This is a genomic window from Shewanella schlegeliana, from assembly GCF_016765635.1.
GTDB classification, from domain to species: Bacteria; Pseudomonadota; Gammaproteobacteria; order Enterobacterales; family Shewanellaceae; genus Shewanella; species Shewanella schlegeliana.
Genome location: NZ_JAESVD010000005.1, coordinates 1 through 115,343 on the forward strand (window position 1 = coordinate 1; position 115,343 = coordinate 115,343).

General features: G+C 45.9%; 88 protein-coding genes, 1 pseudogene and 1 riboswitch. Of the genes and pseudogenes, 38 read left to right on the forward strand and 51 right to left on the reverse strand.

The genetic code is table 11. The features are described from left to right. Positions 1-467: 467 nt before the first annotated feature. The gene (locus JMA39_RS09550; RefSeq protein WP_202721660.1) at positions 468-2,363 is read right to left on the reverse strand and encodes an Ig-like domain-containing protein; all 1,896 of its coding nucleotides are present in this window, start codon (positions 2,361-2,363) and stop codon (positions 468-470) included. Positions 2,364-2,672: 309 nt separating this feature from the next. Between JMA39_RS09550 and JMA39_RS09555 the strand changes: the two genes are divergently transcribed. After that, positions 2,673-3,605: a helix-turn-helix domain-containing protein gene (locus tag JMA39_RS09555; RefSeq protein ID WP_202721661.1), complete on the forward strand. Its 933-nt coding sequence runs from the start codon at positions 2,673-2,675 to the stop codon at positions 3,603-3,605. A gap of 881 nt (positions 3,606-4,486) precedes the next feature. Here JMA39_RS09555 and JMA39_RS09560 read toward each other — a convergent pair. The 4 genes from JMA39_RS09560 to JMA39_RS09575 all read right to left on the reverse strand — a co-directional run bounded on the left by JMA39_RS09560 (position 4,487) and on the right by JMA39_RS09575 (position 8,743). Then, on the reverse strand, positions 4,487-5,053 hold the full coding sequence (locus JMA39_RS09560; RefSeq protein ID WP_202721662.1) for a LemA family protein: 567 nt from the start codon (positions 5,051-5,053) through the stop codon (positions 4,487-4,489). Positions 5,054-5,142: 89 nt separating this feature from the next. Further along, positions 5,143-6,405, reverse strand: a complete 1,263-nt coding sequence (locus JMA39_RS09565; protein WP_202721663.1) for a DUF3137 domain-containing protein — start codon at positions 6,403-6,405, stop codon at positions 5,143-5,145. Then, the gene (locus JMA39_RS09570) at positions 6,392-7,759 is read right to left on the reverse strand and encodes a DUF3137 domain-containing protein (RefSeq protein ID WP_202721664.1); all 1,368 of its coding nucleotides are present in this window, start codon (positions 7,757-7,759) and stop codon (positions 6,392-6,394) included. The genes JMA39_RS09565 and JMA39_RS09570 overlap by 14 nt, the downstream gene beginning before the upstream one ends. 405 nt (positions 7,760-8,164) lie before the next feature. Further along, positions 8,165-8,743 carry a thymidine kinase gene (locus tag JMA39_RS09575; protein WP_202721665.1) on the reverse strand — a complete coding sequence of 193 codons (579 nt, stop codon included), beginning with the start codon at positions 8,741-8,743 and terminating at the stop codon, positions 8,165-8,167. 377 nt (positions 8,744-9,120) lie between these two features. Here JMA39_RS09575 and JMA39_RS09580 point away from each other — a divergent pair, with 377 nt between their 5' ends. Next, entirely contained in the window at positions 9,121-11,256 is a 2,136-nt protein-coding gene (locus JMA39_RS09580) for a M3 family metallopeptidase (protein WP_202721666.1), read from the forward strand. 212 nt (positions 11,257-11,468) lie between these two features. On the opposite strand, the gene JMA39_RS09585 is transcribed toward JMA39_RS09580, so the two are convergent. The 3 genes from JMA39_RS09585 to JMA39_RS09595 form a co-directional block, all read right to left on the reverse strand. Then, complete coding sequence (locus tag JMA39_RS09585) at positions 11,469-13,049, reverse strand: Na+/H+ antiporter NhaC family protein (protein WP_202721667.1); 1,581 nt, start codon at positions 13,047-13,049, stop codon at positions 11,469-11,471. A gap of 80 nt (positions 13,050-13,129) precedes the next feature. Next, positions 13,130-13,351, reverse strand: a riboswitch (Lysine riboswitch). Between the two features lie 196 nt (positions 13,352-13,547). After that, positions 13,548-14,471 (reverse strand): electron transfer flavoprotein subunit alpha/FixB family protein, encoded by a 924-nt coding sequence (locus tag JMA39_RS09590; RefSeq protein ID WP_202721668.1) that lies wholly within the window; start codon positions 14,469-14,471, stop codon positions 13,548-13,550. Next, positions 14,471-15,220 (reverse strand): electron transfer flavoprotein subunit beta/FixA family protein, encoded by a 750-nt coding sequence (locus tag JMA39_RS09595; RefSeq protein ID WP_202721669.1) that lies wholly within the window; start codon positions 15,218-15,220, stop codon positions 14,471-14,473. Before JMA39_RS09595 ends, JMA39_RS09590 begins: the two co-directional genes overlap by 1 nt. A 346-nt stretch (positions 15,221-15,566) precedes the next feature. Between JMA39_RS09595 and JMA39_RS09600 the strand changes: the two genes are divergently transcribed. From JMA39_RS09600 to JMA39_RS09635, 8 genes are all read left to right on the forward strand, one after another. Continuing rightward, positions 15,567-15,959, forward strand: a complete 393-nt coding sequence (locus tag JMA39_RS09600; protein ID WP_202721670.1) for an H-NS histone family protein — start codon at positions 15,567-15,569, stop codon at positions 15,957-15,959. Between the two features lie 156 nt (positions 15,960-16,115). Further along, positions 16,116-19,148 (forward strand): amidohydrolase family protein, encoded by a 3,033-nt coding sequence (locus JMA39_RS09605; RefSeq protein WP_202721671.1) that lies wholly within the window; start codon positions 16,116-16,118, stop codon positions 19,146-19,148. A gap of 2 nt (positions 19,149-19,150) precedes the next feature. Further along, the gene (locus tag JMA39_RS09610) at positions 19,151-20,515 is read left to right on the forward strand and encodes an amidohydrolase family protein (protein WP_202721672.1); all 1,365 of its coding nucleotides are present in this window, start codon (positions 19,151-19,153) and stop codon (positions 20,513-20,515) included. A gap of 124 nt (positions 20,516-20,639) precedes the next feature. After that, entirely contained in the window at positions 20,640-21,020 is a 381-nt protein-coding gene (rcsF, locus tag JMA39_RS09615) for an Rcs stress response system protein RcsF (protein WP_202721673.1), read from the forward strand. A gap of 29 nt (positions 21,021-21,049) precedes the next feature. Next, entirely contained in the window at positions 21,050-21,793 is a 744-nt protein-coding gene (gene tsaA, locus JMA39_RS09620; RefSeq protein ID WP_202721674.1) for a tRNA (N6-threonylcarbamoyladenosine(37)-N6)-methyltransferase TrmO, read from the forward strand. 15 nt (positions 21,794-21,808) lie between these two features. After that, entirely contained in the window at positions 21,809-22,441 is a 633-nt protein-coding gene (locus tag JMA39_RS09625) for an acyltransferase (protein ID WP_202721675.1), read from the forward strand. Between the two features lie 203 nt (positions 22,442-22,644). Next, on the forward strand, positions 22,645-23,076 hold the full coding sequence (locus JMA39_RS09630) for a universal stress protein (protein WP_202721676.1): 432 nt from the start codon (positions 22,645-22,647) through the stop codon (positions 23,074-23,076). Between the two features lie 64 nt (positions 23,077-23,140). After that, positions 23,141-23,584, forward strand: a complete 444-nt coding sequence (locus JMA39_RS09635; RefSeq protein WP_202721677.1) for a universal stress protein — start codon at positions 23,141-23,143, stop codon at positions 23,582-23,584. A 201-nt stretch (positions 23,585-23,785) separates the two neighbouring features. On the opposite strand, the gene JMA39_RS09640 is transcribed toward JMA39_RS09635, so the two are convergent. Further along, on the reverse strand, positions 23,786-24,634 hold the full coding sequence (locus JMA39_RS09640; RefSeq protein ID WP_202721678.1) for a LysR family transcriptional regulator: 849 nt from the start codon (positions 24,632-24,634) through the stop codon (positions 23,786-23,788). Between the two features lie 227 nt (positions 24,635-24,861). Then, positions 24,862-25,008 (reverse strand): hypothetical protein, encoded by a 147-nt coding sequence (locus JMA39_RS09645; protein ID WP_220741582.1) that lies wholly within the window; start codon positions 25,006-25,008, stop codon positions 24,862-24,864. 153 nt (positions 25,009-25,161) lie between these two features. Between JMA39_RS09645 and JMA39_RS09650 the strand changes: the two genes are divergently transcribed. From JMA39_RS09650 to JMA39_RS09675, 6 genes are all read left to right on the forward strand, one after another. Further along, a complete protein-coding gene (locus tag JMA39_RS09650; protein ID WP_202721679.1) occupies positions 25,162-26,775 on the forward strand; it encodes a hypothetical protein in 1,614 nt (537 codons plus the stop codon). A gap of 1 nt (position 26,776) precedes the next feature. After that, positions 26,777-27,487, forward strand: a complete 711-nt coding sequence (locus JMA39_RS09655) for a 3-oxoacid CoA-transferase subunit A (protein WP_202721680.1) — start codon at positions 26,777-26,779, stop codon at positions 27,485-27,487. Further along, positions 27,484-28,179 carry a 3-oxoacid CoA-transferase subunit B gene (locus tag JMA39_RS09660; protein ID WP_269154435.1) on the forward strand — a complete coding sequence of 232 codons (696 nt, stop codon included), beginning with the start codon at positions 27,484-27,486 and terminating at the stop codon, positions 28,177-28,179. The genes JMA39_RS09655 and JMA39_RS09660 overlap by 4 nt, the downstream gene beginning before the upstream one ends. Before the next feature lie 61 nt (positions 28,180-28,240). Beyond that, positions 28,241-29,635: an aspartate aminotransferase family protein gene (locus JMA39_RS09665; protein ID WP_202721681.1), complete on the forward strand. Its 1,395-nt coding sequence runs from the start codon at positions 28,241-28,243 to the stop codon at positions 29,633-29,635. A 9-nt stretch (positions 29,636-29,644) separates the two neighbouring features. Beyond that, positions 29,645-30,880 carry a 3-oxoadipyl-CoA thiolase gene (pcaF, locus tag JMA39_RS09670; RefSeq protein ID WP_202721682.1) on the forward strand — a complete coding sequence of 412 codons (1,236 nt, stop codon included), beginning with the start codon at positions 29,645-29,647 and terminating at the stop codon, positions 30,878-30,880. A gap of 450 nt (positions 30,881-31,330) precedes the next feature. Then, positions 31,331-32,800, forward strand: a complete 1,470-nt coding sequence (locus tag JMA39_RS09675; RefSeq protein WP_202721683.1) for an amino acid permease — start codon at positions 31,331-31,333, stop codon at positions 32,798-32,800. 337 nt (positions 32,801-33,137) lie between these two features. Here the strand turns inward: JMA39_RS09675 and JMA39_RS09680 are convergent, their stop codons facing one another. Next, the gene (locus JMA39_RS09680) at positions 33,138-33,428 is read right to left on the reverse strand and encodes a hypothetical protein (protein WP_202721684.1); all 291 of its coding nucleotides are present in this window, start codon (positions 33,426-33,428) and stop codon (positions 33,138-33,140) included. Positions 33,429-33,493: 65 nt separating this feature from the next. Continuing rightward, positions 33,494-33,796 carry a hypothetical protein gene (locus tag JMA39_RS09685; protein WP_202721685.1) on the reverse strand — a complete coding sequence of 101 codons (303 nt, stop codon included), beginning with the start codon at positions 33,794-33,796 and terminating at the stop codon, positions 33,494-33,496. A 373-nt stretch (positions 33,797-34,169) separates the two neighbouring features. Here JMA39_RS09685 and JMA39_RS09690 point away from each other — a divergent pair, with 373 nt between their 5' ends. The 3 genes from JMA39_RS09690 to JMA39_RS09700 all read left to right on the forward strand — a co-directional run bounded on the left by JMA39_RS09690 (position 34,170) and on the right by JMA39_RS09700 (position 38,434). Then, the gene (locus JMA39_RS09690; RefSeq protein WP_202721686.1) at positions 34,170-35,123 is read left to right on the forward strand and encodes a carbon-nitrogen hydrolase family protein; all 954 of its coding nucleotides are present in this window, start codon (positions 34,170-34,172) and stop codon (positions 35,121-35,123) included. Between the two features lie 273 nt (positions 35,124-35,396). After that, on the forward strand, positions 35,397-37,109 hold the full coding sequence (locus tag JMA39_RS09695; protein WP_202721687.1) for a proline--tRNA ligase: 1,713 nt from the start codon (positions 35,397-35,399) through the stop codon (positions 37,107-37,109). Between the two features lie 200 nt (positions 37,110-37,309). Next, positions 37,310-38,434, forward strand: coding sequence for a patatin-like phospholipase family protein (locus tag JMA39_RS09700; protein WP_202721688.1), 1,125 nt, complete (start codon positions 37,310-37,312; stop codon positions 38,432-38,434). Here JMA39_RS09700 and JMA39_RS09705 read toward each other — a convergent pair. Next, positions 38,427-39,149 (reverse strand): SGNH/GDSL hydrolase family protein, encoded by a 723-nt coding sequence (locus JMA39_RS09705; protein ID WP_202721689.1) that lies wholly within the window; start codon positions 39,147-39,149, stop codon positions 38,427-38,429. The genes JMA39_RS09700 and JMA39_RS09705 overlap by 8 nt on opposite strands. A 103-nt stretch (positions 39,150-39,252) precedes the next feature. After that, positions 39,253-41,202: a monovalent cation:proton antiporter family protein gene (locus JMA39_RS09710; protein ID WP_202721690.1), complete on the reverse strand. Its 1,950-nt coding sequence runs from the start codon at positions 41,200-41,202 to the stop codon at positions 39,253-39,255. A gap of 452 nt (positions 41,203-41,654) precedes the next feature. Between JMA39_RS09710 and dgcS the strand changes: the two genes are divergently transcribed. Next, positions 41,655-42,536: a diguanylate cyclase DgcS gene (dgcS, locus tag JMA39_RS09715; RefSeq protein WP_202721691.1), complete on the forward strand. Its 882-nt coding sequence runs from the start codon at positions 41,655-41,657 to the stop codon at positions 42,534-42,536. Positions 42,537-42,581: 45 nt separating this feature from the next. On the opposite strand, the gene tilS is transcribed toward dgcS, so the two are convergent. The 17 genes from tilS to rpsB form a co-directional block, all read right to left on the reverse strand. Next, on the reverse strand, positions 42,582-43,994 hold the full coding sequence (gene tilS / locus JMA39_RS09720; protein ID WP_202721692.1) for a tRNA lysidine(34) synthetase TilS: 1,413 nt from the start codon (positions 43,992-43,994) through the stop codon (positions 42,582-42,584). 32 nt (positions 43,995-44,026) lie between these two features. Further along, on the reverse strand, positions 44,027-47,497 hold the full coding sequence (gene dnaE / locus JMA39_RS09725; protein WP_202721693.1) for a DNA polymerase III subunit alpha: 3,471 nt from the start codon (positions 47,495-47,497) through the stop codon (positions 44,027-44,029). Positions 47,498-47,645: 148 nt separating this feature from the next. Then, positions 47,646-48,257, reverse strand: a complete 612-nt coding sequence (gene rnhB / locus JMA39_RS09730) for a ribonuclease HII (protein WP_202721694.1) — start codon at positions 48,255-48,257, stop codon at positions 47,646-47,648. Then, a complete protein-coding gene (gene lpxB, locus JMA39_RS09735) occupies positions 48,257-49,408 on the reverse strand; it encodes a lipid-A-disaccharide synthase (RefSeq protein ID WP_202721695.1) in 1,152 nt (383 codons plus the stop codon). The genes rnhB and lpxB overlap by 1 nt, the downstream gene beginning before the upstream one ends. 70 nt (positions 49,409-49,478) lie before the next feature. Beyond that, a complete protein-coding gene (gene lpxA / locus JMA39_RS09740; protein WP_202721696.1) occupies positions 49,479-50,249 on the reverse strand; it encodes an acyl-ACP--UDP-N-acetylglucosamine O-acyltransferase in 771 nt (256 codons plus the stop codon). Continuing rightward, entirely contained in the window at positions 50,246-50,707 is a 462-nt protein-coding gene (fabZ, locus tag JMA39_RS09745; RefSeq protein ID WP_041411562.1) for a 3-hydroxyacyl-ACP dehydratase FabZ, read from the reverse strand. Before fabZ ends, lpxA begins: the two co-directional genes overlap by 4 nt. Before the next feature lie 36 nt (positions 50,708-50,743). Continuing rightward, positions 50,744-51,760, reverse strand: a complete 1,017-nt coding sequence (gene lpxD / locus JMA39_RS09750; protein WP_202721697.1) for a UDP-3-O-(3-hydroxymyristoyl)glucosamine N-acyltransferase — start codon at positions 51,758-51,760, stop codon at positions 50,744-50,746. Between the two features lie 4 nt (positions 51,761-51,764). Then, the gene (locus JMA39_RS09755) at positions 51,765-52,262 is read right to left on the reverse strand and encodes an OmpH family outer membrane protein (protein WP_202721948.1); all 498 of its coding nucleotides are present in this window, start codon (positions 52,260-52,262) and stop codon (positions 51,765-51,767) included. 58 nt (positions 52,263-52,320) lie between these two features. After that, entirely contained in the window at positions 52,321-54,804 is a 2,484-nt protein-coding gene (bamA, locus tag JMA39_RS09760; protein ID WP_202721698.1) for an outer membrane protein assembly factor BamA, read from the reverse strand. A 31-nt stretch (positions 54,805-54,835) separates the two neighbouring features. Continuing rightward, positions 54,836-56,206, reverse strand: coding sequence for a sigma E protease regulator RseP (gene rseP, locus JMA39_RS09765; RefSeq protein WP_202721699.1), 1,371 nt, complete (start codon positions 56,204-56,206; stop codon positions 54,836-54,838). A gap of 14 nt (positions 56,207-56,220) precedes the next feature. After that, the gene (gene ispC, locus JMA39_RS09770) at positions 56,221-57,411 is read right to left on the reverse strand and encodes a 1-deoxy-D-xylulose-5-phosphate reductoisomerase (protein ID WP_202721700.1); all 1,191 of its coding nucleotides are present in this window, start codon (positions 57,409-57,411) and stop codon (positions 56,221-56,223) included. Positions 57,412-57,415: 4 nt separating this feature from the next. Further along, a complete protein-coding gene (locus JMA39_RS09775; RefSeq protein WP_202721701.1) occupies positions 57,416-58,273 on the reverse strand; it encodes a phosphatidate cytidylyltransferase in 858 nt (285 codons plus the stop codon). A 20-nt stretch (positions 58,274-58,293) separates the two neighbouring features. After that, positions 58,294-59,094 carry a polyprenyl diphosphate synthase gene (gene uppS / locus JMA39_RS09780; RefSeq protein WP_202721702.1) on the reverse strand — a complete coding sequence of 267 codons (801 nt, stop codon included), beginning with the start codon at positions 59,092-59,094 and terminating at the stop codon, positions 58,294-58,296. Between the two features lie 252 nt (positions 59,095-59,346). Further along, on the reverse strand, positions 59,347-59,904 hold the full coding sequence (frr, locus tag JMA39_RS09785) for a ribosome recycling factor (RefSeq protein ID WP_202721703.1): 558 nt from the start codon (positions 59,902-59,904) through the stop codon (positions 59,347-59,349). A gap of 176 nt (positions 59,905-60,080) precedes the next feature. After that, positions 60,081-60,809: a UMP kinase gene (gene pyrH / locus JMA39_RS09790; protein ID WP_202721704.1), complete on the reverse strand. Its 729-nt coding sequence runs from the start codon at positions 60,807-60,809 to the stop codon at positions 60,081-60,083. 144 nt (positions 60,810-60,953) lie between these two features. Further along, on the reverse strand, positions 60,954-61,805 hold the full coding sequence (gene tsf / locus JMA39_RS09795) for a translation elongation factor Ts (protein ID WP_202721705.1): 852 nt from the start codon (positions 61,803-61,805) through the stop codon (positions 60,954-60,956). A 134-nt stretch (positions 61,806-61,939) separates the two neighbouring features. After that, complete coding sequence (gene rpsB, locus JMA39_RS09800; protein WP_028768063.1) at positions 61,940-62,668, reverse strand: 30S ribosomal protein S2; 729 nt, start codon at positions 62,666-62,668, stop codon at positions 61,940-61,942. A gap of 306 nt (positions 62,669-62,974) precedes the next feature. Between rpsB and map the strand changes: the two genes are divergently transcribed. The 4 genes from map (at position 62,975) to JMA39_RS09820 (ending at position 67,950) form a co-directional block, all read left to right on the forward strand. Further along, positions 62,975-63,775 carry a type I methionyl aminopeptidase gene (map, locus tag JMA39_RS09805; protein ID WP_202721706.1) on the forward strand — a complete coding sequence of 267 codons (801 nt, stop codon included), beginning with the start codon at positions 62,975-62,977 and terminating at the stop codon, positions 63,773-63,775. Between the two features lie 205 nt (positions 63,776-63,980). Continuing rightward, positions 63,981-66,536 carry a bifunctional uridylyltransferase/uridylyl-removing protein GlnD gene (glnD, locus tag JMA39_RS09810; protein WP_202721707.1) on the forward strand — a complete coding sequence of 852 codons (2,556 nt, stop codon included), beginning with the start codon at positions 63,981-63,983 and terminating at the stop codon, positions 66,534-66,536. A 31-nt stretch (positions 66,537-66,567) separates the two neighbouring features. Then, a complete protein-coding gene (gene dapD / locus JMA39_RS09815) occupies positions 66,568-67,392 on the forward strand; it encodes a 2,3,4,5-tetrahydropyridine-2,6-dicarboxylate N-succinyltransferase (protein ID WP_202721708.1) in 825 nt (274 codons plus the stop codon). Positions 67,393-67,599: 207 nt separating this feature from the next. After that, on the forward strand, positions 67,600-67,950 hold the full coding sequence (locus JMA39_RS09820; protein ID WP_202721709.1) for a DUF3718 domain-containing protein: 351 nt from the start codon (positions 67,600-67,602) through the stop codon (positions 67,948-67,950). 148 nt (positions 67,951-68,098) lie between these two features. Here the strand turns inward: JMA39_RS09820 and JMA39_RS09825 are convergent, their stop codons facing one another. From JMA39_RS09825 to JMA39_RS09835, 3 genes are all read right to left on the reverse strand, one after another. Next, positions 68,099-68,563, reverse strand: a complete 465-nt coding sequence (locus tag JMA39_RS09825) for a flavodoxin (protein WP_202721710.1) — start codon at positions 68,561-68,563, stop codon at positions 68,099-68,101. Between the two features lie 344 nt (positions 68,564-68,907). Continuing rightward, positions 68,908-69,735 carry a tRNA pseudouridine(65) synthase TruC gene (truC, locus tag JMA39_RS09830; protein ID WP_202721711.1) on the reverse strand — a complete coding sequence of 276 codons (828 nt, stop codon included), beginning with the start codon at positions 69,733-69,735 and terminating at the stop codon, positions 68,908-68,910. 21 nt (positions 69,736-69,756) lie between these two features. Further along, positions 69,757-70,077 carry a YqcC family protein gene (locus tag JMA39_RS09835; RefSeq protein WP_237732756.1) on the reverse strand — a complete coding sequence of 107 codons (321 nt, stop codon included), beginning with the start codon at positions 70,075-70,077 and terminating at the stop codon, positions 69,757-69,759. Between the two features lie 109 nt (positions 70,078-70,186). Here JMA39_RS09835 and JMA39_RS09840 point away from each other — a divergent pair, with 109 nt between their 5' ends. Together JMA39_RS09840 and JMA39_RS09845 are read left to right on the forward strand one after the other, a co-directional pair. Next, on the forward strand, positions 70,187-71,200 hold the full coding sequence (locus JMA39_RS09840; protein WP_202721712.1) for a DUF3549 family protein: 1,014 nt from the start codon (positions 70,187-70,189) through the stop codon (positions 71,198-71,200). Beyond that, complete coding sequence (locus JMA39_RS09845) at positions 71,197-71,592, forward strand: DUF3301 domain-containing protein (protein WP_202721713.1); 396 nt, start codon at positions 71,197-71,199, stop codon at positions 71,590-71,592. Before JMA39_RS09840 ends, JMA39_RS09845 begins: the two co-directional genes overlap by 4 nt. Positions 71,593-72,748: 1,156 nt before the next feature. Here JMA39_RS09845 and JMA39_RS09850 read toward each other — a convergent pair. Both JMA39_RS09850 and JMA39_RS09855 read right to left on the reverse strand, forming a co-directional pair. After that, positions 72,749-73,054 carry a DUF962 domain-containing protein gene (locus JMA39_RS09850; RefSeq protein ID WP_202721714.1) on the reverse strand — a complete coding sequence of 102 codons (306 nt, stop codon included), beginning with the start codon at positions 73,052-73,054 and terminating at the stop codon, positions 72,749-72,751. Continuing rightward, positions 73,047-73,685 carry a GNAT family N-acetyltransferase gene (locus JMA39_RS09855; RefSeq protein WP_202721715.1) on the reverse strand — a complete coding sequence of 213 codons (639 nt, stop codon included), beginning with the start codon at positions 73,683-73,685 and terminating at the stop codon, positions 73,047-73,049. The genes JMA39_RS09850 and JMA39_RS09855 overlap by 8 nt, the downstream gene beginning before the upstream one ends. 187 nt (positions 73,686-73,872) lie before the next feature. Between JMA39_RS09855 and JMA39_RS09860 the strand changes: the two genes are divergently transcribed. Beyond that, complete coding sequence (locus JMA39_RS09860; protein ID WP_202721716.1) at positions 73,873-74,106, forward strand: DUF2789 domain-containing protein; 234 nt, start codon at positions 73,873-73,875, stop codon at positions 74,104-74,106. Between the two features lie 20 nt (positions 74,107-74,126). Here JMA39_RS09860 and JMA39_RS09865 read toward each other — a convergent pair whose 3' ends face one another. Further along, positions 74,127-74,519, reverse strand: a complete 393-nt coding sequence (locus JMA39_RS09865) for a DUF3192 domain-containing protein (RefSeq protein ID WP_202721717.1) — start codon at positions 74,517-74,519, stop codon at positions 74,127-74,129. A gap of 138 nt (positions 74,520-74,657) precedes the next feature. On the opposite strand from JMA39_RS09865, the gene JMA39_RS09870 reads away from it, so the two are divergent. Together JMA39_RS09870 and JMA39_RS09875 are read left to right on the forward strand one after the other, a co-directional pair. Further along, complete coding sequence (locus JMA39_RS09870) at positions 74,658-75,011, forward strand: hypothetical protein (RefSeq protein ID WP_202721718.1); 354 nt, start codon at positions 74,658-74,660, stop codon at positions 75,009-75,011. A gap of 1 nt (position 75,012) precedes the next feature. Further along, positions 75,013-75,786 carry a Zn-ribbon-containing protein gene (locus JMA39_RS09875; RefSeq protein ID WP_202721719.1) on the forward strand — a complete coding sequence of 258 codons (774 nt, stop codon included), beginning with the start codon at positions 75,013-75,015 and terminating at the stop codon, positions 75,784-75,786. Between the two features lie 105 nt (positions 75,787-75,891). Here the strand turns inward: JMA39_RS09875 and syd are convergent, their stop codons facing one another. After that, entirely contained in the window at positions 75,892-76,533 is a 642-nt protein-coding gene (gene syd / locus JMA39_RS09880; RefSeq protein WP_202721720.1) for a SecY-interacting protein, read from the reverse strand. A gap of 58 nt (positions 76,534-76,591) precedes the next feature. Here syd and queF point away from each other — a divergent pair, with 58 nt between their 5' ends. Further along, the gene (gene queF / locus JMA39_RS09885) at positions 76,592-77,449 is read left to right on the forward strand and encodes an NADPH-dependent 7-cyano-7-deazaguanine reductase QueF (protein WP_202721721.1); all 858 of its coding nucleotides are present in this window, start codon (positions 76,592-76,594) and stop codon (positions 77,447-77,449) included. Between the two features lie 228 nt (positions 77,450-77,677). Here the strand turns inward: queF and JMA39_RS09890 are convergent, their stop codons facing one another. From JMA39_RS09890 to JMA39_RS09915, 7 genes are all read right to left on the reverse strand, one after another. Next, positions 77,678-78,493 carry a hypothetical protein gene (locus JMA39_RS09890; RefSeq protein WP_237732757.1) on the reverse strand — a complete coding sequence of 272 codons (816 nt, stop codon included), beginning with the start codon at positions 78,491-78,493 and terminating at the stop codon, positions 77,678-77,680. A gap of 86 nt (positions 78,494-78,579) precedes the next feature. Next, a complete protein-coding gene (locus JMA39_RS09895) occupies positions 78,580-79,215 on the reverse strand; it encodes a hypothetical protein (protein ID WP_202721722.1) in 636 nt (211 codons plus the stop codon). 370 nt (positions 79,216-79,585) lie between these two features. Then, on the reverse strand, positions 79,586-79,753 hold the full coding sequence (locus JMA39_RS09900) for a hypothetical protein (RefSeq protein ID WP_202721723.1): 168 nt from the start codon (positions 79,751-79,753) through the stop codon (positions 79,586-79,588). Positions 79,754-79,961: 208 nt separating this feature from the next. Then, complete coding sequence (locus JMA39_RS09905) at positions 79,962-80,729, reverse strand: hypothetical protein (RefSeq protein WP_202721724.1); 768 nt, start codon at positions 80,727-80,729, stop codon at positions 79,962-79,964. A gap of 624 nt (positions 80,730-81,353) precedes the next feature. After that, entirely contained in the window at positions 81,354-82,148 is a 795-nt protein-coding gene (locus tag JMA39_RS21400; protein WP_244999912.1) for a LysR substrate-binding domain-containing protein, read from the reverse strand. After that, entirely contained in the window at positions 82,145-82,258 is a 114-nt protein-coding gene (locus JMA39_RS21455) for a LysR family transcriptional regulator (protein WP_373316364.1), read from the reverse strand. Before JMA39_RS21455 ends, JMA39_RS21400 begins: the two co-directional genes overlap by 4 nt. Positions 82,259-82,348: 90 nt before the next feature. Next, positions 82,349-83,251, reverse strand: a complete 903-nt coding sequence (locus JMA39_RS09915; protein ID WP_202721725.1) for a LysR family transcriptional regulator — start codon at positions 83,249-83,251, stop codon at positions 82,349-82,351. Positions 83,252-83,466: 215 nt separating this feature from the next. Between JMA39_RS09915 and JMA39_RS09920 the strand changes: the two genes are divergently transcribed. Then, on the forward strand, positions 83,467-85,452 hold the full coding sequence (locus JMA39_RS09920; protein ID WP_202721726.1) for an alkyl/aryl-sulfatase: 1,986 nt from the start codon (positions 83,467-83,469) through the stop codon (positions 85,450-85,452). Between the two features lie 82 nt (positions 85,453-85,534). Here the strand turns inward: JMA39_RS09920 and JMA39_RS09925 are convergent, their stop codons facing one another. Then, entirely contained in the window at positions 85,535-86,515 is a 981-nt protein-coding gene (locus JMA39_RS09925; RefSeq protein ID WP_269154437.1) for a 4'-phosphopantetheinyl transferase family protein, read from the reverse strand. Between the two features lie 115 nt (positions 86,516-86,630). Next, the gene (gene fusA / locus JMA39_RS09930; RefSeq protein WP_202721727.1) at positions 86,631-88,658 is read right to left on the reverse strand and encodes an elongation factor G; all 2,028 of its coding nucleotides are present in this window, start codon (positions 88,656-88,658) and stop codon (positions 86,631-86,633) included. Positions 88,659-89,022: 364 nt separating this feature from the next. Between fusA and JMA39_RS09935 the strand changes: the two genes are divergently transcribed. The 6 genes and pseudogenes from JMA39_RS09935 to JMA39_RS09960 form a co-directional block, all read left to right on the forward strand. Then, positions 89,023-89,889, forward strand: a complete 867-nt coding sequence (locus JMA39_RS09935) for a transcriptional regulator (protein WP_202721728.1) — start codon at positions 89,023-89,025, stop codon at positions 89,887-89,889. Continuing rightward, positions 89,889-98,201, forward strand: a complete 8,313-nt coding sequence (gene pfaA, locus JMA39_RS09940) for an eicosapentaenoate synthase subunit PfaA (RefSeq protein WP_202721729.1) — start codon at positions 89,889-89,891, stop codon at positions 98,199-98,201. The genes JMA39_RS09935 and pfaA overlap by 1 nt, the downstream gene beginning before the upstream one ends. Further along, a complete protein-coding gene (locus tag JMA39_RS09945) occupies positions 98,201-100,483 on the forward strand; it encodes a PfaB family protein (protein ID WP_202721730.1) in 2,283 nt (760 codons plus the stop codon). The genes pfaA and JMA39_RS09945 overlap by 1 nt, the downstream gene beginning before the upstream one ends. After that, positions 100,483-106,374 carry a hotdog fold thioesterase gene (pfaC, locus tag JMA39_RS09950; protein WP_202721731.1) on the forward strand — a complete coding sequence of 1,964 codons (5,892 nt, stop codon included), beginning with the start codon at positions 100,483-100,485 and terminating at the stop codon, positions 106,372-106,374. The genes JMA39_RS09945 and pfaC overlap by 1 nt, the downstream gene beginning before the upstream one ends. A 196-nt stretch (positions 106,375-106,570) precedes the next feature. Beyond that, positions 106,571-108,199 (forward strand): eicosapentaenoate synthase subunit PfaD, encoded by a 1,629-nt coding sequence (gene pfaD, locus JMA39_RS09955; protein WP_202721732.1) that lies wholly within the window; start codon positions 106,571-106,573, stop codon positions 108,197-108,199. A 120-nt stretch (positions 108,200-108,319) separates the two neighbouring features. Then, positions 108,320-108,544: pseudogene (locus JMA39_RS09960) on the forward strand (hypothetical protein); the annotation flags it as partial. Between the two features lie 154 nt (positions 108,545-108,698). Here the strand turns inward: JMA39_RS09960 and JMA39_RS21460 are convergent. From JMA39_RS21460 to JMA39_RS09975, 3 genes are read right to left on the reverse strand one after another with little or no spacing between them, the layout of a single operon-like run. Beyond that, positions 108,699-108,962 carry a KTSC domain-containing protein gene (locus JMA39_RS21460; RefSeq protein ID WP_202721733.1) on the reverse strand — a complete coding sequence of 88 codons (264 nt, stop codon included), beginning with the start codon at positions 108,960-108,962 and terminating at the stop codon, positions 108,699-108,701. A gap of 31 nt (positions 108,963-108,993) precedes the next feature. After that, positions 108,994-109,842 carry a hypothetical protein gene (locus JMA39_RS09970; protein ID WP_202721734.1) on the reverse strand — a complete coding sequence of 283 codons (849 nt, stop codon included), beginning with the start codon at positions 109,840-109,842 and terminating at the stop codon, positions 108,994-108,996. Positions 109,843-109,844: 2 nt separating this feature from the next. Next, positions 109,845-110,648 (reverse strand): hypothetical protein, encoded by an 804-nt coding sequence (locus JMA39_RS09975; RefSeq protein WP_202721735.1) that lies wholly within the window; start codon positions 110,646-110,648, stop codon positions 109,845-109,847. A 547-nt stretch (positions 110,649-111,195) separates the two neighbouring features. Here JMA39_RS09975 and JMA39_RS09980 point away from each other — a divergent pair. Next, positions 111,196-112,929 carry a sensor domain-containing diguanylate cyclase gene (locus JMA39_RS09980; protein ID WP_202721736.1) on the forward strand — a complete coding sequence of 578 codons (1,734 nt, stop codon included), beginning with the start codon at positions 111,196-111,198 and terminating at the stop codon, positions 112,927-112,929. A 78-nt stretch (positions 112,930-113,007) separates the two neighbouring features. Here JMA39_RS09980 and JMA39_RS09985 read toward each other — a convergent pair whose 3' ends face one another. Further along, the gene (locus tag JMA39_RS09985) at positions 113,008-115,305 is read right to left on the reverse strand and encodes a penicillin acylase family protein (RefSeq protein ID WP_202721737.1); all 2,298 of its coding nucleotides are present in this window, start codon (positions 115,303-115,305) and stop codon (positions 113,008-113,010) included. Positions 115,306-115,343: the final 38 nt, after the last annotated feature.

A 115,343-nucleotide genomic window follows, 5' to 3' on the forward strand; every position in this document is an offset into this window, starting at 1 on the left:
ACTAGTAATGCTGATCCTTCCATCGATAACCTTACAAATAATATCGACAGTGAATTGGGATTGGGAGTCCATGTAAAACATCCTTAGTGCCCTCTGAATTTTGAATTTATTTATTCAGAAGACACAAAAAAAGAGTTACGTCAATTTCCCTTGGTAGTTACAGCAATGACAAAGTTGCTTGGTAATTAAGATACGACAGAATTGCTTGGTGATCACAAGTGTTATGACGTAAGGTCTAGCTCATTTTTGGACAAAAATGCGTTAGAGCCGTTACTCTAGAGCGTTTATATCAGATTAAGAAAAGTATCTTGAAACCTTAAACGATAGTTGCCAGTATGAGAAAGGTGGTTGTGATATTACCTTCCCCTTAGTCAGGGAGATACAGACTTCTTTCAGTCTGTCAGCTTTGCTGGGCAAACAAAAAAGCCACTACTGAGTAGTGGCTTTTGGGAGAGAGTGAGATTTTGCTACTTAGACGCGTCTAAGAATCGTTGATAACGCTCTTCACCTTTAAGCAGTTTTGCACGCTCAACATCATCAAATACACCAATCGTTGGCATCTCCTTATCATGGCAAGAGGCACAGGCGTTTGGCAGTACCGCAGCAGAGGTACATACAAATGCATTTGGTACAAATGGGCCATCAGCATGACAAGCAGGTCCCCAGCTCACAGCCATATCAAAGTAAGCTTGTTGCTGTGGGTCGCTACCTTCATTGCGGCTATATGGCACTAATGCATCATAGTTCGCAAGTGATTCAGTAGGTGTTATCACCTCAAAATCATGGCTGCTGTTATCCCACATAAAGGCCACTGAGCTAATCGCTGTTGAGTGACAGTCCATACAGGTTGCTCCTACCATATCGTGGATCGGCATTTTATGATCGGCACCTTTATCATGGCAGTTCTGGCATAGTTTATCTGGGTTGTCCGCAGGAGCGTTAACTTCCATGCTGTGTGGGTTGTGACAATCACTACACGCCACCTGCATTTCAGCATGTTTTGAACCATTGTACTCGACCACTGAGTTTTTCTGACCTTTAATCCGATCAGTACCTAGCCATACACCTTGGGTATCAAAGGTAGTGAAGTCTAGTACGCGATCGCCCACCTTAAATGTCTTACCAAGCTCAGTAGTTGGGTTGCCTGCATCATCCAATACAAATTGATATAACTGCGAGTATTGTTTTAAATCATGATGTTTCGACATTTGGTGGCACTGCACACAGCTGTCATTTTTCTGCTCAAAGGTCAGCTTAGCTGGGTTAGTAATATCATCGCCATTCATCGAAGTGGCATGAATAGAGCCGGCATTGTGGCATTTCTCACAGGAGATACCATCTTCCACTTCACCACTGTGCATGTTGCCTTTGCTCACCAACATGCCGTAGTAGTCATTCTCCTCCCAGCCCATCACCTTAGAGCCTGTCGTATGACAAGTCATGCACTGGTTTTCCCAGCTCATTTTATGTAACTCGTCGGCGACAATAGCACCATTACTATGAACGTCATCCATCTTTTTAAGGCTACCGTCAGCGTTCCAAAACACTGAACTGGTGTAGAAGCCGCTAAAGTAGCTTCTGCCTTCATAGTTCACCCAAGCAAATGGCATGGTAAGGCCGATGGCATCTTGTGGATCGGCAGACTTTTGCTCGTAGTCATAACTGATAAACTGTTTGGAAGTCGTGGATGAAATACCGTCAATGCGATAAGTTTTACTATTATCAGGATTCACTTTATCAAGCAAAATCACATAGTATTTACCGTCATCACCTTTGTATGTGGTAATACTATTATTGGCTTTATATTTTATTTGATGAGTTATCGGGTCAGCTTCAGTGCCCCAGTCTAACTCAGGAATAATTGCTTCAATGGTTTTATCGGCATCACCAGTATACAAGCTGCGATAATCGTCAGCGTGGGTGGTGTCTTTCCACTCATTGTATTGGCTAGAATGGCATGTCTTACAGGTTTGCGCCGTAACAAAAGTAGCCTCTTGTTCTGGCGGTTGTTCTTTGGCTTCAACGGTAATGGTAATGGTTGAGCTTGCCTCTAGGTCGCCATCGGAAATGGTATAGCTATAGGTTTGCTCACCCACTTTGTCATCATCGGCTGAATAGTACACCACATGGTTGTTGTCTATTTCTAAATCACTGGCGGACACCACGGTTAGCTCATCACCATCCAGATCGCTATCATTGGCTAATACGTCAATCACAACGGTACTGCCTTGTGTCACCGTGGCAACATCTGGCATCGCTATAGGCGCCTGGTTTTCAGGCACTTCAACGGGCGTATCATCATCACTATTACAACCGAACATTATCGGTAATATTGCTAAGCACACTACACTTAATTTTCTCATGTTCATCACCTTTACTTCTTATAATAGGCTTATTGAATAAACCTTCTATTAACAGGTTAATGACACAGAAAATTGCTTCAATTAGCAAAATTGTCCCCCCAATACCTTATGTGATTAACGTCACATGCCAAGCACACATATTTAACTTTTTGCTTACGCGAACACGGTAAGTGACAAAATATCTCGCTACAATCATTGTCAATGCTAGGTGCTAACCTCCATAAAGAGGTAGTTATCACACAAGAAGTTCAATATGCATGAACACAGTCTGGGGGGGCTCAGTCTGAATTAGCGTAAGGGTGAATACCTATGATTAAATATAGTGTTAGACCTGCGGCGGCAACGCAGAAATTGTTAAGCTATTGTGACGGCGCACGATTTGCGATGCCAGCAAAGTTTGATCATTTCAAAACCCTAGAACCCACTGACCTCATCAGTGGACAAACAATTTTTTCCGCCCTAGACACAATGGAGAAACACAGTGACGACAAGCTGTTTTACAACAACTTAGAGCCTTATATTCATGGGGATGAAGGCAGCATGGCCAAAATTTTAGGTGTACAGGCTAAAACTCCAGCTGAAATGTTGGTGAGCTTTGCCAAGATCTATTCAAGTAAATTAAGCTCAACCAAGCTGCAACTGCTAGAAACCAATACTGAAATCAAACTCATTTCACCGCGCTTCACTAATCATGCAATATTGAAATATGGTGATCTGATGTTGCACACCACCATTAAAAGTATCTTGTCGCCGTTTATGAGCTTAAAAAACCAAGATATCAATATCGAACTGCCTTTCGATAAACGTTTTTATGGTAAATACGCGGACAAGTTTGAAACGGTCTACTTTGACACTAACGCATTCGCTGTAACCATTAAAAAGCATGCATCTGAAAGCAATCTTATTAGTCATGTGCAGCTCAACACCCCCTTACCAGTGCAGCAACAAATCACAGCGGCAGCCAATATGCTACCGCCGGATCAACTGTCAATCAGCAATATTGCATTTATACTCGGTTGTAGCGAAAGACAGCTGCTAAAAACACTGTACACTATCAAGGTGCCGGCGTCACAAGCACTGCAAAAAATCAAATTCCAACGCCTCAAAAGTCAATTGGTACGTGAAAACTGGAATCTAAAAAAGGCCGCCGCCGACTTTGGTTATAAAGATCAAAGTGGCATTACCAAACTATTTAAAAATATCGTTAACCTTACCCCGAAGGCATATAGAGAACAATTATGAAACAAAGTCATTGAGTTATCTCGACCTTTATCTGAGCTTACTCGTCACTGAGATGGAAAGGTTTTATCACAAAGATGCTTTTAAATTGATTATTTTGATGATAATGCCAATGTTGCTCAAAGATCTAATCTAAATAGGCTGCACAAAGTCTGTATTGGGTTAGCAAATTTGGCCACAGAGTTTGAGCTTTAGACATGAGGAAAAATAAGCCAAAATGCAGATGCTTCAAATCATGGTCAATCTCGCTCTGGCTTGCTTTGGGGCATTTCTTAGTTAGAAAACCAAACTCTATAACCTAATGATTACTCCAATTATCAAGTGTAGATACGGCCGTGACCGTCCATGACATGGACGTCATGGCCGAGCTTCCAAGGATGGACTTGCAGCGTGTCACGGCAGTGTCTGCACATACCTCGCTGGAGGCGATTGATAGCTACATAGCTTCAAGTTCAGACGGGCTACCCCATAGCAAGGATACAAAGATAATGTAATCAACCTTCATTCCAAGGCTAACTCACTTTGGAGCAAAAATGAGTCACAAAACTCACAGAAAACACCAGTTCCCCTTTGGAGTTGCCGAAATGCGTTGGAAACTCTTTACAAACCAGAGTCGCGTGATGCCGACATGGATGTCGGCGTAGCTTTCGCGGGGCAGGATGCCCCATCGGAAGCGTTAGCTATTTATCCATAAGCATGAGGGAGACAACTTCGTTTGGGGCGGCTAGGACTCTTTATAAAAGAAATGGTCAAAAGGAGGAAGCTGTTGTCCCCTCTTGCCCGGGTGTGGGATGGAATCCCACGACGTTTATCAAGCGCAGCTTGATTGCTTAAGTTCAGACGCAGCCTGATACCCTACTAGGGCTAAAGCCCAGACCAATGGGCTATAAATTAGGTTTGTACTCAAACCCAGCCTGTGCTTCGCTATCACTAAAGCTTGCGATTTTCTGCTTACGTACTAGCATGCTGTTGATGAGTGATCCGGGGAACATCTCAATCGCGTTATTAAAGTCTTCTACATTGGCGTTGAAAATACGAATCGCGGCGCCAATCTGCTCTTGCTGCTCGCTGATCTCTGCCATCAACTTCATATATACATCAGAAGCTTTCAGCTCAGGATAAGCTTCAACTGTGACTTTAAGGCCTTGCATCAATTCATTAGTGCGCTGCTCGGCTGCAGCTAGTTTGGCGGTATCAACACCGGCGCTCATATCCGCAATGGCGCTGCGCAGTTCAGTCACTTTGGTTAACACTTCAGACTCGTGCAGTTTGTATTGCTCAACTAACTGCTCAACCATAGGAATTATCTTATTCTTCTGGCGCTCTTGAGTCAGTACCGACGCCCAAGCACGATCTACCGCATTGTGTTTACCAATAATGCCGTTGTACAGCATGATGATAGCGACGACCACAACGGCAACAACAATCAAGCCTATTACTGAACTATCCATTTAACTTTCCTTTTTATCTTTTAATTAACTTCTATTTATTTCACGCTTTTTAATCTTTACTACTGGCTTTTTACTCGTAATAAAATGCTTTAAGCACTGACCTTAAAATTGTTATCGCTATAGCGCATCATCTCGTGCACTAATCCGAGCATTTGTTTCATTTGCTTTAACTCGGTATGGCCTGCTAACTCTTCGGCAAAAGCTTTAGGGTTATCTAGACCATGCACACGTTTTACCGCTAATAGATCATCAGTTACCGCCACACAAAGCCGACCTTGGTTGCTAAATTCCAGCACTGGTTTTTTCAGCCCTTGTGCAAATACGGTTAGCTTTTCTTCAATCGCAGGGGACAATAATCGCGCTGCGGTCATCGGCTCTTTGGCATAGACTCGATATTGACGATTAAACGCATTAGAGGCGCTTTTATAGCGTTCACCACGGCGCTTTATGCCAAAGTCACTGGCAATACTCATGTCACTGGCAAAAGGAAAATCAAGCAATACCCCGTGACGATAATAGTGATCTCGTACCGTCCGCGTAGTGGTTTTACCATTAGCGTCAGTGGTGGTTTCAGTACGCTTTATGACGTAATGAAAACGATAGAGTTGGTAATCAAACTGATGAATATCACCTTGATAAGTGCTCTTATACAGGCTTTGAATTTCTCGCAAATCATTACCGCGCTTAAATTCTCTAAAGCTGGCTTCAAGCTCCTTAGCCAGCTTTTTGCCCTCAAACGGTACAGCCTCTAAGTTATTATTAAATAGCGCATCTTTTAAAAAGATATTATCCGACAACTTGTTACGCCATTTCATCCGGCCTCGAAGCCAAAACAGCATGAGTACACCCACCACGCCATTATGCGCCGCAAAGCCTGAGCTGGGATACCAAAAGCCTAAAAATGAGGCCAAGCTATCGAAATAAAGATCCCAATACCAATATGGCCATTGGGGGATCAGATTGAGCCCAGCGCCCACAGCCGCCATCAGCAGCATTCTGCCCCATATAGGGCCAGGAATAGGTAAGCGCTTACCTTTATCCTCAAAATAACGAGTCAGCGTTGCGAGCACTAACATCGGATACCAAACCACGCTGTAGCGAAGTGCCCCGCTGAGAATTTGCATCACAAAGTCTGGTACCACTAAGCCCAGCTCGAAAGCGATAGGCAGTAAGGCAAAGAACAGCGAAATCGCGCAGAAAAAACGATACCAGTTATCACTATAATCGAGCGGTCCCTTGTGCTGCTCGACCCTTTGCACTAATGCAATCAAGTCCTCTTGGCTCTTTGCTGCATCGACATCACTACGGATAGCAGCAATATTGCGAGTCACTTGAGCATTATGAGCAAGCATGAGTGTTGTTCTCCGTATCTTTTATTGGTGTTGCTTGTGTTACTGCTGTGAGATTGGCGGCTTTATGTGTATCGCTAATAAAACGGGTATCACTTGCAAAATTATTATCAGATAGGCGCATTAGATCATGAATCACCTCAAGCAATCGCTGTACCCGTACCAACTCGGTATGCCCGGCGATTTCCTGATAAAATTCATCCGGTTTTACCAGTGAATGCTTACGCTTTTCAATAATCAACTTACTGGTAGAGGCAATACATAAGCGCCCTTGTGGAGAAATCTCCACCATAGGCGAGATAAAGTGACGATTGAGATCGAGTAGCGTTTCAATCATCGCAGGGGTTAAAAAGCGTGCCGCGGTGAGTTTATCGCAGGCCTGTACTCGAAAAATATCATTAAATGCATTCGATTCTGTGTGATACTTTTCTGCATAAACCGAGCCTTTTAGCTTTACCTCATCCTCGGCATCGATACATAAGCCTTTAGTAAAAGGAAAGTCGAGTAAAATGCCGTAACGATGACGGTCTTCATACACGGTCTTGGTTTTATAACCACCATTACCATCAGAGCTAGTTTGGCTGCGTTTTACCGTATATTGAAAGTGATAAAGCTTATAGCTAAAGCTGTGCTGCTCGCCTTGATAATGCCCCTCAAACATCTGTTGTATATCACGGGTGCCATTACCGCGACGAAACTCTGCAAACTGCTTTTCGAGCGCACTGGCTTTATCTTCCGCTGCAAGCTTAGTTTCTTTTAAGCCATTATTAAATAGCGCGTCTCGCAGGAATATTTTATCTGAAAGGTGTTTACGCCAATTGGCACGATAATCCAGCCACACCCAAGTGAGTGAGCTGGCAATAACCAACACAAACCACAATGAAAATTGATGATCGTCAATTTCGCCTACACTAATCACATAGCCAAAGCCATACATCAGCGCCCAATAGATTTTCGGCCACTCAGGTACATATAGCGTAACAGCAACCATTGCCGCTACCAGCAGTGCAAAGTTAACAGGCATAGGTACAGGCAGCCAACCGCGCTCGTGGCAAAAACTGACTAACAATGTGCTCAGCGCGACTGGGAGCCAATAACAAGAGTCATCGATAATAAGCTTGGCTAGCATTTCAATCTCGTCATAACCAAGGCGCATGAATATGAGAATGATGCACAAGACGCTGGCTGTAACCAATAACCACTTAATGCCGTGCGTTATCTTATCGCGGTAATCTAACGGTCCTGGGTGGTGTTTAACTTGGGTGATGACTTCGAGAAGCTCATCTTGAGAGGTAGCGGCGTCAACATCTTTGCGAAGCTTGTCGATATGTTGTGCGACCAATCGGTTATGCTGCATTGAGAGTCCTTTTACAATTAGGTCAACAACAGGCCTTAAGGCAAAAAATATGGCGGATTATACTGAAAAGCGACCATAACGACAGAGACTTAAGTCGCTTACTCTATAATTATGTTCAAGTTTTTAATTATTCTGTTTTAGTCAAACTCAGTAATACTCAAGATGCGATAAAAGGGGCCGCACCGATATACTGTAGAAAATGAGCAAGCTTCTTAATCCCTTAATCATGTTCAGACATCTCTTGTTAGCTAGCTCTTGTTGGACAGTTCTGAGTAGGAGCAACTTGCTTGTAAATAAGATGCTGTAGCAAAGCTCCATTTATAATCTTATCTCAAGTAAATAGGCATTAAAAAAGGCTAACACCATAACAGCGTTAGCCTTTTTTATTTCTGGACTCAGTAAAACTTAGTCCCAGATAAATTCTCTAAAGTGCTTACGGCATACTGACTCGTAGCTCTCATTGCCGCCAATAGCCACCTGCTCACCTTCACGCATCGGCTTACCATTACCATCGAGGCGCACCACCATGTTGGCCTTACGGCCGCAATGACAGATAGTTTTAAGCTCGACTAGCTTGTCTGCCCAAGCAAGTAAATACTGGCTACCGCTAAATAACTCACCCTGGAAATCGGTTTTCAAGCCATAACAAAGTACAGGGATATCGAGCACATCGACCACGTAGGTCAACTGCTTTACCTGCTCTTTACTTAAGAACTGTGATTCATCGATTAAGATACAGTGTAATGTTTGCTCTGCAAGACTGGCACGCACCATCTCTGTTAGATTGTCATTACAACCAAACACCTGGGCATCGGTTTCAATACCGATACGAGAAGCAACTTTACCCACGCCATATCTGTCATCAATTGACGCCGTCATTACTAAGGTATTCATACCGCGTTCACGATAGTTATAAGAAGACTGCAATAACGAAGTTGATTTACCCGCATTCATTGCTGAGTAATAAAAATAGAGCTGCGCCAAACTAAAATCCTTAAAGGTGAATTCGCCGCTAGTTTAGCACCATTTTCGATAAAAAATCATCCTACACACGGTTCAGTGGCCGATATTAGTCATAATTCGATAAAAAAACTGTGTATGACAAAATACTTACTTTTCACTGTAATTTAGCGAGTACGACTTGGAATTCAACTTAAATACCAAAATATCACTACCCTCGGTGCAGTTAAGTTTATAACCCCACTGTAAACATCAAGTTAACCTAAACCGCATTATGTGACAAACACTACAAAACTCACACAAAACACTGCATTGACGCACAAAATCAATCAGATTAAGACACTTTTAATACCAAAATATTAGATTAGAAGCACAATTATAATAAAGGAAGTCAAAAATCTATGCATAAGACACTCGTTGCCGCGGCCATTGCCGCAACCTTAGCCTTGAGCGGCTGCTCATCGACTACTCCGACTCAACACTCAAATGTAGAGATGGTGCAAACACAAAACCCATTCTTACAAGCGAGTAAACTACAATATGAAGCGCCAGACTTCACTCTAATTAAGGATGAGCATTTTCAGCCTGCATTAGAGCGTGGGATTAAAGAGCATTATCAAGAGATCTTAACGATCGCTAACAACCCGCAAGCAGCGACATTTGAAAACACTATCGTAGCGATGGAGAAAAGCGGAACACTTCTCAACCGCACTTCAAAGGTTTTCTATAATCTAACGGGTTCAAACAGCAATTCGGAACTGCGCAAAGTTCAAGGTGAGATGGCGCCAAAAATGGCCGCACACTCAGACAATATTAACCTTAATCCTGAACTATTTAAGCGAATAGAGACCCTCTATAACCAGCGCGCTAACTTAGGCTTATCGGCAGAAGAGAATCGCTTAGTCGAGGTTTACTATAAACGCTTTGTTCGCGCTGGTGCGAAACTCACCGAAGAGCAAAAACAGCAGATCCGCGTACTTAACGAAGAACAATCAACACTAACTAACGAGTTTGCTCAACGCCTAATGCGCCAAACCAAAGAGATTGCCGTTATCATTGATAGCAAGGCGCAACTTGCAGGCTTATCTGACAGTGCTATTAAAGCCGCCGCTATCGATGCCAAAGCAAATGGCCATGAAGGCAAGTACCAACTCAATATCACAAACACCACTCGCCAACCTGTACTCACACAGCTACAGGATAGAGAGTTACGTCAACAGATCTGGCAAGCCTCTGCCGACCGTGGCCTTGAGGGTGAAAATGAAACCGCATCACTGGTTGCCCGTCTCGCCCAACTCCGCGCCGAACGAGCCCAGTTACTCGGGTATGACAACTGGGCTGAGTATCGCCTAGAACCACAGATGGCTAAGACACCTGAAGCGGTTTATAAGATGTTTGGCTCTATGGTGCCAGCCGTTGTCAAAAACACCCAAAAGGAAGCGGCCGATATTCAATTGATGATCGACAAAACCGGTGGTGACTTTGAGCTAGCACCTTGGGATTGGGCCTACTATGCCGAACTTGTTCGTAAAGAGAAGTTCGATTTAGATGAAAGTGCAATTCGTCCCTATTTCGAGTTCGACCGCGTGTTGGAAGACGGCGTGTTCTTTACCTTAAAAGAGCTGTATGGGGTCACCCTAAAGCCACGCCCTGATCTTCCTGTGTACCATGAAGATGTAAAAGCTTATGAGATGTTCGATGAAGATGGCACCAGTATGGCCATCTTCTATGCAGACTACTTCTCTCGTGAAGGTAAGCGCGGCGGTGCATGGATGAGCTCGTTCGTGACTCAGTCAGAATTACTAAATAGCAAGCCGGTTGTGGTTAACGTAATGAACATTAAGAAGGCACCTGAGGGTGAACCCACTTTTGTTAGTTACGATGAAGTGACCACCATGTTCCATGAGATGGGCCACGGCACTCACGGTATGTTCTCGAAAGTCACCTATCCGACTCTGTCAGGAACTTCGGTGTCACGCGACTTTGTTGAGTTCCCATCAACTTTTGAAGAAGACTGGGCCGCCCACCCTAAAGTGCTCGCGAACTACGCTAAACATTACGAAACGGGTGAGCCTATTCCACAGGAGTTGCTCGGTAAGCTGCTTAAGTCTCGTAGCTTTAACCAAGGCTTCGATACCTTAGAGTATATGTCTGCGGCGCTTGTGGACTTAGAGTGGCATACTCTTAAGGCCGGAGCACCATTGCAAGATGTCGCCAGCTTTGAAGCAGCAGCGCTTAAGAAGCATGGGGTCGACTTACCTGCCGTGCCACCACGCTATAAGTCAGCCTACTTCGCTCACGCCTTCCCAGGAGGCTACTCGGCAAGCTACTACGCCTATATGTGGAGTGAAATCTTAGCCGCCGATGCCTTTGCTTATGTGCAAACACAAGGCGGGTTAGATCGCGAGATTGGTATGAAGTTTAGAAAAACAATCCGTGAAGTGGGCAATACTGTCGCCCCTATGGATGCTTATAAAGCCTTTAGAGGCCAAGAGCCAACTACCGAGGCGCTACTTAAGCGTCGCGGCTTAAACTAGGCTATCGCCCTATAGCTTTGTATTAAGCTCATCAGTCCATAGGATGAGTACGAAGCACAAGCCAAACGCCTGAAAACAAAAAATCCGCTCTAAACAGAGCGGATTTTTTTTTGCTAATGACTGTCTTTAACAGATGACTATCGTTAACGAATAAATTGCCTTTCGTTTTTCTACATCACCATTCGGTCATGACTAAATCGATTAACAACTTGCTATTGCTTGCATTGAGCATCAGGCGAACAAGCCTTGATGCGCAGTAGAATGATACTGATAACAAACAGTACGCTACATGCAATTAAGCCAGCAGTAACCGACTCTGTGAAGCCAAGCACTAAATAACCCACCAAGCTGATCCCCGCAACGATTAATGCGTATGGAAGCTGGGTCATCACGTGATCGATATGGTGGCAGTTTGCACCAGTCGATGACAAAATTGTGGTATCGGAGATTGGCGAGCAGTGATCTCCAAATACAGCACCCGCAAGTACCGCCGCTAGCATAGGTAACATCATGCCCATGTGGCTACCCATTGCCATATCGGCTGCGATAGGTAACATAATACCGAAGGTACCCCAGCTCGTTCCCGTAGAGAAAGCCGTTAAGCCAGCAAGAATGAATAGCACCGCAGGTAACATGGCAAATGGAATGTTACCCGTTGCTAGGCTCGCCATATACTTACCCGTTTCTAACTGGCCAATAACACCTGCAATCGTCCACGCAAATAGCAAGATATAGATAGCGGGTAGCATAGACTTCGCGCCTTCAAACAGGCCTTTGCCGATCATCGACTTAGCTACGCCTTGGTAGATAACTAAACCTAGTGTTACCACTAAGCCAATTAACGCACCGAAGAACAGTGATGAACCCACATCGGTATTTTCGAATGCACCAATCAGGCTAAATTCCTGACCTTTAGCGACTAAGGCATCAGCGCCGCTGCTCACCATAAAGTAGAAAGTCGCAAACACTAATACCACGATAGGTAAGAATAATCCCATCACCTTACCTGTGTCAGCCTCTGGTAAACCTGAGTTTGCGCCAGGTGGCAAACCTTTTGATTTGTCATAAAGATCGCCCTTTTGCGCATTGAGCTCATGTTGACGCATTGGACCAATATCCAGTCCCATCAAGGCAACACAAAGTAGCAATAGAAGTGCAAAAATCGCATAGAAATTCATTGGGATCATCTCTACGAACACGCTTAAGTGTCCAGTATCGGTGAAGCCATGTGCCGTCAAAATACCGCCAATAAGAGCGATGATATAGGCTCCCCAGCTCGATACTGGCGAGATCACACAGATAGGTGCGGCAGTCGAATCGAGCAAGTAAGCTAACTTACTACGAGAGATGTAGTAACGGTCGGTCAGTGGTCTTGCGACGCTACCGACAACTAAGCTGTTGAAGTAGTCATCAATAAACACCACACAACCTAAAAACATGGTGAGGAGTTTAGCATCACGCTTATTGCGGATACGAGTACGCGCCCAATCAGCAAAGGCTCTTGCCGAACCACTTACCGTGATAAGTGCGGTAATCATCCCAAGCAATACTAAGAAACCAAGAATATAGAGGTTCCAGCTATTAAAGGCGCCATCATCCCAAACGAGAGCGGAGACTTTCTCGCCTAGGTATTGTGCGCTTTGCGTGGCAGAGAAATCGGTAAGCAGCAGCGCGCCCAACACAATTCCCACACCCAAAGAGAGTAAAACACGACGCGTTAACATCGCCAGTACAATTGCGACTACCGGAGGCAGCAGCGACAGAGCCGAATCGGCATAGCTTATAATTGTCATTTAGTTATTTTCTTCGCTAAGTACGAATGGAGGGCGACTGAACTGGTGGGATATAGCAATAGATATCTGATTACACCTGTCCTATCAGTAGCGCTCCATAGTAATATTGATGGTTAGTCATCAATATAAATCTTCTTATCTTCCGGATAAGAAATACTATGGCAGTGCTGCCCCTATTTGGTCACAGCCCCAGCAACTAGCCCCGATATGCTATGTCACTTCGGCATTAAATCCTTTCTCGATAGATCAGCGGCATCACCCTACTTATCGATACTGATATTTAATGCACCTCTACTTCTCAGGACGCAATTTAAGACTAGCTCAAAAAGCGTGACAGACATAAAAACATAAGCGGCTTTAGGGATGCTACCCTAAAGCCGCTTATCGTGACACAGATCACCAACAATACCAAGCCAACTTACTACCTATTAACAAAGCTAATACTAAAATAAAACATTTAAGACTTAGCTCAGAGCAAGTGACTTGACTGCTGTGCTCTTAAAGCTGGGCTAATAATTGCGGCACGGCGTCAAACAAATCCGCCTCTAGACCGTAATCGGCAACTTGGAATATTGGGGCCTCAGGATCTTTATTGATTGCCACAATCACCTTCGAGTCCTTCATACCAGCAAGGTGCTGAATCGCCCCAGAGATCCCGACGGCGATATAGAGATCTGGCGCGACAATCTTACCCGTCTGACCCACTTGCAAATCGTTAGGTACAAAACCAGCGTCCACTGCAGCACGGGATGCACCAACAGCGCCACCGAGTTTATCTGCTAGCTGCTCGAGCAGAGCAAAGTTTTCACTATTACCCAGTGCGCGACCGCCAGATACCACAACCGATGCACTACCAAGCTCTGGGCGCTCAGATTCAGTAAGGCTCTGCTCAACAAACTCAACCTGTGGTGCAACATCTTGTGTTAGGACCACACGCTCAGCATTGCCACCCGATGCAACCGCATCAAATGCACTCGAGCGAACTGTCATCACTTTCTTATCATCTAAGCTTTGTACTGTCGCGAGCACGCTACCTGCGTAGATAGGACGAACAAATGTGTCACTGCTGACCACTTCAATCACTTCTGAAAGTTGAGACACATCCAACAGTGCAGCTACGCGCGGCAACACATCTTTACCGAAACTCGAGGCTGGTGCTAAAACGTGCTCATAATCAGATGCGATTCCAACCATCAGCTCTGAAATATTTTCAGCGAGGTGGTTAGCGTAAGATGCAGAGTCGGCAACTAAGACATTACGTACACCAGCAAGCTTTTGTGCTTCGCTAGCGACGCTATCGCAATTATGCCCAACAACTAATACGTCGATCTCTCCACCAATCGCTTGACCACATGCAACCACCTTCGCGGTATCAAGCTTTAAACTGGCGTTATCGTGTTCTGCTAATACTAAAATTGCCATTAGATCACCTTCGCTTCATTCTTTAACTTTTCAACCAACTCTTCAACAGACGCAACCATCACACCACCACTGCGCTCAGCAGGTGGGGTAACCTTAACGATTGTCTGATGTGACTTAAGGGTGACATCAAAATCTGCTGGGCTAAGTGTCTCTAGAGGCTTACGCTTGGCTTTCATAATATTAGGAAGCTTGGCGTAACGTGGCTCGTTCAAACGAAGATCTGCAGTAACAACTGCAGGTAATGGCAAATGAATGGTTTGCAGACCACCATCAATTTCTCGGATTACGACAAGTTTATCGCCGTCGAGCTTCACTTCAGAAGCAAACGTGGCTTGTGGCATCTTTGCAAGCGCAGCAAGCATCTGTCCGGTTTGATTATTATCGCCGTCAATTGACTGCTTGCCTAAGATCACCAATTCTGCCTGCTCTTTTTGCTGCACGGCATGGATTAGCTTAGCAATCGATAGTGGTACTAACTCTTCATCAGTCTCGATATGAATGGCGCGATCGGCTCCCAAGGCTAGCGCAGTTCTAAGCTGCTCCTGAGAGGCTTTTGGCCCGATACTTAATACGACAATTTCAGAGGCGCTTCCTGCTTCCTTTAAACGAACGGCTTCTTCAACGGCAATTTCACAAAAAGGGTTAATCGCCATTTTTAGGTTTGCGGTATCAACGCCAGTATTATCAGCGTTAACCCTGACTTTTACATTGGCATCGACGACACGTTTAACTGGCACCAATACTTTCATAGGGCTTCCTTCTTACGTCTCTTATAATGTTCGAAGTTAAGTAACGAGCCACAGGTATAACGCACATGCGACTATTACCGAAATTAGAGTCACTTTACGTGCTGTTAACGTTAACGTCAACTAGCTTTCAAACACCCGTTCATCGGTAATGAGTCGTACATAGCCATTGCCTGATATAAACAGACAGAAAACATTTATTAACGCTTTATATTAGTTCTGTCATTCCAATTAACGAATTAAAAGAATAAATAATTCAAAAATAATATTTGATCATAGGCTAAATAGTTTCTATTATTTAAGGCAATATTGTTATCACCATCTTATTATTAATTGGATTTGAATAATTATGAGCGATTTTCTTGAAATATTGACCCACGGTCGTCGTTTTAAAGCCGCAGTGAAAGAGTTATCACTTAATGATTTAAAAGAGCTATCAGTAAAGCTTGAAAAAATTATTGAAGAAAAATCTTCTCAAGAAGCCGCAGAACAAGAAGCTATGGCTGAGCGTAATGCTAAAATCGAAGAGATCCGTAAGCAAATGGAAGCTATCGGTTTATCTGTAGATGATATTGGTGGTGCTGCAGTTAAAGCCGCTCCTAAGAAGCGTGCTCCTCGTCCAGCTAAATATCAAATTGAAGTTGATGGCGAAATGGTACAGTGGACAGGCCAAGGCCGTATGCCAACCGTATTTAAGAACGAGCTTGAAAAAGGTCGTACAATGGAAGATTTCTTGATCTAATATCAAGTTTTCCATAAAGAGCCTCGCAATTGCGGGGCTTTTTCGTTTTAAAGTTAAAAAAATCACATCTATCGTTACAATTACTGCTTAGTCATTGTTAATAAGTTAGGATATGCTCATCATTTTCCTGTTTATCTAACAATAATAAGTAGAATAATGCGTAAACATATAATCAAAACCCCTATCGCTTTACTTAGCTTGTTATGCAGCCAAGCACTATTGGCTAATGAGCAACTGTCTGACAATACCCCTAGGCTCACAGCATTAACTCATGCAAACCTAATGCTGGCACCGGGTGAACTACTAACCGATGCTACCCTGCTGATTGAAAACAGAAAAATTAAAGCAATTATCAAAGATAATGATATTCCTAAGGATGCATTTGAAATTGATCTGTCGGGGCATACTATATATTCAGGCTTTATTGACCCTTTCACAGAATATGCTATCGACTATGAAAGAGAGGCTGAAGATAAATCTGGCCCCGTATATGAGATAAAGCGCATCGGAGGTAATGCGAGCAATGGCGCAATCCATTCACAGATGCAATGGTTTAATTATGTTTATCCAGATAAAGAGCAAGCAAAGAAGTGGATTGATAATGGTTTTACCAGCGTTCAATCGAGTTATTTAGATGGCATATTTCGTGGTCAAGGAGTGACATTATCGTTAGCGGATAAGAAAGCAAACGATGTTATTTATAATGCTCAAACAAGCCAATTTATGGCCTTTAACAAAGGTTCATCCGTTCAAGATTACCCACAATCTTTAATGGGCAGTATGGCATTAATCAGACAGACCTTCGCCGATGCTAAATGGTATAACCAAAATAAAAATAAGAGCTCAGGAAAGGCTGTTGAATTTAATATCGCATTAGAGCGATTAGCTGATGCCAAAAAACAAAACTTCATCTTTGAAACGAAAAACCTCAATAACCAGCTTAGGGCAGCTCAATTATTAAACGAATATGAATTAAGTGGCAGTCTAATTGGCAATGGTCGCGAATATGCGAGATTAATTGAATTAAAGTCCTCACCCTTTAGCCTCGTTCTGCCACTTAATTATCCTGCTGCGCCAGAAATAACTGACGGTGACAGTGAACGCGAAGTCAGCCTAGCTTCTTTAAGACATTGGGAACGTGCACCGAGTAATTTAGCCATGGTTGAAGCTGCTGAAATACCATTCGCATTAACACAATATGGAATAGAGTCAGATAAGTTCTGGCCAAGATTAAAACTGGCACTCACAAGAGGTTTATCAGAAGACGCAGCTCTCGCCGCCTTAACGACCGATGCGGCTGAAATAGCGGGGATCGAACATTTGGCTGGTAAGCTAGAGCCCGGCTTTATGGCGGACTTGGTGATCACCGATGGCAATATCTTCGATGAGGGGAAAATTGTCAGTATCTGGTTACAGGGTGAAGAACGCCAGCTCATTAATCGCGACCTAGAGCTACTCGACAACACTTATCAACTGCAGCTTAATGAACTCAGCTTCGATCTTAACCTCACTCAATCGCCATCGTTAACTGGCACCCTATCGAGTGGTGAGGATACAATTGAGCTTGCCAACCTTGAATACCAGCAGGGACGACTCACTTTCAGCGCCGACCTGTCTGATGCGGGCTTTAACGGGATCAGTCGCTTCACTCTTTGGTTAGATAACCAAGGGCTCACTGGCAGGCTGCTCGACAGTAATAATCAAATGCACCCCTTCGGTGGCATCACACTTGAGCCAATAAAGCCCGTAGATAAGCAGGAAAAAACCACTCAAGCAGCGCTTATCTCTAGACTCACGTCACCGAATGTCGCCTATGGTCTCAGTGAGCGTCCAGCGCAAGATAAAGTACACCTTAAAAATGCCACTATCTGGACCTCAGATAGCAGCGGCATATTAGAAAATAGCGACTTGATTATCTCTCGAGGAAAAATCAAAAAGATAGGCACAGCTCTTAAAACACCATCGGGATACACGATTATCGATGCCACGGGTAAACATGTCACCGCAGGCATTATCGATGAGCATTCGCACATTGCACTCAATGGCGGCACTAACGAGGGCAGCGATGCTATAACCTCAGAGGTGCGTATTGGCGATGTTATCAACCCCGACGATATTGCTATCTATCGTGGCCTCGCGGGCGGTGTCACCACGGCGCAAATTCTTCACGGTAGTGCTAACCCCATTGGCGGCCAGGCGCAGATCATTCAACTAAAGTGGGGCGATAATGCCCAGCAGCTTAAGTTTGAGGGTGCGCCAGCGAGCATTAAGTTCGCCTTAGGTGAAAATGTTAAACAGAGTAACTGGGGAGATGACTTTACCCATCGCTTCCCCCAGAGCCGTATCGGTGTAAAGTCGCTGTTTAGCGAGGCCTTTAATGAAGCGCTCGCCTATCGTAAGGCGCAAGCCGATTATAACAAGATGCGCTCAAGCGAGCGTAGACGCACAGTCGCGCCGCAGTATAACTACCGCTTAGAGGCAGTTGCCGAGGTGCTAGAGCAAACTCGCAACATCCACATTCACTCTTATGTGCAATCTGAAATCTTGATGTTCCTGCGTCTAGCCGAAGCTTACAACTTCAAGGTCAGCACCTTTACCCACATTCTTGAGGGCTACAAGGTCGCCGATGAGATGGCCAAACACGGCGCCCACGCCTCTACCTTCTCTGACTGGTGGGCCTACAAGTTTGAGGTTTACGATGCGATTCCACAAAACACTTGCTTGATGCAGGACAAAGGCGTACTCACCAGTATCAACTCTGACGACTATGAGATGCAGCGCCGCCTTAACCAAGAGGCTGCTAAATCTATGATGTATTGCGGTATGTCAGCTGAGGATGCGTGGAAGATGATCACCATTAACCCAGCAATTCAACTCGGGATCCAAGAGCAAGTTGGCTCACTAGTCGAAGGTAAGCAAGCCGATGTTGTGCTTTGGGACAATACGCCACTTTCAGTGTATGCCAAGGTCGACTCCACCTGGATTGCTGGTCGCCGTTACTTCAGCCGTGAACAAGATAAGGCCCTGCAAACTAAGGTCACTCAAGAGCGCGCCGCCCTCATTCAAAAGGTACTACTAAGCGACGATGCCCATAAACAGGGTGAAACACCGATGGAGCTAACCGAGCCAGAGTGGCACTGTGATACCCATTTCAACGCCTGGCAGCAATCGGCTAAAGGAGCACTGTAATCATGTTTAATCACACTTTAAAACAAGCTATCGTGCTAATTGGCCTCCCCTTAAGCCTAATGGCAAACGCCCATGATATGCTGCCTGCTAAGGCGCAAAATCAAGCCATCTTATTTACTAATGCCACGGTGCACACGGTGACTGATGGCGTGCTCGCAGACAGTGATGTGCTTGTCGCCGACGGCAAGATTGTCGCTGTCGGCCAGTCTTTGTCCAGCCCCTCCTCACAAGAAACGCCACAGAGCCAAGCGGATGAAGCTAAACCTAATGACTCTTCGTTAAATGATCACTCTGCGTTAATCGCCAATGCCGAGGTAGTTGATGCAAGAAATAAGCATCTATATCCGGGGTTAATTGCGCTCGATACCACTATGGGACTGGTTGAAGTAGAAATGATGCGCCCAAGTAACGATGCCTATGAGGTGGGCTATATCAATCCTCAGCTAGAGGCAACGGCAGCATTTAACCCAGACTCGGAGATCATTCCCACCGTCAGAGTCAATGGTATTACCCACGCCCAAGTCGTGCCTCAAGGTGATGGTTTATCCGGACAATCGGCGCTTTTGTCGATGGATAGCTGGACCGTTGAAGACGCCTTAGTCGAGTCCAACAAACAGTTCCACCTATACTGGCCTCATATTCGATGGCTATCGACGGATGCCGATAAACGTAAAGAGCAGCAGCAAGACTTAAAGCTCAGAATCGATAAAGTCTATCAAGCCTTTATCGATGGTCAACGCTACCGGCTTGCCGCCAAGGCTGGCAAGGTTACCAAGGTTGACCTTCGCTGGCAGGCCTTAGCGCCGCTCTATGATGGCAATGCGCAGCTCTTTATTCATGCCCAGTCGCAAAAGCAGATTGAGGAAGCGATAGCCTTAAGTAAACACTTTGGTTTTAAGCTGGTAATAGTGGGCGGTTATGATGCATGGCGCGTGGCTGGTGCCCTGACAGAAATTAACGCGAAGGTGATTTACAACCAAACCCTGACATTGCCAAAACGTAACGATGAGCCGATTGATTTAGCATTTAAGATCCCAGCTCTACTCAAGCAAGCTCAGGTGCCTTTTGCACTCGCCTTCTCATCGGATTGGAATAGTCGCAACCTGCCATTTGCCGCAGGGCAAACGGTCGCTTATGGCTTAACCAAAGAGGAAGCGCTAAAAAGCATCACGCTGGATGCCGCTAAAATGCTAGATATTAATGATATGGGGGCGATAGCACCGGGATTTAAAGCCAATATAATTTTGGCAACGGGAGACATTTTAGACCCGATGCAGGCAGGAATTGAATCAATCTATATCGATGGTCGTAAAATTGATCTCAATAATCGCCATCAACAGCTTTATCAAAAGTATCTAAAGCGCTAAAATTTCAAACTTATAGCGCGAATTAAAGTTTAACAGTAAAAAGTGCTCATAATGAGCACTTTTTTATTACGGTTTTAATCACCATAACGGCTCATTCACCTCAATAAAAAACAGGCCAGCGATCATGAAATACCTATTACCTTCAATTTTTGTTCTTATGCTCGGTGGCTGTGCGGGTGAGTACACCTTTAACAGTAATCTCGATAGCGATGCCATCAATGACTACTTTAAGGCATCGGATGTCACTGTCTATGAAGGCACACTTCAGCCGGTAGGGCCTTTTGAAGTTAAGGGACTCGTCGAAGGCGAAACTTGTCAAGTATCAGAAAATGACGCACCCGCCTCTATCAGCGAAGCGCGCACGCTTGCTCGCCGCGCAGCAGCCGATAAGCAAGCCAATGGCTTAGTGATCAAGAACTGTTTATTGATTGAAGAAGCCAGCCAAAACTGCGTCACTCGTGCCCTTTGTGTCGGACAAGCGATTGTCACCACCAGTCGCGAATAGCAATCACCCATTTTTTATAAGTAGCCTTAATGTCTTTTAATAGCCAAATTCAAGCCGTGGCCTATTGCCGCACTCCCTATAAACAGAAGTTTGGTATTCCCAGACAACCTGGACTGGTGAGCGCCGCCCGCGGCTTTGTCGAGTTAGCTCCACCCTTTAACCAAATCGATGCCGTTCGAGGCTTAGAGCAATACTCACACCTATGGCTGCTATTTTGCTTCCATGAGAATCTCGCCGCAGGCTGGAAGACCACGGTGCGCCCCCCAAGGCTCGGCGGTAATGAGAAGCTAGGTGTATTTGCCACTCGCTCCACCTTCAGACCTAACGGAATTGGCCAGTCAGTGGTTAAACTGCACGGGGTACATACCCACAAGGGTAAGGTCAGTCTCGAGATCTCCGGTATGGATCTCCTCGATGGCACGCCGATTATCGATATTAAGCCCTATATCCCCTTCTCTGATGCGATTACTGACGCCAAAGGCGGCATCGCGCAAGAAGCACCAGTATTGGTCGATGTCTCCTTTTCAGAAAAGGCTCAGCAACAGTTAGAAAGCTATCAGCAAAACCCGGATTATCCACGCCTTGCTGAACTGATTGAAGGGGTGCTAGCCCAAGACCCTCGCCCAGCTTATAAGAAGGCTAAAACCGATCCTAAGTTGTATCAAGTCGCCCTCTATGACTTAGATATTTTATGGGTGATCACCGAGGCTGGAATCGAAGTGACCGAACTTAGAGCCTCGCAGGTGGGCAAGACTGAACAACCCGATAAGTAAGGCTAGATAGAGCAGATGACACTTCCACCAGCACAAGATAAACCTGACTACCAAACCCAGCATAAAAAGCGTCTGTCTTATATGCCATGGCTCTATTTCTCCTTAAAAGAGAAACACCTATTATGGGCCAGACCTTGGCAGGAGCAGGTGCAAGCCCATTTTTGCGCGGTCGAAACCGTCGTTATCGGCGATAACTGCTTCGTGGCGCCAGAGGCAAACCTATTTGCCGAGCCGGGACGTGATATCACCATAGGTGCTCAGTGCATGATAGCTGCCGACAGCTTCTTACACGGCCCTATTACATTAGGTAATGAGGTGGCGATTAATCACGGCTGCTCTCTCGATGGCGGCCGCCACGGGATTAGTATCGGCAACCAGACCCGCATCGCCAATAACGTCACCATCTATGCTTTCAATCACGGTATGGCCCCCGATACACCTATCTATCAGCAAGCCTCTAACTCCAAGGGCATAGTGATAGGTGAAGATGTATGGATTGGTGCTCAAGCGGGGATCGTCGATGGTGTTACCATTGGCAATCACGCCGTGGTCGGGATGGGAGCCGTGGTCACTAAAGATGTCGCCGATTATGCGATTGTGGCCGGAAATCCTGCGCGGGTCATAGGTGACAGACGAGATAAGCTCTAATAACTTCAGCCGCCCTTGTTATATCTGAAAATGACCGCTTCTTTAGCGGTCATTTTCCACTCAAAGCCCAGTCAATACCATAGCTGTAAAGATTATTCCCCACTGATTCAAGATGTTTAGCCTCTGTTTAGTCAGCAAATTTGAGCTGGGATATTTAACCGCCTATATTTAAGGGGTGGCTACTAGCTAAATAGGGAAGCGTTATGAGAACTCGCCAGATCCTCTGCCCAACAGATTTTTCAGAAACGGCATCACATGCCATGAGTTACGCCTTCGAAATGGCCCATTTCTATAAAGTGGGCGTGCGTCTATTACATGTGGTCGATAAGCCTTTTGGTGATAGAAACACTCGAGTGCTATCGATGACCCCAGAAGAACTGGCCGCCAGAATGGAGAAGCCCGCCGCAGAGAAGATGCAGCAACTCATCGCCACTCTCGAACAGGAAGTTGAGATTGAAGGGGTTATTCGCCACGGACATGCTGCAGAACAGATCTTAGCGACCGCCAAAAGTATGAATGCTGGCATGATAGTGATGGCAAGCCATGGGCGAACCGGACTCGATCACTTTCTCCACGCTAACATAGCAGAGCAAGTTGCCAATAAGGCGACCTGCCCAGTCTTGGTAGTAAAGTAGCTACTAGGTAAGAGTTAACCGCAAGCATAAACAACTTGCTGGTTTTTATTTATATGGAGGGGTTATGCGTACTCGCGATATCTTGTGTCCAATCGATTTTTCAGAGACATCGACTCATGCCTTAGGCTATGCCGTGGAGATGGCAAGCTTATATGGTGTCAATATCAGGTTATTAAACGTGGTCACACTGCCTTATGTCGGGCCCGATTATGGCATCATATTAGACAACCCTACGGGCCTCCTTCATGACTTTGAAACCATTGCCAACGATAAGATGAAGGCAATTGTTGCCGAGGTGCGAGAACAGATGCCCAAGGGCTTAATGGTGCATACCAAGGTACGAAGTGGTGGCATATTGGATCAAATTTTAGAAGAAGCCGATGAGCAGAATGTGGGGATGATTGTAATAGCAAGCCAAGGTCTTACAGGATTGTCCCATATGCTAACTGCCAACATCGCCGAGTCTGTCGCCAATCAAGCCAAGTGTCCTGTGCTAGTGGTTAAGTAAAGCCAATAAGTGATGCTCCAAGCGTGACTAACACCGTCATAATATCAGGCTATAGGCTGCTCTCTTAGTGGGTATCGATTGCTGCCACCATAATTCTCAGCCTAGGTAGCCGTTCAGTATTGGTCCTAATTAGGAGTAAGCTCAATTAAGGTTAAGCTATGATTGAGGCTAAGGTTGAGCGCCGACAGAAGTTATCTGCGCTTAGCCTCTCCTAGATTGTGATGCTCTGCATACTGAAATAATCGCCGTGATAAGTGGCTCGCTGAGCCAGCCACTGGTATAAGCTAAGCCAATCCTCTTTATCAACTCTATCCCCTCTATAGGGCGCAATACTAAACCATCACTCTGCTTTATCTCCTCCCAGTCAGGTAGCAATGCCACACCAACTCCAGCGCTCACCAGTGGCCAAGCATATTCGATAGTTCTGATATTGGCTCGATTCTGAAACTGTACACCTTTGGCTGCCATTGCCTGTTTTAACTTCTCTAGCGCGTCACAGGGGGTACGATTAATAAAAGCGATGCCATCGAGATCGCTAAGCGTGATAAGCGGCTTGGTAGCCAGCGACCAACTCTTTGGTATCGCTAGTTGGTACCTGTCTTGCCAGATTGGTAAAAATGCCTCGCAGCTATTAACCGATTGAGAAAGCACCACTCTGGCATCACAGGCTTCATCAGGATCGACCAGAGTCAGCTCTAAATTATCAATCCGCTTCGATAGGTCATTAAGCAAGGAGCTCATGCGCTCGGCGCCTAAGGAGCGCATCAGGCCAAGCTTCAAGGGAGTAGACGTCGGCGCATCGCTAAACAGATGTAAAATCGTTTGTTCATTGTCGCTCATCGAACGCGCTAGGGGGTAAAGTTTATCGGCGGCCGAGGTCGGACTGACGCCACCAGCATGACGGATAAATAACTCAATCTCGAGTAGCTGTTCCAACTGTGAAATCGCAGCTGTGATTGAGGGCTGAGACACAAAACAAGCCTTTGACGCAGCAGTGATACTGCCCAGCTCATAGACTGACCTAAAATACTTCAGTGATCTGAGTTTCATTAAACCTCCTATTCAATCGTGGCTAAACTTTTCCTGCTTCTACCGCCTCGCCTGTACCTTCTTTTCCGTTTCGGCTTTCATCGTCTTTGCTTTTAAAGAAGGAGCTAGCTCCTAGGGCGCTTCGCTGCGAGGACGGGCTGCGCCCTGCTAAGAAAAGCAAAAGCTAGACGGGCTAAAGCCCGACCTACAACAATCACCACTAATCTATTTTACTTTACGCCTTAGCCTTACCGTCTCAGCTTTTCTGCTTTTCCCATCTTTTCCTGCTTTTCCTGCTTTTCCTGCTTTTCCTGCTTTTCCTGCTTTTCCTGCTTTTCCTGCTTTTCCTGCTTTTCCTGCTTTTCCTGCTTTTCCTGCTTTTTCAGTCTACGCACTCTTACCTATGACCTCAACAAACAGCTATAGCTTTTCCCTATACCCCACATAAAAAGATAGTATTTTTGCCATACCCACAAAAACTATATGGTTAACACAATGAGCTAAATTTTGACCGATATCGACCCTTTTAAATAGATAGGACAATAATAATGAGCACTCAATCCCCTGCCCAGCAGATCTTGGTAACTTCATCTTCAGCCCCTACAAAGCATCTGGTCGTAAACCGTGATTCCCGTAATCGCACCATGGCGCGTTACGGTTATAGCGATGAAACCACTAAGATTATTGATAACGAGAATCTACTGCCAACGGGCCTACTGAGCCGCCTACATGCATCCTATCCACAGCACTCAGGTTTACTCGAAAGCCGTGAATTTCTGTTTACCGATAAGGATCACTACTCGGGTCTATCTGGCTTTCGTGAGGTGTGCGCCATCCTTAACAAGAATGGCATCGACATCGGTCATATCGATGAACGTGAGTTTTTCGTTGAGGTCTATCGCTTTCTCGCCACCCGCCACTCACTAAACAGCATCAACTGGGACGATTACCCGACAGACTCGGTATTTCAGCTGGTTTTCCCACAGCCCGGAATGATCAATGCTGAGACGACCCAAGCCTATATCGATGCCAGCGATCCCAAGGCACGTACTCAAGTCGCCATCGAGTATATGGAGAAAACCAACCCCCATGACGGTAATCAGCAGCTCAATAAGCCTTGGTTTGTTAACGATGAAGGCGTACTCGAATTTCTCGATGGCAGTCAGCACAAATACCCTCAATGCCAGTTAGTATTCGATAAGACCACCCAAAACTGCTTCTCATTTTGTACCTACTGTTTCCGCCATGCACAGGTTCGTGGCGATGAAGATATGTTTATTCAAAAGGATATCGCCCAGCTGCATGAGTACTTAAGACGCCATAAAGAAGTGACCGATATCCTGATCACTGGCGGCGATGGCGGTTACATGCCGATGAGTCGCTTAAAGCAGTATGTGATGCCATTGATTGAAGACCCAAGCCTACTGCATGTGAAAAACGTACGTCTAGCGACCCGTGCATTGACATTCCAACCGGAAATCGTGCTAACGGAGAGATACGAGCCGATGCTTGAGCTATTCGATACCATGCGTGATAACGGCGTTCAGCTAGCGTGGATGGCCCACTTCTCGACGCCAAGAGAGCTGCTGAACCCAAGCACACTGGCGGCGATCCGCCGCTTACAAAACCATGGGGTGAATATTCGCAGCCAAAGCCCGATGATGAACCATATCAGCCTATTTATGGATGATAAGGGGGGCGTCGATGTTGAACGCTCATCACAAAGCTGGATCGATCTATCCAATATTCTTGGCATGCTCTGTATCGGTTTCCACTCTATGTACTGTGCCCGTCCAACAGGCGAGCATCACTACTACACTGCACCTCTGGCTGATATGAGTAAGATTTTTAATCGAATTTATCGCTCATTGGCCTCCATTAACCGTCCATCACGTCATATCTCAATGACGATTTCAGCAGGTAAGCTCGCTATCTTAGGCACCTCCATCGTCAATGGTGAAAAGTGCTTTGCACTGCAGTTTACTGAGGCAAGAAACATGGAGTGGATGGACCGGGTTATCTTGGCTAAATATGATGAGAAAGAAAACAAGATCGATTGTCTAACCCCTTATGACACTGACAAGTTCTTCTTCGAAGATGAACTTAAAGAGATTGAAACTCAGCTTGCCGATGCACTACAGCAAAGACTGGTTGGAGCATAAGATGATAAACAAACTGATGGCAACGCCAGCCCAGGCGGTCGCCGATATCTTCGATGGCGCCACCGTGATGATTGGCGGCTTTGGCGAGTCAGGCAGCCCGATTGAGCTTATCCACGCTCTAATCGATCATGGCGCTAAAAACCTGACCGTAATCAATAACAACACAGGTAGCGGTCATGTTGGCTTAGCGGCGCTGATTGAAAATGGTCAGGTGGGTAAGATGATCTGCTCCTTCCCACGCACCGCCAATTCAACGGTATTTCCCGATCTGTACCGCGCAGGCAAGATTGTGCTTGAACTGGTGCCTCAAGGCACCTTGGCCGAGCGCATTCGCGCGGGCGGCGCAGGCATTCCTGCGTTTTACACTGCCACCTCGGTAGGAACGCCGCTAGCCGATGGCAAAAAGCATGAAATATTCGATGGCCGAGAGTATGTGCAGGAGCTAGGACTTAAGGCCGACTTTGCCCTGATCAAATCGCTACAAGCGGACCGCCTCGGCAATCTGCGCTACAACAAGACCGCACGAAACTTTGCCCCCATTATGGCGATGGCCGCCAACTGCACCATAGTTCAGTCTCAGGAATATGTAGAGGCCGGCGCTATCGATCCCGAAATCGTGGTGACACCGGGCATTTTTGTCGATCGCATCGTCACAGTGAAGCAGCCAGCCCAAGAGTCAAAGCTTGTTGCCGCAGGAGTAAGCTACCCATGAGCAGCCCAGTAACTAATAGCAAACCAACCGATAGCCAGCATGAGCAAAAACAAACATTCGGCTGGAGCCGCGAGCAGATGGCGCAAAAAGCGGCACAGGATATTCCCGATGGCGCTTATGTCAATTTAGGCATAGGCATTCCCGAGAAAGTCGCCCGCTATGTCCCAAAAGGCCGAGAGGTGATCTATCACACCGAAAACGGTCTACTGGGCATGGGGCCGACACCAGATGAAGATGACATTGACTTTGAGCTGATCAATGCAGGCAAGAAGCCAGTGTCGGCAATCGCTGGCGCGGCATATTTTCATCACGCTGACAGCTTTGCCATGATCCGCGGTAAACATATCGATATCTGTGTATTAGGCGCAATGCAGGTCTCGCAAAAAGGCGATCTTGCCAACTGGTCAACGGGAGCGGCCGATGCCATTCCTGCCGTAGGTGGAGCGATGGATCTGGTTGCGGGTGTGAAGACCATCTTTGTGATCACTCAGCACACCACTAAACAGGGTGATGCCAAGCTTTTAGAAAACTGTAGCTATCCTCTGACGGGGCAAGGCGTTGTTAGCCGCATCTATACCGACCTTGCCGTAATTAAAGTGACTGAACGGGGCTTTGAGATTGTTGAGCTGGCACCGGGTGTCGATTTTGACTATGTGCAACAGCGCACCGCCTGTGAGCTTATTCGCCCTTAAGCGCTTACTTAGCTAACCGTTTAAGTATGAAAGAGTCTACAAGTGCTGAAATGGAATTAAGATGATGTCAGCTTTTAAACAAAAACATGATGAAAACAGCAATCCCACTGAGACAGGGACTGACCGCAGTGCCAAGCTCTACCAAAAGGCCCTCAAACTTATGCCCGGAGGTTGTAGCCGAAACACGGTGCTGCGCAAGCCAAATCCACTTTACGCCGAGTCGGCTGCAGGATGCTTCGTAACCGATATAGAGGGCACTCAGCGGGTCGATTTTGCTAACAATATGGCGGCATTGATCCATGGTCATGCCCACCCAGAGATAGTAACCCAAGTGAGCGAACAGCTACAAAAAGGCAGCGCGTTCACCTTGGCAACCGAAGCCGAGGTAGACTACGCCGAGCATCTGTGCAGTCGCAACTCAGGCTTTGACAAAATTCGTTTCGTCAACTCAGGCACCGAGGCGGTGATGAGCTGCCTAAAAGCATCGCGTGCCTATACAGGACGAGCCAAGATAGCCAAGGTCGAAGGTGCCTATCATGGGCTGTATGACTATGCAGAGGTTAGCCAAACCGCATCACCGGCAACGTGGGGAGAAGTCTCATCCCCCAACAGTGTGCCTGTTGCCTTTGGTACTCCGCAAGCGGCGCTCGATGATGTGGTGGTGATCCCCTTTAATGATGCCCCCCGCGCCATCGCTATCTTAGATAAACACAAACAGGAACTTGCCTGCGTATTGGTAGACCTGCTACCTCATAGAGTAGGGCTTATTCCTGCATCGACCGAGTTTGTGGTTGCACTTAGAGAGTGGAGTGAAAACAACGGCGCTCTACTGGTGTTTGATGAGGTGATCACCTTCCGTAACGGTTATGGTGGCGCCCAAGATAACTACCCCGTCACGCCAGATCTCACCGCCATGGGCAAGATGATCGGTGGCGGCTTTCCTGTTGGTGCCCTTGCAGGTAAAAGCGAGGTGATGGATGTGATGAATCCCTTAAATGATAAGGTGTTGTTTCCTCACTCAGGTACCTTCTCGGCTAACCCCGTCACTATGGTGGCAGGTCTTAGTGCCATGAGGCTATTTGACACAGAGGCAGTCGCTAAACTCAACGCACAAGGTGATAAGCTCAGAGCCATAATCACAGATGCGATAACCCAGGCCGATGTGCCTGTCTGTGTTACAGGCGCAGGCTCTATGTTCCGCATCCATATGAAGGCTACGCCGCCCACAAACTACCGCGATGCCTTTGCATCCCCTCAAGAGGCGAAGCTGATGACCGCGCTAGTAGATCATCTATTTGATAACGGCTTTATGATGATTAACACCTGCTCCGGCACCCTGTCGACGGTGATGACAGATAAAGAGTTAACCCATTTTGCCGAAGTCTTAGTTGCAGGCCTTAACAAGTTAAAGCCACAGTTAGATGCCCTTAAATCTTCAGCGACACTAACAGAATAGGAAACGATAATGAGCTCAGATTGCTTAAAAAATGCCTATAGCGGAAGAGATGTCTATATCTGCGATACGATAAGAACCCCAATCGGACGCTATGGTGGTGGGCTATCATCAGTGCGCAGCGATGATCTTGCCGCCCTGCCAATAAAAGCACTGATGGAGCGAAATCCTGATGTTGATTGGCAACAATGTGATGACCTGCTGCTTGGGTGTGCCAACCAATCAGGCGAAGATAACCGCAACATTGCGCGTATGGCAGGCTTGCTTGCAGGACTTCCCGTTGAAGTACCTGGCTGCACCGTAAACCGTCTTTGTGGCTCTGGGCTTAACGCTCTAGGGGATGCCGCTCGCGCAATCAAAACTGGCGAGGCCGACTTGATGATTGCAGGAGGCGTCGAGAGCATGTCTCGCGCGCCATTTGTGATGCCAAAGGCGACAAGCCCCTTTGCACGCTCAACCGAATTTTACGACACCACCATGGGCTGGCGCTTTATTAACCCCGAGTTTGACAGGCAATATGGCACCGAGGCTATGCCGCAAACCGCAGAAAACTTAGCCCAAGACTTTGCTATCTCCCGAGAGGCACAGGACCGCTTTGCCCTATGGAGTCAGCAAAAAGCGGCTAGCGCTCAGGAAGCGGGTCTTTTCGATAATGAAATCGTGCCCGTCACAATCCCTGTGCGCCGCGGCGAGCCGACGGTTTTCAGCAAGGATGAGCACCCACGTTTAAGCAGCTTAGAAAAACTCAGTAGCTTAAAACCACTATTTGACAAAGGAACCATCACCGCCGGCAATGCCTCTGGCATCAACGATGGCGCGGCGGCGCTACTGTTAGCCTCGGCTGAAGGTGTAGCGCAACACAAGCTGAAACCTAGGGCTAAGATCTTGGGAATGGCCGTTGCTGGTGTGCCTCCTCGCATAATGGGACTCGGGCCTGTGCCTGCCACCAACAAGTTGCTAAAGCGATTAAATCTGTCTTTAGATGATATGGATATTTTAGAGTTCAATGAAGCTTTTGCGGCGCAGGCACTCACCTGTACCCGAGAGCTAGGCTTGAAAGATGACGACCCCAGAATCAACCCACAAGGCGGCGCCATCGCACTCGGTCATCCACTGGGTATGAGTGGTGCAAGGCTTGCGACCACTGCCGTTAATCAGCTTGAACGCACCCAAGGACGCTACGCCCTGTGCACCATGTGTGTCGGAGTCGGCCAAGGCATTGCCATGATCATAGAAAGAGTTGACTGAGAGATTGGCAGTAAGAATGAGTTAAAGCATTAAAATGAAGCTACCTTATCGAAAGGTGGCTTCATCGAAATACTGGGTTGTATTTCAGTAAATATGTAAAAAATGAGATCAAAGGTACAGCATGACTACTGGTAATCGTGCGGTCATTGGAATAACAGCAAATAGGCACTAAAGATGTTACCTATTACGTAAGTTATTTTAAGCTTATCACCAGCTTCCTTGAAAAAAATCAATTTTTAACGGTTATCTTCCACTATTTGTTCTATCTTCAATAGTAATGTTAAGTCCTTGGCCGATTAAAAATCTCTAACTAAGGCACTGCATACAGGCTCGCCCGTTAACGGCGATCGCCGAAAATTGTGTATCCACCGATAACCAATACTCGAAATTTAATTATCAGCACTGATATTTTATTTAAAATTGAACACTTACTAAACAATGGGTTCTGTAATGAAACATCAAAATACGCCATCAAACACTGCTAGGCATATGAGCCTATTTGGATTCTTTGCCCTAACCGCTACCATGGTTATGACGGTATACGAATACCCAACATTTGCTTCCTCTGGCATATCACTGGTTTTTTATTTAGTTGTTGCCGGCATTTTCTGGTTTTTACCCGTAGCCCTATGCGCAGCCGAAATGGCAACGGTTGAAGGCTGGGATAAGGGCGGAGTATTCACCTGGTCAGGGCATGCATTAGGTGAACGCTGGGGATTTGCCAATATCTTTTTCCAGTGGTTCCAAATCACCGTTGGCTTTGTCACCATGATTTATTTCATTCTTGGAGCGTTATCTTATGTATTTCAGTGGTCTGCACTCAATGATAATAGTACGGTGAAATTTATCGGGGTCATGATTATTTTTTGGGGTCTGACCTTATCTCAACTAGGTGGAACCAAGTACACAGCTATGATCTCCAAAGTCGGTTTCCTACTCGGTATTCTCATCCCAGCCTGCATTCTATTTAGTCTTTCAATTGCATTTTTTGTGACAGGTGGTGTCAGTGATATGCCGATTACCACTGAAGCCTTATTACCCGATTTTACCAAACTGAATACCTTAGTTGTGTTTGTGTCATTTATCCTTGCCTATGCAGGTATTGAAGCATCTGCGACTCACGCCAATGAAATGAAAAATGTAAAAAGAGATTATCCTATAGCTATCATTATGTTGGTGATATTGGCCATTGTGCTCAATACTATTGGTGGCGTCGCCATTGGTGCTGTCGTACCGGAGAAAGAACTTGGGTTATCGATTGGTGTGGTACAGGGCTTCGAAGGGCTATTTAACTACTTCACCCATGATATGGACTGGGCTATTCGAGTGATTGCGGTGTTAATTGCGCTCGGTGTGGTTGCTGAGGTTTCAGCCTGGGTGGTTGGCCCATCATGGGGTATGTTAGAGGCGGGTAGAAAGGGGCTACTCCCCGCTAAGCTATCTGCTACAAACACTGAAGGTGTGCCAGTTAACTTTTTGCTACTGCAAGGCGCGATAGTGTCAATATGGGCTGCAGTACTTACCTTTGGCGGTGGTGGCGCCAACGTCTCCTTCTTTACAGCCATCTCGTTGACAGTCGTGATATACGTTGTCGGCTATATTATCTTCTTCCTCGCCTATATTAAGGTCGTGCTAAGCTATTCCAACCTGCCTCGCGCATTTGAAATTCCCGGAGGTAAAGGCGTTAAACTGTTTGTCGCCGTCAGTGGGTTAGTCATATCCGTTGTTGCACTGGCTATTTCATTTATTCCACCAGCACAAGTTGGCGGTGGAGATGCAGCAACTGAGTATATGACCATTCTGGTTGTGAGCTTTGTTATTACGCTTATTCTGCCGTTTTGGATCTACCACGTAATGCGTAAAAGTAATCCCTTGCCACCAGGTGTAAAAATGCTGGATGACAAGGACACTTCGAGCTAATGGCTAATAAATAGCTAAGTTAGTAAATAGTAAATAGCTAATCGAAATTAAGAAGAGTGAAGTGAGTTCACTCTTCTCACTTAAACTCAATACCACTGTATCCTTAAAAAGCCACTAAACTTATTAGTGGCTTTTTTGCTCCTATATCTAGCTAAAACTATTAATGCAGTAAGTTAACCTTATTCATCTCACTTTCCTTTGTTTTAACGGCCACATAACAGCTTAAAAGCGGTAAGCATAAATAACACGTTAAACACGCTTTATCTTTGACAAAACCCTTAAAGCAATGGTTCAACCAAGGCCTGCTTCAGCTAAAATAAAAAGCGATGAGTTAGAGTTAGTTAAAGAAAACAATCAGCGCGATGAACGCCGTGCACACTCCCAACATACTCAATACTCGAATCACTGAGATTGAATACTGAGTTTGTATCTCCGGGAATAAATAGAAGAAATACGAGATAGAAGGTACGGCTAAGTAAAGCCCCCCTAGCCTAGAACTTGGCGGCACCTCGGCCCCCATGAGTGCCACGCCATAGGCCAAAAACAACCCAGTAAAAAGCCACTCTAAACGTTCAAAATCTCGGTATTTAAACAACACCAAAAGTAGGGGTAAAAATATCAATGCCATCTTTTTATTATCTCAAAACGCGCTAAAACACTCTTTTTGGTGACAGACAAACACCTAGGAAAAAATTAGAATAAAAGTAGGTTGAATACGATAAAAATACACAAGAAATACCAGAAGCAGTTAGTACGTTTTCTATTTTGTTCACGAAAATGCGCAAGCATGTCACTCACAGATCCTTTGTGTACTCCAAATCGATTGAGTACCACCTTGCCATTAACGTACATTACACAGTCATCATGTTTACCCACAAAGCGACGGATCCCAAATTGCGGTATACCCGTTTCAAGAGAGAGTGATATTACGCCACGTCCGCCTCGACCATGTTTCTCTACGCTTTCTAGAAGTAATTGGATCTGCTCAAATTTCACTTATTCATCCTTGAGTCTTGCAAAAAATCACGGCTATGGGTCTAGACTAAGCCCCCCACTCCCTCTTAACTTACCACAGAGTCGCTAAAGCAAACTATTTACAAATAAGCAGCGGACCTTACGCCCCAATAATTTAGCAATGTAAAAGACCTCTTTCTCACCTATTTACAGCCTATGCCAGCGATTAAGCAACAGACTATGGACGCTTACCATCCTCACGTCCCCCTCAACTAAAACCATACATTGGTCATTAACAGCTAAACTTGATAATGCAGTTTGAGTGCAGACTTCAACTAGCTGCAACTAAGCTAAACCGTAAAGTAACCAGATAAAGTGAGCGACAAACATAGGGTAGATAGAGAGGGTGATGAACATGAAAAAAGTCGCAATTATTCAACAGGCCCCTAAAGTTCTTGATAAAGAAGGCACGATTAACAAAGCTGTAGAAATTATTCGCGCCGTTTCTGCGCAGGGAGCTGAGCTTATCGTTTTCCCTGAGGCTTTTATTCCTGGATACCCAGCCTGGATATGGCGTCTAAGACCCGGCAATGACTGGAGCCTTTGCGAAGCATTACATGTTCGCTTATTACATAACTCGGTCGATCTCGCATCCAGCGACCTCAAACCGCTCCTCGATGTTGCTAAAGAGGAAAACGTCACCGTGGTTTGTGGGGTTAACGAACGAGACCATCTCAACAGCCAGTCTACGATCTACAACAGCGCCATCACCATCGATAACACAGGTAAAATTGCTAATCATCACCGAAAGCTCATGCCAACAAACCCTGAACGCATGGTTTGGGGGTTCGGGGATGGCTATGGCCTCAACGTAATTGACACTCCCGTAGGAAAAATTGGCAGCCTGATCTGTTGGGAAAATTATATGCCTTTGGCACGGTATGCCTTGTATTCTCAAGGAATAGAAATATATATCGCACCAACCTATGATAGTGGTGAAGCTTGGATTGGAACCATGCAGCATATTGCTAGAGAGGGAAAATGCTGGGTGCTATGTTGCGGTGTTGCACTGGAAAGAAAAGATTTACCTGCAGACTTTCCTAATATCGATACCCTTTACCCTGCTGATGAGGAATGGATTAATCCAGGAGACTCGTTCATTGTATCCCCAAGCGGAGAAATTGTTGCCGGTCCACTCTCTAAGCAGAAAGGCAATATCATCTTAGATATTGATGTTGAAAAAGCTGCCAGCTCAAAGCGTGCTCTGGATGTGGCTGGACACTATTCCAGACCTGATGTTTTTAGATTGGAAGTCGACAGGTCTCGGCAGTCACCAACCCACTTTAACAGCAAGCCTGAAGAAGAATAATTAAGGTCCGCTCATCAGTGGCGAGCGCGACCTTATTATGGCAAACAGGCCATTCATCACTTTGGCTATTGGTATGACAGGCAATAAGCCTGACGAAGAGCATTCAGTAACGCCTAAGCAACATAGCACTCGCTTAGGCATAATAATTCTGGTTCTGCGCCCCATCAGGCTACTCAAAGCCAATAAATTCCACCGAATCGCGAAATCCATAGGTGACAGAACCCCAACAAGTGATAAAATAGCGCCCATTCAACTCAAATTTGGACACCGGTAATGCGCGTAAGCAAGTACCTGCTATCAACTCAAAAAGAAACTCCTGCCAATGCAGAGGTCGTTAGTCATCAGTTAATGTTACGTGCGGGTATGATCCGTCGTAACGCATCAGGCTTATACAGCTGGTTGCCAACAGGTTTACGTGTACTGCGTAAAATCGAAGCCATTGTTCGTGAAGAGATGAACAAAGCGGGCGGCGTTGAGATCCTTATGCCTATGGTTCAACCTGCGGATCTTTGGGTTGAAACGGGTCGTTTTGACAAGTTTGGTCCTGAGCTACTTCGTTTCCAAGACCGTCACAACCGTGACTTCGTACTTGGCCCAACTCACGAAGAAGTGATCACCGACATCGTGCGTAAAGAGATCAACTCTTACAAGCAGTTGCCACTTAACCTATACCAAATTCAAACCAAGTTCCGTGACGAAGTTCGTCCACGTTTTGGTGTAATGCGCTCACGTGAATTCTTGATGAAAGATGCTTACTCTTTCCATTTAGAGCAAGAAACTATGGATGAGACCTATGAGGCGATGTTCCAAGCTTATAGCAACATCTTAACTCGTCTTGGCCTAGCGTTCCGCCCAGTAATGGCAGATACAGGCTCTATCGGTGGCAGCATGTCACACGAGTTCCACGTATTAGCTAACAGCGGTGAAGACTTAATCGCTTACTCAACGGAAAGTGATTACGCAGCCAACATTGAAAAATGTGAAGCGCCAATGCCTACCGAGACACGTCAAGCTGCAACCAGCGAAATGACCCTTGTCGACACGCCAAATGCTAAGACCATTGCAGAGCTTGTTGAGCAGCATGGTATTGCTATTGAGAAAACGGTTAAGACACTAATCGTTAAAGGTGCAACTGAAGAAACACCATTAGTGGCTATCGTTATCCGTGGCGACCACGAGCTAAACGAAGTAAAAGCTGAGAAATTAGATGCGGTATTAGCGCCATTTGAATTTGCAACTGACGCAGAGATCCGTGATGCAGTTGGTGCAGGCGCAGGTTCTATCGGTCCTGTTGGCCTAAATATGCCAGTATTTGTTGACCATAGCGTTAGCATCATGAGCGACTTTGGCGCGGGTGCAAACCAAGACGGTAAGCACTACTTCGGCATCAACTGGGAGCGCGATCTTCCAGAAGCTGCAGCATTCGATCTACGTAACATCATCGAAGGTGAGCCTAGCCCATGTGGTCAAGGTACTATCGCACTACTTCGCGGTATCGAAGTGGGTCACATCTTCCAGCTAGGTACCAACTACTCTGAAGCGATGAATGCTAACGTACTTGACCAAAACGGTAAGTCACAGACGCTATTAATGGGTTGCTACGGTGTGGGTGTTAGCCGTATGGTTGCTGCTGCAATTGAGCAGAACAACGATGACCGCGGTATCATCTGGCCAGATGCGATTGCACCGTTCACCGTTGGTATTTTGCCAATGAACATGCACAAGTCACACCGCGTTAAAGATATCGCCGAGAAGCTATATCAAGACCTAAACGATGCGGGTATCGAAGTCATGTTCGATGACCGTAAAGAGCGTCCAGGCGTGATGTTTGCCGATATGGAGCTTATCGGTATTCCACACGTAGTGGTTATTGGTGATCGTAACATCGATAACGGTATGTTCGAATACAAAAACCGTCGCACTGGTGAGAAGAAAGATATCCCACTAGACGAAATCGTTGAGTTCTTAAAAGCGCAACAAGCCTAATCGCTAGCTAAATGAATAAAAGCCGATGACTTCATCGGCTTTTTTTTGCCTGTAATAAATGGGGCTGTGACAGAGCGAAGCACAATACTTTTGAGTAAGTTTAAACTTGTAACTTGAACATCCTTGCGGACTCACATATTCTAAATTTAAGCAGTTGGTTTTGAATTAGTTTTAATTTTCAAACGATAAGGAGCGTCGAATTGCCAAATAAAACGGCGTTAGTACTGGGTGGTGGTGGCGCGAGAGCCGCATACCAGATAGGGGTACTCAAGGCGATAGTACAGTTTTATCCACGTAACCATGGTATTCCCTTTAGAATCGTCTGTGGCACTTCTGCAGGCGCAATTAACGCCACCTCAATTGCGACTCATGCGTCTTGCTTTCACTTAGGAGTGCGTAAACTCGAGTGGGTATGGCGCAATATACATGCCCGTAAAGTCTATCGCGCATCGATTCCTGGCGTGCTAAGTCACTTAAGCAAAATGGCCTTAAAAGGCCTGCAGAGCGATGGTGCCTCTAGCAGTGCTGGCAGTCTATTTAACAGTGATCCCTTAAGAAAATTACTCAGCGATTTAATCAGTTTCGAGCGTATCGACCGTAATATTACTAGCGGCGCTCTCGAAGCTATCAGTCTCGATACCTCTTGTTATAACAACTCGCGCTCTGTCACCTTTTTTCAGGCCAATGCTCACCTCGAAAACTGGCAAAGAGACAGACGACACGGTATACGCACACGGTTAAATACCGATCATCTACTGGCAAGTTCCGCTATTCCTATGGTATTTCCCTCTATTCGATTAAATCAGGAGTACTATGGTGATGGCTCGGTGCACCAACTGGCCCCCTTGAGCAGTCCTATTCATTTAGGAGCCGAGAAGATCATGGTCATTAACCTTGAGAGTCCCCACAAAATTCAGCCAAAAGAACTTGATCATCACCCAAAGACCGCCACTATAGCCGGTCATCTGCTAGACACCATCTTCTCTGATACGCTCAATAGCGATCTAGAGAGACTTGAGCGGATCAATAATACCCTCTCTTTGATCCCTGAGGAAAGTAAGCAGAAATTAGCGCTAAAAAATATCGAAACCTTAGTAATTAAGCCCAGCGAAGATCTCAGCGCAATGGCATCGCGCTACTTTCAAGATATGCCGTTCGCCATTAAAACCATGATGAAAGCATTAGGGATCAACGAACATTCAGATTCAAGTATCATATCTTACTTACTGTTTGAGCAGGGTTATTGCAGCGCCTTAATCGAGCTAGGCTATGAAGATGCCATGTGTCAGATTGATGAAATAAAGCATTTTTTCAATATCAATTAACCTTGGACTTATTTAACAAAATAGCTTTAGCGGCGCTCAGCCCCCAATCTCGATAGATGAGTTCCCCGGGATGAAATCCATCTATCGCCATCGCCTCGGCATCTAGCTGGTGACCAAAGTCCAGCAGAGTAAACCTTGGCTCCTGAATCGAAAATTGCTCCAAATGCCGATTAAACTCCTGGCTGCGACGCCCCAAAAACCAGCGCAGAGGTTGCGGAAGTACAGGAAAATCCCCCATAGGTGGCACTCTAGTCAGCACGACCGTCTGACAATCGAGTTCAACGCTTAATAGCTCAACAAGTATCTTTTGCTGTTCTATCCATCGCTTTGCCGATAGTGGGCTCAATACATCATTAACTCCAAGCGACACTATCACAGCATCGAAACGAAGGTTTGATTGTGTGCCCAACTCCGTTCGCAGCATTCTCATCGCCTGAGCCGTGTTATAACCTGAGTTAGCCAAAAGCCGCCACTCAACTCGGTATTCATTGGCAAGTGCCTGACTCACCACTCCGATCAAGGCTTGTTGCTGACTTTCAACACCAACTCCCGCCGCAGCCGAGTCACCAAAAACCAATAGTGATATGTCGCAGCCTTCACCAACGCGCCCAGCTCTTGGACCTGCCGCTTCAGGCAATTTAGGTGTGTTACGTTTGACTCTTTTGCCCTGTAGAAACAGCAATGGCGCTATCAGAATAAAAATAAGGTAATGCACTCATTCACTCCTATTGGGTTAGCGGTGACAATCCATAAGCTTAAACTATAGCTCGAAACTATTGCTTTAAACCGCCCTACCACGCCAATAGAGTGCTGCCACATTAACCTTGTAGCAGAAACGTCTCAGCCTTCTCTATTCGTCTTGGTTTACCCAATAAGATAAGTATATCCCCAGATTTGATCTGCCAATCGAGTTCGGGGTTTTCCACCTCCGCACCAGCGCGCCTGACCGCCCTTAATTCGACCCGTAATTTTTCCCAAGGGATCTGCGACAAGGTCAGCCCCACAGCATTTGCGCCCTTGGGTAAGGCAACCGCATGTAGTAGTTCCAAGGTAAAGTCAGTTTCGGCCCCAGAGAAAAAACCATGTAAATATTGATAGTGGTTACGCCGCTCTGATTCGAGGCGCTTTAAAATGCGGGCCAAAGGAACGCCACACTGATACAAGACCTGCGACACCAACATAAGGCTGCCTTCGAGGGTTTCTGGAATAACCTGACTGGCACCCGCCTGCTCAAGTGCTTCCATTCCTGAATCATCACGGGTGCGGACCAGAATTTTAGCTTCGGGAGCGAGTTGTCTACACAGGGTCAAGACCTCCTCGAGGATCCGCTCGCTACTAAAAGTCAGCACAATAAGTTTGGCATCCCGGACTTTTGCCTGCTTAAGAATACTTCGCTTACAGACATCGCCAAAATAAACTGGCTCACCTGCCGTTCTCGCCTCGGAGACTCTTTTAGGATCTAGATCTAATACCAGATAGGGGATAGCCTCTGTTTTCATAAATCGTGCGATGGTTTGACCGACACGGCCATAGCCTAGGATCAGCACCAGATCACCTTTGCTGTCTATCTGCACCTTGAGTGGCTCACTAGTTTCAGCTTTAGGCTTGAGTCCTTGTAGCATTCTAGCAATATCCACGCTATGACGGACTAGCCAAGGCGCGAACGCCATAGATAACACCGCGACCATCACCAAGATGGTGCTTATCTTGGCATCCAGCAGTTGATAGTTCACCGCTAGCGCCAATACCACAAAACTAAATTCCCCCACCTGTGCCAAACTCAGGGCGGTAGCCACCGATGTGCGAAATGACTCTTTTGCAAACTTCAGCAATGAAAAAATCACCAGCGACTTACCTAGGATTACGGCAATCAGAATGAGGATTATCTGCCACCAATACATGGCAACTAACTGAAAGTCGAGCAGCATACCAATTGAGATGAAAAACAAGCCCATTAGCAAGTCGCGAAATGGACGGATATCCGCCTCAAGCTGACGTCTATATTGACTCTCCCCCAGCAGCATCCCCGCCATAAAGGCGCCCAATGCCATCGATAAGCCTAACCACTGAGTGATCGCGCCAGTCACTAAGGCGACTACTAAGGTAGACAATACAAACAACTCATTAGAGCGCGAGCGGGCCACCTCATCGAACAGCTTTGGCAGAGCCCACTTACCAAACGCCATCAATGCGATAAAGGCGAGTCCCCCTTTGAGCAGGCCGAAAACCACATCACTCCACATTAAGGTTTCGCCATCGCTGGCAAGAATAGGCATTAAGATCAATAAAGGAACAACGGCAATATCTTGAAATAACAGCACACTGACAGACAGCTCACCATGGCGACGTCTGAGCCAGCCCTGCTCATTAAGCAGTTTTAGTACAATTGCGGTAGAAGACAGTGCGATTGCAGCACCGACAATAACAGATTCAGTCACGCTAAGGTTACAGACGAGGGCAATGCCCATACTCAAAACTGTGGTCACAACCACTTGAGCGCTACCTAAACCAAATACGGTACGCCGCATAGCCCATAGCCTAGGCAATGAAAACTCAAGCCCTAAACTAAACATCAATAACACTACGCCGAGTTCGGCAACAGACTGCATCTGATGCTGAGTAAACCAATGAAAACCGCTAGGACCGCTTATCACCCCTGTCACTAGGTAAGCCAGAATCGCTGGCAACCCGGCGCGCCTCAATATGGCAATTGACACAATAGCAATGACCAACATCAGCAATATTTGAATGAGAAAGCTGTGTTCCATACCTGCGGTCTACTCCTTAGCTTATCGATACTTGTCAAAATATCGACGGCCTGTTTCCATTCGCTTAACTAGAGATTAACTGAATGACAAATAAAGACAAATGATTATTCCTATCACAGTGCTTCCTCTTCTAACTCTAATCCTGTTCAAGCTTAATACAGCAAACATCAAAGATAATAAAAGTGAAGCTGTTCTATGGGATAAAACCAAGCCTAATACATAGGTAAACAACTAATAAATAGATATAAAGTTGCAATATTCAATGATGAGTCCCCTAGGGGCTAGGGGGGGCTATAGATGGACTGTAGAAGTTGAAACAGTCAATTAGTCTATAAGGCCGACGCGACTTCGCTACAAAGATACTGCACAACAAACTAAAGGCACGATTTTTGCTTACCTAGTAAGGTAAGTCATATTGACGCTGTAATAAAAAATACCGGGAGTAAACACCAATGGAATTTGGCCTAGCAACGGAGTCCAGCCCTATTCAATACCGCCAGACTACAGAGATAGGAATGTCGATGCCGTTGGAAATAGATCTGGTCAATATTATCCAGCAGCTGCATCAACACTTAGATCCTAGGACTGTGTTTGCCTGCTTCGGCCAGATAATGGGACAACATTTGCCGCTCTACGGTATTCGCCTGAGTTATAAACAATATCAGTTTCATTGGGGCCAGCAATACGGCTATGCCTTTGAGCAGAAACTGACTTTTACGCAGCAACCAATCACCATTAACTATAACTTAAAAGCCGCCTTAGTGCCGTCGCAAACCTTGATGCTAAATCAGCTTAAAGAGTTGGTACTGCAGCCACTAATTAACGCTATTCAATATCAAGAGATGTCACAGCAGGCGATGTATGATGCGCTAACCAAACTCGGTAACCGTCATTATTACCTGCAATCACTTAAGAAAGAGATTGCGCGCGCTAAGCGTAGCAATGGCAGCTTCTCTTTGGTGGCTTTAGACCTAGATAACTTCAAACAACTTAATGACGACTATGGTCATCAGTTAGGTGACAATGCCTTAATTGAGTTTTCCGATATGCTCAACGCTACCATAAGGGATTCAGACCAAGCATTTAGAATTGGTGGGGATGAGTTTACTTTGCTAGTACAAGCCGATGCGAAGGCCGCACAAACTTTATGCCAGCGGATCCTCGATGCACTGAGTAACCACCACTACTTAGAAAGATATCAAGTCAGTACCAGCATGGGGGTCACTCAATGGCAGGAAGAAGATACCGAGCAGAGCCTGTATCAACGGGCTGATAACGCATTGTATGAAGCAAAAGCAGCGGGAAGACAATGCTATCGGATCTGTGCCGCTTAAAATGTGAATTTGCTAAAGCCGTGTAGATATGGGCCGAGCACTTGCTTAACTCTGACGCAAATTTAGACTAAGGCCAGAGGTTCCATCACGAGCCAAAAAAGATTTCTCAATCCAGTAACCCACGGCGGCCACAAGCTTGCCGTCATAGCACAGAAGTGGCACATCACCTCGCTCCCAAGGCGGCAGCGCTAACTCTTGCCACAATTTCTTCAGCTCTCGTCCCTTACTACGATTATGGGGCTGACACCTTGTACTGCCGGGCAGTGCGAACACAATTGAGACCTGCTCAGAAGCTGTAGGAAATCTCAGACAAGCCCCGGTTTGACAGCGCTGCGTCAATAGCGTCCCGCCTGTTGGTAGCGCAATATCGCCACTTAATAACGCGTCGATATTAACCACATCTACCACAGGATAGACTTTGTTAGCTTTGTTTTGCACCGAGTCCAGAGATAAAAAGTAACCCTCTCGCTTAAAACGCCTGATCACCACATCTGTAAGACGAATTTCAACACTTGCATCGACTTTGGCCTCTAGTAGCTGTGCCAATATCTGCTCACCTTGTACCTTAGATGGTGGCGCAAAGCCCTGTGACTCCATATGACCGCGCAGTAACAACGACTGCCAGGCCTTGGAGTAGGTGGCGAGCTTATCTAGACAGAGGGTCCGTCCCCTCCCCTTTTGCTGTTGAAGCTCAGGTAACCGAATAGCAATCTCTTCATCGATAACTGACTGCTGTAACGCACATAACTCGGCGCTACGGCTAGCTGTTGCTGCAATAGCGCTCCAGCGCTGCTTTAGCGCAGGTATGACTTCTAAGCGAAGAAAGTTTCTATCGTATTTATCGTCGAAGTTACTCTCATCTTCAATATGGGAGATATCGTGCTGTTTTGCGTAAGCTTGGATCTCTGCCTTGCTGTAATCGAGTAAGGGCCGAATAATCCAATTTTGCTGATTAAATCCTTGTACCTTACCCATGGCCGATAAGCCTTTAGGGCCAAGGCCGCGTTTAAGTGCCAGCAAAACCGTCTCTAACTGATCATCCTGATGATGAGCAGTCATAAGCAGATCATCCGGCTCAAGCTCTGATAACAGTGCGGCATAACGCACACTGCGCGCCTGAGCTTCAACACTCACTCTCGGCGCAAGCTTAACCTCTACTCGCTTAACGATGCAGCTGAGACCATAAACATCAGCCTGAGATAAACAGTGCTCAGCCCACTTGTCTGCATTGCCACTCAAACCATGGTGTACATGAACCAGCAAACACTCAAATTCTAAATGCTGTTTTGCAAACAGAGAGAGTCCATGAGCGAGAATTTCTGAGTCAACGCCACCACTATAAGCCAGCACTAACTTGCGCTTTTTCAGGCAAGTTTGCTCTCCAGTTATCGGCTCAACTTGTACTGAGCGCTGAGGAAGTTGCTTAATACATTGCAAAATCGAGGCGGCGATATTCATTTTAAAACTGTTTACCTTAAAAGCTGTTCATCTTAAAAAACAATCCTAACCTTACCCGATCCCGTTAACGACTCTAATGCCAACATCAACTCATCGGTTGGGTTAACGCGCCACTCATCTCCTAGAGTAAACTGAGCTTGAGACTGATGCTGCGCGTAATTAATCACTACAGGAACGGCGCCTGCCTTCCAAGGGGCTACGGCGGCTTGAAACTCACTTAGCCACTGCGAGTTAACCTTGTCTGATTGCAGATCGATCTCTACCGCATGAGCAAAGTGACTGCGTGCCTCTCCCATATCGATGATATTGCGCGCGGTCATACGGTTGCCACCAGAGAAGTCATCAAAGCTCACTTCCCCCTCGATGATAAGAATACGATCTTTCTCAAGCAGATGATTAAACTTCTCGAAGGCTTCGGTAAATAGCATCACCTCAAGACGGGCGCTCTTATCATCGAGTGTGACTAAGCCCATCTTAGCGCCGCGTTTGGTCATCATCACGCGCGTGGCAACCACAAGGCCGGCAGCTTTCATGGTTTTGCCACGATCTGTCGGATGCACGTCTTTCAAACGACCCGATGTATAGTGCTTAAGCTCTTTTAAATACTGGTTTATCGGGTGACCCGTCAAATACAAACCTAAGGTATCACGCTCTCCTTCGAGCCAGACTTTGTCGGGCCAAGGGGTACAATCGACAAATTGCTGCTTACTGTCTTCAGGCTCACTATTAAGCAAGCCAAACATATCATGCTGACCGATAGCTTCGGCTTTAGCATGCTGGTCGGCAGCGCGAATCGCTTCCGGTAGTGTCGCCATCATCGCCGCACGATGCGGACCTAAATTGTCCAGTGCACCAGCGCAGATCAGCTTTTCAATCACACGGCGATTAAGCTTTTTCAGATCAACACGAGCACAGAAATCGAATAGATCGATAAAAGGGCCGTTCTCGCGTGCTTTTAGAATTGACTCGACGGGACCTTCACCGACACCTTTCACCGCCCCAATACCATAAACGATATTGAGTTCATCATCGACGGTGAACCTAAATAAGCCCTTGTTCACATCAGGCGGCAACAAAGGTAAGCCCATACGCTCACATTCATCCACCAAGGTCACGATCTTATCTGTGTTATCCATATCCGCCGACATTACCGCCGCCATAAACTGGGCCGGATAATGGGTCTTGAGCCAAAGCGTCTGATAGGATACCAAGGCATATGCGGCAGAGTGCGATTTGTTAAAACCGTAACCCGCGAACTTTTCTACCAAGTCGAAGATTTTCATCGACAATGGCCCATCTACACCATTTTTAATTGCGCCCGCTTCAAACGTACCGCGCTGCTTGGCCATCTCTTCGGGTTTTTTCTTACCCATGGCACGACGAAGCATATCCGCGCCGCCTAGGGTGTAACCAGCAAGCACCTGCGCAATCTGCATCACCTGCTCTTGGTAGAGAATAATGCCGTAGGTTGGCGACAGCAGCTCTTTTAGTGACTCATGCTGATACTCAGCATCAGGATATGATACTTCCTCTCGACCATGCTTACGCTCAATAAAGTTATCAACCATGCCCGACTGTAGCGGTCCCGGTCTAAACAGTGCCACCAGTGCGATCATATCTTCGAAGCAGTCAGGCTGAAGACGCTTAATCAAATCTTTCATACCACGAGATTCCAGCTGGAACACGGCGGTCGTTTCATAACGCTGTAGTAACTTAAAGCACTTAGGATCGGTTAATGAAATCGATTCAATTCGAACCCGCTCTTCGCCGTTTTTATCTTTAACGGCATTAACCATCTGCAGCGCCCAGTCAATAATGGTGAGCGTTCTTAGTCCCAAGAAGTCGAACTTCACAAGACCTGCGGTTTCTACATCGTTCTTATCGAACTGAGTTACCGGGTTTAAACCTTCGGTATCACAATAGATGGGCGAAAAGTCGGTGATCTTAGTCGGTGCGATAACCACACCACCGGCATGCTTACCGGCGTTACGCGTCACACCTTCAAGAATGCGACACATGTCGATAAGATCTTTGACCTCCTCATCGGCGTCATAGGACTCTTGCAGACCTGGCTCTACTTCAAATGCTTTAGCCAAGGTCATGCCGGGTTCTGCTGGGATCATCTTAGAGATCCGATCGACAAAGCCGTATGGGTGACCAAGCACACGACCCACGTCTCGAATAACCGCTTTCGCCGCCATGGTACCAAAGGTAATGATCTGTGATACCGCATCACGACCGTAAAGGTCTGCTACGTGATCAATCACTTCATCTCGTCGATCCATACAAAAGTCGACGTCGAAGTCGGGCATAGATACACGTTCAGGGTTCAAGAATCGCTCGAACAGCAGGTCGTATTCCAGTGGATCCAAATCGGTAATTTTCAGCGCGTAGGCCACCAAAGAACCCGCACCCGATCCACGGCCGGGGCCAATCGGGATATCGTTGTCTTTACCCCACTGGATAAATTCCATTACGATAAGGAAGTAACCTGGGAAGCCCATCTGGTTAATAACCTTAAGCTCCACATCGAGACGCTCATCATATTCAGGGCGTCGCTCGGCTCTGACTTCCGGATCGGGGAAAAGAAACTCCAAACGCTCCTCTAGGCCCTTCTCTGACACAGCGACTAAGAAGTCCTCAATGGTCAAATCACCTGTCGGAAAGTTTGGCAGGAAATATTCGTGTAGACGTACTGTTACGTTACAGCGCTTTGCGATTTCAACGGTATTTTGAATCGCTTCAGGAATATCCTCAAACAGCTCACACATCTCATCGCTGCTCTTAAAATACTGTTGGTCGCTGTATTTCTTCGGTCTACGCGGATCGGCAAGAGTAAAGCCATCGTAAATGGCCACGCGAATTTCGTGCGCCTCAAACTGCTCTGGCTTATTAAATACCACCTGATTGGTAGCAACCACAGGCAGGTCTTTTTGCTCGGCAAGTTCAACCGCCATGTGCAGATAACGTTCTTCATCAGGGCGACCTGTTCGCAGCAACTCTAAATAATATCTGTCTGGGAAATGAGTTTTATAAAACTCAATTAAGCTATCGACTTGCGCTTTATTTTCTTTTAGCAGCGCACGACCCACATCGCCGTCTTTACCGCCAGATAATAAAATGAGTCCTTCGCTATATTTGGCTAACCACTCCTGATCGATCACCGCCTTATCGTTGATGTTACCGCGTAGGTAAGCATCACTGATCAATAACGTCAGGTTTGAGTAGCCCTTGTTGTCCATGGCTAGTGCGGTAATAGAGCAAAAGTCATCAAAACCTGGCACTTGAACCCAAAAGTCAGTACCGATAATCGGCTTAATGCCATTACCATGACAAGCCTCGTAAAACTTCACCAAACCACACATATTAGTCTGATCGGTTAACGCCACCGCAGGCATCTCAAGCTCAGCCACCTTAGCAAGAATAGGCTTAACTTTAGAAAGTCCATCAGACATGGAAAAATCACTGTGGACGCGCAAATGCACAAAACGTGGATCAGACATAATTTGGAGTATCTTTATATTGGGTAAACGAAGACAAATAATGAATCTTACAGAGTAAAACAAGGGCCAGCAGCAAACAAGTTAAACTGCTAACCCTAGGGATAGATGTATTACTTTTCAAACAGCGACAAAACCAATGGCTATAAATTTATTCCATTGCTTCTCGTACAGGCCTAAAGCTCTTACGATGCTCAGGCAACACGCCATGCTGAGCTAGCGCTTCAAAGTGCGCTTTAGTCGGGTAGCCCTTATGCTTTTCAAAGCCATACTCAGGATATTGCTCGGCAAGGGCGTCCATCTCTCTATCGCGGACAACTTTGGCAATAATCGATGCCGCACTAATAGCATCGATAAGACCATCGCCTTTAACAATTGCATGGCTTTCAACGCCAAAATCTGGTGTGCGGTTGCCATCGACTAACACACTCGTAGGCTTAATATTAAGACCAGCAACAGCGCGCTGCATGGCAAGCATAGTCGCGTGCAAAATATTAAGTTCATCAATCTCGGCTGGCGTAGCCGAGCCAACGCTGACACTGAGTGCCTTCTGCTGAATTTGCTCAAACAGTAACTCACGCTTCTTCTCAGATAGTTTCTTAGAGTCATTCAAGCCTTCAATAGGGTTGCTTGGGTCCAAAATGACCGCAGCAGTGACCACATTGCCGATCAGTGGACCGCGCCCTACTTCATCGACGCCGGCATAGTGACCAACGCAAATTTGAGCAACCTGCTCAGGTGTAATCCCTTTAATCACCGCCATTAAACCTTATCCTCTACTAACTTAATCACTGCATCTGCAGCACGAGCACTAGCATCACAACGAAGGGTCTTATGCATCTGCATAAAGCGCTCGTACATAGGGCTAAAATCGCTATCGAGCTGAACACCAACCGCTTTAGCTATTTTTTCTGGCGTACAGTCGGCCTGAATGAGTTCTTCGACAATATCGTCATCTGCTAGAAGATTCGGCAAAGAGTAGCGCTTAGTCAGCATCATACCTTTAGCAATACGGTAAGTGATTGGGCTAACGCGATAAGCCACCACCATAGGGCGTTTAACTAGCATAGCCTCTAAAGTTGCAGTGCCCGATGCCAGCAGAATGCAATCGGCAGCCGCCATTACTTCACGGGACTGTCCTTCGACTAAGTGAATTTCTAAGTTCGGCGCGTGTTCGCGTAACGCTTGTTCGAATTGCTCACGGCGCTTCTGGTTTACCAATGGAGTGACAAACTTTATATCAGGGTAGCGCTGCTTGATAAGACTCGCAGCCTTAACAAAAGGCTCGGCTAACATCTTAAGCTCACCGCCACGAGAACCCGGTAGTATTGCTAAATATTCGGCATCCTTGTCCAGACCGAGTAACTCTCTAGCAACAGATTTAGGGCTTTCCAGTGGAATATCATCGGCTAAGGTATGGCCGACAAAGGTGCAAGGCACTTGATATTCATCGTAAAACGCCTTTTCAAAAGGTAGCAGCGACAACACCATATCGGTTGCTTTCGCTATTTTGAAAATACGTTTGGGTCGCCATGCCCACACCGATGGACTCACGTAGTGTACGGTTTTAATACCACGGTTCTTAAGTTTTAACTCTAGACCGATATTAAAATCCGGGGCATCGATACCGATAAAGCAGTCTGGGTTTATCTTAACCAGCTCATCGATTAGTGTTCCGCGAACTTTTAGCAATCTAGGAAGGCGCGATAAGACTTCGACGATCCCCATCACGGCCAACTCTTCATAAGAGAAGATAGACTCAAAACCTAGAGCCTCCATGCGGGGCCCGCCTATGCCGACAAATTTGGCATCTGGATATCGCATCTGCAGCGCTTTTATTAAGCCTGCACCTAAGATGTCACCCGAGATCTCTCCGGCAACCATTGCAAATACACGAGGATTGTTTGAACTCATAGAATGGCGTCTGTCATTGATGATGAGGTGGAAACAAAGAACCCGCTTTTACACGGGTTCTCAGACTTGACTAGCGAATGATGCCTCGTTGAGAGGAAGCGACAAAGTCTATTAAAGACTTAACCTGCTCATCATCCACAGCAGCTTCTTTAAGCTGCTCAACGGCCTCTGCAACTGTCAAGCTGCTACGGTACAAGGTCTTATATGCTCGACGAACCGAAAGCTGGGACTCTTTAGAAAACCCTCTACGCTTCATCCCTTCGAGGTTTAAGCCTCTTGGGATAGCAGGTTGACCCGATGCCATCACAAAAGGTGGTACATCGTTAAGGATCAATGAACTGCCCGCAGTAAATGCGTGAGCGCCGATATGAACAAACTGATGAACGCCAGTCATACCACCTAAGATAGCCCAGTCACCAACATGTACATGGCCCGCAATAGATGCGTTGTTGGCCATAATCACGTTGCTACCTACTACACAGTCATGGGCGATATGCACATAGGCCATGAAAAGGTTATTCGAGCCAATACGTGTTTCCCAGTTATCCTGAGTCGTACCGCGGTGAATCGTTACCGATTCGCGGATCACGTTGTTGTCACCGATAATCAAGCGAGTCGCTTCACCGGCATACTTTTTATCTTGGCAATCTTCACCCACAGAGGCGAACTGATAAAACTTATTACCTTTACCAATAACGGTTGGGCCTTTCACTACAACGTGTGAACTGAACCAGCAGTCGTCGCCAATTTCAACATCTGCGCCAATATAGGTCCATGGACCGATAGTGACATTGTTACCAATCTTTGCATCTGGGTGGATGTAAGCTAATTTATCAATCACTTAGAAATCTCTCTACGTGCACACATAATCTCGGCTGAACAAACAACCTCGCCATCCACTTTGGCTACACCAGTAAATACGCCAATCCCACGACGCTCTTTAATCATTTGCACTTCAAAATGAAGCTGGTCGCCTGGCTCAACGACACGCTTAAAACGCGCTTTGTCGATACCTGCAAAATAGTATAACGCGTCATTAGAAGGCTCTTCACTCATGGTTTTAAACGCCAACAAACCTGTTGCCTGCGCCATCGCTTCTAAAATCAATACACCTGGCATCACGGGTTGAACCGGGAAGTGTCCCTGGAAAAATGGCTCATTAATAGTGACGTTTTTAATAGCATGTAGAGTTTCACCTGGAGTAAAGTCTAGCACTCTATCGATCAATAAAAATGGATACCTATGAGGCAAAAATTTTAGGATCTCTTTGATATCCATTGTATTCAATTGATTTGACACGAAATTTTCCTTTATCTGCTCGAAGCAGTAATTCATTTACTTTACGTTATTTTCCAGTGCTTTCACACGTTGGAATAGCGTATCTAACTGTCTAAAACGAACGGTATTCTTTCGCCAAAGCTTATTGTCCATCGCAACAGTTGCAGATGAATAAACGCCCGGCTCTCTGATCACGCTTGTGATATTAGTGCTACCAGTAATGTGCACGCCATCGGTAATAGTTAAATGACCTGAAATCGCACAGTTACCACCGATTATACAGTGTTTACCGATAGTGACGCTGCCAGCCACGACAGTAGAGCCAGCGATAGCCGTATTAGCACCGATAATATCGTTATGGGCGATCTGAACTTGGTTATCAATAATCACACCATCGTGAATTTCGGTATGGGCGATAGCCCCTCTATCCACAGTCGTGTTTGCACCAATCTCTACGCGGTCACCGATGCGAACGCCGCCTGTTTGTGGAATTTTAATCCACTGTCCGCGCTCATTGGCATAACCAAAACCATCAGAACCTAAAACAGCACCTGAGTGAATGATACAGTCTTGGCCTAAATGCACATTGTGATATACGGTAACATTAGCCCACAGCAGAGTGTTTGAACCAATCACGCTGTCTTGACCAACGACACTACCCGCACCAATCTGTACGTTGTTGCCTAAAATAACATTTTCACCAATCACCGCATTTGCAGCAATCGCAACACCTTCACCCAGCATAGCTGATGCCGCTATCTGCGCAGATGGATGGATGCTATCGGCAGCCTTTGGAGTGGTATCGAGAAATTGTGCGATGCGAGCGAAACCGACATAGGGATCGTTAAGCACGATCGCATTGCCAGCAAAACCTTCTGCATCGGCAGGCGCCATCAAGATCGCCGACGCAGCTGTGGTTTGCAGCTGCGAGCGATATTTTGAATTTGCCAAGAAAGAGATTTGACCTGGACCTGCACCGTCCAAGGTACCTACAGTTGAAATTTCAACTGAGTCGTCACCTTGAACGTCTGCATTTAAATGGTCAGCCAGTACTCTTAAAGTATAGCTTTTCATCTATTTAATTGCCTTTACCTAAAGCTTCAACCACTTTGTTACTGATGTCAGCGCTTGGCTTAACATAGATAACGGCGCCACGTTGAAGCACCATGTCGTATTGCTCTTTTTCAGCAATAGAGTTAATAGTCTTTTGAACTTGTAGAAGCAGCTTGTTTTGCTCTTCACCATTACGACGACGCATATCTTCATCTAGTGCTTTGCCCTTCAATTGTAGCTCAGCTTTCATAGATTCCATTTTACGCATCATGTCAGTCTTTTGTGCTTCGCTCATTAGCGCTGCATCACGCTGCTGCTTTTCTAGCAAACCACGTAGCTCTTCCTGCATCTTTTGGACTTCTGCTACACGGTCACCAAACTCAGCTTTAAGTGTTTCGTTCACTTGCTCACGCTGAGGCAACTGCTCGAATACTGCTTGCATATCAACTACTGCGATCTTCTCAGCGTGTGCCGCTAGTGGTGCACCTAGAAGAACCATAACCATCATTGCGCGATTCAACATCTTATTCAAAACAAACTCCTTTATTCAGCAAAACTTGCCGATGTTTTTCAAATTGATTTTAGAAAGTTTTACCAATATTAAACGAGAAGATCTCTGTTTCATCATCCTCGTATTCCTTGATTGGCCATGCAAGGCTAAAGACCATAGGTCCCATCGGTGATAACCACTGCACGCTCATGCCCCATGAGGCACGAATACGGCTCGGATCGCTATAATCTTGCAGTTTATCAAACTCTTCAACTGGAAGATAACGATATGAATCGTAGTCAAACTCAGTGTCCCACACGTTACCCGCATCCACAAAGAAGCTAGTACGTACAGAATTTGTATAAGCCTCATCCAAGAATGGTGTTGGCACGATTAGCTCTAAACTTGCCGTAGCGATAGCGTTACCACCAATTGAACGGCCTGAGCTAACCTGAATTTGGTTAGGGTCGCCCGGCAAACTACAACCTTCTCCCGATGGATCTGGCGCACATGGTTCACTACCACGATACAAGTAGAATGAACGTGGACCTACAGAGTTAGACTTAAAGCCTCGTAGTGAGCTACTGCCACCAGAATAATAGTTTTCCCAGAACGGTAAAATTTGGTCGTTATCATTAAATTGACCATAACCATTACCATAACCTAAACGCGCACGCGTTAGCACAACAAAGCTGTGGCTACGGTTAAGCGGGAAGTAAAAGTTGGTATCAAAATCTGCTTTGAAGTACTGCAGATCCGAACCCGGTACCGTCATCTTACCGTTTAAACGTTGTGATGAACCATCCGATGGGAAGGTTCCACGGTTTAAGTTACTACGAGACCAACCTAGGCTCAGTTCGAAGTTGTCGAAACTTAAACCTGCGTTTGGATCATCGCTGTCACGATAGATATCGTAGAAGCGAACTGCCTGCTCATAAGCCGAAATCTCAGAAATTTCGTTGTGACGATAACCAATACCACCGTTAATACGGTTGTATTCGTTAATAGGGAAACCTGAGTTTAGCGAGATACCATAAGAGCTGTTCTTATAGGCTTCAAGGTTTGCCTCATCGGCATCAAACTCACTCCAATAGATACTACCACCTAGGCTCACACCATCTTTTGTGAAGTAAGGATCGGTATAGTTAATATTGACGTTCTTCGAGTACTTGTTGGTGTTTAAGTTAACGCCCGCTTGGTTACCCGTACCGAGGAAGTTACTCTGCTGAACACCAAACTGTAGGCTAAGACCAGACTCTGTACCATAGCCCACACCCGCGTTAAATGAGCCAGATGGCTGCTCTTTAACGTTAAATGCAACATCGACTAAATCATCGGTACCAGGTACCTGCACGGTTTCGGTATCAACAGTTTCAAAGTAACCTAGACGGTTAAGGTTAGATTTTGACAGCTCAACCTGCGCTGAGTTAAGCCATGCACCTTCCATCTGACGTAGCTGACGACGCATCACCTCATCTTTAGTAACCGTGTTACCAGCGAAGCTGATGTTGCGTACATAGACGCGCTTACCCGGCTGGATGTTGATATTAAGATTAACTTCTTTAGTCTCATCATCAATTTCTGGGTAGGTCTTAACTTCTGGATAAGCGTAACCGAATCGACCTAAGTACTTACCATACATCTCTTCGGTAAAGGTCACATCCCCGCCGTTATACATATCACCAGACTTTAATGGCAAGATGGCTTCTAACACCTCTTCTTTACCCATTAAGTCACCAGTTAAGTTAACGTCTTTAACTTTATACTGCTCACCTTCGTCGACGTTAATCGTGATATAAAGCCCTTTACGATCAGGTGTCATTGCCACCTGAGTAGAGGTGACATCGAAACGGATATAGCCACGATTTTGATAGTAGGTCTTGATGGTTTCTAAGTCAGCTTGAAGCTTTTGCTTCTGATAGCGACGCTCACCAAATAGATCCCACCAAGCCACATAATCTTTAAGCTCTAGCATGCCGATAAGCTCAGCATCGCTAAACTCTGTGTTACCCACGATATTTATCTGGCGAATTTCAGCAGCGAGGCCTTCAGTAAAGGTAAACTTAAGCTCAACTCGGTTACGAGGTAAGTTGATAATTTCAGCCTTCACTTTAGCGCCATATTTACCGACACCGTAATAGAAGTCTTGTAAACCTTTTTCGATACCAGAGAGCATGGTACGGTCTAACGACTCACCGACTTTTACGCCAGAGCCATCAAGACTTTCTTGCAACTGCTCATCTTTAATATCTTTGTTACCTTCGAAGGTAACTGAGCTAATGGTTGGACGCTCAGTGACTTTAACTACGAGCACATTACCGTCTCGCAGCACTTCTATTTTTTCGAAGTTAGTTGACGCATACAAGCTCTTAATCGCTTGCTGCAATTTTAATTGATCAACAGTATCCCCTACCTTCACAGGTAAGTTAAGCAAAGCCGCACCGAGTGCCACTCGCTGTAAACCTTCAACTTGGATATCAGCTACTTCAAAAGGTTGGAATGTCTCTGCCCAACCGTTCCCTGAAAAAGACGCTCCGACTAATAACATCGAGGCAAAAAGTTTATTCAATCTCATAGAGCACTTCTAATTATTTGTCTGTCCTTGCTCAGAGTCGGGAAAAGTCATTGAAAAGCGCGACACTCATCAACATCAGCAGCATAGCTGCCCCAATTCTGAATCCAATTTCCTGTACCTTCTCCGGTACAGGCCTGCCTGTTATTACCTCAATGAAGTAATACAAAAGGTGTCCCCCATCTAACACTGGCAAAGGCAATAAGTTAATAATGCCTAAGTTCACGCTTATCAATGCAAGAAAACCTAAAAAATATACCAGTCCGACGTCAGCACTGTTTCCCGCACCTTGTGCAATAGAAATAGGGCCACTCAAGTTCTTAACTGAAACGTCACCGGTAAGTAACTTGCCAATCATCTTAATGCTGACAGAGACAAGTTGCCATGTTTTATCTAACGCAACCGGAAAAGAGTCCAAAAATCCGTATTCCAGTTGCACTTTCATATTTTCAGGCCAAGGTTCTGAGGTCGGTGCAACACCGATAACACCCTCAAGTTTACCTTCAGCGTTCTCACGAGACTTTGGTGTCACCTTAATCGCTAGCTGTTCACCGTCACGACGTACAGTGATGGTCACCATCTTGTTAGCCGAGCCCTGAATGATCTCTACAAAACGTGGCCAGTCTTTATACTTCTCACCGTCAATGGCGACTAAGGTGTCACCCACCTTAATACCTGCAAGCCCAGCAGCGCCATCCTCACTGACTAACGCAAGCTTAGGCAGGATCGCAGGGCGATACATACCTAAACCGATAGAGGTGATCGGCAACTCTTTCTCTGGGTTAACTTTCCAATCTTGAGTATTTAGCGAGTAGGTCTGTTCATCACCCGATGAGCCTTCTAAGCGAGTCAGTGGCGCAAGCGTAATATCGACCTTGCTATCTCCAATATGACCCGCCAATGCGAGGTTGACCTCCTCCCAGTCTCTTACCTTTTGGCTACCGACAGCCATTACCTGCATAGGCTCTTTCACCACGATCTGTGCGGCAGGCGTTCCAGCAAGGGTTGAGTCAATAACAGGTTTAATGGCGGGTACGCCAATTAGGTACATGGCGTAGAGAGCAATAATAGCAAAAATGAAGTTAGCAATCGGACCTGCGCTAACAATCGCGATTCGCTGCCAAACTGATTTGCGGTTAAAGGCTTGTTCTTTTAACTCTTCCGGGACCTCATCAACACGCTCATCGAGCATCTTAACGTAGCCCCCCAGAGGGATAGCGGCAACGACATATTCAGTGCCATCTTTGCCCGTTTTACGCCAAATGGCTTTACCAAAGCCGATAGAAAAACGCTCGACCTTCACACCACAGCGGCGCGCCACCCAAAAGTGCCCATACTCATGGGCAGCGATTAAGATCCCTAAAGCAACAATAAAGGAACCTAAGTTCCATAAAAAATCTATCATCCCTTTCCTCTGAACTAATTCAGCTTGCTGATGGCTTCTAACGTATATTGACGGCTCTGAGTATCTAACGCCAAGATATCATCAATATTGTTTAATGGATGCGTTGCCGTATTCATTAAGCTCTGTTCGTTTATTCTTGCTATATCGGTAAATCGAATCTTACCGTCTAAAAATGCCTGCACAGAAATCTCGTTGGCAGCATTTAACACAGTTGTCGCTTCTTGGCCTTGTTTACAGGCTTCAATCGCCAATGCTAAACAGGGGAATCGATTAAAATCAGGTTCTAAGAAGCTTAACTGTCCGACTTTGAAAAAGTCTAAAGGTTCAACTCCTGAGCTAATTCTCTGTGGAAAAGACATACAATGTGCAATCGGTGTACGCATATCGGGGTTGCCCAATTGCGCAAGTACCGAACCATCACGATACTGTACCATGGAATGAATCACACTTTGGGGGTGAATAACGACCTTTAACTGCTCGGGGCTGGCGTTAAATAACCAACGAGCCTCGATATACTCAAGACCCTTATTCATCATAGTCGCAGAGTCGACTGATATTTTACGACCCATAGACCAATTAGGATGTTTACAAGCCTGCTCAGGCGTCATTGCCGATAACAATGACAACTCAGAGGTTAAGAACGGGCCGCCAGAGCCAGTAAGCAGAATATGAGACACCCCCGCCCCCGCTAAGTCACAGCGACCAATCTCGAGCTGTGAACGCTCTGACAAGCACTGAAAAATAGCATTGTGTTCACTATCAACCGGTAAGACTTGTGCGCCAGACTCCTGCATCGCTTCGATAAACAGCTGACCCGACATAACCAGTGATTCTTTGTTGGCTAATAAGACACGCTTACCCGCTTTAACAGCAGCAAGTGTCGAAGGTAAACCCGCTGCACCAACAATCGCCGCCATAACGGTGTCAACCTGACTGCTGCTGACGAGAGATAACAGCTCATCATTCCCCGTCGTTACTTCAATATTTAAATGGCTTGGCAGTTGCTGCTTAAGCTCGAAAGCCGCTTTAGCATCTACCATATGGGCAATCTTAGGCTGATGCGTAATACAGATCTCTAGCATCTTGCTGACATTGGTATTTGCCACTAGCGCAAATACCTTGTATTGCTCTGAATTACACGCCATCACACTCAAAGTACTGGCACCAATGGAGCCTGTCGCACCTAAAATCACCACATTTTGCATTTAGTTACATCCAAAAAGCTATATAGATTAATGTGAATACGGGTAGAGCTGCCGTTAAGCTATCGATTCTATCTAATACGCCACCGTGACCAGGAAGAATCGAGCCTGAGTCCTTAATTTTTGCGACGCGTTTAAACATACTTTCAGATAGATCGCCTACCGCAGAGGCTAATGCCGTAAACAGAGTGACAGCAATGATTAAGCCTAACTCCTGCTCTGGAGAGAAATACATCACACCAGCAACGACTATCATGGTGGTCAACAGACCACCGAGAAGGCCTTCAATCGTTTTGGCAGGACTCACATTTGGCATTAATTTGCGTTTACCAAATCGCTTACCCACAAAGTAGGCGCCAGAATCTGTTGCCCAGACGACTAACATCACTAACAAGACTAAGGTGCCACCGTAATAAGGTGAAGCTTGAGTACTTAACGCCTTAAGCGAGACGAGCGAAACGAAACATGGGATCAGCGTTAACTGGCCAAACATAGATTTGAGCATATGACTCTTTTCCCAAAAGCGCGCGCTCTTAGGGAAAGACAACACCATGATAAAGGAGATAAACCACCAGAAACCGCCAATAAGTATGACGCCTAAGAATATCGGATGCATCATGCCACGCAGCCAAATTTCATCGGTAGGTACCAAAATATTCAGTGCAGCTAACAAAACACCAATGGTCACAGTGAAGCTCCATTGGGTCATTTCACAGCGGCTATCGATAATGCGCCCCCATTCCTTAGCGGCGATCAAAAATACTCCCACTAGTGCCCAAGAAAAATACTCAGTCGGTAAACCGAAGATGGCACCAAAAACTAAGGGGATTAACCATATTGCTGTTATTATTCGTTGTTTTAGCAAAAAACTTCCCTCATTAATTATTACAAAGAGCGGATGGTATCGATTTGAGTTCCTGTCAAACCGAATCGACGTTGACGATTGGCAAAGATTGCAACCGCGTCTTTAAACGCATCCTCATCAAAATCCGGCCACAAGGTGTCAGTAAAGACTAACTCAGCATAAGCGGCTTGCCACAGTACAAAGTTACTTATGCGATAGTCACCGCCGGTGCGGATCATTAAATCAACTTCGGCTTGATTTTGCATGCACAAATGCTCACTTAAGGCCTCTTCGGTAAACTGAGTGCTGCTCATTTCACCAGATTCAACCTTAGCAGCCAATTTTTGTGCTGCCTGCAAAATGTCCCAGCGTCCACCGTAGTTAGCCGCCACATTAAGCACTAAATCGTTATTGTCTGCCGTTTTCTCTTCTGCCGCAGCAATTTGCTTTTGCAAGCGCGGAGAAAATCGACTGATATCACCGATAATATTGAGGCGAACCCCATTTTTGTGCAGCAACTTAAGTTCACGCTGCAACACGGTAAAAAACAGTTCCATTAACAAGCTGACTTCTTTATCAGGTCTGCGCCAGTTTTCACTAGAGAACGCAAACAAAGTTAATGATTCGACCCCTAAACTTCGGGCCGTACTCACTGCTCGTCTAACGGCCTTGACGCCGGCTTTATGACCGACAACTCGAGGCTTTCCCTGAGCCTGTGCCCAACGTCCATTGCCATCCATAATGATAGCAACATGCTTGGGGATCGACTGTTTTACCAAGGCGGAGATCTCGCTCGGTAAGGTCTCTGTCACTTGAGTGTCAGACTGGGAATCGATTGACATCTATTACAACCCTTAAAAATAGACAAACGCCGTGTAGTATACCTCTACACGGCGTCTGAACTCTAGGGCATGTTGACTAATCAAGTTTAATTTTTGTTCAAGCTCAGCGCTTTTGTTACAAGGCGTGAGCTATGAAGCCAAATGAATAAGACGAAAAGTTCGTTATCTCTCACTAAAAAAGCAAGACCTACTCAAATAACCAGATTCAAAATTAACCTAAACAGCTAACATTCCCTCTACTGAGGAGTGATATTAGAACTCCATCAGTTCCTTTTCTTTCGCAGCAAGAATCTCATCGATTAGCTTGATGTGTGCATCAGTGAATTTCTGCACGTCATCTTCACTACGGCGAACATCATCTTCAGTACACTCTTTCTCTTTCTCTAACTCTTTAACACTTGAGTTAGCGTCACGGCGTACGTTACGAATCGCAATGCGGCCATTTTCGGCTTCAGCGCGGACAACCTTAATTAGGTCTTTACGACGTTCTTCTGTCAATGCTGGCAATGGAATGCGAATTGTCGCACCTGCTGACATTGGGTTTAGACCCAAATCTGAGCTCATAATTGCTTTTTCAACGGCTGCAATCATAGTACGGTCGAAAACAGATACCGTTAATGTACGAGCATCGCCAATTGAAACACTTGCCACTTGCTTAAGTGGTGTCAGTGAACCGTAATATGGTACTTGAATGGTATCAAGAAGGCTTGGGTGTGCACGGCCAGTACGAACTTTAGCCATTTGAGTTTTAGTAGACTCTACACATTTGGCCATGCGTGCTTGTGCATCGCTTTTGATTTCGTTTATCACTTTATATGTCCTTTTAAGTCACTAGGTGCCGCGGCTCTTCGGGTTCGCTTCAATAGGCTTTTAGTTGCGTGATGAACTCTTAGCTTAATCGAATAAGCATAGTCGCTCATCTCACCACCACACAAATTGAACTCAAACCTAAGACTGAGCTCGAAAGAGCAGCAGCTCTCGTTTGATTAACCTGCTTTAATCAGTGTGCCTTCTTGCTCGCCCATGATCACTCGGCGCAGCGCACCAGGCTTATTCATGTTAAATACGAGCAATGGCATATTGTGGTCTCTGGCCATGGTAAATGCAGCCAAATCCATTACTTTCAATTCTTTTTCGAGTACTTCATTGTACCCCATAACATCATATTTGACGGCATCTGGGTTTTTCACCGGATCATCTGAATATACACCGTCAACTTTTGTGCCTTTAATCACAACTTCTGCTTCAATCTCGATACCGCGTAAACACGCAGCAGAGTCAGTTGTACAGAACGGGTTACCTGTACCTGCAGCAAAAATAACAACACGGCCAGATTTTAGCAAACTAATTGCTTCAGCCCAGTTGTAGTCATCACACACGCCTTTTAGCGGAATGGCTGACATTAAACGTGCATTTACGTATGCACGATGCAATGAGTCACGCATTGCTAAGCCGTTCATCACTGTTGCTAACATGCCCATGTGGTCACCAACAACTCGGTTCATACCGGCGTTCGCTAGACCTTCACCACGGAACAAGTTACCACCGCCAATGACAACACCCACCTGAATACCTAGCTCAACTAGCTCTTTGATCTCCTGGCCCATACGATCAAGCACTTTAGGATCAATGCCGAAGCCTTCTTCACCCATTAGGGCTTCACCACTTAGCTTTAAAAGAACACGACGAAATGCAGGTTTAGGATTGGTACTCATATTTATTAGTCCTGATTATGGCGATAGGGAGTTGTACACTTAACCAATTTGGTTGGGCTTAATCTAGCCAAACAAAAAACCAGTTGAGTATATACGATAAGACCGCAGCAATTGCTACGGTCTTATGTTTGCTAAATAAGGAGATTAAGCCTTATTAGTAGCAGCGATTTGTGCAGCTACTTCAGCAGCAAAATCTTCTTCTTTTCTTTCGATGCCTTCACCAACTTCTAAACGGATGAAGTTAGTTACTGAAGCGCCTTTCTCTTTAAGAATTTCGCCAACAGTTTTCTTTGGTTCCATGATGAAAGCTTGACCAGTAAGAGAAACCTCACCAGTGAACTTCTTCATACGACCGATAACCATCTTCTCAGCGATTTCAGCAGGCTTGCCTTCGTTCATAGCGATTTCGATTTGAAGAGCTTTTTCTTTCTCAACAACTTCCGCAGGAACATCTGAAGGGTTAACGTATTCAGGCTTAGAAGCAGCAACGTGCATAGCGATGTGCTTTAGAGTCTCTTCGTCAGCTTCACCAGCAACAACAACACCGATACGCTCGCCGTGACGGTATTCAGCTAGGTTTGCACCATCGATGTACTCAACGCGACGTACGTTGATGTTTTCACCGATTTTAGCAACTAGAGCAACACGAGCTTCTTCGAACTGTGCTTTCAAGTCTTCGATAGTTACTTTAGATGCTGCAGCAACACCTAGTACTTCGTTAGCGAATGCTAGGAAGTTAGAATCTTTTGCAACGAAGTCAGTTTGACAGTTAACTTCTAGTAGAGCAGCGTAACCTTCGCCTTGCTTGATAAGGATTGTACCTTCAGCAGCGATGTTACCCGCTTTTTTAGCAGCCTTAGCAGCACCGCTCTTACGCATGTTATCAATTGCTAACTCGATGTCACCGTTAGTTTCAGTCAGTGCTTTTTTACAGTCCATCATGCCAGCGCCAGTGCGGTCACGAAGTTCTTTAACTTGGGCAGCAGTAATTGCCATTGCTAAATCCTCTACAGATAATTTTTCAAATTCAATAGATAAGAAACAGGGGCCAATCATATTGAATGAAAGTGCCCCTGTTCACCAATCATGTATCTTGGTTAATAAGGGTGATGAAAATTCATCGACCGTTATTATTCAGCTTCTACGAAACCGTCTTGTTCAGCTTGAACAGCTAGGTCTTGACCACGGCCAGCTTTCGCAGCAGCAGCAACAGACTGAGTGTATAGACGGATAGAACGCATAGCATCATCATTACCAGGAATGATGTAGTTGATACCGTCTGGAGAAGAGTTTGTATCAACAACAGCAACAACAGGAATACCTAGGTTGTTAGCTTCTTTAATAGCGATATGCTCGTGGTCAGCACCGATTACGAAAATCACGTCTGGTAGACCAGCCATGTTCTTGATACCACCAAGAGACTTCTCTAGCTTCTCAAGTTCACGAGTACGCATTAGCGCTTCTTTCTTAGTCAGCTTGTCGAAAGTACCGTCTACAGACTGGCTTTCAAGGTCTTTTAGACGCTTGATTGATTGACGAACTGTTTTCCAGTTAGTCAACATACCACCTAACCAACGGTGATCAACATAGTACTGGTCACAAGAAACAGCAGCTTCTTTGATAGCTTCGCTTGCAGCACGCTTAGTACCAACAAAAAGAACCTTACCTTTCTTAGATGCAACGTTGCTGATGAAAGCAAGTGCTTCGTTGAACATTGGTACAGTGTGCTCTAGGTTGATGATGTGTACACCGTTACGAGCGCCGAAGATGAATGGCTTCATCTTTGGGTTCCAGTAACGAGTCTGGTGACCGAAGTGAACACCGGCTTGTAGCATGTCGCGCATTGAAACTGTAGTCATTTTATTTACCTTAAATAATTTAGGGGTTAGACCTCCACATATCCCATATCTTCGACCCAATTAGGGCACCCCGAAGAACGTGTCGATATGTGTGTGATTTAGTATTTATCAATAGCCATGTATAATGGCCGCCATCTTAACTCAGACGAACCACCTTGAGGTGGGAACGGCAAGAGTCAAACATAACGGCGCGCTTTATACCATAATTTGAAAAAAAGCACAAATATTTACGTCGTTTTTTGGGCAACCTTGCCATATTAAAAGACGACTAATTTTAGACATTGAAAGACATTAAGAGACATTAGAATGAGTATAGTAATTAAGACTGCTGAAGAAATTGAAAAGATGCGTGCCGCGGGTAAATTGGCCGCACAAGTGCTCGAGATGATCGCACCACACGTTAAGGCAGGTGTCACCACCAACGAACTTAACGACATCTGTGCTAAGTACACTGAAGAGCAAGGTGCGATTTCTGCGCCTCTCGATTATCACGGCTTCCCAAAATCTATCTGTACTTCAATTAACGAAGTGATCTGTCACGGGATCCCAAGTGACCGCGCGCTCGTTGACGGTGACATCGTCAATGTTGATATCACAGTAATTAAAGATGGCTACCATGGCGATACCTCTAAAATGTTCCTTATTGGTGATGTGAGCCCTAAGAACGCGCGTCTTTGCCGCATTGCTCAAGAAGCTCTGTATACCAGTATCAAGAAAGTGAAGCCGGGTATGAAACTTGGTGAAATTGGCACCTTGATAGAAAAATTTATTAAGTCTAAGAAAACCGGTCTTGAGAAGTACAGTATCGTTACCGATTACTGTGGCCACGGTATTGGTGCAGGCTTCCATGAGGAGCCTCAGGTGATGCATTACAAAAATAATGACAAAACGGTACTGCGTGCTGGCATGTGCTTTACCATCGAGCCTATGATCAACGCAGGTCGCCATACTAGCGTACTAGACAAGAAAGACAACTGGACAGTCACGACCTCTGATGGCAAGAATTCTGCCCAGTGGGAACACACCCTTCTTGTCACTAACACTGGCGTTGAAGTGCTTACCCTAAGAGAAGAAGAGAAAGAAATAACGAGAGTGATTAATCACTAATTTCTTCTATGCTTATCATCGAAAAGGCGTGTTAATACACGCCTTTTGCTATTTATCCCTGCTAATACCTCACTCCACCGTTTTATTGCACCAAAATAAAGCAAGTTTAGCGATATATCACCTGTCGGTAATAAAGCCCTTTAAATTAGCGATTTTTGCATAGATAATCGTTGCATAACGGATCCGTTCTCGAAGAAGAGATTTGATGAATAGTGCTCAATCTGCCAAAAACGCGTTAATCGACTTAAACCAAACGATTCTGGATAGCTTTAACGCGAAATCAGATATTCGTTCAATAGTCAGCACTCGCTGTCAACACGTCGATAAGCTACTTCAACAGCAGTGGAGCGCCCATCAACTGGACCAATTCCCTATCGCTTTAGTTGCCGTTGGCGGCTATGGACGAGGAGAGTTACATCCACAATCTGATGTAGATCTACTGTTCCTCACTGAAGGTGAGCTATCTCAAGATGCAGAACAAGCATTAAGCGCTTTTATCGCTTTTATCTGGGATGCTGGGCTTGAGGTTGGCCATAGTGTTCGTAGTATTGAGCAAACCCTTGAGCAAGGCCGCGCCGATATTACTGTCGCGACCAATCTACTCGAATCACGCCTTTTGTGTGGCCCACAGGCCCTATTTACTCTGCTTTACCGCAATATTCGTCAAGATGATTTTTGGCCTAGCAGTGAGTTTTACGTGGCCAAGCGCGATGAACAAGCTGCCCGTCATAGCCGCGCTAACGCCTTTGACTTAGAGCCCAATCTAAAAAGCTGTCCGGGGGGACTTAGGGATATCCAGACTGTCGCTTGGGTGGCCATGCGTCACTTTAATGCCGAAAGATTTGAAGAGCTGGTTTACCATGGTTTTTTAGACCCGGTAGAGCTCGATGAACTGTTAGAGGCGCAAGACTTTTTATGGCGGCTACGCTGTTCACTGCACTTGGTCTCAGGTCGTGATGAAAACCGACTATTGTTTGATCTACAACCTCAAGTCGCCAAATTGATGGGCTATGAAGATGGTACACAATTAGCAGTTGAACAGATGATGAAGAACTATTACCGCACGGTTAGGCGAGTAATGGAGCTTAATCAAATGCTACTTCAGCTATTTAAACGCGCCACGTTAGGCCATATAAAAGCACTCGAAGTCGTGCCAATTGATGAAAATTTCCAGCGTCGTGGCAAATTCATTGAGAGCCTAAGCAGTGAGCTATTTGATGACCCAGAAAATATCTTAAACCTATTTTTGTGGGTCGCTAAGAACTCTAATATTCAAGCCATCTATGCCGTTACACTGCGCAGCTTGCGCCGTGCACGACGCGCCCAACCTCAGGCGCTGATGTACCATGAGTCTTGCCGTAAACTGTTTATGCAAGTATTGCGTCATCCACGTGGCATTGTCGCACTTTCGCTTATGCATAAGCACGGTGTGCTGTCAGCCTACTTGCCCGCGTGGCGCGCCATTGAAGGCCAGATGCAGTTCGATCTATTCCACGCCTATACCGTCGATGAGCACACCCATAGATTATTGCTTAACATCGAGAGCTTCGCTCAGCCTGAGCAGAAAGAGGAGTTTCCATTAGGCTCTGTGCTGATTAACCAGCTGCCAAAGAAAGGCTTACTGGTATTGGCAGCAATCTTTCACGATATCGCCAAGGGTCGCGGTGGCGATCACAGTAAACTTGGCGCTATTGATGCGCTCGAGTTTTGCAAATTACACGGCATGAACGATCATGATGGTCGTTTGGTCAGTTGGTTAGTTGAAAACCATTTAGTGATGTCGGTAACGGCCCAACGGCGCGACATCTCCGACCCCGATGTAGTGGCTGACTTTGCCGAGCATGTACGTGATGCGGTCCATTTGAGTTACCTCTACTGCCTTACCGTTGCCGATATTTGTGCTACCAACGAAAGAACTTGGAATAACTGGAAAGGCTCACTACTAAGAGATCTCTATTTTTCAACGCAACGGGTACTCGCCCGTGGTAAAGAAAAACCCGTCGATATCCGAGCTCGCGTTCGCGAACATCAAGCTAAAGCCAAGAAAGAGTTACTACGCCGCGGCATTAAAGAAAAAGACTTAGATGCACTATGGCAACGTTTTAAAGCCGATTATTTTCTGCGTAACCAGCCTAACCAAATTGCTTGGCATGCAGAGGCCATCATCAAACATAAGCAAGATGAGACCTTAGTGGTTATCTCAAAACACATGACCCGTGGCGGTACAGAGCTATTTGTCTACGGCAAAGACAAGCCTAAGTTGTTTGCTACTGTGATGGCAATATTAGATAATAAGAATATTACTGTTCATGACGCCAGCATCATGACATCCAAAGACAACTATGCACTGGACTCTTTCGTGATTTTGGAACAAGATGGCGAGCCTGTGTCGCAGCTTTCCCGAATCCAAGGGATCAAGAAAACGTTAATAAAAGCCTTAAGTAATGAAACGCCTAAGTTGCCGAAGTTTAGAAATCTTTCAAGAAAGATGAAACCTTTTAAAGTTGCAACCCAAGTCAGTTTCCCTGCGACCCGAAGCCATGGTAAAAGTATGATGGAACTCATCGCGCTTGACTCACCAGGGTTGCTCGCAAGAGTCGGCGAAATTTTATATCGCTGCGAAATAACCCTGCTTGCAGCAAAGATCACCACCATCGGTGAGCGAGCAGAAGATTTCTTTTTGTTGCAAACCGCAGACGGGCAACAACTCGATGACACGCAACAAGCAAAATTGCGTGAAGCACTCACCAGTGCCTTATAGATTTTTTTAAACAAAATATTGGGAGAAGTTAATGGAGGCTTTACGCCAACGTATTGAGGCGGCTTTTGAAGCACGCGCAGAGATCACACCAACAACCGTTGAGCCTAGTGTTCGTGCTGATGTTGAAAAAGCGATTGCCATGCTAGACACTGGCGAAGCCAGAGTTGCTGAGAAAATTGACGGTCAATGGCATGTTCATCAGTGGTTAAAAAAAGCCGTACTACTTTCATTCCGTATTTTTGATAATCAAGTTATCGATGGCGCAGAGACCAAATACTTCGACAAAGTACCAATGAAGTTTGCCGATTATGACGAAGAGCGTTTCCGTAAAGAAGCGATCCGTGTTGTACCACCTGCAACGGTTCGTAAGGGTTCGTTCATCGCTAAGAACACAGTTCTAATGCCATCTTACGTTAATCTAGGTGCCTATGTAGACGAAGGGACTATGGTTGATACTTGGGCGACTGTTGGCTCTTGTGCTCAAATCGGTAAGAACGTTCACCTATCCGGTGGTGTTGGCATTGGTGGCGTTTTAGAGCCACTACAAGCAGGCCCAACAATTATTGAAGATAACTGCTTCATCGGAGCACGCTCTGAGGTGGTAGAAGGCGTTATCGTTGAAGAAGGTAGTGTGATCTCTATGGGGGTCTATATCGGCCAAAGCACTCGCATTTATGACCGTGAAACCGGCGAAATCCATTACGGGCGCGTACCAGCAGGTTCTGTCGTTGTTGCGGGTAACCTACCATCTAAATGTGGTACCTACAGCTTATACGCCGCTATCATCGTGAAGAAAGTCGATGAGAAAACTCGCGGTAAAGTGGGGATCAACGAGTTACTACGTATCGTTGACTAAACGCTTATCCTTAGCTGTTACATACACTACAAAAAACCCGCCTCTAGCGGGTTTTTTCTTATCTTTTCACAATTGACACACTTTGACATCGATAGACACATTCTGTGTGCTCCTCAACATCTTGATACAACTCTTCCACTGTTATATAGGTGAATAAAAAACATTAAGCTTTACTCAAGTGTGAACCCCATGTGGAAGGAGCAAGACATGATTAAAACGTACATTTTAGCAGCATCCGCGCTAGTAATGTCATTTGGCGCTTCGGCAGCTATGTCACCTCAATTAGAAAGCACATTGATTAGCGTCTGCAAAGCAGGGGCTAGCAACAGTGTTGTCCAATTCAATCGTACAATGAAAGATTATCGTATCAATAAGAGCCGAGTTTTTCCGCGCTTAGTCTGTAATGGCGAGAGTTTCTATAATTTCACGGTAAATGCTGGCGCAGATAAAACGGCCAAGAGAATTGCCCCATATACTCGAGGGCAAGGAAGGGTAACGATTAAAGATATCGCGATGACAGAGTCTGATACTGAGCTTTATGTCGTCAATTATGAATAAGATTTTTTTAAGCCATAACAGTACAAAAGAGGCACTAGCCTCTTTTGTACTGTTATGGTGAGGATTGCTAACAGGCTTTCCTCAAGGGGGGAGTCTCTGCTTGAGTAACGAGGAGCGCAGACTGACAAATAGTCGAAAAATCGATGACTTAAGCAGCAAGCTCGCTATCAACCAGCTTATTCCAAAGAGGCAACCAAGCTAGCGCCTCAACTTCAGGCTCCATTGTTTCACCCGCGTCTATTTTTAAAAAATCACCGACCTGTTTCGCTCCTAACTCTATAAATAGACTTAAAAGCTGTTCTGCTGCACCACAGTATGTCTCGTAGCTTGAGTCCCCTAATCCAATCAAACCAAACTTAAGCTTAGGTAGATAGGGAGCCTTTGATTTCATCTCATAAAACCAAGGTTGGATATCGTCGGGAAGATCGCCTTGACCTGTTGTCGAGCAGATAATCAAGAGTAACTCGTTCTCTGGTGGGACAAAACCAACAAGCTGCTCAGGTTGATACAACTGAGTCTCTTGGCCTAATTCGAGCAATGCCTGCTCAAGCGTCTCGGCAACGAACTGCGCGCCGCCATAAACTGTTCCAAAAACTAGATTCACTTTTTTCATGTTTTACTTCGCCTAAAAGCTATTTAGTTATATCCTTAACATACTGTACTGATAGACGTTGCGGCAAGCGCTGTCGCAACAATGAAGTAAGGCTAACAAGGATCTGCCATAATGAGACACTCTTGTAGAAAAAAGCACCGTAAACATATTCAACGCAGTGCCCACATTCGCAGGATGTGTTATTTCCATACGATACAATGCTTCAAATTAAGTATGACCCCGCTCCTTGAACTCGCCCCCACAACAGAAACAAACAAAACTTAATCAGAGTGTTAATCTGATAATTTTTTAGTTAGGTACTCTATATCTCGGACAGAGCACGTCCTCAATTGCAAGAGCGGTTATCAAGCGATGATAAAGGACTGAGCATCTAAACCAAGCGTTTTCTCATCCCAACCTAAGCCTTCAAACAAGCTTAACCATTCCGCTTCAAGCTCGGTCTCAACGCTAATACGCTCACCGGTTCTAGGGTGGTTAAAACTGAGTTTCTTCGCGATTAACCATAATCGATTAACTCCAAAATGAGTGCGGAAAAATTTATTCTGTTTACCGTCACCATGGGTAGTATCTCCAAGGATCGGGTGACGTAAATGCGCCATATGACGTCTTAATTGATGTTTACGCCCAGTATGGGGAGAAAGCTGCACCAAAGCGTAACGACTGGTTGGATAACGACCCGAAGAGTATGGGATCTCACTATTTAGCAGAGGCTTATAACTGGTTACAGCATCTTGCGCAGCTTTATTGGGATCGACATCCTTATCTCCTAGCTCATCGAGTTCCTCTTTTAGCGCGTAGTCGAGGGTGCTCGCCTCATGCATGTTGCCACGAACGATAGCCAAATACTCCTTATCGACTGTATGGGCAGCAAACTGCTCACACAAAACATTGGCCATTTCACTACTTTTTGCAAACAGCAAGATGCCAGATGTGGGACGGTCTAAACGGTGCACCGGAAATACATGACAGCCAACCTTATCCCGAGTCAATTGCATAGCAAAGAATCGCTCACGCCTTGCAAGGTAGCTACGATGGACCAAAAGCCCTGCAGGCTTATGGATCACCACCACGTCGTCATCTTCAAATAATATTTCAATATGCGGCGCTACCTCTTGTTCAGCCTCTTGCCCATCAGGCAAGTCATTATCTGTTATCACTGTCTCGTCACTCATTTTAATTCTCTCTCGTCAGCGTTATTCAGGCTGACTCAATAATGCGTCTAAATCCGTTAGAATCCGGATTAAATGCTGATGTTTAGCGCCTTCAGCCCAAACATGCTGCGCCATAGGCGCTACTGCTATCTTGTTAGGCAGCGACATCTGCTCATCGAGCAGGTAATGCAACTTGGGTAAAAAAATAAATTGTAGCCACTGCTCGAATGGCATCAAATCACAAGCAAAAGGTGCTGTACTGGCTAATGCTTCAGCGCTCGGTAATTGCTGGCTCAATAGTCCCTGATTTGCAAGTTCTGCCTCTAAAGCAACCAGCATTTTTCTTGTTTCAATTTCAATCAAAGATCACACTCCAGCTGATATCTGGCATAGGAAATTTAGCTCGCGATGATACCATCTAGCTCGACTTATCCCTATAATATGCGTTAATTAACCTACACTCGATAACGATATGACAGAAATAACGACCCTCAGCCAATTTTTAAAAACAGCTAACACTCAATTCCAAGTTTATGACATGGGCCGTCGAGTACAACATATCGATATGATGGCATTTCATCAGATTGAAGAGCTTCACTCACCTTACCCTGCACCTATTCAAGGTCATGCTCAATTTGCCATTGTCTTCTGGGATGCGAGTCAACAGCACTATATCTGGTTTATCAAGCTACCTCTCGATGAGCGTGGGCTTCTATCTCCAGCCCCAAGAACGCAATTTATCAAGATGATTGTTGAAGCCCTTGGTCGAGACCCAACTCAAGCGTTAACGGAGCAACAGCAAGATCAATTAGCTAATCATCCATTTAACTTTAAGCCTACTCAAGAAAAGCTCGCGGTTTTTAACGCTTTAGTACGTAAGCAGCTCGGTGGCAAAGCCTCACCTCAGTATGAATTTGCTTACCAGTACTTATCGGGCCAACATCCAACAGAGGACTGGCAAAATATCGGCTTACAAGGTATTGCCGATGTTTGTGTTAGAGCCAGTGAACTGGATCATCAAACTCACCTGACAAACGGCTTTAACAGTTGGGCTTTAGAGGTGCAGATAGCCGTATGTCAATGCTTAGAGCACTTGAGCGTCGATGAAGCACTCGCGAAAAAAATACTCGCTAAACTGGAAACTGCTGAGGATAAAGATAAAGGCTATTTCCTGCGCGCTCTTGCATCTCATCCAGAACTGAGTCAGCAGGCCATTGCTCAGTTAAGTGATGCTAATGCCTTATCTGCCGATATGCTCATTACCATTGCTGCAAGAAACTGGTCAGCATTAAAAGATGAGCAAACTCTCACAATCTACTTAGAAGCCTTAGCAAAACAGCCACAACACTTCTTTAACCAGATTTTTGCTGATATTGTGGCTATTCCATTAATTCGCACTCAGCTCCTCGCTCAACTTCGTAATCCAAATCGTAGTACTGAGCTTGCAACTGCAATTGGCGGTTTGTTTAAGGTAACTAAAGGATGATGACAGATTTTTTAATTATTGCCGCAGTGGTTATGGTTGCTGCATTTTTTTGGCAATTAAGGCAAATGGCAGAAATAAGCAGAGTTTTTACAAATAAAGAATGCCAAAAACAAAAAGTTCAACTACTGGCAATTGCTCAAGAGTCTGCCAAACCTAGCCTTGGTGGCAGCAGTGGATTAACTTGGAAGGTTAAATACCTGTTTGAATTTAGCACCGACGGTATCAATCAGTATCGTGGCAACTTATGGATGCATGGCAAGAAAATACAAAAAATACAGTGGCCCATATTCCCTGAGCCTGAATGGCATGAAGCGCCTGAAGCTAAAGGCTCCCTCGGTGGTGGTTGTGGTGGACGCTCCCGTGGTGGTTGTAACTCAGGACGCTGTAAATAGCACGGCGCGATAAAAACTAAAAGCTGCATAAAGAAGTAAAGGCACGGCCCCTGAGGGGACGTGCCTTTTCTATTGTTGTGTAAGCTCATCCAGCTATATGAGTGCTCCCTGCACCATCCATGCGTAACTTTGCTCCTGCCTCTTCCTTGAACCTTTTATCCCTGTATCTGACGATACATCTCCATTGGCTCTTGGTCTTCCCTACACCAAGCTTGCTCCTTCTTGAGCGTGTCCAACGTCATCCTTGAGAATCCATTCAATTGCTTTCCATCGCATTCTACCTTCCTAGGTAGTAAACCTTCCATCCTGGATGTGTTTATCCACTCCTTGGTAGTATCCTTAAAGTGTTAATCCTTCAACACCAGATTATCCCTAACCTTTCCGATAGCATGCTTCCTTGCACACTTAAATAATAAGTCAAAAGCTAACAAAAATACCGGCTTAAACATTTATTTAACATGCAGGTTATCAAACATAACTTACAGAAAATCAGCTAATCAATTGTTTTTAACGAACTTAACTTGTAAAAACTATTTCTAACAGCGATCTTTAGGACTAATTTCTCACGAGTTTGTAAGAGATCTCGCACATCAAGTTAGCCAATAATCTTAACCATGACTTAAAACGAAGAAAGGGCGCACCATTCGGCACGCCCTAGCACAACTTCATTTTAGCATTCCCGCTATATATATGCGTTCCCTGCATCATCCTTGGTTAACTTGCATCCTGCATCTTCCCTGAAAATCCATTTCGATCCCTGTACCAAAGGTACTAACTCCCTTTATTAGCTTATCCTAAGCTAAATTCCTCTTCCTGAGGTTGTCCTTATTGCATCCTGCAAAACCATTATGTTCAGCTAAAATCAGCTTTGATCGGCAGGTCTTAGCTAAAAGTAATAGCCGTTATAGTAAAAAGTTAAGCGCCATCCTAGCTCTCATCTCTTTACGATAATAAGTTTACAGCGGCAGCTAGCTTTTTACCTGCGCCCAGTGGGAGAATACAAAATAGCAACCAAATATTAACACGCCACACAAAGGGCAAGACACTGAAATAAAACGGTTTTCACATGAATCGTGAATAATCTCTCTATGTAACTCGATTTATCTCCCACAACAAAGTAAGAGATCTCGCACAAGAAAGTTATCTCAAAACGAATTTATATGTTTTTTCTTCGACTTAAAGCCTGATAGAGCATGACCCAATCAGCCAGAAAACTGTATAAGGGGTAGTTAAACGTCGCTGGGCGATTTTTTTCAAAAGCAAAGTGGCCAACCCAAGCAAAACCATAGCCGATAACAGGCAAGGCTAATAACATCCACCACTGGGCGCTCAGTAAGCTATAGGCAAATATCAATAACACCAAAGTACTGCCGAGATAATGTAAGGCTCGACAAGTCTTATCTTGATGCTGTGACAAATAAAAGGGATAAAACTCTGCAAAAGAGGCATAACGTTTACTCATTGACCAAGCCTCTATAAAACAAAAGCTCTCCGTTGACCTTACCAATACTAAGCCGCTCAATCTTTTCAAAGCCATGGTGAGTAAACAAGCTAATATGGTCTGGGTCATTAGCAAATACTCCTACGCCATCGAGATGGCGTTGCTCATCACACCAACTCAGCACTGCATTAACGAGTCGTCCACCATAGCCCCTACCCTGCTCATTATTAGCGATAGCAATGAATTGCAAAATACCGCACTGGTTACTGGGTAAATTCTCGATGATCTGGTTTTCTTTATTAATAATTGCTTGAGTTGACTGCCACCCCGCGCTTAGCAGCATCTTTAAACGCCAATGCCAGTATCTCGCCTCACCAAGGGGGACTTGCTGGGTCACAATACAAGCAACTCCCACTAAGCGCTCACCAATAAACATACCTATTAGGGCTTGTTCTTGCTGCCATAGTTCATTCAATTCTTCTCGGATAGCTCCGCGTAGTTTTTGCTCGTATTGCGCCTGATCACCGGTATAAAGCGTTTCTAAAAAGAATGGGTCATCATGATAAGCGTTATAGAGGATAGAAGCGGCAATACGTAGGTCTTCTGCTGTAAGGTAAACAGCACGGCACTCTTCCATGGCTTGATTCTCCATTTTATATTCCTTGATCTAGATCACACAACACCAATGTAACAACCCCGTGAAAAAGTGCAAATAATAATCAATTCAAAAAGCTTGAGCCGATTACTTTACAGCATAAAACGATTATTAAAATTGCAGTGGGTTTGGATATATCAGCCATAATTAAAGGAATAAATCGCAGATATAAATAGGTGACTAAATGGATACGACAACGAATAACTTACCCAACCTATTTTTGCAGCTGGGGCTAACAAATGAAGAAGCAGCTATTGAGGCATTTATAAGAGAACATTCACTACCTGATACAATGCAGCTACATGAAGCCCCATTTTGGAGTGCTTCACAGAAACACTTTCTCGTGGAGTCTTTTAACCAAGACGCCCAGTGGTCGGAAGTTATCGACCAACTGGACACCCTATTGAGAAAGCCTTAGGCTTAGTTTTGATTTTAAGATTAAATCTTGCTGTAGGCCATCTCGCCCCAGCCTACGACCGCATTATTACTGATCACTACAGGTGTGCACTCGTCTTTGGTTGTTTTACCATCGCCATGAGTACGCTGGGTGCGATAAAACAATACATATACCTCTTTGTCTTGCTGAATATAAGCCTCATTAAAATCAGCGGTCCCCATTAATGTTGTCACCTGATCTTTAGACATACCTAAGGATATTTTGGAGAGGTTATTACGGTTATTCTCCTGAGTCTTTTCCCATGCAGCATTGCTGTCCCAGCCCGATTCCCCATCCCCAAGATTGACCACGCAGCCCGTTAGCCCTAAGCTTGCAATCCCAAAAAACGCTAAACCTAATAATTTTGTTTTCACTTTAACTTCCTGTATTAACATTGTTTTTAGTTTTATTTAAAAAGCAATTAACATGCCAAGCATCAAGTTACTGTTTTTGCATGAATTTATTTTAAAGCAGACCTTGGGTATTATATGGCGATTAACAAAAAGACTAACGAGTAAGGAATTTGACTAACCATGAGTCCATTAGAACAAGTACTCAGTGCTGCTAAGAAGATCAGTGATGAAGGTAGAACGCCAACCCTCGCACTCGTTAAGAGTAAGCTCGGCAGTAGTATCCCCATGCCGATACTGATCCAAGGGTTACAGCAATTCAAATCCATGAGCAGCGACGAAATTAAAGCCCTATCGGCTGATTGTCCTGTAAAAGCCGCTGATGATGTTGCAGAGCAATCTGCGGTGGCAAGCCAAGCCGACACAATAGCTAAACTCGAACAAGAGCTCGTCGACTTAAAAGCTGAGTTCAACTTATTGAAACAGCAACTAAATAATCTAGAAAAACAGTGCGGTACCAACGAAGGACATAAATAAAATGCATGTGGTTGAGTTAAGGTTCGAGTGTTTTGATAACACCACGATTAGCGCAGCAGAGAAAGCGATCAATGGTTTACTCGAGGCCTATCGTGCCAATGGTCAAGTTCTTGGGCGTGAGTTTGCCGTTGCCTTCAACGAAGGTGAGTTTAGAGTCAGACTGTTAATGCCTGAGAAGAGCAGCCTATCAAAGCGTTTCAACAGCCCTTGGGTTGATACCGCGCTAAATGAGCTCACCGATGCAAAACTACTCGCTCCACGCGAAAAATATATTGGTCAAGACATTAACTCCGAAGTTTCGAGTCAAGATACCCCAAGTTGGCAGCTACTATATACCAGTTACGTGCATATGTGCTCGCCACTGCGAAACGGCGATACACTGCAACCCATTCCTCTATATCAAATTCCGGCTACCGCCAATGGCGATCATAAGCGCATGATCCGCTGGCAAACAGAATGGCAAGCCTGTGATGAACTGCAGATGGCAGCAGCCACCAAAGCAGAATTTGCAGCATTGGAAGAGTTAACTAGCCATCAGAGCGACCTGTTTAGGCGTGGCTGGGACTTACGTGGCAGAGTTGAGTACCTGACTAAAATCCCGACCTATTATTACTTATATCGTGTCGGTGGTGAGAGCCTTGCGTCAGAAAAGCAGCGCCCCTGCCCAAAATGCGGCAGTAAAGAATGGCTTCTGGACGAGCCGTTATTGGATATGTTTCACTTTCGCTGTGAGACTTGCCGCATAGTGTCTAACATCTCATGGGATCATCTATAAGGAACTATCTCGTTCCTTATATTATGCCTTCCCATAAAATAGCGTCCTCATAAAAAAAATGGCCCAATCAATATTGAGCCATTTTTATTACATCTCGCGCATCAATTATTTGCCACGTAAATTACGCCACATCAACTTCATTCGCTGCCAAATACCAGGATGATCCAGCTCAGGCATAGACTCCTCTATCGGTTTTACCGGCGGTGTCACTCTAGGGGTGAGTAAACCAATAAATTCATCCAACGACTCTGTAAGCTTAGTGCTTTGAGTCTCACCAGGGATCTCTACCCAAACACTGCCATCGGCATTATTCACCGTTAGCATCTTATCTTCATCATCTAAGACCCCAATAAACCAAGTTGGCTCCTGCTTAAGTTTTTTCTTCATCATCAAATGACCGATGATATTTTGCTGCAGGTACTCAAAATCGGTTTGGTTCCACACTTGGATAAGCTCACCACTGCCCCACTTGGAGTCAAAAAACAGCGGCGCGGAGAAGTGACGGCCATAAAATGCATTTATCTCAGCAGACAAGGTCAGTTCAAGTGCCGTTTCGACATTATCAAACTGACCAGCCTCTTGACGAACAACCGCTTGCCAAAACACAGCTCCGTCACTATCCATTTCGCCTACAACGCAGTCAGACTCTTGCTCTTGGGCATAATATCGTGGCTGTTCGCCGAGTTGTTCCACATAGGCTTGTTGATATTTAGATAAAAAAAGATCTAAAGCGGGTAAAGAAGACACTGAAGACAGTTCCAAATCAGTTATAATAGGGGTCTATTTTGACATGGAAACCGTATTGATGACACAACATCATGATCCCTATAGTAACGCCCCCGAACTTTCTGAATTAACATTAGGAAAGTCGACAGGTTATCAAGAGCAGTATGATGCATCTTTACTTCAAGGCGTACCGCGTAAGTTAAACCGTGATGCAATTGGCCTGACTCAAGAGCTACCTTTTCATGGCTGTGATATCTGGACAGGCTACGAGCTATCTTGGCTAAATGCCAAAGGCAAACCTATGGTGGCTATTGCCGAATTCAGCCTAAGTTTTGACAGTAAAAACCTGATTGAGTCTAAGTCATTCAAGCTGTATTTAAACAGTTATAACCAGACTCGATTCGATAGCGCGCAAGCGGTACAAGAACGCTTAACTCAAGACTTAAGTGCCTGCGCCGAGGGTGAAGTGACAGTAAAGGTTCTTGAGCCAAAACAGTTCAGCCATCAACGAATTGTTGAGCTACCGGGGACATGCATCGATGATCTCGATATCGAGATCGACGACTATAGCTTTAATCCAGACTACTTAGTCGACAGTGTCGATAATAAAGCGATTGTTGCCGAAACGCTGACATCTAACTTGCTAAAATCAAACTGCTTGATCACCTCGCAACCTGACTGGGGCACGGTAATGATCCGCTATCAGGGTCCTAAGATTGATCGTGAAAAGCTACTCAGATATCTCATCTCATTTAGACAGCACAATGAGTTTCACGAGCAGTGCGTTGAGCGGATTTTCGTCGATCTTAAACGCTTCTGCCAATGCGCCAAGCTGACAGTTTATGCCCGTTATACTCGCCGTGGCGGTTTAGATATCAACCCCTATCGTAGCGATTTTGAACACCCAGCCGAGAATCAACGCCTCGCACGACAATAAACACAAGTCATTACGGCTTAGTAAAGAAAACAAAAAACGGGTCAGTGTGTCATTAACCCGTTTTTTATTATAAATTTCGGACAAAAAAAACTCCCATCAGCGATAACCAATGAGAGAGTGAGAGAGCGCTGCAACTCTGAGGCTGCTCTTGGTCTTTTTATAAAACAGCCTGCTCTCAAGGCTATAGATTGTTCGCAATGGTCGCCAATATTTTACCTCAATATTAAACTACCACTTAAATGACAGGCCAAATTCATAGAATTTTTCGCCATAAGGAAAGTAAGTATAGGTAAAATAAGGAGATAACTTCCATACCTCAGTGGTTAAAGTAATTTCGTGATAGTTGTAATTTCCTTTACTTAACCTGCTTATTCTTTTGTCATCATATTCGAAGTCAGGAATATGGATCTCTCGCTGTACTCTATCCCCTGTAGTCTCATATACATGGTTATAACTATAACTAACGTTCAATCGTTCAAGAGCGCTCCAAGAAAATCCCAGCATGAAATCTATAGTATCTGAAGGTGAATATGAGCCATCGACTTGGATAGATTCTCCATCGTATTGGAAGTCATAGCTCGAGGTAGACCAGTTGTAATTGGTATCCGCCATCAAAATCACAGTTTCACTCACCGGAATACCTGCAAACACGCCAGCACTATAGCCACCACGATTAGCCTTTGCGGTAACTTCAGTAAACATGAATGAACTATAGAAGCTCTTACCCACACCCGCTTCCCAAAACTCATTACTGTCATACTCACCAAACACACGCCAGGTTTCACCAATATCAAAACTGGCATTCAAGGTATAAACCGCTTCGCCATCCTGCATCTTCACATCTAGCCCAACTGACTTGTACAGTGGCTCACTTTCATCTTCTTGACCTATTTCAATTCCCTTCGGTGGGAAGATAAGCTCAATATCACTTGAGATAGAAGTTGCTTGGGCAGTCGAAGCCAAACTAATGCTGAGTGTAATAGCCGTTACACGAAGGGCTCTTGGTAGGGCTGTCATATTAAGAAGATATTTAGATACTTGCATATGGCATTGCTCTCAAAAAATTCAATCGCGTCCGCCTCAAAGTGAGGCGGACAAAAGGTCTATCCATTTTTAAAGCTAAATATTACTTAACGTTTCTGTTGCTGAACTTTCATCCTTACATTATTAACTCTTGATTTAAGTGTATTTCGTTGAGCTTGTGACAAACTCTCCACTTTGGGGGCCTTATCTTGTGCCCCCCAACCAGCATCGATTTCAGACCTCTCCCAATCAATGCGGATTTGACCAAGGTCATTTTGATAGATCACATAAGTATTATCCCAAGACATTGCACCATCACGTACCGTATAAGTACCGTCACCATTTGGTTCAATGATGGCTATAGTTTTACCATCCTCTTTACGATAGATTTTGGCTTGCCCATTCTCTTCGTCAATAACGAGCTCGAATGGGTTCACATCAGGTTTGGGCTTATTAGTTGGGTGTTCACTATTCCCCCAGCCACTATCTCCATCAAACTCTGGAGGAAGCTCATTGACAGGAGGCCTGTCTAAATCAGGGCGGGGCTTTATATGGGGGAGCTCACTATTCCCCCAGCCATTGTCACCGTCAAACTCTGGCGGTAACTCATTAATTGGTGGCTTCTCTAACTCAGGACGGGGCTTATCATCATCGAAGCCAGGCCCCTGATTAGATGAAGTTGATGAGCATGCAGCAAGGAGTAACGAAGTCAGCAGGACTGCCGTGGTCTGTTTAAAATTCATAATATGTGCTCTCATAAAAAATATAGAAACGGCTGACAAAAGTGCCTAAGCCAAATGGTTAATCAGAGTATCGAATGGGGTTGTTTCCCCCTTCCACTCTATAGCTATATATTAGCGAGATAGTTGAAGATAATTGATGGGGCTAGATAGCCTTGATACATTCAAGGAGTGAATGTATCAAGTGTGAGATTAATCAAAATAGTACTGATCGATAAGTCCTACTCGCCCAAACGATACTAAAAAGCAAACCAGACCAATTAAGTTATCGCTATCATAAGCCAGTGATGTGCAAACACTCCTACAACAACTCTCCATAGCAGAAATCCCATAACAGAAAGTCCATAAGAGGACGTCCGTTGCTATAGCGATACTAACAGTCTTGTGTTTCTACTGTGGTGTGGTTATCGCTGTTACCGTAATCAGGAGCGACATTCTGGTCCACTAAGACACGACATGCGTCACTAGCTAGGTAACCATTAAAATAGAATGCAGCAGTCTTAGCTGTTTCTGCTCCAGAAACAGCTGCCAAATATTTCATAGTTCATATCTGACTTACCTATCTCTTCAAGGGTTTGGTAGTTAATAGGTTGGCCGTGAAGGTCTTCAGCAATAACAATTACCACGAAGGCCAGTTCAATTAGGCTAATGCCACTTTATTTTTTGTAGAGTTCACTTAAGTAATCTTGAGTAGGGTATGAAAGGAGGAGCTCACAATTGAGAGCCCCTTTAAAATGTTGCTTCAATATTTAGCGTTTAAGCTGAGTCTTGATGCGTACTTTAGCTGAATTTGCTTTAGATTTAAGGTGAGCTTTTTTATCATCAACTCCCCAGCTTCCATCTACTACAGAGTTTTCCCAATCAATACTAAGGGTGCCAGAATCATTTTTGTAAACACGGTAGGTATCGTTTGAGCCATGAATAGTTAAGGTGTTTTTCTCAACGCTAGCAACTAGAACGCCATCTTTCGTTATATGGCCTGTCGTTGCATCGTATGTACCAACAACTTCACCATTTTTGAGAACTTCCCCTTCCTCGGTCAACTGCCAATGATTAATACCGTTCTCAGGGGGGGTATCGGTTGGAGGGGTAAGTCCCCAATCACCATCTACAACAGAGTTCCCCCAATCAATGGTAAGCGTCCCTAACTCATTTCTATAAATGCGATAAGTATCATTCGATCCATGAATCGTTAAAGTATTTTTCTCAACGCTTGCGACAAGAATGCCATCCTTCCACACAAGGCCAGTAGTTGGATCATAGATACCAACTGCCTCACCATTTTTAAGGATTTCTCCAGTGTCGCTTAACTGCCAGTGATTAAGCTCATTACCAGGCGCATCATCAGTAGGTGGTAGCTCTGGACTAGGCTTAGTAATACCAAAATCTGGATCAACATTTTCAAAATCTGGATCGCCATCAAAGCCCGGAGCTTGGTTAGAAGAAGTTGATGAACAACCAACAAGGAAAAGTGATGATAGTAGCGCTGTTGCTACAGTTGCTTTCTTAAAATTCATAATGTGCTCTCAGTGATTAAAATGAGTATCGGGTTACTCAAAAAAGTAAACTGGATACCTAGCTCCTTGAATCAGCGATAATAGAAAAGTTGATGAATCAACTTCTGTAATATCGCATTCAGCTAGGTCTCCAAAACTCAACACTCATCTCCTTCAAGCTACATCAGCTGCATCCTGGCAGCTAGCACATAGTAAACACACACTATCTCCTTGGTGTGATTACTTAGTGTTAAGTTAGGGAGCTACTTTAATAAAAATATTCAGCAAGATAATTAGTGCTAGAAACTGTTAACAAATTCACAGCGTGAATGCCTTAAACCTAATTAAGCAGAATAATCACTTAGACTCATCAATTTGAACATCATGATGAACAAATTAAATACAAAAACATCAGTACTAACATTATTGAAACAAACTTGTTTTTTGAAACTTAACCATGTCTGAATACAGAGTTAGTTATGCAAATATTTTCAAGAAAAATTGAGGGGAGAAAGATTCAAAAAATTTTAAGGAGTTAGAGAGGCTAACTAATTACAGAATGCAACTAGCGACTTCCCTGAGTAAACTGAATATTGAAACTCAGTAATCCATGCTTATTTTCATAAATTAACAATCCCTCTCCCGTTAATTATCCACTAACAAGAGTATTTGCTCTCTAAGCCAAATATGGGCTGGGTTGCGATTATGTTTTTTCTTCCATACCATCTCAATATCTAACGTCTTTGTTTTAAATGGCAACGGAAAAAGCTTGAGATTAAACAGCTCGCAAAAGTCACTCGCGTAGCTTTTCGGGGACACCCCAATGGCATCACTAGTTGAAACAGCCGCAAGCAAGCTCAACATCGATGACTTACTGCTGTGAAGTTTGCGGCTAGGCAAAACCTCTTCACTAATCAGATCAACGGCAGTAAGGTTAAAGCGCCTGAGCGTAACTAATATATGCCGCTCAGCAAAATACTGCACTCTTGAGAGGCTCTGTTCAATCCTAGGGTGCTTGTTACTGACAACACAAACTGGAGGCTCCTTCATTATAACCACTCTTTCGAAGCGGTTATCCTTAGGTAAGCCGATATCGATGACGACATCCGCCTGCTCAAGGTTAAGCATCTCAATTATCTCATTATCAAAGTCTGGCGGCTCACGAAAGATGATCTCGACAGGGAGATCTTTAACCATATCGTCGAGTCGTCTTTGTAGCATATGGGCGATAACATCATTGGCAAGAATGACAAACTGACGCTCAGAGGTGACTGGGTCAAAGCCCTGTAGCCCACTGATCGTATTTTCAATATTGCTAAAGGAGTCGTTAAGTTGCTCATAAAGATAGTTAGCCATGGCAGTGGGTTTGATATTGCGCCCTGCACGGACAAAAAGCTCCTCTCCAATTACTCCTTTAAAGCGAGTAATGGCATTACTCACCGAGGGCTGGTCAGATCAAGCTCCTCAGCAGCTAAGGTGTAGGAGCCTGTACGACACACAGTTAGAAAGACTCTTAATAGATTTACGTCAAACTGCTTTTGTTGCGTCATTGCTTTCCCTCTATCTTAGCGCTTAACCGTTGAACCATATTTAAGCAAACAACTCACTTTAACACATTATCTAAACTCGAATTAACTTACTTATTTAATTAACTTTAGTATCGTATTTCTCAACCAAATATTAGCTGGGTTTTGCTCGAGCTTATGGCTCCATACCATGTAATATTCAATAGGCTCAACATCAAAGGGCAGATCAAATACCTGCAGGCCAAACAATTCTGCATATTCATCGGTATAGGACTTGGAGGCGATAGCTAAGGCATCACTTTTTGAGGCCACGGCCATCATACTTAAAATCGATGATTGCTCACTGTGCATCTGTCTCGCCGGTAGAACATGTTTAGTCAGCAGATCTGCAACGCTAAGGTTATAGCGGCGCATCTTAAAAATAATATGCTTTTCACTAAAATACTGTTCTTGGGTAATCGCCCCTGTGATGCGCGGGTGATCTTTTCTGGCCACACACACCAACTTATCTTGCATCACCTTTTGGCTCTTAAAAGAGCTCGATTCAGGCAACCAAATATCCAGTGCTAAGTCGACTTTCTCAAGCTGCAACTCCATCTGCAACTCTTCCTCAATTAATGGCGGCTCACGAAATACAATGTTGATTGATAGCTCTTCTAATGCTTGCTCTACTAAGCCTTGCAGTAGCTGAATTGCCGATTCACTGGCATAGACATAGAAGGTACGTTCACTGATACTGGCATCAAACAATTCAAAACTAGAAGCGACCAGCTCGATTTCAGACACAGGGATCGCAAGCTGTTGATAGAGATTCATCGCACTCGCCGTTGGTTTCACTCCTCTACCAACGCGAATAAACAGCTCCTCCCCTACCGAGAACTTAAGACGCGCAATGGCATTACTCACCGACGATTGAGTCAGGTCTAACTCCTCAGCTGCGCGGCTAAATGATGAGGTACGGTATACCGCTGTAAAAATGCGGAACAAATTAAGATCGAATGACTTTTGCTGTGACATAAATATTTCCGCTTAGCGTTAATAATGGCTGTAATAATATTCATATTATAAATATCAAAAGTAAAGTTCACCCTAATTATTATTCGAATTTCCCTCGCTATACTGGCCACATTCAATCGAACGACATTCATAAAAAGACGTCTCTTAAGCATTAATTTATCAGAAAACTCTGAGACGCAACGCTTTGAACCGACTTAACTTACTAAGGAAATCTCATGAAGCAGACTCTACTTACTCTCTCAATCCTATCCGTTTTCTCATTTAATGCCGCTGCCGCCCAGCATGAACACGACCACATCACGGTGCACTATCATGGTAAAGACGCCACTGAGCACACCATTGCCCACAACAAAGCAGTCGCGGATACCCTTAACTTTGCCGATACGCGAGCATTCGAGCAATCTTCTAAGAACCTTATCGCCAAGTTTGATAAAGCCACCGCCGACATTCTAAGGGCTGAATTTTCCTTTATCAGCGATAAGACTCCAGACTCGGTAAACCCGTCGCTCTATCGCCAAGCCCAGCTCAACATGGTGCCCAATGGCCTATACCAAGTCAGCGATGGGATCTACCAAGTTCGCGGCACCGACCTGTCGAACTTAACCCTTATCCGCAGTGATAACGGCTGGATTGCCTATGATGTGCTGCTAACCAAAGAGGCGGCAAAGGCATCACTGCAATTTGCCCTAAAGAACCTGCCAAAAGATGGCGACCTGCCTGTCGTTGCCATGATCTACTCCCATAGCCATGCCGACCATTTTGGTGGCGCCCGCGGAATACAGGAGATGTTCCCAAACGTCAAAGTCTACGGCTCTGATAACATCACCAAAGAGATTGTCGATGAGAATGTGCTTGCCGGTAACGCCATGAGCCGCCGCGCCGCTTACCAATATGGCGCAACACTGGGTAAACATGATCACGGTATTGTCGATGCCGCATTAGGTAAAGGGCTATCGAAAGGTGAGATCACCTATGTCGCACCGGACTACACCTTAAACGGTGAAGGAAAGTGGGAAACACTCACCATTGATGGCTTAGAGATGGTATTTATGGACGCATCAGGCACCGAAGCCGAGTCTGAGATGATCACCTATATTCCATCCAAGAAAGCACTTTGGACTGGTGAACTCACCTATCAGGGCATGCACAATATCTATACCCTTCGCGGCGCTAAGGTGCGTGACGCTCTGAAATGGTCGAAAGATATTAACGAGATGATTAACGCCTTTGGCGATGATGTCGAAGTACTATTCGCCTCCCATTCGGCACCCGTCTGGGGCAATCAAGACGTCAATGAGTTCTTACGTCTACAACGTGATAACTACGGTTTAGTCCATAACCAAACACTAAGACTGGCTAACGATGGTGTGGGCATTCAGGATATTGGCGATGCGATTCAAGACACGATTCCTGAGTCTATCTATAAGACATGGCACACCAATGGCTATCACGGTACCTATAGTCATAACGCCAAAGCGGTGTATAACAAATATCTTGGTTATTTTGACATGAACCCAGCGAACCTAAATCCGCTACCAACAAAGCTCGAATCGGCTAAGTTTGTCGAGTACATGGGCGGCGCAGATGCAGCGGTTAAACGTGCAAAAGATGATTACGCACAAGGCGAATACCGCTTTGTGGCAACCGCACTGAACAAGGTGGTTATGGCCGAACCGGATAATGATGAAGCGCGTCAATTGTTAGCCGATACTTACGAGCAGTTAGGTTATCAATCTGAAGGTGCGGGCTGGCGAAACATCTACTTAACTGGCGCACAAGAATTAAGAGTTGGTATTCAAGCTGGCGCCCCGAAAACCGCATCGGCTGACGTGATAAGTGAAATGGATATGCCGACACTGTTCGACTTCCTTGCGGTTAAAATTGACAGCCAAGTTGCCGCTAAACAGGGCTTAGTGAAGATGAATATCATCACCCCAGACACTAAGGACATTCTTTACATTGAACTTAGCAACGGCAACCTAAGTAACGTCGTTGTCGACAAAGAGCAAAAAGCCGATGCCAACCTTATGGTTAACAAGGCGGATGTGAATCGCATTTTGCTTGGGCAGACCACCCTTAAAGCGCTATTAGCCAGTGGCGAGGCTAAGCTGACAGGCGATAAGGAAGCCTTTGGCAAAATCGCTGGTAGCATGGTGGAGTTCAACCCCGCTTTTGAGATAGTGCCAACGCCTGTGAAATAGCACTCAAACTCACTACACAGACAAAACGGGGCGCATGGAGCGCCCCGTTTTTTAATTCTTTACTGTTAAACATTAACGGTTATTAAACCCTTTCTAACAGCGCTTTCAAATCAACCTTCACCGCCTTGATGCTCACTTGCTTGCACTGTCCAACACTGATTGCAAACCGATACTGCTCATCTGATTGCCCGACATCCAAGTGCCCAATATCCAAGTGCCCTACATCCAGGTGCCCGAGCCAGCAATGCCAACCTTGCGCGGCTTTCATCTTCTGTAGCGGCTGTTCACTCGCAACTTGCTCATCATCACTCTCTTGTCGTGTCGAGAGAGAAATGTTTTGCTTAAGGCGTATAGGTGACGGGCCTAGCTCACTCGTAACGGCATGCGCTAAGGGACTCACACCTTGAGTGACGTCAAGCTCGAGTGAAGTCTCAACCAAGGTCGAAAAATCAAAAGCAAAAGATTTAAGTGACAGGGCTAAGCCTAAGCCTTTGGCTTTTATATAGGACTCTTTAAGTGCCCACAGATCGAAGAAACGTTCTCGTTGCAACTCATTTGGCAGTGCAAATAGCGCCTGTTTCTCAGGCTCAGAAAAATAGTGACTTAAAATAGAGAGGATGTTGGTACTAGCACGACTTCGCTCAATATCGACGCCAAACTCTAGCCTCGATGCAGTTGGCTTGTCGTTACTGGTATCGTCATTGTCAGATTGCTGTTTGCCTATCCCAACAACCAGCCAATCACCACTATGGCTTATATTGAAGTGGAGTCCGGTTTGTAAAAATTGCGCTTCGCTTAATCTAGGCTTCCCTTTTTCACCATACTCGAAGCACCACTCTTGGGGTTTAATCTTAGCTTGTTGTGATACTTGCTTTGATAAGAGTGCACGCAGAAAGCCTCTCACCATCAGGGCGTGCTCTTTAGCTTCCTGTTTGATGTAGCGATTAACTTTATCAATTTCATCTTGCGGTAGCCAAGTGTTAATCAAGGCTGCAGATTCAGTATCGAGCTCCGCGCTGTTTAACGGACAGAAATACAATTTTATTGCAGTGAATTCAGACAAAACCAGCTCAAATGTGAACGTAGATATATGGGCTATTGTGGCCTGTTTTAATTCAAAACAACAGCCACAAACTCAAATGGCACCACAATAGCTCAAATGACCCGAAACCTCCCTATTAACCCATTAATGTAGCCTGTACCCTATCGGGAACCACATCATAACGACTAAAGCTCATTGAGAACTGCCCCTCTCCTCCCGTCATCGATTTTAATCGAGTAGAGTAGTCGGCAACATTCGCAAGTGGCGCTTCTACACTCACCTCGACCATGCCATTGGTTTGCGCCTGAGTGCCGCACACCATGCCTCTAGAAGCACTGATATCACCAGTGATCTCCCCAACGTAACCCTGCTCTACACAGATCTGCATATCGACGACAGGCTCTAAGATCACTGGTTGTGCCGACGTAACAGCCTCCATAAAGGCACGCTTGCCCGCCATAACAAACGCAATCTCCTTTGAGTCCACGCTATGATGTTTACCATCTAATACCGTAACTTTAATATCCTGCATCGGGAAACCACCCAAACCACCGGCTAACATGGCTTCGCGTACGCCTTTCTCTACCGCTGGAATATATTGGCTTGGCACTGAGCCACCCACCACTTTACTCACAAACTCAAAACCTTGGCCACGGGCCAACGGCTCAACCATCAACTCGACTTCACCAAACTGCCCTGAGCCTCCCGACTGTTTCTTATGGCGATAACGGGACTTTGCCTCTGCCATAATCGTTTCTCGATATGGCACGGCTGGAATTTCAGTTTCCATATCCACATTGAACACGGTTTGCGCCTTCTCAAGGGCTATTTGCAGGTGTAGGTCACCCTGTCCCTGCAGCAGAGTTTGCCCATGGGCTTCACCTCGAGTCACGTGCAAACTGGGATCTTCAGCCACCAGCTTATTTAATACCTCAGATAGCTTTTGTTCATCGCCACGCCGTTTAGGGGACACTGCTAGGCCGAAAATAGGCTGAGGTAATGCGTTCTCTGGCATATGAAAATCATCTTCATCATGACTGTCGTGCAACACCACACCGATCTCAAGCTCTTCGACTTTGGCAATGGCATAGATATCCCCCGGTATCGCTTGAGCCACATCAATATGCTTCTCACCTTGTAATTTAATCAGGTGAGCCACTTTAAATGGCTTACGTCCATGACCGATATATAGCTTCATTCCCACATTGATTGTGCCTTGATATAAACGAAATACCCCCATGCGCCCAAAAAATGGGTCAACTGCGACCCTAAATACGTGGGCGAGTACATGCTCGTTAGGATTCTGATTGACTGTGACGGCTTTAGCGTTATCACCAAAACCTTTTACAAATTGCGGTGGATTCGCCTCTAGTGGGTTAGGCATTAGCTTAATAAGGATCTCTAGCAGCGAACTGATCCCTATCTCTTTTTCGGCACTGGTAAAGCAAACTGGGACTAAGTTGCCTAAGCGTAATGCCGTTTCAAGTGGAGCATGAAGCTGCTCTGGGGTTAACGATTCGCCCTGCTCAAGATAGAGCTCCATTAACTGCTCATCTTCTTCAAGCACGGTATCGACTAATTCATCTCGCGCACATTCGGCGCCAATAAAAGCGGTTTGAGCTTGTGGGTTACAGTGCAAATAGCAATCCACCACCGCATCACCAGCAACATTAGGTAAGTTAACGGGCAAGCATCGCTGACCAAACTGTGCTTGAATCGCTGCTAATAAGGCGGCTAACGCCGACTCATTACCATCAATATGATTAATAACGATGAGTACCGCTTTACCTTGACGACGGGCAGCTTCGAAGGCTCTTTTGGTTATCGTCTCTATGCCTACCCCGGCATGGATCACTAATACAACTGACTCAACACCTGGTAGTGGTAACAGGGCTCGACCGAAAAAATCCGGTAATCCGGGGGTGTCAATGATATTGATATGGTGATTAGCGTAATCGAGATTGAGAAATGAAGGTTCTAAACTATGGCGGTGGGATTTTTCTTGGGCGGTAAAGTCAGCGTGATTTGTTCCCTTATCGACCCTGCCTTTCAATGTTATCGCCTCCGCACGAAAAAGAAGCGCCTCTAGCAGAGAAGATTTTCCAGAACCAGTGTGTCCGAGCACTGCCAGATTTCGGATCTGCTCGGTAGTAAACTCAGCCATCTTGGCCTCCTTTTTTTACATTATTTAATCAATCCATTTTCTATTTGCAGACTTAATTGAGCGAATTCTAACCAGTATAGACCGCTGTAAACTAGTAATATTTGAGCTAGATCACTCTTTTTAATAACAACTAAAAGCAACACTTAAAACAAGCAATTAGCTTACATGTGTTCACCGAATCTGGTCATATCAGTAATTAATAAGTCCCAGGTGATTGTATTGCCACACAGGCTCAGGTAGTCTGCTCAGCCATTAGCCAAAAAACATCGACTTTATTGCGATAGATAGAGACCTAAGGTCCAATGACTACAAGTGGTATCGCTATTGAGTCCCAACAGATTATTAACGGGTAGCCGCTAAACTGATGGTAAAAACAAGCAGTAAACACTTAGGGGAAGGAAGCCATATCCCGAATGAGTGTACGCAAACTGAGACAGAGACAAGGCATAGCAATGCCACTACGACTCCGGAGATGCGCCGATTCATCCAAGAATCGCATCTCAGTGTCAGTCAATTATCAAAGATACTGAATATCAGTGAAGCTACCGTTCGCAAATGGCGTAAGCGCGACTCCGTTGAAAACTGTCCCAATACCCCTCACCATCTCAATACCACGTTAACCCCCTTGCAGGAGTACGTGGTCGTTGGACTGCGCTATCAGCTAAAGATGCCATTAGATAGGCTCTTAAAAGCGACACAGAAATTTATTAATCCAAATGTGTCCCGTTCCGGTTTAGCAAGGTGTTTAAAACGTTATGGAGTTTCAAGAGTTAGCGATATTGAAAGTCCGCATGTGCCGATGCGCTATTTCAACCAGATCCCTGTCACCCAAGGCAGCGACGTACAAACCTACACCCTACACTATGAAGCACTGGCTAAAACGTTAGCCCTGCCTAGTACTGATGGTGACAATGTGGTTCAGGTGGTTTCGCTTACCATTCCACCTAAACTGACCGAAGAGACACCCAGTTCAATTTTGCTCGGCATCGATCCTCACAGTGATTGGATCTATCTCGACATCTATCAAGACGGCAATACCCAAGCCACCAACCGTTACATGACCTATGTACTTAAACATGGGCCGTTCCACCTACGAAAGTTACTCGTACGTAACTATCACACCTTTTTACAGCGCTTTCCTGGTGCGACGCCAAATCGCCACACCTCAAAAGAAACGCTTATAACAAACAACAAGACGCCTGACACTCAGGCACCCAGCGGAGACTCATAATGAGCCAGACCTCTAAACCTACAAAGTCAGCTAAAACGACTGAGCAAGCACAAGACTCACAAGCTGATTCACGCTTAAATAAGCGCCTTAAAGATATGCCTATCGCCATCGTTGGCATGGCAAGCATCTTTGCTAACTCTCGTTACTTGAATAAGTTTTGGGACTTAATCAGCGAGAAAATCGATGCCATCACCGAATTGCCATCGACTCACTGGCAACCAGAAGAGTATTACGACGCAGATAAAACCGTAGCCGATAAGAGTTACTGTAAGCGTGGTGGTTTCCTGCCTGACGTTGATTTCAACCCAATGGAGTTTGGCCTGCCGCCAAATATCCTAGAGCTAACCGACTCATCGCAGCTGCTATCATTGATTGTCGCCAAAGAAGTATTAGCCGATGCCAACCTGCCAGAAGGTTACGACAGAGATAAAATTGGTATCACTCTTGGCGTGGGCGGCGGTCAAAAAATTAGCCACAGCCTAACGGCGCGTCTGCAGTATCCGGTACTGAAGAAAGTGTTCGCCAACAGCGGCATTAGCGATGAAGACAGTGAAATGTTGATCAAGAAGTTCCAAGATCAATATGTGCATTGGGAAGAGAACTCATTCCCAGGTTCATTAGGTAATGTGATTGCCGGTCGTATCGCCAACCGTTTCGATTTTGGTGGCATGAACTGTGTGGTCGATGCAGCCTGTGCAGGCTCACTAGCCGCAATGCGTATGGCGCTGACCGAGCTAACCGAAGGTCGCTCAGAGATGATGATCACCGGTGGTGTCTGTACCGATAACTCACCGTCTATGTACATGAGCTTTTCTAAGACTCCCGCCTTTACCACTAACGAAACCATTCAGCCATTTGATATCGACTCAAAAGGCATGATGATTGGTGAAGGTATTGGCATGGTAGCGCTAAAACGCCTTGAAGATGCTGAGCGCGATGGCGACCGTATCTACTCGGTGATTAAAGGCATTGGTGCTTCATCAGACGGTAAGTTCAAGTCTATCTATGCACCGCGTCCTGAAGGTCAAGCAAAAGCGCTAAACCGTGCCTATGATGATGCAGGTTTTGCACCGCACACCCTAGGGCTTATCGAAGCTCACGGCACAGGAACTGCTGCAGGTGACGCCGCCGAATTTGCAGGTCTTTGCTCAGTATTTCGCGATGAGAACGACACTAAGCAGCACATCGCATTGGGCTCAGTGAAATCGCAAATCGGTCACACTAAGTCGACTGCGGGTACAGCGGGTCTAATTAAGGCCGCATTGGCACTACACCACAAGGTGTTACCAGCCACCATCAACGTCAGCCAGCCTAGTCCTAAGCTTAATATCGAAAATTCACCATTTTACCTCAATACCGAAACCCGTCCGTGGCTACCTCGCGTTGATGGCACGCCGCGCCGTGCCGGTATTAGCTCATTTGGTTTTGGTGGCACTAACTTCCACTTCGTATTGGAAGAGTACAACAATGAGCATAGCCGTGTTGATAGTGAAAAAGCCAAGTACCGTCAGCGTCAAGTCGCACAAAGCTTCTTAGTCAGCGCCAGCGATAAAGCTAAGCTAGTAGAAGAGTTAAACACACTGGCAGCATCTGCAGAACAAGCTGAATTTATCTTAAAAGATGCCGCAGCAAATTATCCTCTGCGTGAGCTTGAAGCCAATGCGCCACGTATCGGCCTTGTCGCCAATACTCGCGAAGAGTTAGTCAACCAAATCAAGCAAGCAGTCACTAAGCTTGAATCAAGTGACACCAGCTGGCAGTTACCGGGTGGCACTAGCTACCGTGTTGCAGCCATTGAAGGCAAAGTTGCCGCACTATTTGCAGGTCAAGGTTCTCAATACTTGAATATGGGCCGTGAACTGGCTTGTTATTACCCTGAGATGCGTCAGCAATTTGTAATCGCTGATAAAGTCTTTGCCGCTAATGATAAGACACCGCTTTCACAGACTCTGTATCCAAAACCAGTATTTAATAAAGATGACCTTAAAGCACAAGAAGCGATTCTGACCAATACCGCCAATGCGCAAAGTGCAATTGGTGCTATCTCTATGGGCCAGTATGCGCTATTCACTGCGGCTGGTTTTAATGCCGACATGGTGGCAGGTCACAGCTTTGGTGAACTGAGCGCTTTGTGTGCCGCAGGCGTGATCTCAGCCGATGATTACTACCAGCTTGCCTTCGCCCGTGGTGATGCTATGGCGACTAAAGCAGAAGCTAAAGATGGCGTAGAAGCCGATGCAGGTACCATGTATGCCATTATTCACCAAGAAAAAGGCACTACAGATCTAGCAACCCTCGAAGCAACCATTGCTAAATTTGATGGCGTTAAAGTGGCTAACTATAACGCGCCAACTCAATCAGTGATTGCAGGCCCTACCGGTTCAACAGGCGATGCTGCTAAGGCACTCGCTGAGCTTGGTTACAAGGCGATTAACTTACCTGTATCGGGTGCGTTCCACACCGAGCTTGTAGGTCACGCGCAAGCCCCATTTGCTAAAGCCATTGATACGGCGAAGTTTACTAAAGCCAGCCGTGCGCTTTACTCAAACGCAACCGGTGCCCTTTATGAAACTACTGCCGCGAAGATTAAAGCCTCATTTAAGAAACATATGCTTCAATCGGTGCGCTTTACTAGCCAGCTTGAAGCTATGTACAACGACGGCGCACGCATATTTGTTGAGTTTGGGCCAAAGAACATCTTACAAAAGTTAGTTCAAGGTACCCTAGCCAATACTGACAATGAAGTGTGCACTATCTCTATCAATCCGAATGCTAAGGGTGATAGCGATCTACAGCTTAAACAAGCCGCTATGCAACTCGCCGTATCAGGCGTAGTACTAAGCGAAATCGACCCATACCAAGCCGATATCGCAGCGCCAGCTAAAAAGTCGCCAATGAGCATCTCGCTAAATGCGGCTAACCATATCAGCAAAGCCACTCGCGCCAAGATGGCCAAGTCATTAGAGACAGGCACTGTCACTTCTCAAATTGAACGCATCGTCGAAGAGAAAGTGGTTGAAGTTGAGAAGCTGGTTGAAGTCGAAAAGATTGTCGAAAAAGTCGTTGAAGTTGAAAAGATTATTGAGGTAGCAGTGCCTGTCCAAGCCGGTTCAGTTACAGTCAATTCCGTTGAAGATTCAGTTATAGAGAGCCAAGTAGTGTCTAAAAACAGCAAGCCGTCAGTGGCGCTTAATATTGGTAATGATGCTCTGAGCAATTTCTTTGCCGCTCAGCAGCAAGCAGCCGAGCTTCATCAGCAGTTCCTTGAGATCCCGCTGCAATACGGCGAGACTTTCACCACGTTGATGACTGAGCAGACTAAGCTGGCAGGTTCAGGTATTGCGATCCCTGAGAGCCTACAACGCTCTATGGAGCAATTCCACCAACTACAAGCTCAAACACTGCAAAGCCACACTCATTTCCTTGAGATGCAAGCGGGTAGCAACATTGCGGCGCTAAATCTACTTAATGGCACTGCGACCACCACTTATGCGCCACAGATTCAAAGCGAAGTAATTCAAAGCAAAGTAGTTCAAAGCGAAGTCATTGCACAGCCTGCAGCCATAACTGTTCCAGCGGCAGCACCTGTTCAGACTGCGCCAACTCAGGCTGCTCCAATTAAAACGGCACCAGCACAAACAGCCCCAGTGGTGAATGCACCAACAGCACAGGTTGTTCGCCAAGCTGCGCCTGCTCAAGCCGCTGTTGTACCGACTAATACAAGCCCAACAACGCTTTCAGCAGAAACAGCCTTGAGCTCGCAAACAGCCTTGAGCTCGCAAACAGCCTTGAGCGCGACAAAGGTACAAGCCACCATGCTTGAAGTGGTTGCCGAGAAGACCGGTTACCCGACTGAGATGCTAGAGCTTGAGATGGATATGGAAGCCGATCTCGGTATCGATTCTATCAAGCGTGTAGAAATTCTAGGTACAGTGCAAGACGAGCTACCGAGCCTACCTGAGCTTAGCCCTGAAGATTTAGCAGAGTGTCGTACCCTTGGCGAGATCGTGGCTTATATGAACTCTAAGCTTTCTACAAGTGCCGTGGCGCTAGCTCCTCAAGTGAGTGTTGCACCAGCTGCAAACGGTCTAAATGCCGACAAGGTACAAGCGACCATGATGTCAGTGGTTGCCGAGAAAACTGGCTACCCGACTGAGATGTTAGAGCTTGAGATGGATATGGAAGCCGATCTCGGTATCGATTCTATCAAGCGCGTTGAGATCCTTGGCACAGTGCAAGATGAGCTACCGGGTTTACCAGAGCTTAGTCCTGAAGATTTGGCTGAGTGTCGTACCCTTGGCGAGATCGTGGCTTATATGAACTCTAAGCTTTCTACAAGTGCCGTGGCGCTAGCTCCTCAAGTGAGTGCTGCACCAGCTGCAAACGGTCTAAGTGCCGACAAGGTACAAGCGACCATGATGTCAGTGGTTGCCGAAAAAACTGGCTACCCAACTGAAATGCTAGAGCTTGAAATGGATATGGAAGCCGACCTCGGTATCGACTCTATCAAGCGTGTTGAAATTCTAGGTACGGTGCAAGATGAGCTACCGGGTCTGCCTGAGCTGAGCCCTGAAGATTTGGCCGAGTGTCGTACCCTTGGTGAAATCGTGGCTTATATGGGCAGTAAACTGCCGGCTGAAGGCTCTGCGCCTCAAGTAAGTGCTGCACCAGCTGAAACAACCTTGAGCTCGCAAACAGCCTTAAGCGGTGAAACAGCTCTGAGCGCTGACAGAGTCCAAAGCACTATGATGTCAGTCGTTGCTGATAAGACTGGCTACCCAACAGAGATGCTTGAACTGAGCATGGATATGGAAGCAGACCTTGGTATCGACTCTATCAAGCGTGTAGAAATTCTAGGTACGGTGCAAGATGAGCTACCGGGTTTGCCAGAGCTTAGCCCTGAAGATTTGGCCGAGTGTCGTACTCTTGGTGAAATCGTGGCGTACATGAACTCTAAGCTGGCTGATGGCTCTAAGCTGTCTCATACAAGTGCCGCAGCGGCGCCTCAAGCAGCTGCGACTTCTGTAGCGAATGGTCTCTCTGCGGACAAGGTACAGGCTACCATGATGTCAGTGGTCGCCGATAAGACTGGCTACCCAACGGAAATGCTTGAACTGAGCATGGATATGGAAGCAGACCTTGGTATCGACTCTATCAAGCGTGTTGAAATTCTAGGTACAGTGCAAGATGAGCTACCGGGTCTGCCTGAGCTTAATCCTGAAGATTTGGCTGAGTGTCGCACCCTTGGCGAAATCGTGACTTATATGGGAAGCAAGCTTCCAGCTGAAGGCTCTACGCCTCAAGTGAATGCAGCACCAGCTGAAACAGCCTTGAGCTCGCAAACAGCCTTGAGCGCACAAAAGGTACAAGCGACCATGATGTCAGTGGTTGCCGATAAAACTGGTTACCCAACAGAAATGCTTGAACTGAGCATGGATATGGAAGCTGATTTAGGCATCGACTCTATCAAGCGTGTTGAAATTCTGGGGACAGTGCAAGATGAGCTGCCAGGCTTGCCTGAGCTTAATCCTGAAGATTTAGCCGAGTGCCGTACCCTTGGTGAGATTGTGGACTATATGAACTCTAATCTGGCTGATGGCTCTAAACGGCCTACAAGTGCAGCTGAAGGCTCTATGAACTCTAAGCTCTCTACAACTGCCGCTGCTGTATCAGGTGCAGTTAAGTCAGCAGCGGAGACGATTACCTCTTCTCTAGAACTTCCTCCTCATAGCGAGGTAGCGCTAAAAAAGCTTAATGCGGCGGACAAACTAGAAAACTGTTTCGCCGCAGACACAACTGTTGTGATCAACGATGATGGTCATAACGCAGGTGTCCTAGCAGAGAAACTAACAAAACAAGGTCTTACCATTGCTGTAGTACGTCTACCTGAAGGCCAGCCACAATCGCCACTTTCAAGTGACGTAGCCAGCTTTGAGCTAGCATCAGGCAAGGATTCTGAGCTTGAAACCAGTATTGCTGCAGTTATCGCACAAATTGAAACTCAGGTTGGCACGATTGGCGGCTTCATCCACCTACAGCCAGAAGTTAATGCAACTGAGCAAACGGGTGCAGTTAACCTAAATACGCAAAGCTTTACCCATGTAAGCCACGCGTTTTTATGGGCAAAACTGTTGCAACCAAAGCTCGTCGCCAGCAGTGACTCGCGCCGCTGTTTTGTTACCGTAAGCCGTATCGATGGTGGCTTTGGTTACCTAAATACCGATGCGCTTAAAGATGCTGAACTAAACCAAGCGGCACTAGCAGGTTTAACCAAAACCCTAAGCCATGAATGGCCACAGGTTTTCTGCCGCGCACTGGATATTGCAACGGATGTTGATGCAACCCATCTGGCCGATGCTATTACTAACGAACTGTTCGATAACAGCACTCAACTGCCAGAAGTGGGGATCGCTGTCGACGCTAAGGGGAACGTTTCACGTACAACCTTAATTGCAGGCGATGCGAGCAATAAACATACGGCTTGCGAACTAAATAGTTCAGATAACATACTGGTGACCGGAGGCGCAAAAGGTGTGACCTTCGAATGTGCCCTTGCCTTAGCCAAGCGCACACAATCTCACTTTATCCTTGCTGGCCGCAGTGAGCTGCTTACTATTCCCGCATGGGCTGAAAATAAGCAAATTAGCGAGCTAAAACCCGCTGCCATTGCCCATATCATCTCAACAGGAAATAAGCCGACGCCTAAACAGGTAGAAGCCTTAGTCTGGACGGTAAAGAGTTCAATCGAGATCAACACTGCCCTTGAAGCTTTTGCCCAAGTTGGTGCAAGCGCCGAATACGTCAGCATGGATGTGACCGACAGTGGTGCTATCACAGCAGCTCTAAACGGTCGCTCAAATGAGATCACTGGCCTAATCCACGGTGCAGGCGTGCTTGCCGACAAGCATATTCAAGATAAGACGATAGAAGAGTTAGCTCGCGTCTACGGCACTAAGGTTAACGGCCTTAAAGCCCTGCTTGAGGCGATCGATTCAAGCAAAGTAAAACTACTGGCGATGTTCTCATCGGCTGCCGGTTTCTACGGCAACACAGGTCAGAGCGATTACGCCATGTCAAACGACATCCTTAACAAGGCGGCGCTGCAGTTCACTGCTCGTAATCCACAAGCTAAAGTGATGAGCTTTAACTGGGGACCTTGGGATGGCGGCATGGTCACCGATGCGCTGAAGAAGATGTTTACCGAACGTGGCGTTTACGTTATCCCACTAAAAGCAGGTGCTGAGCTATTCGCTAGCCAACTGCTTAGTGAGACTGGCGTGCAGTTGCTGATTGGTACCTCTATGCAAGGCGGTGCTGATACAAACAAAGCAGAAGGCTCTTCTGTAAAAAAGCTTAATGCGGGTGAGGTGCCAAGCGCACTGATCCCGCAGAGTCTTGCGCCTATGACGTTAACAAGAACCTTAAACCCTAGTGCGATGGTCTTTATCCAAGACCACCGCATTAGCGGTAACCCTGTGCTCCCCACTGTATGCGCAATTCAGTGGATGCGCGAGGCCGCGAGTAAAATGCTCGGCTCTCAGGTTAAAGTTCTCGATTATAAGCTGCTCAAAGGGATCATCTTCGAAAGCGATGATATTCAAGAGATAACGCTTGAATTGACGCCAGTAGTTGCAAATAGCGAGCCTACAGCTTGTGAAGCTCCAACGTTGCAGGCTCTGATCACTAACCAAGGACGCCCGCAATATAAGGCGACCCTAATCGGTGCAGAGGGCAACCTTGATGATGCGACATCGAAATCGTTCGCAGCGCTTGGTAATGCCGTCACATCGGCGGATAAGCTCTACAGCAAGGGTACCCTATTCCATGGGCCACGTTTGCAGGGCATAAAGCAGGTATTTAACTTTGATGATAAAGGTCTGTTAGCCAGCTGCCAGCTACCACAGGTGAGCGACAGTGATTGCGGCCAGTTTGTGGCAACAACGCATATCGGCGGCAGTCAGCCGTTTGCTGAAGATCTGCTGCTGCAGGCGATGTTGGTATGGGCAAGGCTTAAGTACGGGGCTGCGAGTTTGCCATCAAGTATCGGCGAGTTTATCTCACACAAGCCATTGGCATTTGGTGACAAAGGGATGCTAGAGCTAGAAGTCGTTAAGACAAGTGCTCGTTCACTTGAGGCGAATATCGCGCTTTACCTTGAAAATGGTGAGCTTAGCGCGATGATGAAAGGGGCGAAAGTCACTATCAGCAAGAACCTCAACAGCGCTTTTTTGAATGGAACAGCCATGAGCGCTGAAGAAAAAGCCATGAGCGCTGGTGAATCAGCCTTGAGCGCCTCGGGAGAAAAGTCATAATGGTTAACTCGACAGCTAGTAATAGCGTCAGTGATCAAGTTATCAAGAGTGAGATGCCACTGCGCATCGCACTCTTGGTGCTACCTACGCCACTAGACCTAAGCCTTTATAACGCAGAAAACGCTAAGCTACTGCCTCACTTATTGCCTGAGCTGTATCGCTCAAAATTGCTTGAGACAACTGAGCTTGTCTCTATCAAGGTCGATGATTTTGAGGCTAACTTAACAGCCACTATCGAGTCGATTGAGCAAGGCAAAATAGTGCAAATATCAACAGAAACAAGCTCGCTGTTGATGATGCCGGCGCTAACTGCCGCACAGAATCGCATTCACCCTCATGCGGTGCTTGCTGCAATGCAGATCCAAACAGAGGCAGGTTTAGTGACCTCCGCCCTCACAGACACATGTATCGCTGACTCTTGTGTGGTTGATTCTTGTATGAAGAGTGCTTTAAACCAAGCCAAGCGTAAGCAAGAGAATGTTAGCAAACGTATCGATCTGCCTGAGCTTAGTAGCACAGAGCAGTTTGATGCCGTGTGTGAACAAATCAAAGATCTGGCCTCTCGTACCCACCATAGAGATGCGACATCGATTAGCCCTAAACAAGCGACGAGTCACTACTGGTTTACCGATCACCATCAAGCACGCGTGCTGGCGATCAATCTGACTAACGCTTCACAAAGCAGCTCAAAGACTCAACCAGCAGCGAGCTGTATCAGTTTTGTCGTCTCCCAAGGCTCAGGCTTTATCGCTGCAAAATCGATTATCAATGAGCAGCGATTACAGTTTGTTGTTTGTGCTGATAACCAAGCAGAGCTTGTCGCCGAGCTTGATGCACTACAAGCCAAACTAACAGCGCTGGCATCAAAGCCTAGGCTAAGAGACTCACTGCTGACCTTGATGCGTGATAACTTACTCGCCTTCGAAGCCAGCACGAATCGTACATATGCCATCACACTGCAAGCGAGTTCAATTAAAGCTATGCAGCAAGAACTTGATGCAATTGCCTTAGCTTTGCCTAAAATGATGGATGAAAAAAGTCAGTACCGCACACCAGCAGGAAGTTATTTCACGGCTGAGCCTCTCGGTACAACTGACCAGAGTGGCCTTGCCTTTGTCTACCCTGGCGTGGGCACTGTCTATAGCGATATGTTCAGTGAGCTACATGGATATTTTCCGTCACTCTATTCACAGCTAGAGCGTGAAGGTGACTTAAAATCCATGTTTCAAGCTGAGGCTATCTATAATTTAGACCCAAAAGTGACGCCCGCTATGCCACTTGGCGATCTGGCGATTGCGGGTGTGGGGAGCAGCTACCTACTGACTCAGTTATTGGTGAAAGAGTTCGGCATCACGCCTAACTTTGCCTTAGGTTACTCCATGGGTGAAGCCTCAATGTGGGCAAGTCTTGGTGTATGGAAAGACCCACACGCCTTGATTGAGAAAACCAAAACTGACCCGCTATTTACACGCGCGATTTCAGGCAAGCTAACCGCTGTTCGCAGGGCATGGCAGCTAAATGAAGCCGATGCTGAGATTGTATGGAACAGCTTTGTGGTGCGCTCAGCCGCTGCGCCGATTAAAGCGCTACTACCAAAGTTCCCTCACGCCTATCTTGCGATTGTTCAGGGGGATACCTGTGTGATTGCAGGCTGTGAAACTCAGTGCCGCGAGCTGCTAACTCAGTTAGGCAAGCGAGGCATTGCTGCAAACCGTGTCACTGCGATGCATACGACTCCAGCAATGGAAGAGCATAGCAACGTAGCGCAGTTCTATCAGCAGCCCCTTGAAGCGTCATTACCGACTGAAATTAAATTTATCAGTGCAGCCTCCGGCGATAGCAAGGTTACAAACAGCCATGGCGGCCTCGATAGTCAAACAATCGCAAACTCAATTGCCGATACTTTCTGCAACACCTTAGACTTTACTGCGCTTATTCATAGCGCACAAAAGCAAGGTGCTAAGCTATTTGTCGAGTTAGGAGCTGACAGACAAAACTGCACTCTTATCGATAAGATAGCCAAGCAAGACCGTCAATGTGGCGCTCAGTCAACTGACTACCTATGCTGCACCGTCCCCGTCAATGCGAAAGGCGGTGATGATATCACTACCCTACTCAAGGCATTAGGCCAACTCATTAGTCATCGCGTGCCACTCACGACTCAACCACTTATTGATGGATTAAATCGTGAGATAGCACAGAGCCAACTGCAAGCTGTATCGACCGCACAAGGAGTCACAGCCGAGCAGGTGACAAACCTAACATTACAAGGAGAAGTCTAATGTCTTCTTCAGATAAAAAAATACCCGCAGGAAAGCAAAGCAAGATCGCCATTGTCGGTCTCGCCACTCTCTACCCTGATGCTAAATCTCCACAGGAGTTTTGGCAGAACTTACTCGATAAACGCGACTCACGTACGACACTGACCAATGAAAAATTGGGGGCTAACAGCAGCGACTATCAAGGCGTTCAAGGCCAGTCAGACCGTTTTTATTGTGATAAAGGCGGCTATATTGAAAACTTCTGTTTCGACCCAAGCGGTTATCAGCTACCAAGTGAGAGCCTAACCGGACTCGATGACAGTTTTCTATGGGCGCTAGACACTAGTCGTAAAGCACTCGATGATGCTGGGATCGCCTTAAACAGCGATGCATTAGCGCGCACAGGTATCGTTATGGGAGCATTGTCGTTCCCAACGACTCGCTCAAACGATCTATTTCTGCCTATCTATCACAGCGCCGTTGAAAAAGCGCTGCAGGATAAACTAGGTCATCAAGGGTTTAAGCTAAACCCAACCAATGGCCACACCACTCGTGCCCAAAGCGAAGTGGATCTCGACTGCGCCAATGGTGCGATAGCTCATAACGCCTCAAAAGTCGTGGCCGATGCTTTAGGCCTAGGCGGCGCACAGCTTAGCCTCGATGCAGCCTGTGCTAGTTCGGTTTACTCACTTAAACTCGCCTGTGACTACTTAAGCGCTGGCAAGAGTGATGTGATGTTAGCGGGTGCGGTATCGGGTGCGGATCCCTTCTTTATCAATATGGGATTCTCAATCTTTCACGCCTACCCAGATCACGGCATATCAGTCCCCTTCGATGCCAACAGTAAGGGCCTGTTCGCTGGCGAAGGTGCGGGCGTTTTAGTATTAAAGCGCCTTGAAGATGCCGAGCGTGATGGCGATAAAATCTATGCTGTCGTCAGTGGTGTAGGCCTGTCTAACGACGGTAAGGGGCAGTTTGTCCTTAGCCCTAACCCTAAAGGCCAGGTCAAAGCTTTCGAGCGCGCCTATGCTGCCAGTGATATCGAACCAAAAGATATCGAAGTGATTGAATGTCATGCTACGGGGACTCCACTGGGCGATAAGATAGAGCTGACCTCGATGGAAACCTTCTTCGAGGATAAGCTTCAAGGCAATGAAGCGCCGCTAATTGGCTCGGCAAAATCTAACCTAGGTCACCTGCTGACAGCAGCTGGCATGCCGGGGATCATGAAGATGATCTTCGCCATGAAAGAGGGCTTCCTTCCGCCAAGTATCAATATCAGCGATGCGATATCCTCCCCTAATAAGCTCTTTGGTAAGCCTACGCTACCCAATATGGTTCAGGGGTGGCCAGATAAAAGATCCAACAATATCGATGGTGTAAAACATCGTCATGCTGGCGTGTCGGTATTTGGCTTTGGTGGCTGTAATGCCCACCTTTTACTAGAGTCCTACTCAGCTGCTCAGGCCACTGGCTTACAAGCTGCTAGCAAGCAAGCTGTGCAAACAACTAAACCTGAGTCGATGAAGATCACAGGTCTTGCCTCGCACTTTGGCCCGCTAAGCAGTATCAACCAGCTCAATGACGCTATCAGTAGCAAGAGTAACGGCTTTATTTCGCTACCAAAGCAACGCTGGAAGGGCCTAGAGAAACATAACGAATTGCTAGCAAAGTTTGGCCTAAACGCAGCGCCAAAAGGCGCCTATGTCGACAGTTTCGAGCTCGATTTTCTGCGCTTTAAACTGCCGCCAAATGAAGATGATCGCCTGATCTCACAACAACTGATGTTGATGAAGGTGACCGATGAGGCGATTCGTGATGCCAAGCTAAATCCGGGTCAAAAAGTAGCGGTATTAGTCGCTATGGAAACCGAGTTAGAGTTACATCAGTTCCGCGGCCGCGTTAACCTGCATACTCAGCTGCAAGAGAGCCTATCGGCCATGGGCGTGATCTTAAGCGATGATGAGTATCAAGCCCTAGAAGCGATCACCATGGACAGTGTACTCGATGCTGCCAAGCTGAATCAGTACACCAGTTTTATCGGTAATATCATGGCCTCGCGCATCGCCTCACTATGGGACTTTAATGGCCCTGCATTTACCATCTCTGCCGCAGAGCAATCGGTGAGCCGCTGTATCGATGTCGCCCAAAATATGATGGCAAGCGAGGCACTGGACGCTGTGGTTATCGCTGCGGTCGATCTCTCGGGTAGCTTCGAGCAGGTTATCTTGAAAAACAGTGTCGAGCCTGTCTCAATCGATGCGACAGCCACCCAAAACAGCAATGGCTGGAATGTGGGTGAAGGCGCTGGCGCTATCGTATTGGTACCGAGCGATTCTAGCGCTGCCGATAGTCAAGACTCGTATGACCAAGGCTCTTATGGAGAGACTTCTTACGGCCAACCTTCTTATGCAGAGATAAGCGCCCTCGCTTTTGGCAAAGCAACAGAGGCTAGACACGTTACGGATAAACTACTGACTCAAGTCTGCGCGGAGCCTAGCAGCATCAAGCTGGTTGAAACCAGTGTTGCACCAGGAAGCTGTGTACATTCACCGCTAAACAATCTACTGCCTCACGTCACCAGCACTTGTGCAGAAGAGCGTGTGGGCCATAGCTTTGCCGCAGCCGGTATGGCGAGTCTGCTGCACGGCCTACTCAACCTGTCTTTACAAGCGCAACAGGGAGGCGCGCCGCAAAGCGCATTGGTCGTCAACACCAGTGAAAACCAAGTCTCTCAGTTATTGATTAGCCAAAGTGCAAACCAACAGCGTGCACTGACATCGCGCTTAAGCTGTGAGCTTAAGTCTGATGCTAAGCATCAACTATTAAAGCAAGTCACCTTAGGCGGTCGAGATATCTATCAACATATCGTCGACACACCACTTGCGCACTTAAGCTCAATTCAGAGCAAGCTTGCCCAAGGCACAGCATCCTCTGTTATCAAGCGAGATAAGCCACTTATTACCCGCACTGTTGCACCTGTTAGCCCTACACCAGTATTAGGTAACCCTATGACCAATCTAGCTAAAACTATTACAACTGAAGCGCCGCCGACTAAAACCGCAGCAATCGATGTGTCTGCAGGCAACTTAAGCGCATTTCAACAGAACCAGCAACTGACTCAAGCGGCTCACCAAGCATTCTTAGAAAGCCGCTCAGCAGGTATGAAGGTCGCCGATGCACTGCTTAAACAGCAGCTTGCTCAAGAGATTGCACAAGCAAAAGGCCAAACCGCTTCGCTAAACCAAAGCACGTTAACCCAGCCAGTTAATACGGTTCATGCTCCTGCAACCGCCTCACCAGCAACAAATACTGTACTCAAGCCTGATCATGCTAACGTACCGCCATACACGGCGCCGACACCTGAGCTAAAGCCCTGTATCTGGAACTATGCCGACTTAGTCGAGTATGCCGAAGGCGATATTGCCAAGGTATTTGGCAGCGACTACGCGATTATCGATAGCTACTCTCGCCGCGTACGTCTTCCAACCACTGACTATCTATTGGTGTCACGCGTGACTAAGCTCGATGCCACCATGAACGAGTTTAAGCCATGCTCAATGACCACTGAGTATGATATCCCCGTTGATGCGCCTTACCTTGTCGACGGTCAGATCCCATGGGCTGTAGCCGTTGAGTCTGGTCAGTGCGACTTGATGCTCATTAGCTATTTAGGTATCGATTTTGAGAACAAGGGAGAGCGTGTCTATCGTCTGCTCGATTGTACCCTCACCTTCTTAGGTGATCTGCCACGTGGCGGTGACACTCTGCGCTATGACATCAAGATCAACAACTATGCCCGTAACGGCGATACCCTGCTGTTCTTCTTCTCTTATGAGTGTTTCGTTGGCGACACCATGATCCTTAAGATGGATGGTGGCTGTGCAGGTTTCTTCACCGATGAAGAACTTGCCGATGGTAAAGGGGTTATCCGCACCGAAGATGAGATCAAGGCGCGTAACTTAGCAGTAAAGAAAACCTTCAGCCCACTGCTAGACTGCCCGAAAACCAGCTTCAGCTATGGCGAGATCCATAAGCTACTCAGTGCCGATATCGAAGGCTGCTTTGGCCCAAGTCATAGCGGCCCCGCGCAACCATCGCTTTGTTTCGCATCGGAGAAGTTCCTGATGATCGAACAAGTCAGCAAGGTTGAACGCAATGGCGGCGCATGGGGCCTAGGCCTTATCGAAGGTCATAAGCAACTCGAACCGAACCACTGGTACTTCCCTTGTCATTTCCAAGGTGATCAAGTGATGGCGGGCTCCTTGATGGCTGAAGGTTGTGGTCAGCTACTACAGTTCTTTATGCTACATCTTGGTATGCATGTTCAAACCAAGAATGGTCGTTTCCAGCCTCTTGAGAATGCCTCTCAGAAGGTGCGTTGTCGCGGACAGGTGTTGCCACAATCAGGGACACTGACTTACCGCATGGAAGTGACTGAAATTGGTTTCAGCCCTCGCCCATACGCTAAGGCGAATATCGATATCTTGCTTAACGGCAAAGCCGTAGTGGATTTCCAAAACCTAGGGGTGATGATTAAAGAGGAAGATGAGTGTACTCGTTACCCGATTCTTACTGCTCCAGCGACAGCCGCTAACGCTCAACAGGCAACTAATGTTCAGACAGGTGCGAAGAAGGTATATAAGCCAGCATCAGTGAATGCGCCTTTAATGGCACAAATTCCCGATCTAACCAAAGAGCCAAACAAGGGCGTGATTCCAATCTCTCACGTTGAAGCGCCAATCACCCCGGATTATCCGAACCGCGTTCCTGATACCGTGCCGTTTACGCCGTATCACATGTTTGAGTTTGCTACCGGTGATATCGAGAAATGTTTCGGCCCAGAGTTCGCTATCTATCGCGGCATGATCCCACCACGCACGCCTTGTGGCGACTTGCAGGTGACGACTCGCGTTATCGAGGTGAACGGTAAGCGCGGCGACTTTAAGAAGCCATCATCGTGTATCGCCGAGTATGAAGTGCCTGCAGATGCGTGGTATTTCGACAAAAACAGCCATGGCGCAGTAATGCCTTACTCGATTCTGATGGAGATCTCATTGCAACCTAACGGCTTTATCTCAGGTTACATGGGTACCACTCTTGGCTTCCCTGGCCTTGAGTTGTTCTTCCGTAACTTAGACGGTAGTGGTGAACTGCTGCGTGATGTGGACCTTCGTGGTAAGACGATTCGTAACGACTCGCGTCTGTTATCAACCGTTATGGCAGGCACCAACATCATCCAAAGCTTTAGCTTCGAGCTAAGCACCGATGGTGAGCCTTTCTATCGCGGTACCGCAGTATTTGGTTACTTCAAAGGCGACGCCCTTAAAGATCAACTCGGTCTAGATAACGGCAAGGTCACTCAGCCTTGGCATGTGGCTAATGGCGTTGCAGCTACAACCAAAGTGAACCTACTCGATAAGAGCTGTCGTCATTTTAACGCTCCAGCCAACCAACCACACTACCGTCTAGCCGGTGGCCAGCTGAACTTTATCGACAGTGTTGAGATTGTTGATAATGGCGGCAGCGAGGGATTAGGTTATTTGTATGCTGAGCGTACTATCGATCCAAGTGACTGGTTCTTCCAATTCCACTTCCATCAAGATCCGGTTATGCCCGGTTCACTCGGTGTTGAAGCGATTATTGAAACCATGCAAGCTTACGCTATTAGTAAAGACTTAGGCGCTGGATTTACCAATCCTAAATTCGGCCAGATTTTATCGAACATCAAGTGGAAGTATCGCGGTCAAATCAACCCGTTAAACAAGCAGATGTCGATGGATGTCAGCATCACCTCGGTTAAAGATGACAACGGCAAGAAGGTGATCACCGGTAATGCCAGCCTGAGTAAGGATGGTCTGCGCATTTACGAAGTCTTTGATATTGCCATTTGCATCGAAGAATCTTTATAAACCGGAGTGAGTGACTGGCTATTTTACTCAATTTCTGTGTCAAAAGTGCTCACCTATATTCATAGGCTGCGCGCTTTTTTCTGGAAATTGAGCAAAAGTATCTGCGTCCTAACTCGATTTATAAGAATGGTTTTATAGAAAAGAACAACAGCTAAGAGCCGCAAGCTCAATATAAATAATTAAGGGTCTACAAATAATGAATCCTACTACAACCAGCGAAATGCTTTCACCGTGGCCATGGGCTGTGACTGAATCAAATATTAGCTTTGATGTGCAAGTGATGGAGCAGCAGTTAAAAGATTTTAGCCGTGGCTGTTACCTGGTCAATCACAGCGAAAATGGTGTGGGTATCGCTCAGTCGGCAGAGATAGTGTCAGAGCAAGCGGCCAATCATTCGGGATTACCAGTCAGTGCTTTTGCACCCGCCCTTGGCACCGAAAGCCTAGGCGACAGTAATTTCCGCCGAGTACATGGCGTAAAATACGCCTACTATGCAGGCGCAATGGCTAACGGCATCTCTTCTGAAGAGCTGGTTATCGCACTGGGTAAAGCCGGTATTTTGTGTTCCTTTGGCGCGGCGGGTCTTATCCCAAGTCGTGTCGAAGAGGCTATTCACCGCATTCAAGCGGCGCTGCCAAATGGCCCATACATGTTTAACCTTATCCATAGTCCAAGTGAGCCAGCGTTAGAGCGTGGTAGCGTAGAGCTATTTTTAAAACATAAGGTGCGCACGGTCGAAGCATCGGCATTCTTAGGCTTAACGCCACAAATCGTCTACTACCGCGCAGCGGGCTTGAGCCGCGATGCTAACGGCAACGTAGTTGTTGGTAACAAGGTTATCGCCAAGGTCAGCCGCACCGAGGTTGCCGAAAAGTTTATGATGCCAGCCCCCGCCAAGATGCTGCAAAAGCTAGTTGATGACGGCTCAATTACTGCTGAGCAGATGGAGCTAGCGCTACTTGTACCTATGGCAGATGACATCACCGCTGAAGCCGACTCAGGTGGTCACACCGACAACCGTCCACTGGTTACGTTACTGCCGACAATCTTGGCGCTGAAAGAGGAAATTCAGGCTAAGTTCCAATACGAAACGCCTATCCGTGTGGGTTGTGGCGGTGGTGTCGGTACCCCCGATGCAGCACTTGCCACCTTTAACATGGGCGCGGCCTATATCGTTACAGGTTCAGTAAACCAAGCTTGTGTGGAAGCCGGTGCCAGTGACCATACGCGTAAACTACTCGCCACTACCGAGATGGCCGATGTGACCATGGCGCCAGCGGCTGACATGTTCGAGATGGGGGTTAAGCTACAGGTCGTTAAGCGCGGGACTCTTTTCCCTATGCGTGCTAACAAGCTTTATGAGATCTATACCCGTTATGACTCTATTGAAGCGATTCCAGCGGATGAGCGTGAAAAGTTAGAGAAGCAAGTATTTCGCTCAAGCCTTGATGAAATTTGGGCTGGTACCGTTGCCCACTTTAATGAGCGCGATCCAAAGCAGATTGAGCGCGCCGAGGGTAACCCTAAGCGTAAGATGGCACTGATTTTCCGCTGGTACCTAGGGCTTTCGAGCCGCTGGTCTAATTCTGGCGAAGTGGGACGCGAGATGGATTATCAAATTTGGGCAGGTCCTGCACTGGGCGCCTTTAATCAGTGGGCCAAAGGCAGTTACTTAGATAACTACCAAGACCGTAATGCGGTCGATGTGGCTAAACACCTGATGTACGGCGCCGCCTACCTAAGCCGTATAAACTCACTGACAGCTCAGGGCGTAAAACTACCGGCACAGTTACTGCGCTGGAAGCCTACTCAAAGAATGGCTTAAGGCCAGCCTTGAGCCGCTCGTAGAAAGTCAGCCTTGAGCGGCTTTTATAAAAAGACAAATCAATCTAAAAAGCCACTAATCTCCATTAGTGGCTTTTTTATTTTGACACTGAAGCCCCCTTCAGCCCCTGCACTGGGCGCCTTTAACCAGTGGGCCAAAGGCAGTGACTTGGATAACTCCTTCACACAACAAGCAAGACCGTAATGCGGTCGATGTGGCCAAGCACCTGATGTACGGCGCAGTATATCTAAGCCGTATTAACTCAACCTTTCACAACATAAGGCTCAAGGCGTTAAACTACCGACGCAGTTACTACGCTGGAAGCCTACTCAAAGAATGGCTTAAGGTCAGCCTTGAGCGGCTCGTAGAAAGTAGAGAGTCAGCCTTGAGCGGCTTTGATAAAAAAACAAGCTAAAGAAAAAGCCACCGAACAGCTCTTATTTCACTAAGAGGTTCTGGTGGTTTTTTATCATAAGCCTTAACAAAAGATATAGCAGCCCTATCTTTTACTAAGGCAAGGATATGGCAAGGATATACTCTCGAAGTTGTAAGCTCCCCTTATATTGATATTGAAATACTGCCCCTTAGATACCGCAGCTTCAAACTCTTCAATAACACTAACCGGAACCTCCCTATATCGATATAAACCACCTTTAATAAAGTTCAGATCAAGTATTCGACTTTTCCCTGATGAGCCATAACTTGAAAATACAGATGATGAGGATAGTGTTTGCTTATAAACAGGAACTGGGGTCATATTCATTGCAATATCAATAATCTGATTTGCTAAATTGCTAGCTTGCTAGCTTGCTAGCTTGCCCAGAAGATAGAAGGTACGAATCAATTAGGCCATGCCCAGACCAATCATGTTCATTAAATTCAGCATCAAAATTTGAGTCGATAGAACCAATAATATTTCTAACCCACTGTATAATAAGGTCGTTATCATTGGTTAAGTGTCCAACTAAATTTTCGTTATTCCCACCAAAGTCCCCTGCTACCGCTTCTGCTGGATTTGCAACTCCAACTTGGCCTAGCATTGGGTATTGACTCAATTTCCATCCTCCAGGGAAAGTAAATTGTGAATAAATAGACTCTACTACTGAATTCCCATAAAAGTTCCCTTGCGAATGAGATATTAAAACGGTTCGACTGCAGCCCTCCATGACACTACTAAGAGCAGTATAGGCTTGCCTGTAATCTTGCTCTTGGTTCATTTCAGGCAGAAACTGTCCCAACGCATCTGCTAATGTGTAAAGTAATATCTCATAGTTTTGCGTTCCAACAGTGACAACATTACCAGTTAAAAATTGATTCATAACATCAAGGTAGCTAGCTAACTCCGTAGTAGATTCAGATTTTTCTTCTAGTTTTTGTTTCGTAACCTGAAGAATCTGAAATAAAGCTGCTTCATCATTGTTGTACGAGCCTTTTACGGCTCCTGCAGAAGGCATTTCTGAGTTAAGATATTTTTCCTGAAACAGAGTTAACTCCCTTTTATTATCAAGATAAGATGTATACGGGGTAAACATTCCATTAATATAAAAAAGACGAAGGAAATCAACGTAGTCTGCACACGACTTTGGTGCTGAAGCCACCGAGAGTGAGCATAAACATAAAATTGCAGCAATTATAAACTTCATATTTACTCACCTCCAATGTTTGCAATAAACTTGCAGGGTTCTCTCGGTACTTGGGGCTCATAATCATCGCCAAGCACCTCATATAACAACTTTTGAGCCATTAAAAACTCTTGAAAACGCTCCTGTGTATTTACATATTTATGCTGATATCCATTAAATCCCTCCCAACTTCTAATGTTCTGGCGGTTGCAAACACGTAAAGAAACAAGCTGGTCAGTAAGCTGTGCCACCTCCTGAATAGATATTTCACTGATATCAATCTGCGCAATATCAAATAGTTTTCGATACAGTTGTGCAGCTTGCAGGCCTAAATGGCGTAACATGGGATCTGTGTGCTCCATTACAACAAAAATTTCATAATCATCCCTGATACCGTTAAAATTTGAGTCAATTCCATCTACGGTTAAATTAGCATTATCGTAATCAATATCTGGCAGTGCATACCCAATTGCTGGATGGGAAAACTCTTCCCATTGATAACTACTTCTATTCGTATCAGGCCTACCAAAGCCAAGCTTTTTTACGAAATAGAATTTATCTTGGTAACTTACAGCATTACCTAAGGGATAAAATTGGCCGAAATGCCATTCATCTATGTTGGATAAAGCAACTTGACTCCACCTCCATGAGTTTTTAGTAGGTACCTGATTAACACTAGGGAGTCTGGATACCCAGATGTAGTTTTGATACGAGACTATGTCACCTCTTTTATAGTATTGATCACTATCAAACTTGGGGTACTCGGCATAATCTAGAGCAAAAACAATACAGGGGAAAGTTAGTAATAAAGCGGTTATCTTAATCATTATAAATTCCTTTTATTTAATGATATAAGTTAATAATTATTGGCTTTTGGAATACCGACCTAAAACCCAAAACGACTCGTCCATGAGTAACATTAAAAGCATAGTTACTGAAAAGTAAGGTAGCCATATTAATTTAGTATAAGTTCACCAGCCAACTCATAACAGGGAAAAGCCCAGAAGCACTTGATGTACGGCGCAGTATATCTAAGCCGTATTAACTCAACCTTTCACAACATAAGGCTCAGGGCGGTTAAACTGCCAGCACAGCTACTACGCTGGAAGCCTACTCAAAGAATGGCTTAAGATCAGCCTTGAGCGGCTCGTAGAAAGTAGAGAGTCAGCCTTGAGCGGCTTTTATAAAAAGACAAACCAACCTAAAAGCCACTCATCTTCATTAGTGGCTTTTTTATTGATGACTATTTTACAAAACCCGTTGTGAGATCACGGAAGCGAATCACATATGGAACGCATACTATTGAGGTTCAAAGCAAATAATTTTACGTAAAGTAATCAGACCTGCTGTAAAAATCTGGATACTCATCAATTATTGAGCTTTACTAGAGTAATACTCTGTTTTAAAAGGTTTCTAACTATCATTCAATTAAAACCTCAAACCTTTAATCAGCTACAACTTAAGATCTCTTTCGCTATCTTTATTTTGTTCGCTAGCGCCGCGTTTGCCTATCGGATCTGGGTGCAGGTTCCCGCTATAGAGCGCTCATTATTAAAAGTCTCTGAGCAAGAGCTAGTCGCTTTAAACTTCGCTTTCGAGCAGATGAGTATGCCTTTGCATACCATCAATTACGATTATGCGGTTTGGGATCAAACCTACAACTACATGAAATCAAATAGCCCAGTGGCTAAAGAATACTATGAGCAACACGAATACCCTGATGACACCTTTAAGAGTCTAAAAGTCGATGGCATCTTTATCTTCGATAACGATAATAACGCGGTATTTAGCAAAGGGTTCCATCACAGTAGTGATGCCCAAGGACTAGAGTTTGATATTGCGGATTTTTCTAAACACCCTGAACATAAGCTCTTATCGCCTCTAACAAAAACAGCTTCTCCTCCGCAAGTTCAGCCTTTTAATAGCCCCAGTAGTGTTCCAACAAAAACCGGAGTCATTGCCACTAAATATGGCCCAGCCCTCTACAGCTCCAGCAGCATTTTACAGTCTGATCGTACTGGACCGATAATGGGATATATTGTTTTTATCCGATTGATTGACGATGAGTTTATGGCTGAGCTATCAAAGTTCACTTCCGCAGGAGTAGAACTGAGTGAAATCAAACCATCTGACGATGTCGCTCACATCCCCTATCTGGGCTCAGGCTTTGATCTAACTAAATTAACACCAACTTCTCAGCGCCTGGTTCGCAATATTGATGGTCGACCATTGATAAAATTTACCCTGTATCACACCAACTCAGAGCCCCCTTCCGTACTCGGAAGTGATATCTATATACTAGTGGCAGAAATGTCGATCCTACTATTATTAGCCTACTTTCTATACTCGTACTTTTTAGTGCAGCCTGTAAGAAAGCTTGCTATCGATATCGAAGAGATGGATAGGAGTCGGGAGATCAAGAAGCTGAGATACCGCTACCCCATCACAGAGCTAGTGAATGTCGCCACCCACTTCAACGCGCTTATGGGCACCATTCAAGAGCAAACGAAACAGCTCAATGAGCAGGTTTATATCGATAAGCTGACCAATATCCCCAACCGTCGCGCGTTTGAGCAAAGGCTTGAGACCTATTGCCAGCTCCTCGCTCGGCAACAGATAGCTTTTACCCTAATTATTGCTGACGTGGATCACTTCAAAGAATATAACGACACCCTTGGACACGTAGCGGGTGATGAAACACTGATAAAGGTCGCGCAGGTACTAAACCAACAATTTTTCCGTGCAGAAGATATCTGTGCCCGTCTTGGTGGCGAAGAGTTCATCATGCTCTACCGTGACATTCCGGACGAGCCACTGCAGCGCAAACTCGATGCCATGCTCCAAGCCTTTGAAGACTTGGCGCTGCCCCACCCCAGTGCAACAACCGCGACACATGTCACTGTCAGCCTAGGGGTGTGCAAAGTGTTGGCCGTAGAAGGCTTTGAGTTTAAAAGTTCCCCTAACATCATAGGCCGCCAAGCAACACTCGCTGCCGATAGCGCCCTTTATCAGGCTAAAAAAGCGGGCCGAAACTGTTATGTTAAAACCAGCATCTCGGTAGATGAAATAGAGCAATTAGAGCATGAGTCACCCAGCAATCAACCCTAAGTCACGAACCTGATACGAGGAGTGAGTATTGTTCAATGGCTCACTCCTGCGCCGATAGCCCTCCAGCACACGTAAGCGTTAATCAGTAGGCAAGATCTGCAGTCGATGAACAATCGCCCCTGGCAGTAAAGGGGTGCTTTGTTGACCCACATAATCATCAAAACCAGAGCGGTAAAAATCAGATAGCGGGTGCCCTGACTGCCCACCAGGGATCGTCATAATCGCATTTGCCTCATCACCGGGCTGCACAATAAAGCGCTGTGACGCACCAAAAGATGCACCCTGTACTGCAGGCATAAAGCTGTCGCCAAAGCCTTCAACTACCGGCATATCTAATAATTTGCTCAGTGCAGGGATCTGCTTAGAAAATGGATGTTGGATCTTAAGCTGGTTAACTGTGCCCCAAGCCAGATCGGCCATCTCATTATTGTTACTGTATTTAGCTAAACTCGCCTCTTTAGCATTGAGGTACATCTGCAGTAGATGCCCAGACCAGCTTTGCGTATCCCGAGGCAACCAACTTGGTTCTTGTGTATTAATAAGCTGCCAGATCCCCGGCTCTAAGTAACGCTTAATTGGCGACAAGCTAAGCTCATATTGAGCCAGTTCGGTTTCCAGTGGTGCAAAAGTGCTATCGATGACTTGAGTTCTAAAGTGACGCACTAAAGTGTACCCCACAGAATCACTACAGGCACAGGCTTGCCATGATTTCAGATACTCTATATCTTCAGCGAAACGCTCTGGCTGAGTGCTCAATTGCTTGAGTAGCAGTTGCTGCCAAGGCACTAAAAAGCGCGCCTCATTATCCAGCTGTAGCTTGTAAAAATCCTGCACAGAGAAATGCTCGGTCTCAAGTAGTCTGTCTCTTATTTGTGTGCTACGAGCCCCTAGCGCATAGCCGCCATCACCTAACAGCTTATGGTCATCAACCGACACCACACGAGAGTTGCCAGTCCATAACCGGTTACTTTTGGGGTTAATAACCTGCGGAAGCTCATGTTGATCTTGCAGCCAATTAACGCTCTGAAAATCCTCCGTCTTCATCGCAACATCACTTGGGTTGGTTCTAGATGGGTAGGCGCCAGTAGGCCTCCATGCTGCGCTGCCCATGCTGTCTACCAACAACATGTTCTGCACCGGGATCCCCATGGTTTTTGCAACTTCAATCCCTTGTTCAACAGTCGCAACACTATCGAGCTCAATCAGCTGCATATCCACCGCATAGTCAGTGTGAGCAACCCAAGACAGAGCGTACCTTTGTCCAGCGACTTCTCTTACCGGGCCATAGGGCGACACCTCTATCGCATAAGCGACCTCGGAGTCAGGCAGGGCGATGATTTCATTTTCAAAATAGATTGGGGTTTGCTCATCAATTGCCACCCAATCCGCGGTATCGATATATGCATTGGTGAAACCCCAAGCGACATCGCCATTACTGCCCACGACAATTGCTGGTGCACCGGGTAAAGACACGCCAGTAACTTGTCGCTTTTTACCGCCTTGTTGATAGTTAAGCTGCGCCCGATACCAGATAATTGGCACGGCAAAAGACAGATGCATATCATCGGATAACATGGCATTACCGCTCTCAGTCAACTCACCCGTCACCGCCCAATTATTACTGCCGATATCCCGTGGTTCTGCAATCTCTAGGGTCTTAGCCTGTGCGAGCAAATTGTTTGCGAGTACTGGGGTTGGCACAGGTGTTAACGCAAGCTGACTGCCATCTAGCGGCGCTTGATATTGGCTTGGTTGGGTTAAAAAATTGACCATATCGCTGCCAAATAGCGTCTGAATTTGAGTTAGCGCTAAATCACGCTTAATAGTGTTGCCTTGCAGGTCGAGATACATGCTGTAGATCACCAGCAAACTGTCGGCTGGCAGCCAAGGCTTAGGCTCGGCGCCAGTCACTATGTACTCGAACGAAGAGAGTGTTTGGGCTGCAAGAGCATCATTCACCCCTTGGGCATAGGTGGTTAGCACTGCTAAATGCTCGGCATCCAGTTTGGCAACGATCGACTCTGCACGTTTACGCAGTTGATGAAAACGGCGACGCTTGTCTAAATCTAATGCTTTTGCGCCGAAGATCTCTGCCAACTCCCCTGCTGAGTTACGGCGCAGCAGATCCATCTGAAAGAACCTATCCTGCCCATGGGCATAACCTAAACCGTAAGCGGCGTCTTGGCGGTCATCGGCGTGAACAATTGCCGTACCTAGCCTATCTCGCTCAAGGCTTACCTTGTGTTTTACGCTATCGCTGGTGATGTTTTTATCGAGTGTGGGTAAGCTCAAAGATAATGCTAGATACAAGCCACCAGCTGCGATTGCGATAATTGATGAAGTGCCAATAAGTGCTATTTTTATTATTTTATGCATTGAGTTAGCTATCCCTGCGCTAAAAAATTAACTTAGCT

Coding starts and splice junctions, on each gene's coding strand:
- JMA39_RS09550 (WP_202721660.1), bottom strand. CDS start 2,363: ATGAGAAAATTAAGTGTAGTGTGCTTAGCAATATTACCGATAATGTTC.
- JMA39_RS09555 (WP_202721661.1), top strand. CDS start 2,673: ATGATTAAATATAGTGTTAGACCTGCGGCGGCAACGCAGAAATTGTTA.
- JMA39_RS09560 (WP_202721662.1), bottom strand. CDS start 5,053: ATGGATAGTTCAGTAATAGGCTTGATTGTTGTTGCCGTTGTGGTCGTC.
- JMA39_RS09565 (WP_202721663.1), bottom strand. CDS start 6,405: ATGCTTGCTCATAATGCTCAAGTGACTCGCAATATTGCTGCTATCCGT.
- JMA39_RS09570 (WP_202721664.1), bottom strand. CDS start 7,759: ATGCAGCATAACCGATTGGTCGCACAACATATCGACAAGCTTCGCAAA.
- JMA39_RS09580 (WP_202721666.1), top strand. CDS start 9,121: ATGCATAAGACACTCGTTGCCGCGGCCATTGCCGCAACCTTAGCCTTG.
- JMA39_RS09585 (WP_202721667.1), bottom strand. CDS start 13,049: ATGACAATTATAAGCTATGCCGATTCGGCTCTGTCGCTGCTGCCTCCG.
- JMA39_RS09590 (WP_202721668.1), bottom strand. CDS start 14,471: ATGGCAATTTTAGTATTAGCAGAACACGATAACGCCAGTTTAAAGCTT.
- JMA39_RS09595 (WP_202721669.1), bottom strand. CDS start 15,220: ATGAAAGTATTGGTGCCAGTTAAACGTGTCGTCGATGCCAATGTAAAA.
- JMA39_RS09600 (WP_202721670.1), top strand. CDS start 15,567: ATGAGCGATTTTCTTGAAATATTGACCCACGGTCGTCGTTTTAAAGCC.
- JMA39_RS09605 (WP_202721671.1), top strand. CDS start 16,116: ATGCGTAAACATATAATCAAAACCCCTATCGCTTTACTTAGCTTGTTA.
- JMA39_RS09610 (WP_202721672.1), top strand. CDS start 19,151: ATGTTTAATCACACTTTAAAACAAGCTATCGTGCTAATTGGCCTCCCC.
- rcsF (WP_202721673.1), top strand. CDS start 20,640: ATGAAATACCTATTACCTTCAATTTTTGTTCTTATGCTCGGTGGCTGT.
- tsaA (WP_202721674.1), top strand. CDS start 21,050: ATGTCTTTTAATAGCCAAATTCAAGCCGTGGCCTATTGCCGCACTCCC.
- JMA39_RS09625 (WP_202721675.1), top strand. CDS start 21,809: ATGACACTTCCACCAGCACAAGATAAACCTGACTACCAAACCCAGCAT.
- JMA39_RS09630 (WP_202721676.1), top strand. CDS start 22,645: ATGAGAACTCGCCAGATCCTCTGCCCAACAGATTTTTCAGAAACGGCA.
- JMA39_RS09635 (WP_202721677.1), top strand. CDS start 23,141: ATGCGTACTCGCGATATCTTGTGTCCAATCGATTTTTCAGAGACATCG.
- JMA39_RS09640 (WP_202721678.1), bottom strand. CDS start 24,634: ATGAAACTCAGATCACTGAAGTATTTTAGGTCAGTCTATGAGCTGGGC.
- JMA39_RS09650 (WP_202721679.1), top strand. CDS start 25,162: ATGAGCACTCAATCCCCTGCCCAGCAGATCTTGGTAACTTCATCTTCA.
- JMA39_RS09655 (WP_202721680.1), top strand. CDS start 26,777: ATGATAAACAAACTGATGGCAACGCCAGCCCAGGCGGTCGCCGATATC.
- JMA39_RS09660 (WP_269154435.1), top strand. CDS start 27,484: ATGAGCAGCCCAGTAACTAATAGCAAACCAACCGATAGCCAGCATGAG.
- JMA39_RS09665 (WP_202721681.1), top strand. CDS start 28,241: ATGATGTCAGCTTTTAAACAAAAACATGATGAAAACAGCAATCCCACT.
- pcaF (WP_202721682.1), top strand. CDS start 29,645: ATGAGCTCAGATTGCTTAAAAAATGCCTATAGCGGAAGAGATGTCTAT.
- JMA39_RS09675 (WP_202721683.1), top strand. CDS start 31,331: ATGAAACATCAAAATACGCCATCAAACACTGCTAGGCATATGAGCCTA.
- JMA39_RS09680 (WP_202721684.1), bottom strand. CDS start 33,428: ATGGCATTGATATTTTTACCCCTACTTTTGGTGTTGTTTAAATACCGA.
- JMA39_RS09690 (WP_202721686.1), top strand. CDS start 34,170: ATGAAAAAAGTCGCAATTATTCAACAGGCCCCTAAAGTTCTTGATAAA.
- JMA39_RS09695 (WP_202721687.1), top strand. CDS start 35,397: ATGCGCGTAAGCAAGTACCTGCTATCAACTCAAAAAGAAACTCCTGCC.
- JMA39_RS09710 (WP_202721690.1), bottom strand. CDS start 41,202: ATGGAACACAGCTTTCTCATTCAAATATTGCTGATGTTGGTCATTGCT.
- dgcS (WP_202721691.1), top strand. CDS start 41,655: ATGGAATTTGGCCTAGCAACGGAGTCCAGCCCTATTCAATACCGCCAG.
- tilS (WP_202721692.1), bottom strand. CDS start 43,994: ATGAATATCGCCGCCTCGATTTTGCAATGTATTAAGCAACTTCCTCAG.
- dnaE (WP_202721693.1), bottom strand. CDS start 47,497: ATGTCTGATCCACGTTTTGTGCATTTGCGCGTCCACAGTGATTTTTCC.
- rnhB (WP_202721694.1), bottom strand. CDS start 48,257: ATGGCGGTGATTAAAGGGATTACACCTGAGCAGGTTGCTCAAATTTGC.
- lpxB (WP_202721695.1), bottom strand. CDS start 49,408: ATGAGTTCAAACAATCCTCGTGTATTTGCAATGGTTGCCGGAGAGATC.
- lpxD (WP_202721697.1), bottom strand. CDS start 51,760: ATGAAAAGCTATACTTTAAGAGTACTGGCTGACCATTTAAATGCAGAC.
- JMA39_RS09755 (WP_202721948.1), bottom strand. CDS start 52,262: ATGTTGAATCGCGCAATGATGGTTATGGTTCTTCTAGGTGCACCACTA.
- bamA (WP_202721698.1), bottom strand. CDS start 54,804: ATGAGATTGAATAAACTTTTTGCCTCGATGTTATTAGTCGGAGCGTCT.
- rseP (WP_202721699.1), bottom strand. CDS start 56,206: ATGATAGATTTTTTATGGAACTTAGGTTCCTTTATTGTTGCTTTAGGG.
- ispC (WP_202721700.1), bottom strand. CDS start 57,411: ATGCAAAATGTGGTGATTTTAGGTGCGACAGGCTCCATTGGTGCCAGT.
- uppS (WP_202721702.1), bottom strand. CDS start 59,094: ATGTCAATCGATTCCCAGTCTGACACTCAAGTGACAGAGACCTTACCG.
- pyrH (WP_202721704.1), bottom strand. CDS start 60,809: ATGAGTACCAATCCTAAACCTGCATTTCGTCGTGTTCTTTTAAAGCTA.
- tsf (WP_202721705.1), bottom strand. CDS start 61,805: ATGGCAATTACTGCTGCCCAAGTTAAAGAACTTCGTGACCGCACTGGC.
- rpsB (WP_028768063.1), bottom strand. CDS start 62,668: ATGACTACAGTTTCAATGCGCGACATGCTACAAGCCGGTGTTCACTTC.
- map (WP_202721706.1), top strand. CDS start 62,975: ATGAGTATAGTAATTAAGACTGCTGAAGAAATTGAAAAGATGCGTGCC.
- glnD (WP_202721707.1), top strand. CDS start 63,981: ATGAATAGTGCTCAATCTGCCAAAAACGCGTTAATCGACTTAAACCAA.
- dapD (WP_202721708.1), top strand. CDS start 66,568: ATGGAGGCTTTACGCCAACGTATTGAGGCGGCTTTTGAAGCACGCGCA.
- JMA39_RS09820 (WP_202721709.1), top strand. CDS start 67,600: ATGATTAAAACGTACATTTTAGCAGCATCCGCGCTAGTAATGTCATTT.
- JMA39_RS09825 (WP_202721710.1), bottom strand. CDS start 68,563: ATGAAAAAAGTGAATCTAGTTTTTGGAACAGTTTATGGCGGCGCGCAG.
- truC (WP_202721711.1), bottom strand. CDS start 69,735: ATGAGTGACGAGACAGTGATAACAGATAATGACTTGCCTGATGGGCAA.
- JMA39_RS09840 (WP_202721712.1), top strand. CDS start 70,187: ATGACAGAAATAACGACCCTCAGCCAATTTTTAAAAACAGCTAACACT.
- JMA39_RS09845 (WP_202721713.1), top strand. CDS start 71,197: ATGATGACAGATTTTTTAATTATTGCCGCAGTGGTTATGGTTGCTGCA.
- JMA39_RS09850 (WP_202721714.1), bottom strand. CDS start 73,054: ATGAGTAAACGTTATGCCTCTTTTGCAGAGTTTTATCCCTTTTATTTG.
- JMA39_RS09855 (WP_202721715.1), bottom strand. CDS start 73,685: ATGGAGAATCAAGCCATGGAAGAGTGCCGTGCTGTTTACCTTACAGCA.
- JMA39_RS09860 (WP_202721716.1), top strand. CDS start 73,873: ATGGATACGACAACGAATAACTTACCCAACCTATTTTTGCAGCTGGGG.
- JMA39_RS09865 (WP_202721717.1), bottom strand. CDS start 74,519: ATGTTAATACAGGAAGTTAAAGTGAAAACAAAATTATTAGGTTTAGCG.
- JMA39_RS09870 (WP_202721718.1), top strand. CDS start 74,658: ATGAGTCCATTAGAACAAGTACTCAGTGCTGCTAAGAAGATCAGTGAT.
- JMA39_RS09875 (WP_202721719.1), top strand. CDS start 75,013: ATGCATGTGGTTGAGTTAAGGTTCGAGTGTTTTGATAACACCACGATT.
- queF (WP_202721721.1), top strand. CDS start 76,592: ATGACACAACATCATGATCCCTATAGTAACGCCCCCGAACTTTCTGAA.
- JMA39_RS09890 (WP_237732757.1), bottom strand. CDS start 78,493: ATGCAAGTATCTAAATATCTTCTTAATATGACAGCCCTACCAAGAGCC.
- JMA39_RS09895 (WP_202721722.1), bottom strand. CDS start 79,215: ATGAATTTTAAACAGACCACGGCAGTCCTGCTGACTTCGTTACTCCTT.
- JMA39_RS09900 (WP_202721723.1), bottom strand. CDS start 79,753: ATGAAATATTTGGCAGCTGTTTCTGGAGCAGAAACAGCTAAGACTGCT.
- JMA39_RS09905 (WP_202721724.1), bottom strand. CDS start 80,729: ATGAATTTTAAGAAAGCAACTGTAGCAACAGCGCTACTATCATCACTT.
- JMA39_RS21455 (WP_373316364.1), bottom strand. CDS start 82,258: ATGACGCAACAAAAGCAGTTTGACGTAAATCTATTAAGAGTCTTTCTA.
- JMA39_RS09915 (WP_202721725.1), bottom strand. CDS start 83,251: ATGTCACAGCAAAAGTCATTCGATCTTAATTTGTTCCGCATTTTTACA.
- JMA39_RS09920 (WP_202721726.1), top strand. CDS start 83,467: ATGAAGCAGACTCTACTTACTCTCTCAATCCTATCCGTTTTCTCATTT.
- fusA (WP_202721727.1), bottom strand. CDS start 88,658: ATGGCTGAGTTTACTACCGAGCAGATCCGAAATCTGGCAGTGCTCGGA.
- JMA39_RS09935 (WP_202721728.1), top strand. CDS start 89,023: ATGGTAAAAACAAGCAGTAAACACTTAGGGGAAGGAAGCCATATCCCG.
- pfaA (WP_202721729.1), top strand. CDS start 89,889: ATGAGCCAGACCTCTAAACCTACAAAGTCAGCTAAAACGACTGAGCAA.
- JMA39_RS09945 (WP_202721730.1), top strand. CDS start 98,201: ATGGTTAACTCGACAGCTAGTAATAGCGTCAGTGATCAAGTTATCAAG.
- pfaC (WP_202721731.1), top strand. CDS start 100,483: ATGTCTTCTTCAGATAAAAAAATACCCGCAGGAAAGCAAAGCAAGATC.
- pfaD (WP_202721732.1), top strand. CDS start 106,571: ATGAATCCTACTACAACCAGCGAAATGCTTTCACCGTGGCCATGGGCT.
- JMA39_RS21460 (WP_202721733.1), bottom strand. CDS start 108,962: ATGAATATGACCCCAGTTCCTGTTTATAAGCAAACACTATCCTCATCA.
- JMA39_RS09970 (WP_202721734.1), bottom strand. CDS start 109,842: ATGAAGTTTATAATTGCTGCAATTTTATGTTTATGCTCACTCTCGGTG.
- JMA39_RS09975 (WP_202721735.1), bottom strand. CDS start 110,648: ATGATTAAGATAACCGCTTTATTACTAACTTTCCCCTGTATTGTTTTT.
- JMA39_RS09985 (WP_202721737.1), bottom strand. CDS start 115,305: ATGCATAAAATAATAAAAATAGCACTTATTGGCACTTCATCAATTATC.